The following is a 111,348-nucleotide window of genomic DNA, read 5'->3' as shown; positions in this document are numbered from 1 at the left end:
TTGGCCAGATCGACACCGCTGCCATCCGCCTTAACGCGGACTTTCACGTTGTAGTCGATCACACGTTTGACCGGGACTAGTAGCTTCATTCTTTACTTCCTTTCGCTTGGGGCGGGCGTCGCCGGGTCAGGTCGCGGGGACGGCGGCGAGGATGGCGCGCGCGCGCAGACGGACGGGTTCGTCGACCATGGCCCCGTCGACGGTCGTCGCACCGTCGCCGGAGGCGAGTACCCGTTCCGCCCAGCGGATTTCAGCCTCGGACGGGGCGAAGGCGCGCTTCACCTCTGTGACCTGCCGGGGATGGATGCAGAGCTTGCCCGACATGCCCAGTGCGCGGGCATGGGCGGCATCCGAATGGGTGTCGGCAAGATCGTCCAGCCGCGCGGTGACCCCGTCGATGGGGGCGCATATCCCGGCCAGGCGGGCGGCAAGGACCAGTTCGCTGCGGGCGGGCAACAGGACCTCGCGCTGATGCGCGGCGCCGATATCGGCGCAGAAGTCGATCGAGCCGAATACCAGATGCGTCACCCCGGGAACCGCCGCGATGGCGCGGGCCGCCGCCAGCCCCGCCGCGCTTTCGATCAGAGCGAGAAGGGAGGTATCGGGGCCGAGCGTTCCGGCCAGGGCTGCCAGCAGGGCAGGGTCTTCGGACTTGGGCAGCATGAGACCGGCCACCGGTAATGCCGCGACCGCCGCGAGATCCGCGTCGTGCCACGGGGTGCCGGGTGGATTGATCCGCACGATGACCGGCAGGTCGGTGAAACCGCATCTCAGCGCCGCGCGGGCGGCATCCTTGTTGTCGCGCGAAACGGCATCTTCGAGGTCCAGGATGATCGCATCGGCCCCCGAACGGGGGGCCTTGGCGAAAAGCTCCGGCCGGTCGGCCGGTACGAAAAGCGGGGCGCGGATCACGTCGGGCATCACCATTGCGCCTGCGCCTCCATCGCCACGGGGCCGCCGGGCGCGGCGGTCCACAGTCGGAAGCCCGCGTCTGCCTCGGCTGCATGCAGGCCAAGGCCCTGCGTGTCGTAAACCGGCGACAGGCTGCGGAAGCTGAAGCGGGTCGGGGCGGCCCCGCGCAGATCGGTTGCGAATTGCGCCAGCAGCGTCGCCTGCATCGGCCCATGCACCACCAGGCCGGGATAGCCTTCGTCCTCAAGGCAATAGGGCCGGTCGTAATGGATGCGATGCCCGTTGAAGGTCAGCGCCGAATAGCGAAACAGCAATGTCGGCGTGGCGGCGACAGCGCTGCTATGGGGCGCGGGCGGGGCTGCGGCGGCCGGTTGCGGTGGCGCGGCGTTGCCGGTGGCGGCGTCGCGATAGACGATATCCTGGCGTTCGGTGATCAGGTCACGATCGCCGCTGCCGAAATGATGGCGGACCGTCACGAAGCACAGATGGCCGCTGCGGCCCTGTTTCAGCGCCACGTTTTCGATCACCGAACGGCGGGTCATGGTATCGCCGATGCGCAGCGGGGCGTGGAAACGCATGTCGCCCCCGGCCCACATCCGCCGGGGCAGCGGCACCGGCGGCAGGAAGCCGCCGCGCGCCGGATGCCCGTCCGGCCCCAGTGCCGCGGAGGGCGCCACCGGCTGGCACAGGCAGAGATGGATCATCGGCGGCGCTTCGGCGCCCATTTCAAGCGGTCCTTCACGGTCGAAGGTGGCGTTGAAGCGTTCCACGAGGGTCGGCATCAGCACTTCGGAACGGGTTTCTTCGCGGCCGATCCAGCTGCGCAGGTGGTCAAGGTCGATATCCATTTCAAGTCTCCTGCGGCTGCAGCGCGGGCACCGGGCCGTAATGGGGCGTCTCGCCATGCCAGATCGGGGCCGGGGCCGGGTAGGACACCGCGCCGTTCGGGGTCTCGACCGAGATGCGGCGCAGATGCGGGTGGGTCGACAGGCCCTCCATGTCATTGACCGAGGCCAGGGCGACATCCGCCACGAGAAGGGCATCGATTGCTTCCGCGCCGGTTCTGCGGGCAAAGCCTTCGGCGACGACGGCATCGGTCTGATCGCGGTTCGACACCCGCGCCACGTTGGTGGCAAAGCGCGGGTCGCTGGCCAGGTCTGGGCGGTTCAGGAATTCTGCGCAGAGCTTCTTCCATTCCCGGTCGCTTTGGATCGCGAGCAGGACCTGTGCGCCGTCGCTGGCGGTGAACACCCCGTAAGGCGCGATGGAGGGATGCGCCATTCCGATCCGCTTGGGCGGCTTGCCGCCTTCGTGGTTCAGCAGCGGCACGGTCAGCCAATCGGCCATGACGTCGAACATCGACACCGATATCCGCGCGCCCTTGCCGGTCTTGTCGCGCCGCAACACCGCTTCGAGAATGGCGGAATAGGCGGTTGCGCCGGTGGCGATATCGACGATGGAAATGCCGACACGGGACGGGTCCGAAGGCCCGCCGGTGATCGAACACAGGCCGGATTCGGCCTGGATCAGCAGATCGTAAGCCTTGCGCTGCGCCATCGGCCCGGTTTCGCCATAGCCGGTGATCGAACAGCTGATGAGGCGCGGGAATTCCCGGGCCAGACGTTCGGTGCCGAAGCCCAGCCGGTCCAGCGCGCCGGTCTTGAGGTTTTGCACCAGCACATCCGCGTCACGCAGCAGCCGGGACAGTTCCGCCTTGCCCTCGGGCGCGGCCAGGTCCAGCGTCACCGATGTCTTGCCGCGGTTGAGCCAGACGAAATAGCTCGACTGGCCGTTCGCCACATCATCATAGCCGCGGGCGAAATCGCCTTCGGGGCGTTCGATCTTGATCACCTCGGCGCCCGCATCCGCAAGGCGCGCGGTGCTGAAGGGGGCGGCCACCGCCTGTTCGATGGCCACCACCTTCAATCCTTCCAGCGGCCGGTCCATCAGAACGACCTCGGCAGGCCCAGCACGTGTTCCGCCACGTAGCTGAGGATGAGGTTGGTCGAAATCGGCGCCACCTGGTACAGCCGGGTTTCGCGGAATTTGCGTTCCACGTCGTATTCGCAGGCAAAGCCGAAACCGCCGTGAAACTGCAGGCAGGCATTCGCGGCTTCCCAGCTGGCCTTGGCGGCCAGGTACTTGGCCATGTTCGCCTCGGCGCCGCAAGGTTCGCCGGCATCGTAAAGCCGGCAGGCTTTCTGCCGCATCAGGTTGGCGGCTTCGATTTCGATATAGGCTTCGGCGATCGGGAACTGCACGCCCTGGTTCTGGCCGATCGGGCGGCCGAACACCGTGCGTTCGGACACGTATTGCGTCACCCGGTCGGTGAACCAGTATCCGTCGCCGATGCATTCCGCCGCGATCAGGGTGCGTTCGGCGTTCAGCCCGGTCAGGATATACTTGAACCCCTTGCCCTCTTCACCGATCAGGTTTTCCTCGGGAATCTCGAGATTGTCGAAGAACAGTTCGTTGGTTTCGTGATTGACCATGTTGAGGATCGGCCGGACGGTCATGCCCGAGGCCATCGCTTCCTTGATGTCGACGAGAAAGATCGACAGGCCTTCGGATTTCTTCTTCACCTCGGACAGCGGCGTGGTGCGGGCGAGCAGGATCATCAGGTCCGAATGCTGGACCCGCGAAATCCAGACCTTCTGGCCGTTCACCACGTATTTGTCGCCTTTCTTGACCGCGGTGGTCTTCAGCTGGGTGGTGTCGGTTCCGGTGGTGGGTTCGGTGACGCCCATGGATTGCAGGCGCAATTCGCCGCTGGCCAGTTTCGGAAGGATGCGGCGTTTCTGTTCCTCGGACCCGTGCCGCACGAGGGTGTTCATATTGTACATCTGTCCGTGGCAGGCGCCCGAATTGCCGCCGGCGCGGTTGATCTCTTCCATGATGATCGCCGCTTCGGTCAGGCCCAGGCCGGACCCGCCGTATTCCTCGGGGATCAGCGCGGCCATCCAGCCGGCGCGGGTCAGGGCGTCGACAAAATCTTCGGGATAGGCGCGCGCCTCGTCCACTTTGCGGTGATATTCATCCGGGAACTCGGCGCATAGCGCGCGCACCGCATCTCGGATGTCCTGAAATTCGTCGGTCTGCTGCTGGTACATTGGGGTCCTCCGGTTTGAGCTTCGCGAGGTTTTCGCGGTCGCTCCGGATATGCCCGGCTTGCGGCGCATACATCAAATATCTAATAATGCTTGCAGATATAACGGATTTATATGGGGTTGGCGGCAGGCGCATGGATCTCAGACAGTTGCGATACTTCCTGGCCATCGTTGAAGAGGGGTCTTTCACCCGGGCGGCCCAGCGGGTGAACGTGGCGCAGCCCGCCCTGTCCCTGCATGTGCGCAACATGGAAGAAGCACTGGGAACACCGCTGCTGCTGCGCGCGCCCCAGGGTGTCACCGCAACCGATGCCGGAGAGCTTCTTGCCCGCCGCGCCCGCAGCCTTCTGATGGATCTGGAACGCACCGAAGAGGAGGTGCGCAGCCTGGGCCGGGAACCGATGGGGACGGTCCGGCTGGGTCTGCCGGGAACCATCAGCGGCATTCTGTCGGTGCCGCTGATCGCGCGCTGCCGGGACCGCTATCCGAAGATCAAGATCGTCATCGCCGAGGCGATGAGCGGCTTTGTCCGCGAATGGCTGCTGGACGGGGGCGTCGACCTGGCGGTTCTGTATGCCGAGCCGCGCGAAACCGGGGTGCGGTCCGAACCGCTGCTGGACGAAGAGCTGGTGATGCTCGCCCCGCCCGGAGAGACCGGGGCGCAGCAGACCGCGTTGGGCAGACTCGCCGATATCCCGCTGATCCTGCCCAGCGGAGCGCACGGGCTGCGCGCCATGATCGAGGACAAGCTGCGCAGCGAGGGCATATCGGTCGCGCCGGAAATCGAAGTCGACAGCTACGGCAATATCAAGCGCCTGGTCGAACAGGGCTATGGCTGTTCGGTGTTGCCGTTCCACGCGGTGGCGCGGGAAGCCGCAGACGGCCGCCTGGTCGTGCGCCATTTCGACCCCCCGGGCCTGTGGCGGCGGACCTATCTGGCCCACGCGACGGCACGGCCGCTGACCCGCGCGGCGTCTGTCGTCAGCGACATCCTGACCACCGTCGCGGGCGAGCTGATATCCGAGGGAACCTGGGCCGGGGCGAGACCGATCATGGCGGATGCCGCGGAGCGGCAGAGCTGACCGTTCCGGCCGGTCAGGCAGTCATACTCAAATCGGACCACTCTTGCCGGGATGGTCGGCAAAGTCGGGTATTGCTGCGCCTGGTGAAAGAGTGACTTTCAATTTTCAGGGTTAATTCTTCGCGGGCTTCGCAGGATTTTCCGGCCTTCCCTCTGTCAATCAGCGAGACCCGCGATGTTCTTTTCTCTGCCTTCCATTCCATGCCCCCACGGGGGGACAATCCACGCTGCGCCCCGGGCCGGTCTTGGCCTCATTGGCCGCCATCTGCGGGGGCGGTCCGAATGAACGCGCCCGTCAAAATCGATTTCTTCCATGACACGGTCTGCGCCTGGTGCTTCAACCTTTCTTCGCGCTTGCGCGTTGTGGCGCAGGAATTCGACTTGGACATTCGTCAACGGACATTTGTCCTGCAGGCCAGCCGCCGGGAAATGGCACAGCGATGGGGCAGCCCGCAGGCGGCCCGGTCCACCATCCTGGATCACTGGCGCCATTGCCAGGCGGCCAGCGACCGGCCCGAACTGATCAATATCGACGCCATGCGCGCGGCCCCGTTCGATTATCCCCATGGCATGACTGCGGCGCTCGCCTGCAAGGCGGCCGAAACACTCGGCGGCCAGATCCTGCATTGGGACATGTTCGACCGCATTCAGCTGGCGCATCTGAGCGAGGCCCGCAATATCGCCGATCCGAAAGTGCTGGTCGATCTGGCGCAGGACCTTGGCCTGGAGCCGGAGAGTTTCAAGCGCCGCCTGAACGATCCGGCGGTGGCAAAACAGGTCGAGGCGGATCGCCAATATGCGCGGGCGAACCAAGTGCATTCCGTGCCAACCCTGACCGTTCCCGCGACAGGTGCCCGATTGATGGCCGGTTCGGTTGGCGAATTGCGCTCGCTGCTTCAGGTGGTCAGGCGGCAGTTGGAGCATCTGTGATCTTGCGCCACGCCGGGCACGTCGCCGCGCGCCTGAAGCGCTTTGCAGCGTGGCCCGCATCGTGTTCTATGATCGGGCAGCAACGGAGTGAATCATGGACAAGTTTGGCGTCATGCGGGCCTTCTGCCGGATCGTCGATCGCGGCAGCATCGCCCGTGCGGCCGAGGATCTGGGCGTGTCTTCCAGCCTGCTGAGCCGCGATCTGAAGCTGCTTGAGGAAAGCCTTGGCTGCCGGCTGATCACGCGCACCACCCGCAGCATGTCGCTGACCGAACATGGCCGGCTGTATTACGAACAGGCCGACCGCATCCTGCAAGCGGTCGACCTGGCCGAGGAGCGGGTGCGCTCGGGCGCGCAGGTGGTACGGGGCCTGTTGCGGATCAACGCGCCGCATTCCTTCGGCACCACGGTGCTTGCCGATTTGCTGCCCCGTTTCGCCAGGCAGTATCCCGAAGTGCAGCTGTCGCTGATTTTCGACGACAATGTGCTCGACCTGGTTCAGGGCGGTTTTGATGTGGCCATCCGCATTCGGGCAAGCCTGCCGGATTCGGGGCTGATTTCGCGCAAGGTCATGTCCGTGCGGCAGGGCATTTTTGCCAGCCCCGGATATCTTGCCGAACGCGGATGCCCCGAAACGCCCGAAGAGCTGCAGGCGCATGAGACACTATCCTACAGTCTTGCCGAAACGCCGCTGTCCTGGGACCTGACGGGGCCTGAGAGGCAAGTTTCGGTTCCCATTTCGCCACATCTGCGCCTCGGCAGCAGTGTCGTCCTGCGCGATATGATCCTGGCCGATATGGGGATCGGCACCTTGCCGAATTTCCTGTCGGACCCGCTTGAGGCGGCCGGGCGGATCACGCGGCTGCTGCCGGACTGGCAGCTTCCCGAACGCACGATCTATACGCTGGCGGCGTCGAGGCTGAGCGCGGATGCCAAGGTAGCGGCCTTTACCGATTTCCTTGCCGCCGAACTGTCCGGCCATTCCTGAACGGGATCAAAGACTGTCTTTCCCCGTCCCGGGTTAAACCGATGCTTCCCAGAGCACATCCTGAAGCCGGTTCATACCAGCAACAGGAAAATATGATGATCAGAACCCGAATTCTCGCAACCGCAATGGGTCTCCTACTCGGTGCACCGCTTCAGGCCGCCCCCGCTGCCACCGTCGGCCAAAGTCCCTGGGGTCCTCAGGACGAACTCGGCGCCCTGAACCTGATGACCGACGCCTCGCGCGCCGCGATCCTGTCCCGGGTGGCAGGGGGCGAAGCCTATGACCTGTCGGTCGAGTATTTCATCGGGATGCCCGGATGGCACGCGGCCGGCGATCCGCGGTATCAGATGTGGATGACCCACACCCCGCGCGGAACGGTCAATTCCGACCCGATGCATCTAGGCGAAGAGATCAACGCCCATGTCAGCTATACCGGTTCCGCGATTTCGATGTATGCCCATACCGGCACGCATATCGACGCGCTGAACCACTTTGGCCTGAACGGCAAGATCTACAATGGCTTCAGCGCCGACGATCACTTGGGCGATGCCGGCTGGAACGTGACCGGTGCCGAAACCATCCCGCCGATCATCGCGCGCGGCGTGCTGATCGACGTCGCCGGGGCCAAGGGGCTTTCGATGCTGACCGATAACTACCGCATCACACGCGCCGATCTGGAACAGGCGCTGGCGCATCAGGACGTCACCTTGCAGCAGGGCGATGTGGTGCTGATCCGCACCGGGCGCATGGCGAACTACGAGGATGCCGACGCCTATATGACGGCCGCGCCGGGGATGGGCATGGAAGCCGCGCGGTTCCTGGCCGAGGAATCCGGCGCGATGATCATCGGCGCCGACAATCTGAGCTTCGAGGCCTTCCCGTCGGAAATCGAGGGCAATTATGTGCCGCTCCATACCTATCTGCTGGCGCAGCAGGGGGTGCCGATCATGGAGCTGGTCTATCTGGAAGACCTGGCCGCCAAGGGGATTTACGAATTTGCCTTCATCGGCGGTTCGCTGAAGCTGCGCGGCGGCGATGCGGCCCCCATGCGCCCGATCGCGCTGCCGATCAAATGACCTGGTCTTGAGGCCGGGCAATAGGTTTCGTCCGGTCATGGCCCGGTGAGAAAAGCGTTTCGCCCGTTTTTAATCACCCAAGGGGGCCGGGGACTTACAGGCGTGGGGCAGGGATCAAACAGTGTCCAAACCCTGCCCCCGCCAGCAAATTTGCCCTGTAAGCATGAAGGTGCCAATTGTTGGCGGTGCTGAGGCTCAACATGGCTGAAGGTTGACCGCCGGACATCCGGCGATCACCCAGGTTTCAGCTGAGAGGGGCGGGCGCATTCGGGCATGAAATCACCCTTGCCGGATGCGATGGCCAGATCAGCCCCAGCCGACGACACCCTTGATTTCGGTGAAGTCATGCAGGCCCCAATCGGCATATTCGCGTCCGTTGCCGGACTGCTTGTAACCGCCGAACGGCGCGAAAAGATCCCAGTCGGGCCCGTTCACATAGACCGACCCGGCGCGCAGCTTACGAGACAGCGCGCGGATCTGATCCGGGTCGCTGCCCTGCAGATAGGCCGCCAGGCCGTAAACCGTGTCATTGGCGATCTCGATGGCTTCCTCGACGCTCGAATAGGCCAGGATCGACAGCACCGGGCCGAAGATTTCTTCGCGCGCGATCGTCATCGAACCGGTGACATCGCCAAACACGGTGGGCTTGACGAAAAAGCCGGTGTTGCGGCCCTCGGGCTTGCCCGGGCCGCCGGTCGCCAGCGTGGCGCCCTCGGCGATGCCGGTTTCGATCAGGCGTTGCACCTTTTCGAATTGCAGTGCGGAGACCAGCGGCCCCATGGTGGTGGCCTCGTCCGTCGGATCGCCGACCACCACGGTTTCGGCCGCGGCGCGGGCGATCTCCATGGCGTCCTGCATGCGCTCGGCCGAGACCAGCATCCGGGTCGGCGCGTCGCAGGATTGCCCGGTATTGTTCATCACCGCCAGGGTGCCCTCGGTTACCGCCTTTTCGAAATCGGCGTCGGGCAGGATGATGTTGGGGGACTTGCCACCCAGTTCCTGCGCCACGCGCTTCACCGTTTCGGCGGCGGTGCGGGCCACGATGATGCCGGCGCGGGTCGATCCGGTGAAGCTGACCATGTCGACGTCGGGATGGCCCGACATCACCTGTCCCACGTCGGGGCCGGTGCCGTTCACCAGGTTGAACACGCCATTGGGGAACCCTGCCTCATCCATGAATTCCGCGAACAATAGCCCCGACATCGGCGCGATTTCCGACGGTTTCAGCACCACGGTGCAGCCCGCCAGGATGGCCGGGGCGACCTTGCACATGATCTGGTTCATGGGCCAGTTCCACGGCGTGATCAGGGCGCAGACGCCGATGGCTTCGCGCAGGATGCGGGTGGTGCCGCGCTGGCTTTCCCATTCGAAATTCTCGGCGGCGGTGATCGCGGCTTCCAGATGGCCCTGACCGGCATAGGCCTGCGCCTCGCGCGCCCAGGTGATCGGCGCGCCCATTTCGGCGCTGATCGCCTGCGCCATGTCTTCGTAGCGGGCGTTGTAGACCGCCAGCAGCCGTTTCGCGGCGGCGATACGGTCGGCCACCGGCGTTTCGGCCCAGCCCGGGAACGCGGCGCGGGCGGCGGCCACGGCGCGGTTCACATCGGCCTCGGCGCCAAGCGAAATCTCGGCATAGGCTTCTTCGGTCGCGGGGTTGATCACCTCCAGCGTGGCCGGTGTCGCCGGCGACACCCAGGCGCCGTCGATGTAGAAATTCAGCGAATTGTTCATTTTCGTCTCCGATAGTCGGGGGCCGGTCAGGCCGGAAGAAGGATGGCGCTGGCGCCGGGACGCAGGGCAAGCGCGGCGGTGGCGCCGTCCGCGGGAAGCTCGGCCGCATGGGACCGCCGCACGTCCAGCACCACTTCGGCGCCGTCGTTCAGCCGGCCGATCACCCGCAGGCTGTGACCGTGGAAAACCGTGGTTTCCACCCTGAGGGGCGCGCCGCTGCCGGCGGGGGCGAATGTCAGGTCTTCGGGCCGCAGCCCCAGCGTGACCGCGGTGCCGGTCGCCAGCGACCCGGCGCCTTCGACCGGCAGCGCGAAGCCCGACCCTTCGACGCGACCGTCGCCGGTGACGCGGCCCGGCAGCAGGTTCATGGTGCCGATGAAACCGGCCACGAAGCGGGTGGCGGGTCGGTCGTAAAGTTCGTCCGGGGTGGCGATCTGTTCGATCCGCCCGCCGTTCATCACGACGATCCGGTCCGAGATCGACAGGGCTTCGGTCTGGTCGTGGGTGACCAGGATGAAGGTGGTGCCAAGCCGGTGTTGCAGGCTTTTCAGTTCGATCTGCATCTGTTCGCGCAGCGAGGCGTCAAGCGCCGACAGCGGTTCGTCCAGCAGCAGCACCTGCGGTTCGCAGACGATGGCGCGGGCCAGCGCAACGCGCTGGCGTTGCCCGCCCGACAGTGCCGAAACCGGGCGCTCGGCCTTGTCGCCCAGGCCCACCAGGTCCAACGCCTCGGCGACCTTGCGGGCGATTTCGGCGCGGGCGGTGCCGCGCACCGACAGGCCGAAACCCACGTTTTCGGCGACATTCATGTGCGGAAACACCGCGTAGTCCTGGAACACCGTGTTCACCGGGCGGCGGTTCGCCGGCAGGTGGCCGATTTCACGCCCGTTCAGCAGGACCTGCCCGCTGGTGGGCGTTTCGAATCCCGCGATCACCCGCAAGGTCGTGGTCTTGCCGCAGCCCGAGGGGCCCAGCAGGCTGACGAATTCGCCCGAGGCGATGTCGAGGTCGATGTCTTTCAGCCCGAAAACGCCGCCGCCGAAATCTTTCGAGACGCCGCGCAGGCTCAGCAGGGGGTCAGTCGCCATCCCTGATCTCCGATGGTTTTGTGGTATTTACCCAGATGATGATGCAGCGCTCGTCGCCATCGTTGCGGAAGGCGTGGAGCAGCGTGGAACGGAAGGCGAAACTGTCGCCCTGCCGCAGGGAATAGGAGGTGCCGTCGATCGTCAGTTCGACCGTGCCGGTCATCACGAAGCCGAATTCGTGGCCCTGGTGGGCATAGGCCTCGGCGGTTCCGCCACCCGGTTCGATCTCGACGGTCATGCCGGTCAGCGTGGCGCCGGGGGGAGAAAGCAGGAACTTGCTGATCCCCTCGGACCGCACCGGCAATTCGCGGCGGCGGTTCGACCGGACGCAGTAGATGTCGTTGCCTTCGGAACTTTCATCAAGCAGTTGCGACGGTTCGACCCCAAGCGCTGCGGCCAGCGGCCAGATCGTGCGCACCCGCAGCGAGGAAACCCCGCGTTCGACCTGACTGAGCGCGCCGACCGAAACCCCGGCCTGCGCGGCCAGTTCGGTCAGCGAAAGCCCCGCTTCGAGCCGCAATGCGCGCAGGCGTCGGCCGACCAGGATATCTGCCTGATTGCCCTCTGGCGCCTTGCGGGTCGTGTCGGTTGCGGAAGGGGTTTCCTTGGTCATGGGCGTCCTTTCATTGCGGATCAGGGGCCGGTTGCCCGGCCCCCCGGTATTGGTCAGCCACCGGCCTTGATGCGTTCGAACATCTTCGCCAAAGCGTCGTTCTGCTTCATCGGTCCGGTGAAGATGGTGGTTTCTAGCATTTTCTGCGGATCGGCGGGCAGTTTCAATTCATCAAGCGTTTCGGCGGGCACCGCGGCAAAGGCGCTGTCGGTCGAGGTGCCATAGCCGTAGTCTTCGATCAGGTGCTTGCCCGAAGACGCTTCGAGGCGGCTGTTGATGAAATCATAGGCCAGATCGGTGTTGGGCGTGTCTTTCAGCATGACGAAGCCGCAGGTCCAGGTCAGCATGCCTTCCTTCGGGTCCATGAATTCGACCGGTACGTCCTGCGCCTTCAGCGCCACGGCCGAGGCGTTCCAGGTCATTGCCGCGACCAGTTCGCCCGAGGCAAGCGACTGTTCGACCGAAGTCATGTCGGTGGTATAGGTGGTCAGCAGCGGGCGCTGTTCGCGCAGCTTGTCGGCCACTTTTTCCAGATCGCTTTCGGACATGTCGAAGGGATTCACCCCGGCCAGAACGGCGGCCACCAGCGGCGTGTCATGCACCGCGTCGATCGTCGCCAGACGCCCGGCATATTGCGGGTCCCACAGCATGTTCCAGCTCATGTCGGCATCGGGCGCGACCATGTCGGTGCGATAGAGAACCGAGGTATTGCCCCAGTCCCACGGCACCATCCAGACCTTGCCGTCACCGGCCTGAATGTCGGGCAGGTTGCGGAAGACCGGGAAGATGTGATCCCAGTTCGGAATGCGGGCGGTGTCGATCGGCTGCAGCAGGCCCTCGGCGTTCCAGCGCGCGATCTTGTCGTAGCAGGGATGCGCGAGGTCGGGGCGGAAGCCCGATTTGACCTTGGTGAAGGCATCGTCGTCATCGCCGAAAACCGAAACCTCCAGCGCGTCGGGATGGGCGGCGGTATAGGCTTCGTGGAAGACCGGAAGCTCATAGCCCGACCAGGTGAAATAGTTGAGCTTGTCTTCGGCCAGGGCCGGGCCGGTCAGCAGCGCACCGGCCGTGAAGGATGTCAAAAGCAGCGTCTTAGGGTTCATGGTTCAGGACCTCCGTGTTTTAGATAGTTGTTTTGTTTCTTATGGTTATAGGTGTTAGACCCGGCTGCGGCGGCGCAGCAGTTCGGCCAGCCCCGCCAGCAGGACGGACACCAGCAGGATCAGCGTGCCAAGCGCCATCACGACGGGCAGGGATTTCGGGAAACGCAGCTGGCTCCAGATATAGAGCGGCAGCGTGGGTTCGGTTCCGGCCAGGAAATAGGCCACGATGAATTCGTCGAACGAGGTCAGGAAGGCCAGGGTGAAGGCGGATCCGATCGCCGAGGCCGCAAGCGGTAGGATTGCGCGGCGGAACACGATCCAGTCGGACGCGCCGAGATCGGCCGCCGCTTCGGCCAGGCTGCGCGGGATCGCGGCGAAACGCGCGCGGATCACCGTCACCGAGGCGGGCAGGCAGACAAGCACATGACCCAGGACAATTGCCGGGCGCGACGGCCCGAGCCCCGCGAGGTTGACCAGGATCAGCAGCGCGATCCCCACGATCACGCCGGGGATCAGGATCGGCAGCCGCGCCAGGCCAGAGACCAGTCGCGACAGCACCGGGCGCGGGAACACGTCGAGATAGGCAATCGTGGTGGCGCAGATCGTGGTGATCGTGGCGGCGGCGGCGGCGATGATCAGGCTGTTTCTCAGCGCCTGCCCGATGGCCGGCGTTGCGACCAGGGTCCGGTACCACTCCAGCGTGACGCCCTTGAGAGGGAAAGCAGCCTGGATCGCGTCGTTGAAGGAAAACAGCGGGATCAGCGCCACCGGCACATAGAGAAAGACGATATAGGCGCCGACATAGGCGTGCAGGATGCGAAGCGGTTTCATGTGCGGCTCCCCCAGCGGCGGTCGGCCTGGCGGACCAGCGCCACGGCGATCAGGATCACCAGCATCGTGGCCACCGCCAGCGCCGCCCCGAAGGGCCAGTCGTTGGCCTTGCCGAACTGGGCCTGGATCAGGTTGCCGATCATCGTGCTCGACGGTCCGCCCAGCATCGCGGGGGTCACGTAATCGCCGATCGTGGGCACGAAGACGACAAGCGCCCCGCCCAGCACCCCGGGCATCGACAGCGGCAGGATGATCCGGCGGAAACTTTGCGCGCGACTGGCCCCCAGGTCCGACGCCGCTTCGAGCAGCGAGGGCGGGATCGTCTGCAACGCGACGAAGATCGGCAGGATGGCGAAGGGGGCATAGGCATGGGCCAGCGTCACCACCACCGCCGTCGGATTGTTCAGAAACGCGGTCGACGGCGTGTCCCAGATTCCGAGGGCGATCATCGCCGAATTCAGCACGCCGTTATAGGCCAGCACCACCTTCCAGGCGAAGACGCGCAGCAGGTAGCTGGTCCAGAACGGCAGGGTCACCAGGAACAGCACCAGCCCGCGCCGCTTGCCCGCCCGAAACGCCAGATACCAGGCCACCGGATAGGCGGTGATCACGGTCGCCAGCGTCACCAGCCCCGAAATCCACAGCGACCGCAGCATCACCTTCGCATAGAGACCATCACTGAATATGGTGATCATGTTCGACAGCGAAAGCGGCCCGACGAAAAGGGCGCCGTCATTGATCCGGAACGCCAGCACGACCACCAGCGCCAGCGCGAACAGTACCAGCCCGAAGGTGACCAGCACCCCCGGCATCGACATCGCCGCACGAAACCCCGCGCCATCGGTCAGGACCTGTCTGGATTGCATTGTCACTCCCAAACCTCGGAATTTGTGAATAATGCGACCCTGTGTCATGATAAATGAAATAGCAATACAAAATTTCATTTATGTGATTTTGCCCGGGCAAATTTATATTTTTATGATGCCTCGTTCAGATTCCCAGAGAGTCCCGCAGGCGAAACAGGACCACGGCCGCGCGCACGGCGGGCTTGCGCAGGAAATGGAACGGAATCGGGCGCGCCGGCGTGACCGGGAAATCGAGCTCCGCCTCGGGCGTGCCCGAAGCCCAGTCGGCCAGCAGCTTGCCTATCGCCGTGCCAAGCGCCAGCCCCCGGCCGTTGAAGCCGGTCGCGGACATCACGCCCTCGCCATGACGCGACAGGTGCGGCAGGTGATCGGCCGTCATCGCCACATGCCCGCCCCAGGCATGGGTGAAGGGCACGTCGCCAAGCTGCGGGAACATCTTGCGGCTGATCCGGCGCAGGTTCTCCTGCAGCTTGGCGGTAGTGGTGTCGTTGTAATCGCCGCGCCCGCCGATCAGGAACCGGCCCGCGCCATCGCGTTTGTAATACACCATCACCCGCCGGCTGTCCGAAGCCGCCTGCCGCCCTGGCAGGATGCTGTCGAGGATCTCGTCGGGAAGCGGCGCGGTGGCCACCTGCACCGACCGTACCGGCACCACGGTCCGCGCCAGGGGCGGGCAAAGCGCATCGGTTTCGGCATTGGTGCACAGCAGCACACGCCGCGCCCGGACCGACCCGTTGGTGGTGGCAATAGTTTGATAACTATCTGTTTTATTCAACGATACGGCGCGCGTTCCGCCATAAATCCTGGCTCCTGTGGCCTGCGCCGCCCGGGCCAGTCCCAGCGTGTAGTTCAGCGGGTGCAGATTGGCGCCGCGCGGGTCGAGCAACCCGCCTGTGTAGACGTCGGTGCCGATCATCCGCGCGACGGTTTCCCGGTCCAGCATCCGCAGCGAAACCCCGTGGCGCGCCCATTGCTCGGCCCGCGCCTCCAGCACCCGCAGCGAGCCGGCGTCATGCGCAGGCTGAATCCATCCCGATTGCACCGCGTCGCAGGCGATACGGTGCCGCGCGATCAGGTCCATCGCCAGGTCCGGTGCGCCCCCCGAAAGCCGCAGCATGCGCGCGCCCATTTCTTCGCCGAAATGCGCCGTCACCGCATCGGGGTCGTATTTCAGCCCCGGATTGAGCTGCCCGCCGTTGCGCCCGGAAGCGCCCCAGCCCGGCGTCGCGGCCTCCAGAACCACGGTATCGATCCCGCGCTCTGCCAGATGCAGCGCAGCCGAAAGTCCGGTCACACCCGCGCCTATGATCGCCACCTCCGCCTCGGTGGAGCCATACAACGGCGCATATTCGGGCTGCGATTGCGCCGTTGCCGTCCAGAGGGAATTGGCGAGAACCGGGGTTTCGTTCGCGATCATGAAGGTCTCCTGAAGTGTGTGCAGGCGTGAGTAAGGGGCAGATTCGGCGAAAGTTTGTGAAATTGTATCCACAATAGACTTCAAAGTGAAATATGTTATTCAAATTTCACGAAGTGGCGGATTCCCCACGAGGGTGAAGGTCTGCCACGGTCCCCATTTCTTCGACCGGGACCTCGCTCAGGAGCCATTGATCCGCTTGACGCAGGGCCGCCCAAGTAGTTCGAACTTTCAAAGTGCCGATGAATCTGCGCCTCAGGCACTGGTGTGACTCAGAGCGACTGGCCGCTGGTCGTTCATGACACCAGCTGGATCGGTTTCAGCGCCCTTTCGACAATATCGCAGATCAGCCGTTTGGCCGGATCGATGCCGGAACTGGCCGGGATCAGGATGCCGATCCGCACATCGCTCAGCAGTTTGTCCATCAACGGAATGAATTTCAGCGATCCGGCCTGCACCTCGTCGAGAAAGCCGATTTTGGTGTAAAGGCCGATCCCGGTGCCGTTCAGGATCATCTGCTTGGCGATGAACAGGTTGTCGGTAAAGACATGCGTGGTCAGCGGCGAGGCCAGCGTCGAGATCACCTGGTCGACAAGCGACGTGCGGCCGCGCGCGTCGATGGTCCGCACCAGCCGGTAGCCGATGATGTCCTCGATGGTCACGCTGGGGCGCTCGGCGAGAGGATGGTCGGGCTTGAGGATGATCCCGATCGGGGCCGCCTTTTCGGACACCACCCGTACTTCGGGGTGCGGTTCGTGGGTGAAGCCGATCCCAACATTCGCGGCCCCCGTCGCCACCGCTTCCATCACGTCGGCGGGCGGCGATACTTTCAGCGCGATGGAAATCTCCGGATAGGTCTTTTGGAAGGTTTCGAGCACCTGCGGCATGATGCTGAAGGCGATGCTGTCCACCGCGTCTATATGGATATGCCCGGTCCTGAGATCGCGCATTTCGTCGATCAAGACCTTGGTGCGTTCGTAATCGTGCAGGGTGCGGCGGCAATGTTCCAGAACGATACTGCCGATCGAGGTCAATTCCACCCCGTCGGGCGTCCGGTCGAACAGGCGCACGCCCAGCCGGTCCTCGGTGCTGTTGATCTTGCGATTGACCGAGGTCGAGGAAACATTCAGCACCGCGGCGGCCTTGCGGATCGAACCGTGGCGGGCGACCTCGTCGAAATAGCGCAGGAAGATCGAGTGCATGTGCGGTCCTTTCTGCGGTCGAATTGGGCGATGCAAAAAATGCATCACTGTGCGCAGCATTTGATCCTTTATGCATCACTCGCACGGCGCATAAAGTCAATGAAGCTGCCCACGCAGAACAGGGCACACCCCCCAACAGATAACGACACTCGTTCGACAGGAGAGTACGGAAATGACACACGGATTTGAGAATCCCATGAATCGCCGGTCCATGCTGAAAACGCTGGGCGCTGGGCTTGGGCTTGCCGGCGCCGGCACGCTGGCCGGCGTTACCCCGGTTCTGGGCGCGGGCACCTTCAAGGTGACGCTGCAACTGGGCTGGCTGGCCTCCAACGGCATCCTTGGCGAAGTGGCCGCCGACAAGCTGGGCTATTTCGCCGAAGAAGGGCTAGAGCTGGACATCGTGCCGGGCGGGCCCAATATCGACGGCGTCGCATCGGTGGCCTCGGGCCGGGCCAATCTGGGCTCGATTTCCTCCAGCCCGTCGCTGATGCTGGCGCGTTCGGCTGGAATTCCGGTGAAATGCATCGCCGCCGGGTATCAGCAGCACCCGTTCACCTATTTCTCGCTGGACCGGAACCCGGTGCGCACTCCGCAGGATCTGATCGGCAAGAAGGTCGCCACCAACGGCACCGCACGCATCCTGCTGCGCGCGCTGCTGGCCAAGAACGGCATCACCGAGGATCAGGTCGAGGTCAGCGTCATGGGCAGCGATATGAACCCGCTGCTGACCGGCCAGGTGGATGTGGTCACCGGCTGGAAGACCAATGTCAACGCGCTCAGCGTGCTGGGCGAGGGGCGGGTCGACATGACTCTGTGGGATGCGGGCGTGCAGCTTTATGCCAACCCCTATTACGTGACCGACCAGACGATGGCGGACCATCCCGAACAGGTCACCGCGATGATCCGGGCGATCGCGCGCGGCTGGGGCTGGGTGCACGAAAACCCCGAACAGGCTGTCGACATCCTGGTCGAACGCTTCCCCAACATGAACCGCGACAGCGAAATGAAGGCGGTGGGCATGGCGATTGCCTATTCGTTCAACGAAAATACCGCCAAATCCGGCTGGGGCGTGATGACCCGCGAAAACTGGCAGACCCAGATCGATACCTATGACGCGCTTGGCCAATTCGCCAAGGGCGCGCCCAAGGTCGATGACGTGATGACGCTGGACGTGCTGGAACGCACCGCCGCCGAACGCCCGGTCTATGGCTGACCCGATGACCCTGGTTCAGCCCCTCACCACACCTGCGCCGGAGGCGGGCCACGCGCCCGCCGCCGCCATCCTGCGCAACGCCTCGGTACGCTTCGGCACCTTCACCGCGATCCAGGACCTGTCGCTGGAGATCGAGGCGGGCGCCTTCTACACCATCCTCGGCCCCTCCGGCTGCGGTAAGTCGACCATGCTGCGGCTGGTGTCCGACCTGATCCCGGCCGCATCGGGCGAGGTTGAAATCTTCGGCAAGTCGACCGAGGAAGCGCGGCTGGCGCGTGAATTCGCCTTCGTCTTCCAGGATGCGACCCTGCTGCCCTGGCGCAGCGCGCTGCAGAATGTCGAACTGCCGTTGGAGATCGGCCGCAAGCGCGGCATCGAGATCAAGACCAGCGACCGCAGCCCGCGCGAATTGCTGGAACTGGTCGGGCTCAAGGGGCGCGAGGACGCGCTGCCGCACGAATTGTCGGGCGGGATGCGCCAGCGCGTGGCGATCGCCCGGGCGCTGGTCTGCCAGCCCAGGCTGCTGCTGATGGACGAACCCTTCGGCGCGCTGGACGAAATGACCCGAGACCACCTGAACCTGCAACTGCTGCAGATCTGGGAAGAAACCGGGACGACGATCCTTTTCGTCACCCACTCGATCCCTGAGGCGGTGTTCCTCGGCCAGAAGGTGCTGATGCTGCAGGCTCATCCCGGCCGCCTGCGCGAAGTAGTGGAAATCGACCTGCCGTTCCCGCGCGCGATCAAGCAGCGCGAGACGCCCGAATTCATGCGCTATGCCGCCTATCTGCGCGAACTGCTGGAGACCTGCTGATGGCTGTCATCGACGATATCCCCGCCCAAAGCGCACAAGACACCGAACGCGCCGAGGCGACCCGCCGCAAGATCAACGCCGTCGCGGTGCCGCTGGGCACCGCCGCCGCCCTGCTGGCCTGCTGGCAGATCGGGGTGCGCGTCTTCGGCGTTCCGAACTACATCGCCCCCGCACCCAGCGACGTTGCCGTGACCTTGGTGCAGGAATTCCCGCTGCTGATGCAGAATTTCTGGCCGACGCTGTATGAAAGCCTGCTGGGCTTCGCGGTGGGCAACCTGGCCGCCGTTCTGATCGCCGTCGCCTTCGTGCATAACCGGGTGGTCGAACGGGCGTTTTTCCCCATCGCGGTCTTCGTCAACACGATCCCGATCCTCGCCATCGCGCCGATCCTGGTGCTGATCTTCGGTGCCGGGCTGACCGCCAAGGTGGTGATCGCCGCGCTGATCTGTTTCTTCCCGACGCTGGTCAACATGGTGCGGGGCCTGCAATCGGTCAGCCCGCAGGCGCTGGAACTGGCGCGGATTCTGTCCGCGTCGAAGGCCGAGGTGTTCTGGAAAATCCGGCTGCCGTCGTCGCTGCCTTACCTGTTCTCGGCGCTGAAGATCGCCGCCACCACCTGCGTCATCGGCGCCATCGTGGGGGAATGGGTCGGGGCCGACCGGGGGCTGGGGGCGCTGATCATCGACGCGACCTTCAATTTCCGCTCGGCGCTTCTCTACGCCACGGTGTTTTTGTCCTCGGGGCTGTCTGTCCTGATGTTCGCAACGGTTTCGATCGTCGAGCGCCTGGTGGTCCGCTGGTAGCCTGAAACGCAAAAATTTCAATTATTTAGCGCCAGGTCGCCTTGGCGCGCCAGAAGGAGTTTGTCCAATGACAGCGCAAATCAAAGACCATGTCGTTTCGCGGGCCGAGCAGATCCCGGTGGTCGCCGACACAGATGTGGTGGTGGTCGGTGCCGGTCCGGCGGGGCTCAGCGCCGCGGTCTCGGCCGCCCGCAACGGGTGTTCGGTGACCCTGCTCGAACGCTATCACCATCTGGGCGGCATGGCGTCGGGCGGCATGGTTCTGGTGCTCGACGACATGGTCAACGACGGCAACGAGGTCGTCACCACCGGCATCGTCAGCGAATTCGTCGACCGGATGGCGGCGCAGGACGGCGCCGTTTTCCCGCCGCCCGAGGATTGCCTGACCAACTGGGAGATGTGGCAGAAATGGTCCCGCTGGGGCTGCATCGATTTCCACAAGACCGGGATGCCGCAGCCGATCATCCACGCGGTCGCCTTCGACCCCGACGCCTGGAAGCGGGTCAGTCTCGACTTGGTGAAAGAGGCGGGAGTGAACCTGCGGCTGCATTCGTGGTTCTCCGAGGCGCTGATCGAGGGCGGCAAGGTCAGCGGCGTGATCTGCCAGACCAAGCTGGGCCGTCAGGCGGTCCGCGCCAGGATGGTGATCGACGCCACCGGCGATCTTGACGTCGCCAGCTCCGCCGGGGCCAGCTTCATCGACGGCCAGTATATCGTCACCACCGTGTTCCGGCTTTGCGATGTGGACACGGACAGGGCCGAAGCCTTCGAATACGCCAATCCCGAGGCCTACAAGCAGCTCGACCGCCAGGCGCGGCGGGTGATCGGCGGCGCCTGGGGCATGTGGTGGTTGAAGACCCCGCTGCCCGGCATCGTCTGGTGCAACTGCCCGCATATGCCCGGTTACGACGGGTTGTCGCCCGAAGACATGGTGGCCGCCGAATACGAGGGCCGTGAGAGGATGATGAAGCTGCTGGCATTCGCCCGCGAAAACATCCCCGGCTTCGAAAACGCCAAGATGCTGGGCGCGGCGGAACAGATGGGCGTGCGCCAGACCCGCCTGCTGCAGGGTGAATACGTTGTCACCAAGGAGGATGTGAAAAAGCGCCGGCATTTCGCCGACAGCGTCTGCCGTGGCCGCGATTACTACACCCCCTACCGGGCGCTGCTGCCCAAGGGCGTGGACAACCTGATCGTCGCGGGGCGGCACTATTCGTCCGAAAGCGAGGCGCAGAAGATGTCGCGCGAAATCCCGCCCTGCATGGCGCAGGGCGAAGCGTCGGGCGTCGCGGTGTCGCTGGCGCTGCAGGGCGATTGCGCGCTGCGCGACGTGGACGTCCAGGCGATCCAGAAACAGATGCGCGCCCAGGGCGCCGATCCGGGCGACGTGCCTTCGGCCAACGCCCTGATCGCAGAAGAAGCCCCTGCGGGTTGAAGGAGACTGAAGGAATGACACAGGCAACGCTGCCCCTCGACGGAATCCGGGTGATCGATTTCACCCAGGTCATGCTTGGCCCCTGCGCCACCCAGATGCTGGGCGATTTCGGCGCCGACGTGATCAAGATCGAACGCCCCGGCGCCGGGGACCTTTCGCGCAACTTCTTCGGCGAACCCGACGAGAAGGCGATGAACAACGTGGTCTTCGCCTCGCTCAACCGCAACAAGCGCTCGGTGACCATCGACACCAAGTCCGAGGCGGGTAAGCAGATGGTCTATGATCTGGTGCGCCAGGCCGACGTGGTGGTCGACAACTTCCGGGCCGGGGTGATGGACCGTCTGGGTTTTGGCTTTGAGCAGTTGAAAGCCATCAACCCGCGCATCATCTGCGCCTCGGGCACCGGGTTCGGCGCGGTGGGGCCCTATGCCCACAAGGGCGGGCAGGACGTGCTGGCCCAGGCGATGAGCGGGGTGATGGAAAAGACCCAGGATCCTTCGATCCCGAAATCGATCTATCCGACGACCTTGTGCGATTACACCGCCGGGATGCACCTGGTGCAGGGCATCCTCGCGGCGCTTCTGGCACGCGAAAAAACCGGCGAGGCGCAGCGGGTCGAGGTGTCGCTCTACGACTCGATGATCGCGATGCAAATGCAGGAGGCGGCGCAGTGGAACGCACATCGCGAGGTGCTGAACTGGGCCGCGATGCCGCTGACGGGGGTGTTCGACACCACCGACGGCGCGGTGGTCATCGTCGGCGCCTTCAAGGCCAACCCGTTGCAGGATATCTGCGCCGCGCTGGAAATCGGGGACCTGTCGCCGGACTACCCGACCCTTGCCAGCCAGCGGGCCAACAAACCCTTCCTGCAGGACACCTTCCGCAAGGTGATCGCCACCAACACCACCGCCCATTGGCTGGAACGGCTGGAGGCGCAGGACCTTCTGTGCGCGCCGGTGCGCGCCTTGGGCGAGGCGCTTGACGATCCGCAGACCGCGATCAACCAGATGCTGCTGGAGGTGGATCATCCCTTCCACGGTACGTTGCAGCTGGTGGGATCGCCGGTACATCTGAACCGCGCGTCGGTCACCCTGCGCCACCTGCCGCCGAAACTGGGCGAACATACCGAAGAGGTGGTGGCGGAATTCGGGCTGACCCCGGGCGGCCGGAGGGCGGCGGAATGAGCGTCGACTTCGTCAAGGACGGCCATGTTGCCCGGGTCACCATCGACCGACCCGACCGGATGAACGCGGTCGATCAGGCGACCGACCGGGCGCTCGAAGCGATCTGGAGCGAGATCGAGGGGGATGCTGACATTCGCTGCGTCGTGCTGACCGGGGCAGGCGACAAGGCCTTCTGCGCCGGGGCCGACCTGAAATCGGACAGCGGTAAGCGCGGAATCGATTACTGGGCGGATCTTAACGACAACGGGTTTGGCGGCATCGCTCTCAGGCAAAGCCTGACCGTGCCGGTGATCGCCCGGGTCAACGGGCTGGCGCTTGGCGGCGGCATGGAAATGGTGCTGGGCTGCGATATCGTCATCGCGGCCGAACACGCCCGCTTCGGCCTGCCCGAGGCGAAGGTCGGCCGCCTGCCGCTCGATGGCGGCATGGTGGCGCTGCAACGGCTGATCCCGCGCAACATCGCGGCCGGGCTGATGATGACCGGCCGGATGATGGGCGCGGCGGAGGCGGCGCAGTACGGGCTGGCGAACGCGGTGGTGCCCGGCGACCGGCTCGATGCCGAGGTCGAGGCTTGGGTGAATGACATCCTCTCCTGCGCGCCGCTGTCGCTGCGGGCGATCAAGCGGACGATCCGTAGCACCGGCCACCTGAGCGCGCCGGAAGCACGGGCGCTGAAGACGCCCGAGCTGATCGCGGCGCTGGTGTCCGAGGACAGCGAGGAAGGCGTCGCCGCCTTCCGCGACAAACGCGCGCCGGTCTGGCGCGGGAAGTGACGCGACATGACGCTGGTGATCAAGGGCGACTGCATCGACGTGAAGGACGGGATCTGTACCACGTCCTGCCCGGTTGATTGCATCTACGAAGGGGGGCGGATGTTCTACATCCATCCCGTCGAATGCATCGAATGCGGCATGTGTGAATCGATCTGCCCGGTCGATGCGATCCGCTATGCCGATGAGCTCACCGGGGCGGATGCCGAATTCACCCGGTTGAACGCCGAAGCCTTTCTTGCCCCCGACGGCAGCCTGTCCGAACCCGGCGGCTGGTCGCGCGGCATGACCCGGTTGAAGGACCCCGAACCGATCGCCGCGCTGCCGCCGCGCACCCCGCCCGACACGATAAGGAGACCATGATGCAAGGTGTGATTGCCGCCGTTCCGACCCCGGTCGACGATACTGGCCGCCCGCAGCGGGGGGCTTTCCTGGAACATTGCCGCTGGGCGCTGGAAAATGGCTGTGACGGGCTCAATATTCTCGGCTCGACCGGCGAGGCGAATTCGCTGGACACCGCCACCCGGCGGCAGGTCATGAGCTGGGCCGCCGAGGGGTTGGACACCGGGCGGCTGATGGTGGGCACCGGGACGCCGTCGCTGGCGGAAACCGTCGCGCTGACCGCCCATGCCGACGATCTGGGCTATCCCGTGGCGCTGGTGCTGCCGCCCTATTATTACACTCCGCCCTCGGAACAGGGGCTGATCGCCTGGTACGGGGCGCTGCACCGGGCGCTCGGCCCCCGTCGGATCGCGGTCTATTTCTATAACTACCCGCAGATGACCGGCTTCCCGATTCCGGCGCCGGTGATCGAGGCGCTGCACCGCGCCCACCCGGACCGGTTTCGCGGCATCAAGGACAGTTCGGGCGATCTTGGCTATTGCCGGTCGCTCGTGGCCAGCCTGCCGGACCTGCGGGTCTTCCCCAGCAACGAGGCGGCGCTGGCCGAAGCGGCAGTATCGGGCTTCGCCGGGTGCATTTCGGCGACGGCGAATGTCAGCGCGCCTTTGTGCGGCGCACTGTGGGAGGGGCGCGAGGCACCGGATGCGGACCTGCTGCAAACCGTCAGCGCCATTCGTCAGGCGGTGTCGGCCCAGCCGCTGATCCCGGCGGTCAAGCACATGGTGATGCGGCGCAGCGCGGACCCGGTTTGGGACAACGTGCTGCCGCCCTTCCTGCCGCTGCCGCCCGGGGCGCGGGACGCGCTTGCAACAATCGATCTTCCCGCGCCCGCGCGGGAACAGAAAACCTCATGAGGAATATCACGTGAAAAAGCATGACAACCTGATCGCCGGACAATGGGTGAGCCACGGCAACTATCAGGAAAACCGCAACCCGTCCGACATCACCGACGTCATCGGTCTTTATACCCACGGCGACGCCGCTGCGGTGGACGATGCCGTCGCCGCCGCGCAGGCCGCCCGCGCCGGTTGGGCCGCCGCCACGCCGCAGGCGCGTCACGACCTGCTGGAAAAGACCGGCCGCGCCCTGGCCGAGCGGGCGGAAGAAATCGGCCGCCTGCTGTCGCGCGAGGAAGGCAAGACGCTGGCCGAAGGCATCGGAGAAACCATGCGTGCGGCGCAGGTGTTCAAGTTCTTCGCGGGCGAGGCGCTGCGCCAGACCGGGGACCTCACCCCCTCCGTGCGGCCCGATATCGATGTCGAGATCACCCGCGAACCGGTCGGCGTCGTCGGGCTTATCACGCCGTGGAATTTCCCCATCGCCATCCCGGCCTGGAAAATCGCCCCGGCGCTGGCTTATGGCAATTGCGTGGTGATGAAACCGGCGGAACTGACCCCGGGCTGCGCCCATGTGATCGCCGAAATCCTGCACGACAGCGGCTGCCCCGCCGGGGTGTTCAACCTGGTGATGGGGCGCGGGTCGGCCGTGGGCGAGGCGATCGTGACCCATCCGGGCATCGACGCCGTGTCCTTCACCGGATCGGCCGCCACTGGCGGGCATATTGCCGAAACCTGCGGGCGGCTGCGCAAGAAGGTGCAGCTGGAAATGGGTGGCAAGAACCCGATGGTGGTGCTGGACGATGCCGACCTTTCGGTCGCGGTGCCCGCCTGCCTGAACGGGACCTTTTTCAGCACAGGCCAGCGCTGCACCGCTTCGTCACGGCTGATCGTGACCGAGGGCATTCACGATGCCTTCGTCGCGGAACTGACCCGTCAGATGCGGGCGCTGAGGGTGGGCGATGCGCTGGACCCGGCGACGCAGATCGGCCCGGTGGTGGATGGCAGGCAACTGCAATCCAACCTCGATTACGTGGCGCTTGCCCGCGACGAGGCGCAGGAGGTGATCGGCGGCGACAGGCTGGAGCTGGCGCAACAGGGATTCTACCAGGCGCCGGCGCTGTTCCTGGGCACCACCAACGCGATGCGGATCAACCGCGAGGAAATCTTCGGCCCCTGCGGGTCCGTCATCAGGGTCGCGGATTTCGACGAGGCGCTGGCGGTGGCCAACGACACCGAATTCGGCCTGTCGGCGGGCATCTGCACCAGCAGCCTCAGGGCGGCGCGGGATTTCCGGCGCCGGGTGCAGGCGGGCATGGTGATGGTCAACCTGCCCACCGCCGGGGTCGATTACCACGTGCCGTTTGGCGGCCGCAAAGGATCGTCCTTCGGACCGCGCGAACAGGGGCGCTATGCCGCCGAATTCTACACCACGGTGAAGACCTCTTATGTCTTTGCGGGCTGATGCCATGGATCCCGTGAAACAGGCGGAATGGGACCGGCGCTTCCTCGGGCTGTGCGATCATATCGCGGGCTGGAGCGAAGACCGGGATTTTCAGGTCGGGGCGGTCATCGTCGGCCCCGGCCGGGAAATCCGTTCGAGCGGCTACAACGGGCTGCCGCGCGGCATATCCGGGTCGGATGACGCACGGTTCGACCGGCCGAGTGGCGAAAAATTCTTCTGGTTCGAACATGCCGAACGCAATGCGATCTACAACGCCGTCCGCATGGGGGTGTCCGTTGCGGGCTGCACCTTCTACGTGAACCGGTTTCCCTGCGCCGATTGCGCCAGGGCGATCATCCAAAGCGGCATATCAAGGGTCTGTTCGCCGCCCAGACCGTCGTTTGACGGGGCGCTGGATCACAGTTTCGCCGTCTCGGAAATCATGTTGCGGGAGGCCGGGATAGGATGGGAAGCCTTGCCGGATATTGCCGAGCGGTCGCCCGAGATTGAGCGCTGATCGGGGGAATCTTGATCATCTTTTCGATCCGCCGCCTCAGCGGCCAACCGGGAAACGATGGTTGCCGCCCTCGCAGCCAACGTTACAGAGCGGCCCGAAGCAAACGCGCCTGCAATACCGCGAGTTCGGCGATATTTCTTACCTCTGCTTGCGCTACCCGTGCTGACCGGCGACGTGTTTGCCGACTTCGATGGCATCGGTTTCCGCCGCCGGGGCGAGATAGGTGATCCTGCCCTCCGACATCACCGCGATCCGGTCCGCCAGTTCGAAAATCTCGTCCAGGTCCTCGCTGACCAGCAGCACCGCCGCGCCGCGGTTGCGGGCCTCCATGATCTGGCGGCGGATATCCGAGACAGAGGCGAAATCGAGCCCGAAACAGGGGTTGGCGACGATCAGAACTTCCACCTCGCCCGACAGTTCGCGGGCCAGGACGGCGCGTTGGACATTGCCGCCTGATAGCGTTTCGATCGGCGCGTCGGGCGAACTGGTATGGACGTTGAACCGCGCGATCAGATCGGCACCGCGCTGGCGTATCCGGGCGGGCGACAACAGCCCCAGACGGTTTGCGGCGGGCGGCTTGTCGAAGCTGCGGAAGGCGATGTTTTCGGCCACCGTCATGCGCGGCACTACTGCGTTCCGCAACGGTTCCTCGGGCAGGCCGAAGACCTTGAAGCGGTCGAAATTGCGCCGTGTCGGCTGGAAGTCTTCGCCGTTGATGGTGATCTGCCCGGCGTCGATCTTGCGCTGACCGGACAGCAGCTCGATCAAGGCGCTCTGCCCATTGCCGGACACCCCCGCGATACCAACGATTTCGCCTGCATTGACGGTCAGGGTGACGTCCGACACCACCCGTCGGCCTTCCGCATCGCTTGCCGACAGCTTGTCCAGATGCAGCGCGGGGCCCTTGGGCGGCGCCTGCGTCCGGGTGGCGGGCGGGCGCAGCCCCGCATCGCCGATCATCATCTGGCTGAGGTCAGACACGCTCACCGCCTGCGCGCTGCCGCTGCCCGCGAACCGCCCGCGCCGCAGCACGGTGAAGCTGTCGCAGAAGGTCTTCACCTCGCGGAACTTGTGCGAAATCATCAGCACCGTCACCTCGCCGCGATGCGCCATGTCGCCCAGCAGTCCCAGAACCTCGTCCGCCTCTGCGGGCGTCAGCACCGAGGTCGGTTCGTCCAGGATCAGGAAGCGCTGATCGAGGTAGAGCAGCTTGAGGATTTCCAGCTTCTGCTTTTCGCCCGCCGACAGCTCGGACACCTGCGCGTCGAGCCGCACCCGGAACGGCATCGCGTCCATGAAGGCTTCGAGCTGTTGCCGTTCCTTTTTCCAGTCGATCACCATCGGCGCGTCGGCGCGCGAGATCACCAGGTTTTCCGCCGCCGTCAGGCAGGGCACCAGGGTGAAATGCTGATAGACCATGCCGATCCCAAGCGCATGGGCGTCGCGCGGGCTGTGGACCAAGGCCTCGCACCCGTCCAGCAGCACCTGCCCGGCGTCGGCCTGGTAAAACCCCATGATGCATTTGACGAGCGTCGATTTGCCCGCGCCGTTCTCGCCCAGCAGCGCGTGGAACGATCCCGAGGCGACGCGCAGCGACACGTCGTCAAGCGCCCTGAGCGACCCGAAGCTCTTACTCATGTGGACGGTTTCAAGCGAAGGCGCCTGCGGTGTTTTGTGGTTGCCCGTCATCTGCTTGCCCCCGTCACTTCACAATCGACAATTCGCCCGGCGCTTCGCGCGAGGCGGCCTTGGACCGGGCCGACAGGATCATGATGATCAGCGTCAGGATGTAGGGGGCTGCGTTGAAGAAGTAATACCCCTTGCTGATCCCGATGGATTGCAGCGCGGGACCCAAAGCGCCCGTCGCCCCGAACAGCAGCGCCGCCCAGACGCAGCGCAGCGGGTTCCAGCGGGCGAAGATCACCAGCGCCACCGCCATCAGACCCTGCCCCGACGACAGGCTCTCGTTCCAGCTGCCGGGGTAATAGAGCGACAGGAACGCCCCGCCGATCCCGGCCAGGAACCCGCCCGACGCGGTCGCCAGCAGCCGCACCAGATCGACCGACACGCCCATCGCGCGGGCCGAGGCGGCGCTGTCGCCGGTCATCCGCACGACCAGCCCCCAGCGGGTGTTCTTCAGCATCCACCACAGGAAAACCGCCAGCCCGAGGCCGACGAAAAACAGCGGGTTGACCATCAGCGCCTGACGCACCTGCGGGTTGGAGGACCAGCCGCCCAATGCGATGGCGTCGAGCCGCGGCGCGGTCGGCTGGATGAAGGGTTTGCCGAAGAAAAACGCCAACCCGGTGCCAAGGTTCATAAACGCGATGCCGACGGCGATGTCGTTCACCTTGGGCAGCTTGCAGATCCAGCCATGCCCGGCGCTCAGCACCGTTCCGGCCACGCCTGCGGCCAGCACCCCCGCCCAGGGATTGCCGGTGGAATAGGAGGTCGCATAGGCCACCATCGCGCCAAGCACCAGATTGCCCTCCAGCCCCAGATTGATCCGCCCCGATTTTTCGGTCAGCGTTTCGCCCAAGGCTACGAACAGGAACGGCGTCGACACCCGGATCGCGCCGCCGATCATTGCCATCAGCACAACGAAGAAAGCGTCGCTCATGTCCGGTCTCCGCTCTGGGTGGCCTGCAGGAAGGGTAGGCGGCCATACAGGGTTTCGCTGACCAGCAGGGTGACGAAGATGATCCCTTGCAACACCAGCATCGTGGCATCGGGCATGTCCATGCGCCGCTGCACCAACCCGCCCGACGCCGCCAGCGCGCCGAACAGGATCGCGACCGGCACCACCGCCATCGGGTTCTGCCGCGCCAGGAAGGCCACCAGGATGCCGGTGAACCCGTATTTGGCGGCGAGCGAGGCATTGGCCTGCCCGTGTACCGCCGCCACCTCGAAGAACCCCGCCAGCCCGGCGCAGGCCCCGGCGATGACGCAGCTGGCCACCGCCAGCTTGCCCACCGGCAGCCCCTGCGCCTGCGCCGCGCGCAGGTTGCCGCCAGCGATGCGGGCAGCGAAGCCGAAGGTGGTCCGTTCCATCAGCACCCACAGCAGCACGGCCAGCACCAGCCCCGCCGCCAGCCCCCAATGGACCGAGGTTCCGGGAATGTCGCCGACGCGCCAATCCGCGCCCAAGGGCATGGTCGAGGCCTTGTTGGTCGATCCGGGATCGCGGAACACGCCTTCGACCAGGAAATTCATGATCGCCACCGCGATATAGGTCAGCAGCAGCGAGGAAATCGTTTCATTCACCCCGCGATAATGGCGCAGCCAGCCCGCGATCCCGACCCAGGCCCCGCCGACCGCCATCGCGGCCAGTGCCATCACCGGCAGGCCGATCCAGACCGGCCAGCCGCCCAGCACCATCGGGATCGCGATCACGGCCGAGGAAAATCCGCCCAGCACCAGCGCGCCCTCGGCCCCCAGAAGCGTCATGCCGATCCGCGCGGGCACCGCGAAGGCCAGCCCGGTCAGGATCAGTGGCGCGGCGCGTTGCAGCGTGTTCTGGAACGAAAATGCCGATCCGATCCCGCCGGTCCAGACCAGGCCGAAGAAGCGGATCGGGTCCTTGCCCAGAACCAGCAGGAACAGCGAAAAGATCAGCGCCGAGGCGATCAGCGCGCCCAGCGGGATCACGATGGATTCGATGATGGCGGCGGTGCGCGCGTCCGGCCGGAACCGGGAACGCGGGAAAGAGGTGGAAAGGGACATGCGGGGGTGACGGGCTCCTGGACTGGGGATGCCCCATCATGCAGCAGGATGGGCCTGACATGCACGTGGGGCGCGCGTGGCAAAAAGGGCGGTCGCGATGCGCCGCCCCTTCCGGTCAGATCAGGTGGTCGACCCCATCACCCCGTCGAGCAGATAATTCATCTTCTCCAGCTCGGGGGCATAGTTGTCCATTGCGCCTTCGATCACCAGGTTGCCCTTGTTGTCCTTCAGCGGACCGACATAGATCGGCTTGCCCGCCTTCAGCCCCTCGATGGCGGCGGTCGCGGCGGCGATGGCCTCGGGGGTGGCACCGGCGCCGAAGGGCGTGTTCATCACCATGTCGTTGTGATAGCCGCCCGCGATCAGGTTCGGCACCTCCTCGCCCTTCATCAGGGCCTCGGCGTAGATTTTATAGGTGGTGGACCACTTGCTTTCGGCACCAGTGATGAAACCGTTCGGGGCCAGGCTGCGCTGATCGGCATTGTGGCCGCAGGTTTTCGCGCCGCGCGCCTCGGCGGTCTCGATCACCACCTTGGGGCTGTCCACATGGCAGCCGATCACGTCGCAGCCCGCATCGATCAGGGCGTTTGTGGCTTCCGCTTCGCGCACCGGCATCGACCATTCGCCGGTGAAGATCACCTGCACGGTGGCGTTCGGGTTCACGCTGCGCGCGCCCAGCAGGAAGGAATTGCAGTTCGACAGCACGGTCTGCACCGGCTTGGCCGCGACGAAGCCCAGCTTGCCGCTGGCGCTGGACAGGCCCGCCGCCACGCCGTTCACGTAATGCGCCTGGTTGAGATAGCTGAAATAGCTGCCCGCGTTTTTCGGGTCGGTTTCCGGATTCCACAGCGGCGCGCAATGGCGCAGTTGCACGTCCGGGTACTTGGCCGCGGTGTCGAGAACGAACGGGTTATAATACCCGAACGAGGTGGCGAGGATCAGGTTCGCGCCATCCAGATTGATCATCGATTCCATCGACTTGGCGACCGAATCCGTTTCCGGCACGTTTTCTTCCTCGACCACGGTAACGCCGGGCACGCCGCGCAGGATGTCCATCGCCGCGGCGTGGGACTGGTTCCAGCCGAAATCGTCACGCGGCCCGACATAAAGCGCGCCGATGGTGATGTCGCCCGCGGCCCGCGCCGCGCTGAAGGGAAGGGCCGAGGCGGCCGCTGCCGCCACACCGGCCTTCAAAAGGCCACGGCGGGAAATGGTAGTCATGGTCATGGGTTACTCCGTCTGTTGGACATGCCGATTTTCGGCAATTTGTTGTTGTTCTTATCTGCGGCCGGGTGCTGTCCGTGACGGCGCCCCCTGTCCCGCTGACCGGTGCGGACTTGCCGCAACGGTCGTTTTCGTCTCCTCCCATGACGGCCGGTTTTTCCGGCCTAGCCCGCCTTTTGCGCGAGTATTTTTTCCTTCAGGTCCTTCAGGAACCAGATGTCCTCCAGCTGATCCGGCTGCAAGAGGTCCCAGTTCACCCCGCCCGGCTGCGGGCCGGTCGGCGTGGTTTCGATCACTTCCTTTTCGGTGACGATCCAGTTCAGCAGGGAATCGTGTTCCATCACCGGCAGGCGGTCGTCATCGACCACCATGGACGAATGCACCGTGGTCACGATCGGCGTCTGCGTGTCGATCTTGCCCAGGTCGCGGAACAGACCCAGTTCCAGGTCGGCGAAACCGCCGCCCTTGCCGGTGCGCCCCCCGGCGCGGGTCACCGCCACGCAGCCGCAGACCGCCAGGTCGATCGGCGGCAGGTCCTCGAAGGACAGTTTCTGACCCACCTGAACCGCCCCGACCGAAGTCGCGGCCAGTTCGAACTGCACGCCGTCCTTTTCCAGAACCTCGGGGTCCAGCAGCACCCAGGGCAGGTCGCCGGTGCCGAATTCGGGGACCGGCATCAGAACCGTCTTGCCGTCGTACAGCGCCCGCAGCCGCACCGGGATCTGCGGCGGGTCGGGGTTGCATTTCACCACCTTGGCCCGTTTCCAGATTTCCAGTTCCGACAGCCGCTTGGCCGCCTCGTCCGCGCCGACCCAGTTGGAAATCCGGCTCCAGACCGGGCCGATATTCATGCCGCTGTCTTCCAGACCCTGCCAGATTTCGTGCCGCAGCCGGTCCTTGTCGGCGTTGCGGCCGGACCAGCGGCCGGATTTTTCAGCCTCGGTCGGGGCCCGTGTCGATTGCATCGTCGAATGTGTCATTCTGCTTCCTGTCCGGCCCGGCAAAATCGCGGATACCGTTGATTACTTCGCACATGCAGAAAGCCTAGTGGCGCCGGACGGGTTGGGGGAGTCGGCGATCCGGTAAACACTCTATATCGATTTCGATATATCTCTGACCGCAACCATACTCATTTCAGGCTGCGCGCAACCGCCATGATCTGCTGCCGCAGCCAGGTGTTGCGCGCATCCGCCTGCGCCCGTTCGTGCCAAAGCAGGTAGAAATCCAGGCTCCCGCATTCCGCCGGCGCCGGCAGGCTGGACAGCGGCAGGATCGAACACTGGTAGCGGGCGAAATTGGCGCTGCTGGTAAACACCAGCTGCCCGTTCATCAGCATATGCGGGATCAGGTTGAATTCGGGCAGCATCACCCGGATATCGCGCTTCAGCCCGGCGGCGGCCAGATGGCTGTCGATCGGGCCCGGATCGGCCTTGGACCGGGCCACCGGGGCCAGATGGTCGGCGGCCAGGTAATCGTCGAGCGTGATCTCCTCCCGTCCGGCGAAAGGATGGTCCGGCCCGAACAGGCAGACCACGTCCTCGCTCAGCAGGCGGGCGGTTTTCAGGTGCTGCGGCGGGCCAGGCCAGTTGCTGATGACGACATCTAGCTCGTCCCGTTCCAGCGCCCCGGCGTAATCATAGGCCTGGTCGATGGCCCGGACGATCACCCGCACCCCCGGCGCCACCTCGCGCAGCCGGGCAACGAGGGAGGGCAGGATGATCGCCTCCATGCAATCGGCCGAGGCGATGCGGAATTCGCCTTCGGCTTTTTTCGGGTCGAAGTCCGCGGGTTGGCCAACCACCCGGTCGATGCCTTCCAGCGCCGCGCGCAGCGGGTCTATCATTTCCTCGCCGCGCACGGTCAGCACCAGCTTCGATCCGCTGCGCACCAGGATCGGATCGCCGGTCGCCTCGCGCAGCCGTTTCAGAACCAGGCTGACGAAGGGCTGGGTCAGGTCCAGCGCCTCGGCGGTCCGCGTCACGCTGCGTTCTTCGAGCAGTTTCAACAGCACGCGAAGTTCGCGCGTGTTGATCGGTTTGCCGCCTTTCATCCTGTAATGTCTCCCGCCGGACGGATTGATCGCTGTGGGTGGCCGACTGTTCCGATCATGCCTTTATCCATCGTCAAACGAAGGGTGCTGCAGGTCTTGTAAACCCATAGCGAGACGGAGTTGCGCCAGAAGGGAAAGGTCATGACGGCCTCGCTCCTGTTGCGGTTTGACCGGCTGTCCAAACCCAGGCTGATCATGGGAATCCTGAGGGGGCATGGAATGGGCGCGGCGGCAATGGGGGCAAGTTCTTTCGTTTTTTGACTGCTACATCCCATATGTGCCGTATATTTGCTTAATTATTGAGCAATTTCAGCGTTGCGGTGACAAGCCAAAGCTAACGCCACGTCTTCCCTTGTCTTCTCGAATAAAAACATTCAGATGATTGAATTAATAAGGGCGACACCGTTGCCCGAGTTAAGCTCTCGATTTTAAGAGCTTCAGCAGAGCCGCTTGAGCCTACGCCACTTCCTCCTCCCGGTGAAAGGTGTTAGCGGTTCTGCTTCTTTTTTTATCCGCCGGCCAGATGCTGACATCGATTTCCTTGTGGAAGGCGCCGGTTCAGACCTCGCCAAGGTTTTCGTTGATTTCGTCGATCTCGCGCAGGCGCAGGCGCGCCTCCGGACCTGCCTTGAGCGTCGCGCGGGTGACGATCTGATGGCAAAGCGATACGACCGAGGCGTGGTTGAATTGCGGGCTGCTGGTTTCGATCCGGCAGCGGAAATGCCAGCGCGCCCGGTCGTCGGGCGAGGTGCCCTCGTCGGTGATGAAGGCGGTGGGGATATTGCGCTTCTGCAGTTCCGCGATCGCCAGATCGGTATTCGCCATTCGACGGCGCAGCGCGAACCAGATCACCAGGTCGTCGGGCCGCATCGCGGCGAAATGTTCGCCAAGGCTTTCACCGGCCTGCGGGATGAGCGCGGCGTCGGGAACGACCTTGATCAGCTGCCAATAGATATAGTCGGCAAAGGTGCGGCTGATCCGGTACCCGGCCAGCCAGACCTTGCGGGCGCCGATGATCGCCTCGGCCAGGTCTTCGATCTGGGCGGGGTCGATGCGTTCGAAGGTCCAGGCGATGTTCTGCCATTCTTCTTGCATGCTGACCGACAGCATCTGTTCGGAGGGAACGTTTTCGGCATGGGCCAGAAAATGGCGCGATCCGCTTTGGCGTTCCTCGCGGGCGGCGCGACGGGCGGCATCGTAGCTGTCGAACCCGATGCGGCGCACGAACCTGGATACGGTGGCCTTCGACACACCGCTCAATCGGGCGAGTTCCTGCGCGTCGTAGGAGGCCAGGTCGCCCGGGAAGTCGAGCAGGAACATGCCCAGCTTGCGTTCGGCCCGGTGAAGTTCGGGCAGCCATTCGCGGATGCGGGCGAGGAAGGTCTCGGATGTATTGTGAAACTGCGGTTCCATATTGGCACTTTTGTCTGAACCTTCCGGGCACGCAAGGCGAAACTTCCTTTGATTCGCTGCAACGCTGTCGGCGCGTGTGAAATTGCTGTTTCGTGTTCCTTCCCTTTGCAAAGGCGCATCGAAAACGGTCAGATGGGCGGCAAACAGGCCCTGCGGCTGCACAATGTTTTTGCGAAACTGAAATTTCACCGGCCAAAATTAAGAAATCTGAGTTTCTTATCTTTGGCGTGCGGCGTCACTCATGGAACCATGATTTCACAAACAAACAACAGGGACAAAACATGATGAACCGTAGAACGATGCTTGCGGCCACCGCCGCAACCCTTGCCGCGCTGGCCACGCCGGGCTTCGCGGAAACCGCATGGCCCGAACGCCCGGTGCGCATTCTTGTGTCCTTCCCGCCGGGCGGGTCGAGCGACCTGGTGGCGCGGCTTCTGTCCGAGAAACTGTCTGCAAGCCTTGGCCAGCAATTCGTGGTCGAAAACAAGCCGGGCGCGGCGGGCACCGTCGCCGCCAGCGCGCTGCAGCAGGCGGCCCCGGATGGTTATACCTTCATGCTGTCGAACCTGACGCCGTTCAACGTGGCGCCGGTCCGTTTCCCCGATACGCCCTATGACCCGATCGCGGATTTCGACCATATCACCTATATCGGCACGGTGAACCTGGGCCTGTTCGCGTCGCCCAAGCTGGGTCTGAAAACCCTTGCCGATCTCGACGCCGCCGCGAAGGCCGATCCGGGCGGGCTTGAATACGGGTCCTCCGGCGTCGGGTCCTGGGGCCATGTCATCGCGGAACAGTTCCAGAATGTCAGCGGCGCCGAGCTTTTCCATGTTCCCTACAAGGGGTCGGGCCCGATGCGGCTGGATTTCCGCAGCGGCGTGGTGCCTCTGATCTTTGATGCGGTTCCGCAGAACCTGCCCTCCGTCGAAGAAGGCACCGCGATCCCGCTGGCGGTGTCGTCCACCGAACGGCTGGCCTCTCTGCCCGATGTGCCGACATTCACCGAGGCCGGGCTGGATATCGTTGCCGAGAACTGGCTTGGAGTCAGTGCGCCCGCCGGTGTCCCCGCCGAGATCAAGGCGAAGCTCGACGCCGCGCTGACCGAGGCGATGGCATCCGCGGATGTGCAGGCGCAGTTCGACAGCTGGGGCCTTGTCCGCGCGCCCAAATCGAGCGCGGAGTTCGAAGCCTATGTGACGGATCAGCTCGCCCGCTGGACGCCGTTGGTCCAGGCGGCGATGGAGTGAATGCCGTGAAGATAGCCGTTTTCTTTGTTGGTGAGGTGCACGATTCAGGTTTCAACGCCAGCGCGCTGGCAGGTGCCGAACGCGCGGCATCTGCCGGGCTGGCCGAAATCGAATGCATTTCGGGTGTCGAGTACGATCAGGATGCGATCCGCGCGCGGCTGGCCGAGGTGGTGGCGCAGTTCGACGGGATCGTCTTCATCGGGGGGCAGGGCAATATCGCCACCCCCGAGATCGCCGCGCAGCACCCGGACAAGCGTTTCGCCATCGTGCAGGGACAACGGACCGGGCCGAACCTTGCCAGCTACGATGTCCTGCAGGAAGAATCCGCCTTCCTTGCCGGGGTGCTTGCCGCGAAGATGACCCGCAGCGGCGTGGTAGGGCACCTGTCCGGCCACCGGGTGCGCCCGGGGCTGAAGGGACGCGCGGCCTTTGTCGCCGGCGTGGCCCATGCCAATCCCGATACGCAGGTCCTGACCGGTTTCTGCGGTACGCAGGATGACAGCGCGGTGACCCGGCAATGGGCTTCGGCGGAAATCGAAGCCGGGGCCGATGTCATCTTCACCATGCTGAACGGCGCACGCGCGGGGGCGATCGAGGCTTGCCGCGCGGGTAATGTCCGGCAAATCGGCAATGCGCTCGACTGGGTTGCCAGCGAACCGGATGTGTTCATCGCCTCGGCCATCGCGCGGATCGATCTGGGCGTGGAACGGGCCATCGCCGAGATGGTGGCCGGCAAGAGCCCCGACGAGATCGTCGAATTCGGGCTGGCAGACGGGCAATTCGTGGAACTGTCGCTGGGGGCGGATGTGCCGAAAGAAGTCGCACTTCTCGTTCAGGATACCGCTGAGGCAATCCGCGCCGGTTCCATATCGATCCCGGACAGCTACGATGGGGCTGAATTCGAACCGGAGGTGACGCAATGCGCTCCCGCGGGATGATATCCCTGATCGGACCGCTGATCATGCTGGTCGCGGGGCTGGGCTTTGCGCTTGGTGCCGTGGCTTCGCTGGATCTCGGGTCGTTCCGCCGGATGGGGCCGGGGGCTTTTCCGCTGTTGGTGGGCGGGCTTCTGGCCGTGCTGGCGGCGATCGGGGTGGTGCAGGGGCTGCGCCAGCCCGAAACCGCCCTGCGGCCCGATCCGGTCGCGGTTTTCGGGGTTGTCGCCGGTGTGACGGGGTTTGCCATTTTTACGCCCCTGGCCGGGGTGCTGCCCGCAACCGGGCTGGCGGTTTTCGCCACCAGCACGGCGATCCCGGGCGTCCGCTGGGCGCACCGGCTAATCCTTTCCCTTGCCGTTTCGATTGCGGTCTGGCTGATCTTCTTGGTCGGGCTGGGCATGCCGTTTGTCGCCATCCGGGGGATGTGACGTGGACCTTCTGTCAAACCTCGCCCTCGGGCTTTCCACCGCCGCGACCGTCACCAACCTGACCTACTGTTTCATCGGCGTGTTCCTTGGCACCTTCATCGGGGTGCTGCCCGGTGTCGGCCCGCTGGCCGCGGTGGCGATGCTGTTGCCGGTGTCGTTCTATCTTGAGCCGGAAACGGCGCTGGTGATGCTGGCGGGGGTCTATTACGGCGCCGAATACGGCGGGTCGATCGCCTCGATCCTGCTGAACATCCCGGGGACGCCTTCGGCCTCGGTGACCTGTATCGACGGTTATCCCATGGCGCAGCAGGGGCGCGCGGGCGTGGCGCTGTTCATGACGGCGATGGCATCCTTCTTCGGGGCGCTTTTCGGGGTCGTGGTGATGGTGCTGCTGTCGCCGAAGCTGGCCGAATTCGCGCTGCTGTTCCAGCCGGCCGAATATTTTTCGGTCATGGTACTGGGGCTGATCGCGGCCTCGATCGTCAGCGCATCGGGCGCGTTGCGCGGGCTGATGATGGTGTGCCTGGGGATCCTTCTGGGCACGGTGGGCGTCGACGTGAATTCGGGCGAAACCCGCTTCACCGGCGGCATCCAGGAATTGCGCGACGGGGTGTCTCTTGTCGTGGTGGCGATGGGGCTGTTCGGCGTCTCCGAAGTCATGGTGTCGCTGCGCGGCGCAACCAAAAGCTATGCCGGTGAAAAGGTGCGGATGCGCAATTTCCTTCCGACGCCGTCGGAATGGGGGCGCAGCATCATGCCCGCGATCAGGGGATCGGCTGTGGGGTCGTTTTTCGGCACCCTGCCGGGCACCGGGCAGACGGTGGCAAGCTTCGTCGGCTATGCGCTGGAAAAACGGATCAACCGCCGCCGCGCCGAATTCGGCAAGGGTGCGATCGAAGGCGTCGTGGTGCCGGAAACCGCCAATAACGCCGCCGCGCAAACCGCCTTCATCCCGACCCTGACGCTGGGCATCCCGGGATCGACGACGATGGCGCTGATGCTGGGCGCGCTGATGATCCATGGCATCACGCCGGGGCCGCGGCTGATTTCGGATCATCCGGAGCTGTTCTGGGGATTGGTCGTCAGTTTCCTGTTCGGCAACCTTTTCCTGCTGGTACTGAACATTCCGCTGATCGGCATCTGGGTGCGCCTGCTGCGCGTGCCGCATCATTACCTCTATCCGACCGTGATCGTGCTGATCTGCGTCGGTGTCTACGGCATTTCCAATTCGATCACGGATGTCTGGGCGACGCTGATATTCGGCGTGATCGGTTACGTGCTGCGGCTGTTCCGGTTCGAACCGGCGCCGATGCTGATCGGTTTCATCCTCGGCCCGATGATGGAGGAATATTTCCGCCGCGCGATGCTGCTGTCGCGGGGCGATCCGATGATCTTCGTGGAACGGCCCGGAAGCGCCTTCCTGCTTGGCGCGGGGCTGCTGCTTCTGGTGCTGACAGTCGTCCCGATCAAGAAGATCGTTCAGCGGCTGAAGGGCCGGTTGCCGATGGGCGAGCGGGTGGCGCGGCATCACAAGTGAACGGCTTTCGTGGTGCCGTGCGAGAAGGGAACGATTGAATGCGATGGGGCTTTGCCCGTCTTGCTGGGAAGAATCCATTCCGGCTAAGGCATCGCAATTCCCTTAGGCAACGGCGGTTGCGGCCACCGCAACCAACATTTTCCCCCGGCCCCCGCAAACAGCGGGGGCTTTGTCGTAGTCGCCAAGCCCCCGTGACTTCATTGCGATGACCGCCAGGCACGTCGACGTTGGGGATCATCCGAACCTCGGGCACGAACGCGCGTATCGCCGACGTTGCTGCGCCCTTGTTTTGTCTGTTGCGGGCACTGCGGGGGCTTCCCGGGCGTGACGCTCTGATGCGCCGATGCGCAACGAAACGGGCGCAAGGCGACAAGAACTGCCCGGTCCCAGCTGGCTTACTGGATGTGTCCCGCCGCCGCGCCTGTCGCACCGGCCGGGACGGCACGGAAACGCTACGAAGACGGGTATTATGACGACGCAGCCGACACTATTCATCCCCCATGGCGGCGGTCCATGTTTCTTCATGGACTGGACCATGGGGCCAGCCGACACCTGGGACAAGACCGCCGCCTATCTGAAGGGGCTGATCGACAGCCTGCCGCAGCGGCCCGATGCGATCCTGGTGATTACCGCCCATTGGGAAGAACCGGAATTCTCCGTGTCGGTGGCGCCGAACCCGCCGATGCTTTACGACTATTTCGGCTTCCCGCCGCATACCTATCAGCTGAAATTCCCCGCCAAGGGATCGGCCGCGCTGTCGACCCGGGTGGTCGAGCTGATGACCGAGGCGGGCATCCCGGTGCGCACCGATGCCAAGCGCGGTTTTGATCACGGGGTATTCGTGCCGCTGCTGGTCGCGCTGCCCGATGCCGATATCCCGGTGGTGCCGATGTCGGTGAAGACCAATCTCGACCCCGGCGATCACCTTGCGCTTGGCCGGGCGCTGGCGCCGCTGCGCGACGAAAACGTGCTGATTGTCGGATCGGGCATGAGCTACCACAACATGCGCGCCTTCAACACGCCGCGGGCGACGCCCGGGTCGGAAACCTTCGACGCCTTCCTGACCAATACCGTGCGCAACGCCGATCCGCAGGCGCGTTGGGACGGGCTGCTGCACTGGAGCGAGGGACCGATGGCGCGCGATGCCCATCCGCCCGCGGCCGAGGAACACCTGTTGCCGCTGATGGTGGCCGCGGGCGCCGCTGGCGATGCCCCCGGCCGCCGCGATTTCACCGACATCGTCATGAGCGCGCGGATCTCCGCGTACCGATTTGGCTAACCTGAAAGACCAGACAATGACCTATCCCAATACCCTTATCTTCGCCGACCTGATTTCCGACGATCCCTCCGCCACCGGCGATTTCTATGCCGCCGTGTTCGGCTGGACCAACGAAGGCCGCCCCGAGGGCGTGTTCCACCGGCTGGTGCCCGGCGGCATGATGCTCAACCCCGACGGATCGGACAGCGAGGTGGGCAATTTCCATATCGGCATTTCGCACAGCCGCAACGCCCGCCCGCACCCCCGGATCGAGTCCCTGGGCGTGCGCAAGATCCCTGACGACGCCACCCACCGCAGCCGGCTTTGGATCCTGGTCAGCGAGGATGACAGCGTCGAGCGCATCCTGGCCGAGGCCGAGAAACGCGGCGCCGAAATTCTGTGGCGCGATCATTACTGGAAGGAATTCAACGGGTTCAACGAAGGTTTCCGCGACCCGTGGGGCAACGAGATCATCCTGTGGCGCAAGGGCGGCCCGGACCCGGAAATCGGCCCTGAAAAAACCGTGGAATGATGTGAGCAAAGGAGAATGACGATGGATGTGCGGACAACTTCACTGCAACCGGTGACCGGCGAAGCCGCCTGGCGCGGTGACAAGATCCAGACCACGAAGGACTGGATTTACATGCTGAACGAAGAACAGGTTTCCGAGCTGGAGGCCCTGGGCACCCGCTTCGTCGAAGAAGACCCCGACCTGCGTTTCGTCCGGGCCTCGGACTATCCGCTGATGGCCTGCGCCGACGCGGTGGTCGCCTGGGGCGACGACGTGGATTACGGCCGTGGCTTCGTTCTGGTGCGGGGGCTGCGCCCCCACCTTTATTCCGACGCCCTGTCCTCGGCGATCTATTACATCCTCGGCCTGCATATGGGTGACCCGATCCGCCAGAGCGAGGATGGCGACCTGATCGAACATGTCTATGCCACCTCGGACAAGACGATGGACGATCCGACCGCGAAATCGTCCAAGGTGCGCGACAAGCTGGTCTATCATTCCGACAGTTCCGACGTGGTGGCACTGATGTGCCTGCGCCCGTCGAAACAGGGCGGCGCGTCCTGCCTGGTTTCGGGGGCCGAGATTTACAATGAAATCCTGCGCCGCCGCCCCGACCTGGCGCCGCTGCTGCTGGAACCGTTCCACTGGGATTGGAAGCGCCAGGACAGCAACGCGCCGTCGAACACCTATACCTCGCCCATCGTGTCGATGGAGGAAGGGGTGTTCAGCATGTATGCCGGTTCCACCTATATCTTCACCGCCGCCGAGTCCTATCCCGAGGTGCCCGCGCTGATGCCGGAACAGGTCGAGGTTCTCAAGCTGTTCGACGAAATCACCTATGAAAAGGGGATGGCGATCGAGATGGATTTCCGCCCCGGCGATATCCAGTGGCTGTCGAATTATGCCGCGCTGCATGCCCGCACCGGTTTCGAAGATTACCCCGAACCGCAGCGCCGCCGCCATCTGCTGCGGCTGTGGCTGAGCCGCGAAACCGGGCGCCCGATCGTCAAGGGCTTCGGCAAGAACGGCGTGGTGCAGCGCCGCGACAAGTCGCGCGACGGCCAGCCGGAGGATCGCAAGTCCTGGTTCCATATCGGCATCGCCGCCGTGCCGCGGCTGATTTCCTGACCTCCGCCCGGTCGCGAAGAACACATGAACCGCCCCTCAGGGGGCGGTTTTTTCGTGGCAGGGGATCAGGCGGGGATCAGGTTCAGTTACTGCAGTTCCGCTGCTCGCAGGGGGTGGGCAGGTGCGCCGAGCGGCGGAAATCGCGCGGGGTCACGCCGTAGCGGGCCCGGAACGCCCGGCTGAACGAGGGCGAGTCGTTGAAGCCCCAGTGAAACAGGATGTCCGATATGGTCTTGTCGGCGAAGTTCGGGTTGCTCATGTCGGCGCGGCAATGTTCCAACCGGCGGTCCTTGACATAGCTGCCGAAGCTGTCGCCGGTGGTTTCGAACAGTTTCTGGATATAGCGCTGCGAGACGCCGAACTGATCGGCGACGTCGCTCAGTCGCAGATCGGGGTCTTCCAGCCGCATTTCGATGGCCTGGCGCACCCGGTCGAGCATTGAGGCGCGCCGCCCGGCCGCCCCGCCAAGCGACTTGGCCTCGGCATTTTCCAGCACCGCCGCGAGGATGAATTCCGGCAGCACCATTTCGACTGGGCTCAGCATGTCCTGGCTGGCCTCGGGCAGGTTGGCGGCCACGGATTTCAGCAGATCGGCCAGCAAGATGGCCGGGGCGCTGTCGCGGGTCAGCAACCCGGGCTGGCCGGGCAGGTCTGCCGGCAGTCGCCGCCGCATCAGCGCTGTGGGGACAAGCGCCAGCAGCAGCTTGTGCGACCCCGGGAAGGTCGCGTGCAGCACAGTCTTCTCACCGCCATAGAGCAAGGCGCCGGGGCCGTAGACATCGCCACCCTCAGCCGAATGGAGTTCGCCTTCGAGCACCAGGCCGAGCCAGATCGCGGCCGCGCCCTTGCGGTAATCGAGCAGGATGTCCTGCGCCCCGGCGGAGACCAGCGTGAAGCGAATGCCATGCGGGCTCGTCATCGAGACGCGCTCGCCGCGGGCATCGCTGTAATCGCAGGCATGGAGGTCGAAACTGTCCCGCTTCATTGCCAACCGGTAGAACCCCTGCCTTGCTTTGGGTGGAGTATGGAAGTCAGGAACCGCAATTCCGCGCGGGCCTTTCTGTTGTTTCCCTTACCTGTCGAGTGTCGCGGCGCGCCGGGGCGATGTCACGCGAAATGGCCGGATTTCGGGGCTGTCACGCCTCGGATTCCGTTTCTCGCATAAAAGATCGGCGATGATCGCGCGGCGAGAAGCCGTAGCGGCTGCGGAACGAGCGGCTGAAATGGGCAGTGTCGCTGAACCCCCAGCGGTAGCAGATTTCGGCAATCGAAAGCTGGCTGGAAAGCGGCGAGATCAGATCGTAGTAACAGCGTTCCAGCCGCCGGGTTTTCAGGTAGTTGGAAAAATTGTCGCCATGCAGGTTGAACAGGCGCTGGATGTAGCGCTGGGAAAACCCCTGTTCCTTGGCGATGCAGCTGCTGGTCAGCTCCGGGTCCGACAGGAAGGCTTCGATGCATTGGCAGATACTGTGGAAATGCGCGGTGCGCTGCGCCTCGGCATCCGAGCGGCGTTCGTCGCCATAGGATTCCACCAGGCAGGTGGTCAGGTATTCCGACACCGCCAGTTCGACGGGGCGGAAATGGTGGGTGGTCATGTCGCCGATCACCGAGGCCACGCCGCGCAGCATGTCGTGGAAGATGACCTCGATCGGCGAATGGCCGGGGAACAGCCCGACCTTTCCGGCCAGCGGCCGGATCAGCCGGGCTTCGGTCGCTACGGTCGGGATCTTGACGAATAGCTGGCGGAACGGTTCGCGGAAATCCAGGCTGGCCTGCACGTTGGTCGCGCCATAGAGGATCATCCCCTTGCCGACCGGCGCGCGCAGGCCGGCGGTTTCCAGCATGCCCCGCCCCTTGACGGTGAGCGAGAGCCAGACACCCCATTCCGGCGTGTCCTCGCGGCCTGCGATCACCATCGGGTCCGCCTCGATCAGGGCGAATTCGAACCCGAGCGGGGATTGGGCAGCGATCACGCTGCCCTTCATGTTCGGATCGGGCAACCCGCCATGCAGCGGCAGGCGCAGCCGTCGCAGGGTTTCGACCCACGCCGCGGAGCGTTCATTCTCCGGCAGCGCATCGGTGTTGAATCTCCAGGAACCGTTTTCTGTCATGTCATTCGGGATCTTTCACCACACCTTTTCCGGCGAAGATCGAGCGGTCAATACGGCAATGGATGCCCTGGGTGCCGTCGACCACCTGAGTGACGCCAAAATCGGCAGCCACGCTCATCAGTGAGTAAGCATCGTTCCGCGACAGGCCCTGTTCCTCGGTCAGAAGGTGCAGCATGTCGAGCGCAGCATTCTTCTGCGCCTTGTTCAGATCGGGATCGAATCCGTGGGCGATGAAATATTCCGGCGTTTCCAGCAGCGGCGAGGGGAAGGAGAAATCCTTGCGCACGATGATCTGCATCAGCACGTCGAGAGAGGCCTCGATCGCGGTGCCGCTGATTTCACCGTCACCCTGGCTGATATGCGGGTCGCCGACCGAGAACAGCGCGCCCTTGACCTGCACCGGGTAATACATCGTCGACCCGGCGCCGATGCGCCAGTTGTCGATATTGCCGCCATGCAGCCCCGGCGGGATGGTCGACAGCCGTTCGTCCACCGCAGGCGCCACGCCCGCGGTGCCCAGATGCGGCCGGGCGGGAACGGTGATGCCGGGCAGGGCTTCGCTGCGGTCGCAATGCGGGCAATGGGTGATGCGGCCGGGGATCAGATAGGTTTCTTCCACGTCATAGGCGTATTTCGCCCGCGCGGTCATCGAATTGCGGTCGAGCTGATAGATCGTGACCCGTTCGGTCTTGCCGAATTCCTCATACAGGTTGCCCCAGTTGGCGGCGAGGTTGGAGCCATAGTCGAAGCGCGGCACCATCTGCAGATAGCGCACTTCGATGATGTCGCCGGGTTCGGCGTCTTCGACATAGATCGGCCCGGTCATGATATGCACGCCGGGGCTGCGGTCTTCTTCGGGGATCTCGGTGTAGATGCGGGTGATGTTTTCATCCATCATCAGTTCGGGGTCGTCGCCGGCGTGATGGGTGACCGCCTCGACCATCACCAGATCGCCGCTCTTGATCCGCAGGGCCGGTTTGATTTCGGGATGGAAATAGCCCCAGTGAACGGTTTCGGGCAGCGCGCGCAGCGTGTGCAGATTGCCGGAGATGCCGCAATCGCGGACGGGTTTGTCGTGGATGAGAGCCATGGGTGTCGTCTTTGCTATTGGTGTTGCTGGCAGGGAAGGGGCGGGCATCAGGCCCGCCCCCGCTGTGGCTTATTCGGCGGCTGCGGCTACCGGCGGGGTGGTCTTGACGAATTCGCGGAAGCGGTGGATCAGCCAGCGGTTGAACTGCACCTGGGCACCTTCCTGCCAGGAATAGCGGCCGCGCACGGCATAGCGGGACCGCAGGCCGATCTGCACGTTTTCGTCGACGTGGAAATCCTGCGCGATGATCTTCTCGGCGGTGGCCTGGATGGTGTCGAGCTTGTGGATATAGGCCGGATCGCGCGCCGCCTTGGGCGCGGCCAGGATGCCGGTATCCATTTCCAGGCTTTCCGGGCCGGTCGGGCGCAGGATCAGGTAGATCACCAGATCCGAGGTCATCACCAGCGACAGCGACGGCGGCACATTGGCGAAGGTGGCGCGGTTGCGTTCCTCTTCGGTCAGGCCGGGGAACACCGGCAGGAGCGCCTTTTGCGTCGGGTTGAAGCTGGCATCGGGGTGCAGCGTGCCGTTGTAGCGCAGATAGCCCGCATCGGCCGGATCGGCCTCGGGGAAGGACGCCAGGCCCGAGGGGATGAAATCGTGCAGCGGGCCGTGGTGCAGGCGGCTGGCGTGATAACCGTCATTGTTGTTCTCGAACATCACCTTCCAGTTCCAGGGGAACTCGGGCGCTTCGCCGGGGCGTTCGTCCTTGGCGTTTTCCAGGTTGTAACCAGCAATCGCCTCGGTCACCTGGGTCAGCCGCGGCGCCAGCGGCGCGGCCTCGGGGTCCATGTTGATGAAGATGAAGCCGTTCCACAGTTCGACCTTGAACTTGGGCAGCCCGAATTTGGATTTGTCGAATTTGCAGGTGCGCTGCATTTCCGGGATGCCGACAAGGTCGCCTTCCAGCGAATAGGCCCAGTGGTGGTAGGGGCACAGGAAGTTGCGCGCGGTGCCCTTGCCTTCGGCGACCAGCATCGCCCGGTGCTGGCACACCGCGGACATGGCGTGGATTTCACCCGCCTGGTTGCGCGCGACGATGATCGGTTCGCCCACCGTCTTGGTGGTGAAATAGTTGCCCGGCTCGGGCACCCAGTCGGCCCGGCCGACGCAAAGCCATTCGCGGGTGAACAGCGCTTCCTTCTCGAAATCGTAGAATTCCTGCGAGGTGTAGCATTCTGGCGGCAGGGTTTCGGCGTCCTCGACATCCAGGAAAGAACTGTCGAGAGAGGCGATGTAATCGGCGTCGATGGTCAGCTGGCTCATGGTCGGCTCCTTGTGAGTGGTGGCGTTCTGCTGCCCCAAGCCTAGGAAGCGGGCGGGGTTCCGGTCTTGCTGCTGGATGCACGACAACTTGTTCCAGAACACCTTTGCGCGGGCTGCGGCGCAGGGGGACAAACATGAATGCGCGCGCCCGCGTATGCCTGCGCGCGTGTGTATGGGGCCGCCAGAATCGGGCCGGGCAGGGGGCCGAGTGCCAGGCCGCCCGGGGCGCGGCCCGACGCATTGAGACAATTTTTTGAACGCAGCGGGACAAGAATATCCGCCCCGGCGGGAACTATCGTTTCTGCAGCAGGACCGGACGGAAACAGGCGACGCCTGATCTCATCCGCTGCCAAGCCCGGGCTCTCCCGGGCGCGCCACATACGCGAAAAAAAGGCCGCAAACGGCCAGACGCTCAACACAACAGGGAAAGGGATCTCCATGACCACCAGACGGCAGTTTTTGAAGGGGACAAGCGCAGCCATCGCAGGTTCGGGCATTGCCCTGCCTTTCGGGTTGACCGGGGCCTTCGCCTCCGGCGCGCCGGCTTCCCTGTCGATCGCGGTGCCCTCCGACGTGCCCAGTTGGGACCCGATCGCGCGGATCGAACCGGGCCCGATTTCGATCTACCGCGCCGTGTTCTCGCAGCCGCTCGACTATGCTGCCGACAATACGCTGGGCGGTGGAGTGGTTCAGAACTGGGAATGGCTGGACGATAGCGGCATGAACCTCAAGCTGACGCTGCGCGACGACGTGCTGTTCCATAACGGCGACCGGATGACCTCGGCCGATATCCGTTTCACCTTCCTGGAACGGGTGCAGGCCGATCCGGGGCTGGCGCTTGGATGGATCTGGTTCACCATCGGCGATATCGAAACCCCGGATGAAACCACGGCGATCTTCCGCTTCAAGATGCCGATGGTCACCGCGCCTGCCTTCCTGGGCTATCTCGGCGCCTATATCCTGCCGAAGACCTATTTCGAAACGGTCGGGGCCGAGGGCTTCCTGGAAAAACCGGTCGGGTCGGGGCCCTATATGCTGGCCGAATACGAACGGGATTCGCGCATCGTGCTGAAGGCCTTCCCGGACTATTTCCGCGGCAAGCCGGCGATCGAAACCGTGACCTTTTCGGTGGTGAAGGACCCGACGACCCGCGCCGCGCTGATCCAGTCGAACCAAAGCGACCTGTCCACCGCGCTGTCGGTGCGCGACGTCGCCCGCCTTGGCGCGCTGGACGGGATCACCGGGCAGGTGGACCCGACGGTCGATCTGTACATGCTGCACATGGTGAACACCGGGCCCTGGCAGGACAAGAACCTGCGCCTCGCCGCGCATCACGCCATCGACAAGGCGGCGATCAGCCGGGCGTTTTTCCAAGGCAAGGTCGAACCTCTGTCGACCCCGCAGGGCCCGGGTACGCCCGCCTATCGGCCCGATTTCGACTTCGCCTTCGATACCGCCAAGGCACAGGCGCTGATGGCGGAACTGGGGTATGGCCCGGAAAACCCGGTCAAGGTCACCTTCCATTGCACCCGCGGCGTCTATCCCAGCGATTACGACATCGCCCGTGCGATCACCCAGATGTGGGCGAAGGTGGGGATCGAGGCCGATCTGCGGGTGCTGACCGTGGCCGAATACCACAACCGGTCCAACAAGGAACTGGAAGGGCCGATGCTGTGGCTGTGGTCCAACGCCACCGCCGATCCGCAGCTCAATTCGGGCTATTTCCTCGATCCCAACTCGGCCTTTTCGGTGTGGAAAAGCGCCGATGTGGGCGAAAAGATCGCGCCGCTGCTGGGCGAAACCGACGTGGCCAAGCGCATCGAGGGCTTCGGCGCCTTCAACGTCTGGGCGGTGGAACAGGGCTATACCGTGCCGCTGTTTCAGGGCGCGGTCGCGCTGGCATATAGTTCCGGGCTGGCCTTCACCCCCTATCTGAACGGCTGGCTGAGCCCGGCAGAGTATCGCTGGAATGGCTGAACTGGGCTTGATCGGCGGGGCGAAAGGCCGCGCGGGTGGATTGCGCCGCAATGGGGGCGCCAGGACGCTGAAGCGCCTGGCGCGCCGGTTCGCCACCAGCATCGTCACGCTGCTGGCGATCACGCTGCTGGTCTTCGTCGTCTTGCGCACCCTGCCGGCGGACCCGGTCGCCATGCTGATGCCGGGCAACGCGACCGAGGCGGACATGGAACGGGTGCGCGCCCTGCTGGGGCTCGACCGGTCGGTCTTGGCGCAATACGCGATCTGGCTCGGCGATGCGCTGAAGGGCGATTTCGGACGCTCGATCCAGCATAACACGCCGGTGCGGGTGCTGATCGCCGACGCGCTGCCGGTGACGCTGCAGATCGTCACGCTGAGCGTCGGGCTGGGCATTTTCCTAGGCTTTTCCGGCGGGTTGCTGGCCTTCACCTGGCGCGGCACGCCGGTCGAGGCGGGGATCGAGATGGGCAACGGGCTGGCGATGGCGGTGCCGGATTTCCTGTGGGGGATCATCCTGATCCTGGCGGTCGGCGTCGGGCTGCAATGGCTGCCCTTCATCGGGCTGCAAAGCCCCTCGGTGACGGTGCCCGACATCACCGGTTTCGTGCTGATCGACGCGCTGCTGGCGGGCGATCCGTCGGCCTTCCTCGACGTGCTGCGCCATCTGGCGCTGCCGGTCTTCGCCATCGCGATGGGGCTGGCGCCAACGGTGATGCGGGTGTTCCGATCCGGCCTGATGGAAGCCTATACCGAGGATTACATCGCCTCGGCCCGGCTGCGCGGGCAAAGTGAACGTCAGGTGTTGTTGCGCCACGGGCTGAAGAACGCGGTGATCCCCACCATCACCCTGATCGGGGTTCAGGCCTCGATGCTGTTCGGCGGCACATTGCTGATCGAAACCATCTTCGGCCTGCCGGGCATCGGCGCGATGATGGTCACCGCGATCGGCGGTCATGACCTGCCCGCGATCCAGGCGCTGACCTTCTGCTATGCCGTTCTGGTGCTGGCCACGACAATCGCCGTCGACGTGATCTGCCTGGCGCTCGATCCCCGACTGCGTATCAAGGATCAAAGCTGATGACCGACTGGACCGAAGTGTTGCGCGACTGGCGCGTGGGGCTGGGCGGGTTGCTGCTGCTGGTGCTGATGGGGGTCGCGCTGGCCGCGCCCTGGCTGGCGCCGCATGACCCGAACGCGCAGGACCTGCTGTGGGTGCTTCTGCCGCCAAGCTGGGCGCCGGGCGGCGATCCGGCCTATCTGCTGGGCACCGACACGCTGGGCCGCGATGTGTTGTCACGGCTGATCTGGGCCACCCGTTCGGCGGCCTATGTGGCGGTGCTGTCCACCATCGGCGCGGCGGTGCTGGGCATCACCCTGGCGCTGATCGCGGGCTATGCCGGTGGGGTTCTCGACTGGATCATCATGCGGGCGGTGGAACTGTTGCTGTCCTTCCCCGCCGTGGTTTTCGCGCTGGTGCTGATCGCGGCGCTTGGGCCGGGGTTGGAAAACGTGATCATCGCGGTGATCGCGGTCGACTGGACCCGCTTCGCCCGGGTGCTGCGCAGCGAGGTGCGCCAGATCAAGGGGCGCGATTACGTCGCCGCGGCCCGGCTGATGGGGGCGACGCCGCTGCAGGTCGTGCTGCAGGATGTCCTGCCCAATATCATGCCCTCGATCCTGATGCTGGTGAGCCTGGAAATGGGCGGCGCGGTGGTCGCCGAGACGATCATTTCCTTCGTGTCGGCCTCGGCCGAGGCGGATGTGCCGACCTGGGGCGTGATCATCGCCGACGGGTTGTCAGACATCTATGCAACGCCCGCGCCGGTGATCGCGGCAGTGTCGTCGATCGTGGTGTTCGTGCTGGCCACCATCCTGTTTTCCGACGGGCTGCGGCGGCGCACCGACCCGCGCCAGATCGAACGCCGGGGGGCTGCGGCATGAACAGCTTTGTGCGCCGGATCGAGGAGACGGATGTGACGGAAACCGTAATCGGATCGCGCCCGCAGGCGGATGGCGGAACGGCCCAGGCGCCGATGCTGTTCGAGGCGGCGGATTTTTCCGTCCGGACCGGTCAGACCCCGATCCTGGAACGGGTGACCCTGTCGATCCGCAAGGGCGAGGTGCTGGGCATCGTCGGCGAATCCGGCGCTGGCAAAAGCACACTGGGCAAATGCATCGCCCGCGCCCTGCCGCGCCAGTTCACCACCGCCGGGCGGCTTGACGTCTTCGGCGAAGACATCGGCCAGATGCCGGCGTCGCGCCACCGCGCGCTGATGGGCGACCGCATCGCCTTCGTGCCGCAGGAACCGACCTCGGCGCTGAACCCGGTGCGGCGGATCGGATCGCTGTTCGGCGAACACCTGACCCGGCTCGGGGTACCGAAGGCCGAGCAGCAGGCGCGCATGGTCGCGGCGCTGTCCGAGGTGATGCTGCCCGATCCCGAAGCGGTGCTGAACCGCTATGCCTTCCAGCTGTCGGGCGGGATGAACCAGCGGATCATGATCGCCATGGCCTTTGCCAGCCGCCCCGATCTGGTGATTTCCGACGAGGCGACGACGGCGCTCGACATGATCACCCAGGAACGCACCATCGTCACGCTGAACGACATGCGGGCGCGCTATGGCTGCGGGGTGCTGTTCATCACCCACGATTTGCGGCTGGCGGGGCATTTCTGCGACCGGGTGGCGGTGCTGCGCAACGGTGTGGTGGTCGAGGAAGGCCCCGCCGCGCAGGTGCTGGAAGCGCCGCAGCATCCCTATTCGCAGGGGCTGAAGGCCGCAACGCCGCGGCTTGACGGGCCACCGCATCCGCTGGCGGCGCCATCGCCCAAGCTGCGTATCCCGGCGCAGCCCGCGCCGATCATGGCGGCGCGGGGCCTTGCGGTGCGCTATGGCGACCCTAAAAGCGCGGGCGGGCAGGTCGAAATCATGCGCGACGTCGATCTGCAGGTCGAGGTGGCCGAATTCGTCGGGTTGATCGGGCGGTCGGGGTCGGGCAAATCGACCATCGCGCGCATCCTGGCCGGTCTGCAGCAGCCGACCGAGGGCGACATTCTGCTGGATGGTCGGGTTCTGGGCAATTCGGCATCGGACTGGCAGGACCGGATCGCCTCGGCCCAGATGGTGTTTCAGGACCCGTCCTCGGCGCTCAACCCGCGCCGCCGGGTCTGGGATATCGTGACCCAGGCGATGGTTGCCCGTGGCGAGCGGCTGAAATCCGACCGCCGCCGCCGCGCCGCCGAATTGCTGGCCGATGTCGGGTTGGATGAACGGCTGCTCGACGCCTATCCGCGGCAGATGTCGGGCGGCCAGCGCCAGCGGGTGAACATCGCCCGGGCGCTGTGCGTGATGCCGCGCCTGCTGATCGCCGATGAAATCGTTTCCGGGCTCGACGTGTCGGTGCAGGCGCAGGTGATCTACCTGCTGCTGGAACTGCGCCAGCGCCACGATATCGCGCTGCTGATGGTCAGCCACGACCTGTCCGTGCTGCGTCAGCTTTGTGACCGGGTGGTGGTGATGGATCAGGGCGCCATCGTCGAAGCCGGGCCGACCCAGCAGGTGCTTGATGCGCCGCAACATGAAGCGACGCGGGCGCTGATCGCCGCCGCGCCGCCCGATGACCTCAGCAAGACCTGGCCAAGGGGGACCGAATGGGATTCGAACGACAAGACGCCGGAATGAAGAGCGACGCCACGCCCCAGCCCTATGACGGGCCGGTGGATGTCCTGTCGAAAACCCGGATCGCGCCGGAGGTTTTCGCCTTCGAACTGGCTCGACCCGACGGCGTGCCGCTGCCGCTGCCCGCGCCAGGGGCCCACGTTTTGCTGCGCTTCGGCGATTACGAGCGGCGCTATTCGCTGTTGCCGCCGGTCACGCCGGGCAGCTGGCGCATCGCGGTGCTGCGCGACGCGGCGGGGCGGGGCGGTTCGGTCGCCTTGTGCGACGGGTTGGAACAGGGCGCCACGCTGACCGCGCAGGGGCCGGAGAATTATTTCCCGCTCGACACCGGCCATCCGCATGTGATGCTGATCGCGGGCGGCATCGGCATCACCCCGATCTTCGCCATGGCCGGGGCGCTTTGGGCGGCGGGCACGCCGTTCACGCTGCATTACGCGGTGCGCGCGGCCGCTGCGGCCCCCTTGCTGGATGAAATCCGCGCCGCCCCCTGGGCCGATGCGCTGCGCCTGCATGTGTCGGAGCAAGGCACCCGGCTGAACCTGGTGCAGACCCTGCTGCGCGCGCCCTCGGGCAGCCATCTCTATGTCTGCGGGCCGGAGCGGCTGAACAAGGCGGCGCTGGAAGCGGCGCTCGATCTCGGATGGGACAGCGGACGCAGCCATGTGGAACATTTCGCCACCGCCGAGGAGGGCGACGCGGCGGCGAACGGGGCGTTCTGGGTCGAGCTGAAAAGCACCGGCGAACGCTTCGAGGTGCCCGAGGGCAAGACCATCGTCGCGGTGTTGGAGGAGGAGGGCATCTTCCTTTCGACCTCCTGTTCCGAAGGGGTGTGCGGCATGTGCGTGACCGGGCTCTTGTCCGGCCGGGCGGATCACCGCGACGCGGTGCTGAGCGCGGCGGAGCACGAGGCCAATACCTCGATCACGCCGTGCTGTTCGCGCGCCCTGCCGGGGGAAACCCTGGTGCTGGATCTCTGACCGGACTCTTTCGCATGCCTGCCCCGTTCGGTGAAACACCACCACATCCGGGGCAGGCAGAGCGGCCTTCTACCGCTTGTTCAGCCAGTTCAAGATCGTGTCCGTGGTTTCTTGCGGCTTTTCCTGCTGAATCCAATGGCCGCAATCGAGGCTGACCACGTCGACATTGGGAACGAAGTCGGCCAGGTTTTCAGACTTCGGGATCATATCGCGATCGCCGTAGATCATCAGGGCTGGCACCTGGATAACCGGGTCGACCTCCTCCAAAATCTCCCAGTTGCGGTCAAGGTTCCTGTACCAGTTGATGCTGCCCGTGAAGCCTGTCCTCTCGAAGGCGGAGACCAATACGGCCAGTTCGCGTTCGCTCATCAATGGATCGCCAAGCGGCACGTCGGATTGGGCGAGGTTGATCATCATCATGCCGGGCTCCGGCGGTGCAGGGGGCACGTTCTTGCGCAGGAGATTGCGCAGGAACCGGTCGGTATTGGCGTCCAGCACGGCGTCCGCAACGCCGGGCTGCCGGTTGAAGTGAACGAAGTAATAATCGGGGCCGAGAAACTCCTCCATGAATTCGATCCACGGCTTTTCGGTCCGCGCCTGGTAGGGCAGGGCGAGGCTGATGATCTTCTTCACCCGGTTCGGGTGTAAAAGCCCCATGCTCCACACGACGTTCGCGCCCCAATCATGACCGACAAAGACGGCATCGTCGTAGCCGTAGTGATCCAGCAGCGCGGCAAGGTCGCCGGTCAGATGGTCGATGTCGAAATCGGTGACCTCGCCCGGACAGGATGAATTGCCGTAGCCCCGCTGGTTCGGGACGATGACGTGATAGCCCGCCGCGGCCAGGGCGGGCATCTGGTGGCGCCAGGAAAAGGCATGTTCCGGCCAGCCATGACAGAGCACAATCGGGTTTCCTGCGTTTTGCTGTCCTGCTTCAAAGACTTCGAGTTCGATAGCGTTGACGGCAATCAGTTTGGGTTGCGGGAAATCGTCGGGATTAAACATGGCATTTGCCTCTTGCTGATGTGTTCGGCGGCTGCCTAAAGTCTAATGGTGCCAAAATCTGACACCTTTAAATGCAAGCCTGAAAAAATGAATGCCCGCCTTAGACAAGACGCCATCGTCCGCCACCTGCGCCGCAACGGCATTGCCACCGTCGCCGAGCTTGCCGAAGAGGTGGGCGCGTCGCGCCGCACCGTGTTGCGCGACCTCGGCGCGCTGCGCGACGAGGGCTTTGTGATCCATTCCGAGCCGGGGCGCGGCGGCGGGCTGCAACTCGATCCGCAATCGGTTCAGACCACCGCGCGGCTTTCGGTCGCCGAGGTCTTTGCGCTTCTCATCAGCGTCGCCGCCATGCGCGCCGCTGGCGGCCTGCCCTTTTCCGATCTCGCGGATGCCGGGCTCGCCAAGATCGAGAAAGCGCTGCCGCCGGACAAGGTCCGCGACCTGCGCAGGTTTCTGGATTGCTTGTACGTGGGGCGGCTCGCCCCGCAGGTCGATATCTCAGATATGGGGGAAATGGACCCTGAGCTGCTGCCCGCCTTCGAGCCGGCTTTTCTGCAACGGCTGCGCTTGCGGTTCCGGTATCGTGATGCGAAAGGCGCCGTCACCCGCCGGGATGTCGAACCTCAGGCCATGCTCATCCTGCCACCCCTGTGGTATCTGGTGGCCTGGGATCCGGCGCGACAGGATTTCCGGCATTTCCGCATGGATCGGATCAGCGCCCCCGAATGCGTCCAGGGGACATCATTCCGCCGTCGGCATGTGCCGTTCAAGGAAGATGTCCGCCCCATTCGGCATTAGCCCCGCTGACCACACCGTGTGTGGCCGCAAGGGACAGCATGCCGTCCCGGCGTCCAGGTCTGCAAGCCCGGCCATCTTGTTTGCCGGGATCAGAACGTCGGCGGCGTGTTCACCCACAAAATCCGCGTCGTCCCGTCATGGGTATTGCGGTAGCGATGCGGCAGTTCGGATGAAAAGTAGAAGGAATCGCCCGCGGTGAGCGAGATGAGTTCACCATCCACGCAAAGCTCGGCCGCGCCTTCCAGGACGTAACCGATTTCTTCCCCTTCATGCCGGATATCGCCGCCGCTGTCGGCGCCGGGTTCCAGCGTGTGGATGTTCGCGTCCAGCTTGGTGTCTGGAAAGGTCGGCGACAGCCGTTCGATGAAGATCGCCGGCTGATCGCTGTTCCGGCGCACCATGACAGAAGGCCGCTGACCGCTGCGGTACAGGCTGACCGCTTCGCCGCTGTCTTCGGAAAACAGCTGCACGATCGAGGTTCCCAACGCCGCAGTGATCTGGTGCAGGGTCTTGAGCGAAGGCGACGCCTGATCGTTTTCGATCTTGGACAGCATCGACAGGGAACATCCCGCCTTCTCGGCCACATCCTTCAGTGTCAGGCCCTGGTCTTGTCGCTCGGCCCGCAACCGGGCCCCCAGATCACGGATCGGCGACAGGTCGTCGGTTTCATTCGCCATCAATTGCTCCTGCTTGGCCGGTTGGCTGCGTGTACCGGAAAGTTGCGCGCGATCCAACCTTGCCGCACGGGAACGGCGATTTCACCCGTTTGGGCTTAGTCATCCATCATCGCATAGCGTTTTTTGCACATATTTTAATCAAGATAAAATTATTGTATACAATCCCCCTCATTTCGGCAGAATTTGAATGCAATTCAAATCTTCCGTTTCAATAGTTCCTCCCAGTCAGTCCGCGCGATGCGCCGGCTGCGCCGCTTGATGGATACGGAACGAAGGAACGCCTGAATGACTTTCTCCACTCACCGACGCAAACTTTTCTCTGCCGCGCTCGCGGCGACACTGTCGCTTTCGCTGGCCGCCCCGGCCCTGGCCAAGGATACGGTCAAGGTCGGCTTCATCGGCCCGCTGTCCGGCGGCGTGTCGAACATGGGCCTCGGGGGGCGCAACTCGGCCGCGCTTGCCGTTGCCCTGCGCAACCAGGACCCCAACGCGAAATACGAATACGAACTGGAAGCGCTGGACGATGAATGCAAACCCAACGTGGGTGTGCAGGTCGCAACCAAGCTGGCCACCAACCGCAAGGTCGTCGGCGCGGTGACGCATTACTGCTCGGCCGTGGCGATGGGCACGGTGGACATCTACCACAAGTTCAACCTGCCGATGATCGTCTGGGCCGCCGTTCTGCCCGACATCACCTATGGCAACGATTACACCGAAATCCATCGCGTCAACGGCACGATGATCAACCAGAACGAAACCGCAGCCGACTTCATGACCGGTCAGGGTTACAAGACCTGGGCGATCATCCACGACACCACCGATTACGGTAAGGGCCACAACAAGTACTTCTCGCAGTTCCTGACCGAAAAGGGCGGCGAAATCCTGGGCACTTTCGGCGTCACCTCGGATCAGCAGGACTTCACCGCCGAGCTTACCAAGATCAAGGAACTGAACCCCGATGTGGTTTACTTCGGCGGCCTGACCCCGATCGCGGTGCGCATCCGTCAGCAGATGGACAAGCTGGGCATCGAGGCTCAGTTCCAGGGTGTGTCGGGTATCAAGTCTGACGCCTATTTCGCCGGTCTCAGCGGCGATCTGGCCGAAGGCACCGTGACCTTCCTCGAAGGCGCGCCTGCTGCCAAGCTGCCGGGCGGCGAATTCTTCCTGGCGGAATACGAAAAGGCCAATTTCGGTGAAGATTACGAAGCCTACGGCCCGTTCTCCTTTGCCGCGATGAGCCTGCTGCTGGACGCGATCGAAGAAGTCGGTCCCGACCGCAAGGCGGTGAACGCATACCTGGCCGACGTGAAAGAGCATGACTCGATCACCGGTCCGATCACCTTCGACGAGCACGGCCAGAACACCGTTGCCCTGATCACCAAATACGTCGCGCAAGACGGCAAGTGGGTGGTCTGGGAAGACAGTGAATATGCCGATGGCACCCGTAAGCTGACCGGCAAGTAATCCCTTAACTACAACGATTTGCGGGGCGTATCATGCGCCCCGCAGACTTATTTTTCCCCGGAGGTGAACCGATGGATATCGGTCTGCTCGGCCAGTACCTGGCCAATGGCATGATGCTGGGCACGATGTATGCTCTCGTGGCCGTGGGCTTCACGCTGTTCTTTGGTGTGCTCGACGTGATCAAGTTCTCGCATGGCGATGTGCTCATGCTGGGATCGTTCACCGGGTTCACCGCCTATCTCGGTGTCCTGGCGGTCGGCATCGTAAATCCGTGGCTGACTCTGGTGGCCATTCTCGTGGTCTCGATCACCACCACCGCAGCACTTGGCGCCGTGATCGCGCGCTACCTGGTGCTGCCGCTGAAATCCGCCCCGCCGCTGAATATCCTGCTGATCACGCTGATGCTGGGCACCGCCCTGCGCGAAGCGGTCCGCCTGTTCTATCCCGACGGGTCCAACCCCAAGGCGTTCCCGGCTCTGCTGCCGACGGCCTCGGTCGATCTGGGCGGCTTTGCCCTGCGCGCCGACAGCGCGATCCTGATGGCCGCGGGCATCGCCGTCATCATCGGGCTGAACCTGCTGATCAACCGCACCCGTCTGGGCCTCGCGATCCGCGCCGTGGCGCAGGACGAGGAAACCGCCAAGATCATGGGTATCAACTACACGATGATCGTTCTGCTGACCTTCGGCATCGGGTCCGGCGCCGCCGCCTTCGCGGGGATCATGAACGGGCTCTACTACAACGAAATCAACTTCGGCATGGGGTTGCTGCTGGGCCTGATCGGCTTTTCCGCGGCGATCATCGGCGGGCTTGGCAATATCTATGGCGCGATCCTGGGCGGCTTCCTGTTCGCCGGGCTGCAAACCGTCGGCGCCGTCGCTCTGCCCTTTGCCAGTGCCTACAAGGACGTATTCGCCTTCGGCGTGGTGATCGCGCTGATGGCATGGAAACCCACCGGGCTGATTGCCGAACGCAGCAGCGACCGGGTGTGAGGACCAAGTGATGAAAGACAACACAACCAAGACCGGCTGGCTGGGCCTGCCGCCCCTCGTGGTGGGGCTGGGCGCCGTGGTGGCCGTGGTGATCTTCGGCTGGCAGTTCCTGCTGGCCGAATCCGAACTGGAAGTCCTGGGCCTCGTGGCGCTGGCCGCCGTGGCCGGCTGGGCCGGGGGCAAGACCGGGCTGACCGGCAGCCTGAACGAAGCCATGCGCGGCCATGGCCGCACCATGAACGGCGCGATCATGATCGGGCTGCTGGCCGTGATCGGTCTGCTGAGCGAGGAACATTTCCCGCTGCTGATGCTGACCACCATGCTGCTTTACCTGACCGTCGGCCTGGGTCTGAACGTGCAGTTCGGCCTGACCGGCATGGTCAATTTCGCCGGCGCGGCTTTCTTCGGCATCGGCGCTTATACCTCGGCCGTGCTGACCACGCATAGCGCCGTGCCGCCGCTGCTGATCCTGATCGGCGGCGGGCTGATGGCCGCGGCGATCGGGTTCCTGCTGATCGTGCCGGTGGTGCGTACCGCCGGGCACTATTCCGCCGTCGTCACCATCGCATTCGGCGTGCTGTTCAAGACCTTTCTCGAGGTCAACGACGTTCTGGGCGGGCCGCAGGGGCTGATGGTCGATTCGATGAAACTGTTCGGCTGGGATTTCAACGACGGCCCGCAGCTGTTCGGGATCGAGATGTCCTTCTACGTCAATTACGCGCTGCTGGGCGGTGGCTTGGCCGTGCTGGCCTTCATGCTGACCCAACGGCTGGAACGGTCGTGGCTGGGTCTGGCGCTGGACAGCGTGCGGCTGGATGAAACCGCCTCGGCCTGTTTTGGGGTGAACGTGGTGCGGGCCAAGGTTCTGGCCTTCACCTTCGGCAACATCCTTGTCGGTGTGGCGGGGTCTTTGTACGGCATGATGATCAGCTTCATCGCGCCCAACAGCTTTACCTTCGCCGACAGCCTGCTGATGGTGTCGATCGTGCTGCTGGGCGGTTTGGGCAGCCTGTGGGGCACGGCGGTTGCCGCCGTCATCGTGGTGCTGCTGCCCGAAAAGCTGCAGATCCTGCAGGAATACCGTTTCCTGCTGTTTTCGGGGCTCGTCATCGTGATGCTTCTTTACCGTCCGCAGGGGCTGCTGCCGCGCGGCGTGCGCCAATTCTTCCCGAGCTGGAGGCCGCAACGATGAGCGATATTCTTCTTGAATTCGAAGGGCTTGCCAAAAGCTTCGGCGGTGTCCGGGCGCTTGACGGGCTGGACATGTCGGTGAAGCGGGGCGAAATCATCGGTCTGATCGGTCCCAACGGGTCCGGCAAGACGACCAGCTTCAACGTGATGACCGGGGTCTATTCTCCGACCCAGGGGCGGGTCCGTTTCGACGGGCAGGACATCACCGGCCTGAGCCCGCGCAAGGTCTACGAGGCGGGCATCGCCCGGACCTTCCAGCGTTCGCGCCTGTGCCTGCCGCTGTCGATCTTCGACAACATCATGATCGGCAACCATGCCCGGGTGAATAACGGGCTGTGGTTCAACCTGATGAACCGCCGCGGCCTGCGTCAGCAGGTCGAGGACGGCTATGCCAAGGCGCGCGATCTGGTCGCGGGGTTCTCGTCGAACCTGGCCGACCGCATGTTCGATCCGGTCGGCGCGCTGCCGATGATCGAACGGCGCCGGATCGAAATCTGCCGCGCGCTGGTGTCGTCGCCGAAGCTGCTGCTTCTGGACGAACCGTCCGCCGGCATGACCCATGACGAAACCGCGCAGTTGATGGACGACATCCTTGCCGTGCGGGACCGTATGGGCGATCTGTCGATCATCATCATCGAACACGAGATGGGCGTGATCGAACGCCTGACGGACCACTGTGTCGTGCTGAGCTACGGCAAGAAGATCAGCGAGGGCAGCTATGCCCAGATCGCCGCGGATTCCGAGGTCCAGACAGCCTATTTGGGGGTGGACTGACCCATGAGCAGTATCAAGATCGAAAACGTCTTCACCGCCTATGACAAGGCCGACGTCCTGATGGATGTCTCGCTCAACGTCGAGGCGGGCAAGATCACCTGCCTTCTGGGGTCGAACGGGGCCGGGAAATCGACCCTGATCCGGTCGATCCTGGGCCTGACGCCGCCGCGCGAAGGCCGCATCAGCGTCGATGGCAAGGACATCACCGGCGCCGCGACCCACAAGGTGATCGCCGAAGGCATCGCCTGCATCCCCGAAGGCCGCCGCATGTTCCCCAAGATGACGGTGACGGAAAACCTGCGCCTCGGTGCGTTCCAGGTTTCGGACGAGGCGCTGATCCGGCAACGGATGGACCACGTCTTCGACACCTTCCCGCGCCTTGCCGAACGCCGCGATCAGCTGGCCGGCACCATGTCGGGCGGCGAACAGGCGATGGTGTCGATCGGGCGGGGCCTGATGGGCGGTCCGCGCATCCTGCTGATCGATGAACCGTCGTTGGGCCTGTCGCCGCTTTACGTGAAGGAAAACTTCAAGATCATCGAAAGCATCCGCGACACCGGCATCACCGTGTTCCTGGTGGAACAGAACGTGCGCCAGACGCTGGCGATTTCCGACTACGGCTATGTGCTGTCGGGCGGCAAGCTGGTTGCGCAGGGCAGCGCCGAGGACCTGAAGAACGACAAGGAAGTCTATGCAGCCTATTTCGGATGACAGCGGCCGGTCGGGGGACGTCATCGACCTGACCCGCCAATTGATGCGGTTTGACACGATCAACCCGCCGGGCAACGAAGAAGCCTGCGCCGCGATGCTGCAGGGTGTGCTGGACAGCGCCGGTTTCGAAACCCGGCTGCTTCCCTTCGGGCCGGGGCGCGCCAACCTGGTGGCCTATCTGGGCGACGGATCGGGCGCGCCGCTGGGGTTCACCGGGCACCTCGACACCGTGCCGCTGGGCGCGCAGGACTGGAGCCACGATCCCTTCGCCGGCGAGATCGTCGATGGAAGGCTTTACGGCCGCGGCAGCACCGACATGAAGGGCGGCGTGGCCGCCTTCGTCACCGCCTGCCTGGCCGAGGTTGAGACCCTGCGCAAAGGCCCCGGTGTGGTTCTGCTGATCACGGCGGGCGAAGAAACCGGGTCGGACGGTGCCCGCGCGATGGCCGCAGACCCCGACCTGCCGCGCCCCGGTGCGCTGGTCGTGGCCGAACCCAGCTCCAACCGGGCGCTGGCCGGGCACAAGGGTGCGTTGTGGCTGAAACTCGCCACCGAAGGCGTCACCGCGCATGGATCGATGCCCGAACGTGGCGTGAACGCCGTGGTGAAGGCCGCCCATGTGGTCGAAAAGCTGACCGGTTTCGGGTTCGATACGGCGCCGCATCCGGTGATGGGCGCGCCGACGCTGAACATCGGCACCATCGCGGGCGGGCTGAACATCAACTCGGTTCCCGACCGGGCCGAAATCACGGTGGATATCCGCAGTGTGTCCGGCATGGACCACGCGGCGCTGCGTGAAAGCCTTGCTCAGTACCTTGGCGCGGACGTGAAGATCGAACCGCTGGTCGATCTGCCCGCGGTCTGGACCGACCCGGCGGACCCGTGGATGACCCGCGTCGACGCGACCGTGAAGGCGGTCAACGGCATCGCGGCAAAGCCCGAAAGCGTCAGCTATTTTACCGACGCCTCGATCTTCACCCCCGCTTTCGACGGGGTGCCCACGGTGATCCTTGGCCCGGGCGAAGCGGGGCTGGCGCACCAGACCGACGAATATTGCGAGGTGGACAAGCTCCACGACGCGGTCGAGATTTACAGGGGCCTGATCCGCGACTGGACGGCAGCCCCGAAGGAGGCTTCATGACCCGTATCCCCGATACTGCCCTGGCCGCGCTGGCCTCTTTCGACGACGGATCGCTGAGCCCGGAAACCTATCTGCGCGCCCTGCTGGAACGCTGCGAAGAGGTCGAACCCACGATCCGCGCCTGGTCGCATCTCGATCCCGAGGCGGCGCTGGCCGGTCTGTCCGACACGCCGGGCAAGGGCCTGCTGAACGGGCTGCCGATCGGGGTCAAGGATGTCATCCACGCCAAGGGCATGCCGCGCACCTGCGGATCGCCGATCTATGCCGGTGCCGTGTCGACGGTGGATGCCCCGGTCGTGGCGCAGGCCCGGATGGCCGGCGCCTATGCGATGGGCAAGACCGAAACCACCGAATTCGCCACCTACAAACCCGCGCCGACGCATAACCCCGCCGCCCCGGGCCATACCCCCGGCGGGTCGTCCAGCGGATCGGCGGCGGCGGTGGCCGCCGGCATGGTGCCGCTGGCGCTTGGCACCCAGACCGCCGGATCGGTGGTGCGCCCGGCTGCCTATTGCGGCGTGGTCGGTTATAAGCCCAGCTTCGACCTGATCGAACCGTCGGGCGTCAAGGCGCTGGCGCGCAGCTTCGACACGGTTGGCGTCTTCGCCCGCTCCGTCGCCGATGCGGCCCTGTTCGCGCAGGCGGTCACCGGCCTGTCGCTGCTGGACGCGGCGCAAGGTGCCGAGGCGCCTTCGGTGATCGGGCTGTGCCGGTCGCCGGTCTGGGACAATGCCGAACCGGAAATGCAGGCCGCCTGGGACGATCTTGTCAGCGCCCTGCGCGGCAAGACCGCGATGTTGGATGTGGAGCTGCCCTCGGCCTATGGCCTTGCCTGCGATGCCCATCCCCGCATCATGGCGCGCGAGGCCAGCCAGGCGCTGTCCTATGAATGGCACAGCCACCGCGACCTGATCAGCCCGCAACTGCGCGACATGCTCGAACAGGGGATGGCGGTCAGCGAACGGGCGCAATCCGAGGATCGAGACATGATCGCAACCCTGCGGCACCGGTTCGCGCAGGATCTGGGCGACACGCCGATCCTGATCACGCCCTCCGCCCCGGGCGCCGCACCGCGCCATGAAACCGGCACCGGGTCGCCCGAGTTCAACCGGCTGTGGACCCTGCTGGGCGGTCCCTGCGTCAACGTTCCGGGGCTGCGCAGCGCCGATGACCGGCCGGTCGGGGTGCAGGTGGTCGGCCCCATCGGTCGCGACGCCGACGTGCTGCGTGTCGCGGCGTGGTTGGCCGATATCCTGTCGTGATCTCCGCTTTCAGGGCGCTCCGGTCCCCTGAAAGGAAATCTATGTCGGAACAGCAAGGGAAAGCGAAATGAAGAATATCGTCGTGACAGGCGGAAGTGGCAAAGCGGGGCGCGCCGTGTGCCGGGATCTCGTTGAACAGGGCTACAATGTTCTCAACGTCGATATGCTGCCGTCGCCGGACCCGGTCTGCCCGTTCTACAAGGTCGATCTGGAGGATCGCGGGCAGGTGATGGACGCGCTGCAATGGACCGGCGGCAAGGACCACCCGTTCCGCAGCTTCGCCACCCCCGATGCGGTGGTGCATCTCGCCGCGATCCGGGCGCCCGACCTGCAGCCCGAGGACGTGACCTTCCGCAACAATATCATGTCGACCTACAACGTGTTCGACGCCGCCCTGCGCACCGGCGTCAAGCGCATCGTCTGGGCGTCGAGCGAAACCACGCTGGGGCTGCCGTTCAGTCCCGACAACCCACCCGCCTATGCGCCGGTCGACGAAGATCACCCGATGCGGCCCGAAAGCGCCTATTCGCTGTCGAAGGACCTGGGCGAGGAAATGGCGCGGCAGATGCAGCGCTGGAACCCCGGCTCCACCTTCATCGGCCTGCGGCTGTCGAACGTGATGGAGGAGGCCGATTACGACCGCTTTGCCGGCTGGCAGGACAACCCGAACCAGCGCCAGTGGAACCTCTGGGGCTATATCGACGCGCGCGACTGCGCGCAGGCGGTGCGCAAGTCGCTGCATGTGGATTTCGTCGGCGCCGATCACTTCATCATCGCCAATGCCGATACCGTGATGGAAAAGCCGAGCGCCGAGCTGATGGCCGAGGTGTTCCCCAGCATCGAAATCCGTTCCGAACTTGGCGACCACGAAACCCTGCTGTCGATCGACAAGGCCCGCAAGGTGCTTGGTTTCGAGCCGGAATTTTCCTGGCGCAAGGTCTAGGTGGCCTGCAGCACTTCGCACAGCGCCGAACAGGGCAGGGTTGCCGCAGCGACAGTCCGGTTCCGGCCGCCCGTCGCGTATAGGCATGTCTGCTTCGGGCCGGGGGCGATGGGAAACCGAGGATCGAATGGCGGAATCAGAAGGCGCAAACCAAGGCGCCCCGGCTCTGGGCGGGTGGAACGTTCTGGGGCAGGCCGCTGGCCCTGTGATTGTGTGCGATTAATTTTTGGGCGCTTTCGATTGAAAAGGTCTCTGCGAGCTCTGTTTGTGGCCGGCAAGCCAATAGAACGTCTTCTCGACCTTGCGGATCGGGGCGGAATCTGCCCAGTATGGGGGTAACAACTCAAATCGATAGCGGCAATTGCGCCCCTGCACCCTCGGCCGAGGGGCTGGGGCTTTTTTGTTTTGCGTGGGGGAAAAGATGCCTGACTTCCAGATTGGCCTGCTGTTTTCGACGAGCGGACCCTATTCCGCGCTTGGTCAGAGCGCGCGGGATGGGGCGTTGCTGGCGCTCGAAGAGGTCAATGCGGCCGGGGAGGTCAGGCTGCGTGCCCGGATTGCCGACCCGCAGGGCGTGCCGTCGGAATATGAACGGCTGATCGGCGAGATGGTGAAGGACGGCGACATCAACCATGTCGTGGGCGGTATCACCTCGTGGTCGCGCAAGGACATGATCCCGGTGCTGGAACGTCATGGCGGATTGCTGTGGTATCCCTGCCCCTACGAGGGTTTCGAAACATCCGACAATGTCGTTTACCTCGGCGCCTGCGCGAACCAGCACCTGTTGCCGATCATCGATCATGTCGCCCAGCAGCCGCTGGATGGCGCGTTCCTGGTTGGGTCCAATTATGTCTGGGGATGGGAAACCCTGCGGGTGGCCCGCGAACGGCTGGCGGATCGGGGCATTCCGATCGTGGGGGAAAGCTATCTGCCGCTGGGTGACCAGGAAACCGCGCATCTGATGACCGAAATCGCGGCCAGCCGTCCCGGTGTGATCGTGAACAGCCTGATCGGGCCCTCGAACCACGCTTTCATGCGGGCGCTGACGCAGCTCAAGGAGGACGGGCTCGATGTAACGGTCGTCAGCGCCAACCAGACCGAGGCCGATCTCGATGCGCTTGGGTCGGCCGCCGACGGAATGCTGACCATCGCCGCCTGGTTCGAAAGCCTGGCCGATGCGCAAACCGCGCAATTGCGGTCGCGGATCGCCGCGCGTTTCGGACCCGATTACCGGGCGTCTTGTTACTTCGCGACGGCTTATACGGCGGTGAAACTGCTGGCCCACGGTTTGGCGCGCGCGGGCAGGGACGATCCCCGTTCGGTGTTCCAGGCCGTCGCCGGTATCGAGTACCAGACGGTTCTCGGCCCGATCAGCGTGGACCCGATCACCCGGCACACCAGCCTGACTCCGCGCCTTGCCGTCGCGCGGCGCGGGGCGTTCGAAATCACCGCCAATCCCGGCAGCAGCGTGGCGCCGGACCCTTATCTGACGCGGGTGGCTGCGGCACCGCGCGTCGCCGAAGGACGACCCAACCTGAGGATCGTGTCATGACCCCATCTCTCGAATTCAATTTCACCGGCCGCCGCGCCATCGTTCTGCACCCGGCCGAAACGGTGCGCGACCAGCTGCAATCGCGCCTCGCGGCGCTTGGGCTGAGAACCGGGGCCCAATGGCCCGCCTCGCGCGAGGAAATTTCCGACGCGGACGTGCTGTTCGTGGATATCGACAGCGGCCATGACGACCTGTTCCCTTGGGAAGCGGGCGCGGCGCCGATCCCGGTTATCGGGCTGGTGCGGTCGGAAGCGCCGGGCCGGTTGGCCTGGGCGCTGGAGCACGGCTTTGACGCCTATCTGCCGCTGGCGGCGATGGGGAACGTGTATTCGACGCTGGTCGTCGCCACGGCGCATCAGGCCAAACGGCTGGGCCACACCGCCCGCGACGCGGAAATCGCGCGGCGCAACGGTCTCAGACACGCTTTGGTGCGGGCCGTCCTGCAGATCATGGAACGGGACGGGATCGACGAAATTTCCGCCCTGAAACAGCTCCGGACCCAGGCGATGGCGGGGCAAATGGCCCTCGAAGACGCCGCGGTTCAGGTCCTGACAGACAATACCCCTATGCACGCGAGACGTCGCTAATGAACACCGAAACCACCAATGTTCCCGACCAGCCGGCAACCGCCAAGCGGCACCCGGCCAAGGCTGTCCTGCTGGCGATCCTGAAGCGGCCGCAGTCGGCCTTTGGCCTGATCGTGATCGTGGCGATGGTCCTGGCGGCGGTTCTGGCGCCCTGGATCGTGCCCTACGATCCCAACGACCAGATGTTCGACGGGCTGAGCCTGGAAGGCGCGCCGTTGCCGCCGTCGGCCAAGTTCTGGCTTGGCACCGATCTTCTTGGCCGGGACTTGTTTTCGCGGCTGGTGCTGGGCACCCAGACATCGCTGATCATCGGGGTGCTCGCCAACGGGATCGCGGTCGTGCTGGGGGCGACGGTCGGCATCGTCGCGGGCTATTTCGGCGGGGTCGTGGCGGCCGTGCTGATGCGCATCACCGACCTGATGATGGCGTTCCCCGCACTGCTTCTGGCAATCGTCCTTGCCGCGATCTTCAAGCCGTCCTTGCTTATCGTCGCGCTGGTGATCGCGATGGTGAACTGGGTGCAGATGGCCCGGGTGGTCTATACCGAAACCCGGTCGATGGCGCAGCGGGACTTCATCGAGGTGCAGCGCGCCATGGGCGCGTCGGCCCCGCGCATCCTGATCCGCCATATCCTGCCGCACCTGATCTATTCGATCATCGTTTTCGGCACGCTGGGCATTTCGACCACGGTGCTGCTTGAAGCGACGCTGAGCTACTTGGGCGTCGGCGTGCAGCCGCCCACGCCGTCGTGGGGCAACATCATCTTCGAAAACCAGACCTATTTCGCCAACGCGCCGTGGCTGGTCTTCTTCCCCGGTCTCGCAATCGTGCTGCTGGCGCTTTCGTTCAACCTGCTCGGGGACGCGCTGCGCGACGCCCTCGACCCGAAGCTGAAGGGGCGTCACTGATGTGGAGTTACCTGATCCGGCGCCTGATCGAGGCCGCGCTCATCCTGCTTGGGATCAGCCTTGTCACCTTCGTGCTGCTTTACCTCGTCCCGGCTGATCCGGCGCGCCAGATCGCCGGGCGTTCGGCGACCGCCGAAACGGTGGCCAATATCCGCGCCCAGCTCGGGCTCGATCAGCCCTTCCACATCCAGTATGTGCGCTATCTTGGCAATCTGTTGCAGGGCGATCTGGGCCGGTCCTACCTGCAGCGCACCGAAGTGTCGGAACTGATCGCGGCGCGGATGCCGGCGACGCTGCTGTTGATGCTGGCGGCCATCGTGGTGGAACTGATCGTCGGGCTGACCATCGGTGCGGTCGCAGCACTTCGTCGCAACACGCCGGTGGATCACGGTCTGATGGTGTTTTCCTTCGTCACAATCTCGGCTCCGCAATTCGTGGTCGGCATCCTGCTGCTCTATGTCTTCGCGGTGCAGCTCGGTTGGTTCCCGATCGGCGGCTACGGCACCTTCGCCCACCTCGTGCTGCCGGCGGTCACCATCGGCCTGCTCGGCACGGGCTGGTATTCGCGGATGATGCGGTCGTCGATGATCGACGTTCTGGCGCAGGATTTCGTGCGCACCGCGCGCGCCAAGGGGCTGGGCCGTATGCGCATCATCCTGCGCCATGTCGGGCCCAACGCGATCCTGCCCATCATCGCGATGATCGGCATCGATATCGGGCTGTTCATGTCCGGCATCGTCGTTGTCGAAAGCGTGTTCGGCTGGCCCGGTATCGGTCAGCTCGCCTGGCAGGCGATCCAGCGTGTCGACATCCCCATCATCATGGGGGTCACGCTGGTCTCTGCCTTCTTCATCGTCCTCGGGAATCTGTTGGCGGACCTGATCGCGCCGATGGTGGACCCACGGATCAAACTCAAGTGAACCAAGACCCAACAGGAGAAACAGAAAAATGCGCAAGACTTTGATGACAAGCGTTCTGGCCCTGGGTGCCGCCATCGGCACCGCACAGGCACAGGACTTCACCGACGCCAAGCAGGGCGGATCGATGATCGTCACCTACAAGGACGACGTTTCCACCCTCGACCCGGCCATCGGATACGACTGGCAGAACTGGTCGATGATCAAGTCGCTGTTCGACGGGCTGATGGATTACGAACCCGGCACCACCGTTCTGAAGAAGGACCTGGCCGAGGATTACACCATCACCGATGGCGGCAAGACCTTCACTTTCACCCTGCGCAAGGGCGTGAAATTCCACAACGGTCGCGAACTGACCGCCGAGGATGTGAAATATTCTCTCGACCGCGTGACCAACCCCGCGACGCAAAGCCCGGGCGCCGGTTTCTTCGGCTCGATCGCGGGCTATGACGCCATGGCGTCGGGCGAAGCCGACAGCCTGTCGGGCGTCACCGTGATCGATCCCTACACCGTGGAAATCAAGCTGTCGCGCCCCGACGCGACCTTCCTGCACGTGATGGCGATCAACTTCTCATCCATCGTTCCCAAGGAAGTGGTCGAAGAATACGGCCCCGATTTCGGCAAGCACCCGGTCGGTTCCGGTGCCTTCAAACTGGCCGACTGGACCCTGGGCCAGAGCCTGACCTTCGAACGCAACGCCGATTACTGGCACGAAGGCGTGCCGAAGCTCGACCAGATCACTTTCGAAATCGGGCTGGAACCCATCGTGGCGCTGCTGCGCCTGCAGCAGGGCCAGGCCGACATCCCCGGCGACGGCATTCCGCCGGCGAAATTCCTCGAGGTCACCAGCGACCCGGCTTACAAGGATTTCGTGATCGAGGGTGGCCAGCTGCACACCGGCTACATCACCATGAACGTCAAGATGCCGCCCTTCGACAACGTCAAGGTGCGTCAGGCGGTGAACATGGCGATCAACAAGGATCGCGCGGTGCGCATCATCAACGGCCGCGCCGTGCCGGCGAACCAGCCGCTGCCGCCGTCGATGCCGGGCTACGCGCCTGATTACAAGGGCTATGCCTTCGATCCCGAAGCGGCCAAGGCGCTGCTGGCCGAGGCCGGTTTCGCCGACGGGTTCGAGACCGAGCTTTACGTCTACAACACCGACCCGAACCCGCGCATCGCGCAGAGCTTCCAGCAGGATCTGGCTGCCATCGGCATCAAGGCCGAAATCCGGTCGCTGGCCCAGGCCAACGTGATCGCCGCCGGTGGCGAACCGGACCAGGCGCCGATGATCTGGTCGGGTGGCATGGCGTGGATCGCCGACTTCCCCGATCCGTCGAACTTCTACGGCCCGATCCTGGGCTGCGACGGCGCGGTGCAGGGCGGCTGGAACTGGTCGTGGTACTGCAACGCAGACCTGGACGCCAAGGCGGTCGAGGCCGACGCGATGACCGATCCGGCGATGGCGGCCGAGCGCGAAGCCAAGTGGCGTGAGATCTACCTTTCCATCATGGAAGACGCGCCCTGGGTTCCGGTGTTCAACGAACAGCGCTTCACCATGCGTTCTGCCAAGCTGGGCGGTCCGAACGAAATCTTCGTCGATCCGGTCCATGTCCCCGTCAACTACGACTACGTGTATTCGAACGATGTGCAATAACTGCGATTACACCATTCACGGTCGTCATCATCACTTCGGGTGGGATCATTCGATCCCGCCCGTCGCGACCGTGGCCCCGGGGTCGAGCCTGCATTTCGAATGCCTCGACAGCTCGGGCGGACAACTGACGAAGGACAGCACCGCGGCCGACCTGGCCACGCTGTCCTTCGACAAGATCAACCCGGTCACCGGTCCCGTCTATGTCGACGGGGCCGAGCCGGGCGACATCCTGAAGATCGAGATCGACAGTTTCGAACCTTCCGGTTTCGGCTGGACGGCGAACATCCCGGGCTTCGGGCTGCTGGCCGATCAGTTCGAAGACCCGGCGCTGAACGTCTGGTCCTATGATCCCGACAGCATGGCACCGGCGCTTTACTGTGACATCGCCAAGGTACCGCTGAAGCCCTTTGCCGGGACCATCGGTCTTGCCCCGGCCGAGACGGGGCACCATTCGGTGGTGCCGCCGCGCCGGATCGGCGGCAACCTCGATATCCGCGACCTGGCGGCAGGCACCACGCTCTACCTGCCGGTGGAGGTGGCGGGGGCGCTGTTTTCGATCGGCGATACCCATGCCGCGCAGGGCGATGGCGAGGTTTGCGGCACCGCGATCGAAAGCCCGATGAACGTCAATCTCAAGCTCGACCTCATCAAGGACACGCCGCTGAAATTCCCGCGTTTCACCACGCCGGGACCGGTGACGCGGCATCTCGATGCCAAGGGCTACGAGGTGACGACCGGGATCGGTCCCGACCTGATGAGCGGCGCGCGCGATGCGCTGTCGGCGATGGTCGACCTGCTGAGCGCGCAATACAAGCTCAGCCCGGTCGAGGCTTACATGCTGTGCTCGGTCTGCGGCGATCTGCGGATTTCCGAGATCGTGGACATGCCGAACTGGGTCGTGTCCTTCTACCTGCCGCGCGTGGTGTTCGAATGAGCCCCGCCGAAAACAATCCCGGGCGCGGAGACGCGCCGCGCCCGGTGCTCAGCGTCCGGGGGCTGACGATCCAGGTCGCCACCCCCAACGGTGCGAAAACCGTGCTCGAGGATATCAGCTTCGATCTGAACCAGGGTGAAACCCTGTGCCTTGCCGGTGAAAGCGGGTCGGGCAAGTCGATGACGGCATTGGCGATCATGGGCCTGCTGCCCCAGCCGATGGCGCGGATCACCGCCGGTTCGATCAGCCTCGCCGACGGGACCGAATTGTCCAGCCGCACCGAAGCCGAATTCCGCAAGATCCGGGCGCGCCGAATCTCGATGATTTTCCAGGAACCGATGACATCGCTGAACCCGGTGATGACGATCGGAAGCCAGCTTGCCGAAGTGCTGCTGGAACATGACATGTGTTCCGCCGCCGAAGCCCCTGCAAAGGCGCTGGCGCTGCTGAAGGACGTGCGCATCACCGATGCCGAAAAGCGGCTGCGGCAATATCCCCACGAACTTTCCGGCGGTATGCGGCAACGGGTGATGATCGCCATCGCGCTGGCCTGCGATCCGCAGATCCTCATCGCCGACGAACCGACCACCGCTCTGGACGTCACGGTTCAGGCCGAGGTGCTTGAACTCATCCGGGCGCTGCAACGCGAACATGGCACGACCGTTCTGATGATCACCCACGACATGGGCGTCGTGGCCGAGATGGCCGACCGCGTGCTGGTGATGCGAAGCGGCAAGCAGGAAGAGGCGGCGCCGGTGAAGGAACTCTTCGCCACGCCGCGCACCGATTATGCCCGCGCGCTTCTGGCGGCGGTGCCACGGCTGGGTGACAGCCCGGCGCGCCCTGACCCCGACCGCAGACATGATATTCTCGATGTCGAAGGGCTCAGCGTCCGCTTCCCGATGCGCAGCGGGCTACTGAACCGGGTGACCGCCAACGTGCATGCGGTGGAAAATGTCAGCTTCAAGATCGCGCCGGGTGAAACGCTTGCCCTGGTCGGGGAAAGCGGCTGCGGCAAGTCGACGATCGGCAAGGCGTTGCTGGGACTGGTGCCCTCCGATGGCAGTATTCGGGTCGATGGCGACCAGGTGGTCGGTGTCGGCCAGGCCGCGTTGAAACAGGTGCGCCGCAACATCCAGATGGTGTTTCAGGACCCCGGCGCCTCGCTCGATTCCCGGATGACGGTCGGGGCGCAGGTGGCCGAACCACTGCAGGTGCACGGGATCGCGACCGGCTCCGAACTGCGCGACCGCGTCGAATGGCTGTTCCGCCGGGTGGGCCTGACGCCGGACCAGATGGATCGCTATCCGCACGAGTTTTCCGGCGGCCAGCGTCAGCGGATCTGCATCGCCCGGGCGCTTGCCCTGCGGCCCAAGGTGATCGTCGCGGACGAAAGCGTTTCGGCGCTCGACGTTTCGGTTCAGGCGCAGGTGCTGGAACTGCTGCGCGAATTGCAGGAGGAGGAAAAGCTTGCCTATCTCTTCATCTCGCACGACATGGCGGTGATCGACCAGGTGGCCGACCGGGTCGCGGTGATGAACCTTGGGCAGATGCTGGAAACCGGCAGCCGCGAACAGGTTTTGCGTAACCCGGCGCACCCCTATACCCGCCGTCTGCTGTCGGCGGTGCCGATCCCCGATCCGACCCGCAAACGCCCGCCCGTGTTGCCCCGCGCGGGAGAAGTCGGGACGCCGGTGTTCAAGAAGGGCCAAGGCCCCGAACCGTTTGCGCTGAACGAAATCGCCCCGGGTCATTGGGTCGCCGCCCATCCCGACACCGAGCAAGCCGCCTGACCGCCGGCCCTGAAAAGGAGACCATCATGAGCTGGAAAACCGCGTTCCGTTCCTTCTACTACGAAACCGCCGATGAACCCGACGACATCGAACTGCCGCCGGCCGAAACCGCGCTTCTGGTGATCGATATCCAGAACACGTATATCGAACCGAAGGACGATCCCGTCGAGGCCAAGCGGTGGGCCCCGTTCCTTGACCGGATGCGCGATGTCGTGATCCCCAACACCGCCGCCCTGCAAAGCTGGGCCCGCGAAAACGGGGTCGAGGTCCTGCATGCCCGGATCGCCTGCCAGACCGAGGATGGCCGCGACCGGTCGCTCAGCCAGAAGAAACCCGGGTTCAACTACCTGCTGCTGCCGAAAGACCGCGAAGACAGCCAGATCGTTCCGGCGGTCGGACCTGTCGGCGACGAAATCGTGGTCACCAAATCCACCGATTCCGTGCTGACGGGCACCAATCTGCGGCTGATCCTGCACAACATGGGCATCCGCAACGTGATCGTCGCCGGGATCTTTACCGATCAATGCATTTCCTCGAGCGTCCGCAGCCTGGCTGACGAAAGCTTCAACGTGGTCGTCGTCGAAGATTGCTGCGCGGCCGCCACCGATGCGTTGCACCGGCACGAACTGGAAGTGATCAACATGATCTACTGCCACGTGGCAAGCGCGGAGGAAGTGAAGGGTTTCCTCGTTCGGTAGCCTGGCAGTATGGGCTACGCGGCCGAGAACCGCGTGGCCCGATCAGCTCAGCGCCCGTGTGATCGCTTCGCAGGCGCGTACCGCGTCATGGCTGAACGAGGGGACAAGGTAGTCGGGCCAGCTCGACATCTTGACGATCACCGTGTCGGCGCTCCGGTCGATGAAGATCAGTTGACCGAACACGCCCCGCGCCATGAACACGCCCTTTTCCGGCTCATGCACCCACCAGAAGCGCCGATAGGCGCCGCCCGGCGACAGCAGCGTGTAGGGATCGCCGAATTTCGACGGGTCGGCGCCGCCGCAAATCCCCTCGATCCAATCCTGTGGGACGATCTGGTCCGGCCCGACCCGACCGCCATCCGCGACCATTCTGGCAAAGCGGGCATAATCGCGCAGCGTCGCGTTGAAACCGCCATCGGCCAGCGCGGTGCCCGCGTCATCCACCGTGAAGTAACCGTCATGTTCGGCCCCGATCCGGCGCCAGATCCGGTCCGACAGAAGCGTGGCAAGATCGGTTCCGCTGACCCGTTCCAGCACCCAGGCGATAACGTCGGTTTCGATCGAACGGTAGGAAAAGCTTTCCCCGTGCGGGCGTTCCTGCGGCAAGGTCAGGATGACGTCGCGGATGGTCGGCTTGATTTCGCCGTCCCGCACCGGCCGCCAGCCCGAGGCGACATCGACCCGGGTCATGTCGCTGTCCGGCAGGCCGTAATCTTCGGTGAAGCGCGCGCCGGACAGCATGTCCAGCGCCTGATCGAGCGTGCAGCCCGCATAACCGCATTGACCCAGCTCGGGGACGATATCGTCAAGCGGTTCGGCAAGGTCCAGCACCCCCTCGCCATGCAGCACCCCGGCCAATGTGCCGATCAGCGACTTCGAAACCGATTGCCCCAGATGGGCGATATCCGGCGCGAAGTCGTTCGCATAGGTTTCGGCAACGATGCCGTCGCCCTTCAGCACCAGGAAACCGTCGGTATAGCTTGCCGCCAGCCAATCCCCGACGCTTGAGGTGCCGCCGTCGAAGGCGTCGAAGCGGATGTCCGACAAATCCTGCCCAGTCTCGGCGAAACGGCGCGGCGCGTCGGTTCCGGCGCGCACCTCGACGGTGGGGAACAGCCTGCGCATATTCTGGAAGGACCAGCGGTTGAACGGCGCCAGGTCCCAATTGTCGAGCGAGGGCCGTTTTTCGGGCGGCGGCGGAAACCCCTGCATGATCCCAATCTCGCGCGCGGTCTTGGGGCTCTGGCGGTTTGATGTGTCGTGCATGGTCCACTTTCCAGCAGGGCGGCCCGCGATCCGGCCCGCGTTCTATCGGTGCAGCGGCCCGGCAGGGGCCGCTGCGGTTTTCAGGTCGTCGGGATTATTGCTTCAGGCGGGTCCAGACCTTGTTATAGAGGTCCACCACGTCCTGATCGCAGGGCGGCACGAAATCGGGCACCGGCGCGCCCTCGGGCATGACGATTTCCGGCGCGTCCAGCATTTCGGCATCCATGTATTTTTCCGAACCGAGGATGCCGTTGGCATAGCGCGCGAAATTCGAAGTCAGCGCCGCGTTTTCCGGGTCCATCATGAAGTTCACGAACAGCTTTGCGTTTTCCATGTTGGGCGCATCCGCCAGCACCGCCACGTTATCCATCCAGCCGGTGAAGCCTTCCTTGGGATAGGCGTATTTCAGCGTCGGGCGGTCGGCGCGGGCGCGCATGGCGGCGCCGTTCCAGCTTTGCGACAGGTCCACGTCTTTCGAGGTCAGTTTCTCGATCACCGAATAATCCATCGTGCGCCAATCGGCCTTGGCCTTGGTCAGCAGCGCCAGCAATTCCTTCATCTGCTCGGGATTGGAATTGCAGCGCGGATGGCCCAGGTAACGCAGCCCCGCATTGATCACGTCGTTCATGTCGTTGAGCATGTTGATCCGACCCTTCAGTTCGGCCGGCGGGTTGAAGATCAGTTCCAGCGTATCGATGTCGCCGCCGTAGACCGCGCTGTCGACGGTGAAGCTGGTGGTGCCCCACTGATAGGGCACGGAATATTTGCGGCCCGGATCCCAGTAAACATCGACCCAGTTCGGATCCATGTTCTTGAAATTCTCCATCCCGGAGGCGTCGATTTCGGCCAGCAGGCCCTCGCCGATCATGATCGCGACCATGTAATCGCCCGGCACCACGATGTCGTAGCCGGTGCTGCCTTCCTTGACCTTGGCCAGCATGGTTTCGTTGCTGTCATAGCCGTCCAGGGTCACTTCGACGCCGTATTCGGCCTCGAATTTCTTGATCATCTCGGGGTTGGTGTAATTGCCCCAGTTGTAGATGTTCAGCTTGCCTTCGGCATGGGCGCCCATCGCGCTCAGGGCCAGGGCAGACGCGGCTGCCGCGTGCAGGATTGTCTTCTTCATGGCTAGGTCTCCGGTTGGGTTTCAAGGGGCCGCTTGAGGTGCGGCTTTCTGGTTATTTTCGTTTTCGTTGCAGCAGGAAGGTGAGCGCGACCATCGCCACGGTCACCGCGATCAGGATGGTCGACACCGCGTTGACCTCGGGCGTGACGCCGCGCCGGATCTGGCCGAGGATGTAGATCGGCAGGGTGGTTTCCCCCGGCCCCGCCACCAGCAGCGTGATGATCACGTCGTCGAGCGACACCACGAAGGCCAGCATCGCCCCCGCCATCACCCCGGGCATCAGCAGCGGCAGGGTCACGTGGCGGAACACCTGCCAGGGCGCGGCGTAAAGATCGGCGGCGGCTTCCTCGAACGTGGCGGGCATGTCCGACAGCCGCGCGCGGATCGGCATGTAGGCGAAGGGAATACAGAACACCGTATGCGCCAGGATCAGCCAGCCCAGCCCGGTCACGCCGGTCAGCTGGCGCAGGATCGAAAAGAACGACAACGTGGCGATGGCGGTGACGATTTCGGGGATCATCAGCGGCTGGTTGATCAGGGCAATGGCGGCAGACCGCCCCCGGAACGCGCCGCCGCGCGCGGTTGCCAGCGCCGCCATCGTGGCGATCACGGTTGCGAAGACGGTGGCGGTCAGCGCCACTTCCAGAGAAATCAGCGCGGAGCGGCGGATATCGCCATTGTCCAGCGCGGCGGTGTACCAGCGCAAGCTGAATTCGGTCCAGCGCACCACCGAACGGTTATCGTTGAAGGAAAACACGATCAGCACCGCGACCGGGGCGTAGAGGAATAGCAGCACCAGCCAGGAAATCCCGGTGAACAGGGGTTGTCGCCGCAATTCGCGGCTGCCCGTCACGCGTTTGAAAAGGCCGGGTTTCTTGCCAACGGGATCAGTCATTGCCGCCCTCCTTCGAAGCACCAGCCCGCAGGCTGACCAGCAGGGCGATCAGCACCAGCGCCATCAGGATCAGCGCCGCGGCGGACCCGAACGGCCAGTTGCGCCCGGCGCCGAATTGCAGCGCGATTAGGTTGCCGATCATCAGCTTCTTGCCGCCGCCCAGCAGTTCCGGCGTGATATAGGCTCCAAGCGCCGGGATCAGCACCAGCGCGCAGCCCGCCACGATGCCCGGACGGGTGAGCGGGATGACGATGTGGCGGAACACGTTGAACCGCGTGGCGTACAGGTCGTGCCCGGCCTCAAGCAGGCTGAAGTCGAATTTTTCCAGCGAGGCATAGATCGGCAGGATCATGAACGGCAGGTAGCTGTAGACCAGCCCGGCCAACACCGCTCCGTCGGTATACAGCATCTCCAGCGGCTTGCTGATCAGCCCGGCCTTGATCAGCATCAGGTTGATGAAGCCTTCGTCGCGCACGATCAGCAGCATCGAATAGGTGCGGATCAGCAGGTTGGTCCAGAACGGCAGGGTGATGGCGAAAAGCCAGAAATTGCGCTGTTCCGGCGGTCGGGCGGCGATGAAATAGGCCACCGGGAAGCCCACGATCAGCGTGCCGATCATGGTGATGACCGCCAACCCGAAGGAGCGCCCGAAAATCTGCAGATAGGCGCTGTTGAAGACCAGCGTGTCGTCGAAAATATCCCTCTCGTACAGGAACTGGACATAGGCATCGGGCGAAAATACCCATTCGACGCCGCCATAGGTGCCCGGTTCGAGGAAGGAATAGACCAGCGCGATGGACAGCGGTGCCAGTCCGAACAGCCCGATGACCAGCAGCGCGGGCAGCAGCAGCAACAGCCGCGCCCGCCGCTTGCGTGCCGCGCGGGTTGCTTGCGCGCTGCGCAGTTTGGATTGGGTTTGCAGGGCGTCGCGCATCAGTCTTCCAATACGTGCAGCATGGCGCTGTCGCAGCGCAGCCCGACCCGGCTGCCCGGGGCGCGCGGGTGTTCGACCTGGGCGATGACCTCGGTGCCGTCATCCAGCCGCAGCCGCATCTGCGACCCGGCGCCGAAATAGGTGCTGTCGATCACGCTGCCCCGCAACAGGGCGGTTTCCGCGCCTTCGTCGAGGATCGAAATCGTTTCCGGGCGCATGGCAACATGGACCGGACCGGGCTGCAGCGACAGGGACGCGGCGTGGACGGCAAGCGTTTCGCCTTCGCCGAAATGGATCAACGCCCGGTCGCCCTCGTATCCCAGCAAATCCGCCTTCACGATATTGGTGTCGCCGATGAAATCGGCGACGAAGCGGCTTTGCGGCTTGGTGTAGATCTGTTCGGGCGTACCCACCTGGCGCACCGCACCGGCGGACATCACGGCGATCTGGTCGGACATGGCCAGCGCCTCGCCCTGATCGTGGGTCACGAAGACGAAGGTGATGCCGGTTTCGTGCTGCAGCCGTTTCAGTTCGCTCTGCATCCCCTTGCGCAGCTTCAGGTCCAGCGCCGACAGCGGTTCGTCCAGCAGCAGCACCTTGGGCCGGGGCGCAAGCGCCCGCGCCAGGGCGACCCGTTGCTGCTGACCGCCCGACAGCTGATCCACCCGGCGCGACGCGAAGGCGCCGAGCTGCACCAGGTCCAGCATTTCCTCGATCGTGGTGCTGATTTCGGATTTCGGCCGTTTCAGCATCTCCAGCCCGAAGCCGATATTGCGCGCCACGCTCATATGCGGGAACAGCGCATAGTTCTGGAACACGGTATTGACCGGGCGTTCATGCGGGGCAAGGTGGCCGATCGGGTCGCCGTCCAGCGCGATTTCGCCTTCGCTGGGCAATTCGAACCCGGCGATCAGCCGCAGCAGCGTTGTCTTGCCGCATCCCGAGGGGCCGAGAAGCGTGAAGAAGCTGCCTTCGGGGATGACAAGCGACACGTCGCCAAGGGCCGTCACGGCGGGCGCGCCTATTCCGAAGCGTTTCGTTACATGTCTTACGTCGATCATTGCCTGGCCCCTAACCCCCTGTGGTGGCGTCGGGAATCAGACTAAGGGCAGGGCGGCCCGGCTGTGAATACCCCCAGGGGAGCACGGATTTCCTACCCCTCTGGGGGTAGAACCCGGGTCAGCCCACGGATTTCAGGAAGATCGAAAACAGGCCGGATTGCGAAGACACGCCCAGTTTGCGGTAGATGTTCTTGCGGTGCACCTTCACCGTCGCCGGGGACACGCCCAGCATCATCGCGATCGACTGGGTGGAATGGCCGCGCAGCAGGTTCTGGACCACCTCGATCTCGCGGCCGGTCAGCCCGGTGCAGACGGTTTCGATCATCGCTTCGAGACTGACATGGCCCGCCGCCTGGTCCTGCCGCGTGCGCGGGCTGCGATAGAAATGCTGTTCGCACAGCGCCGCGATGATCGGATGTTTTTCGGTCAGCTGGCGCACATCGCGCTTGGAAAACCGCTTCGCCCCGTTCTGCGGTGCGAGGGAAAAGAACAGCATGCCGTCCCACAACTTGACGAAGACCGCCAGTTCATCTTTTAGGCGGATGGATTTGTAATAGATGTCGAAATAGTCGGTGCTGGCAAACCGGTCGGGCGCGACATCGCCCAGAACCATGACCGGTTTATGCCTCTCGCTGATGAAGCTCACCACGAACGGGTCCAGCAGCCATGCCCTGTCCAGCCAGCGGTCGACCACCACCGACCGCCGTTCGGCGCGCACGTTGTCATAGATATGCTGGGGCGGCCCGCTCAGGCTCAGCCGGGTCACGAAAGCCCCGTAAAACGGGGCGATGGAGCGCATGTAATCCAGCAGGTCCGGGATGAAATCCGGGGTTCCGATCGAGCGGATCACCTTGGCAAGAACCCCGGTCGGAGCTGTGTTTTGTTCCATCGTGACCGCCCGTATCCGATTGAAAAGCTGGATGATTGACTTTGCCCCGTCCTATCGGCTTTGGCAACTTGGGCAGGGGGCTGCGGCGGTCGGACGGCCCGGGCGCATTGCGCGGCTACCGCGCCGCTCACCCGACTTGAGGGGGCTTCGCTTCCGAAACGGGCAGTGTCACGATCGCCTCGAAGCCCGTTTCCCGTCCGCTGCGGGGCGATTGCAGGACAAGCTTGCTTCCGATCCGGTCCGCGATCGCCGCGACAATGGCGAGTCCGAGGCCGCTGCCATCGGTGCCGGTAGCGGCGCGCTCGAAACGGGTGGTCAGCTTGGTCAGTTTCTCGGGCGGCACCGTGTCGCCGTCATTGGCCACGCTCAGGGTTCCGTCCGTCGTCAGGGTCACATCGACCGGGGCGGCATCCGATCCATATCGCAGGGCGTTTTCGACCAGGTTCCGGCACAGGATGCCGAATATGTCGGGGTCGAGATCCGAAATGACCGGCCGGTCCGGAAGCGCCAGCGCGATGCGCCCGGTGGCGGTGGCGCGGCCGATATCCTCGGTGACGATCTTCGCCACCGTCCGCAGGTCCGAAGTCCGGTCCAGCCGCAGCTGGCCGCCTTCCGCCCGGGCGAGCTGCATCAGCCGTTCGGACAGGCGGGTGAGCCGCTTGAGCGTCGCCTCGATGTCGCCGGCTCGCGCCGATGCCGCGGGATCGTCGGTTTCCGCGCGCAGGCGCTGCGCCTGGGCGATCGCACCGGCCAGCGGCGTTCGCAATTCATGCGCGGCATTGGCGGCGAAGCTGCGTTCGGCGTCGAACGCGTCTCTCAGCCGGGTCAGCAGGGCGTTGAGCGTGGCGGCCATCGGGGCGATTTCCGAGGGCAGATCGTCTGCGGGCACCGGCGACAGGTCGCGGGCATCGCGGGCCTGAAGCGTTTCGCGGAAGCGGCGCAGCGACCCCAGGCTTGCGCCCACGGCGACGGCGATGACCAGCAACGTCACCGGAATGACGATCAGAACCGGCAGGCTGAGCCCGATCTGAAGCTCGCGCGCGACGGCGGTGCGGTGCTCGAGCGGTTCGGCGACGGTGATCCGGATGGTCCCCCGCAGCGCGTCGTCGCTGTAAAGCCGGTGGGTCGCCGTCTGGGCAAAACCCGGTTGGTCGTAGGGCGGGAACACGGCCGCGTCGGCGGTGTGCGATTGCAGCAGGATACGCCCCTGCGCGTCGCGGACGATATAGGTGAAGAATTCGTCGTGTTCGCGGATGGCGCCAAGCCGCTGGGTCACGCCGTCATCTTCGCGCGCAACGATATCGACCACGGCCAGCGGCAGCAGGCGCTGCGCCGTTTCCTTCAGCGCGGAATCGAAGACCTCGTCCATTTCGTGGCGCAGCATCGTGGCGGTGACGGTCGCGGCGGCGATCCACAGGACGGTCAGCAGAATGCCAAGCGACAGCCCCAGCCGGGCCATGAGGCTGCGCGGCAGTCTCATGACGCCCCCAGCCGGTAGCCCATGCCGCGTTCGGTCTCGATCACTTTCGGTCCCAGCTTCTTGCGCAGGCGGCTGACATGGACCTCGATCGTGTTGCTTTCCACCTCGGCATCGAAGGCATAGAGCTTTTCCTCAAGCTGCGCTTTGGACAGAAGCTGACCGGGGCGGGACAGGAAGGCCTCGAACAGGGCCCATTCGCGGGCGGTCAGCTGCACCGGTTTGCCGTCGCGGAAAATGCTGCGCGCGGCGAGGTCGATTTCCAGCCCGCCGTGGGTGATGATCGGGTTCGGGTTGCCGCTGTAACGCCGCGCGACCGATCCGATCCGCGCCGACAGTTCCGCCAGGTCGAAGGGTTTGACCAGGTAATCGTCGGCGCCCGCGTTCAGCCCCTCGATCCGGTCGGTCACCTGGTCGAGCGCGGTCAGGATGATCACCGGGGTCACGTCGCCGCGTGTCCGCAGCTTTTTCAGGAAGGGGATGCCGCGCCCGTCGGGCAGCATCAGGTCCAGCAGGATCAGGTCATAGGCCGCGCCGACAAGCGCATCGCCCGCCGCGTCGAGGCGGGTGACCCAATCCACCGACTGGCCGTCGCTTGCGATCTGGTCGCGCACTGCGGCGCCCAGAACCGTGTCGTCCTCGATCAGCAATATGCGCATATCCGTTCCCGTTCCTGTTCCGTTGCGCCCTTCATGACCGACCCGGCTGACGCAAAGCTGACGTCGCCCGAGTGCCGGTCTTCAGGCTGCCGTCAGCTTCGCCGCTCATAACCGATCCCGAAATGGCCGCAACACGGAGTTTGGCCCATGAAGAAGACACTGACAATTCTTAGCTTTCTCGCCGTTCTGCCGGCCGGGGCAGTGTTGGCCGACGACGATTGCTTCGTGCCGATGGCGGATTGGCAGCCACGCGCCTCGGTGGCGCAACTGGCCGAGGAAAACGGATGGACGGTGCGGCGGATCAAGATCGATGACGGCTGCTATGAAATCGACGGTACCGATGCCGACGGCCGCCGGATCGAGGTGACGGTGCATCCCTCGACGCTGCAGGTGATCGAGCTCGAATACGAAGATGACGACGACCGGCCCCGGAAGACCAAGGAGAAGTCGGAAGATGACTGATATAGGCGCCCGGGAAACCGCCCGGATGACTGGCGGCGCGGCGGGAACGGTGCGGGTCTGGGACCCGCTTGTCCGCATCTTTCACTGGGGGCTGGTCGCGGCCTTCGCAATCGCCTGGCTGACGGCGGATGAGCTTCAGCCGGTCCACGAATTCGCCGGTTATGCGGTCGCCGGGCTGGTCGCCTTCCGGCTGGTCTGGGGCCTGATCGGCAGCCGCTACGCGCGGTTCACGCAGTTTATGAAAGGGCCGGGCGCGACGCTGGCCTATGCAGGTGACATGGTGCAGGGCCGGGAACGCCGCTATCTCGGCCACAACCCGGCGGGCGCGGCGATGATCGTTGCGCTGCTCGCCACCTTGTCCGGCACCGCCTTCACCGGCTGGCTGATGGAAGAACCGGCGCGCATGGCGATGCTGCCCGACCTGCCGCAGGTGGTTGCCCCTGCCTTCGCCGACGGCGACGAGGACGAGGAATACGAAACCCGTGGCGAAGGTTATGGCGGAGGCAGCGAAGAGATGCTCGAGGACCTGCACGAAGCCTTCGCCAACCTGATGCTTCTGCTGGTGGCGCTGCATGTGGGGGGCGTTGTGCTTGCCTCCTTCCGGCATCGCGAAAACCTGGCCCGCGCCATGGTCACCGGCGACAAGCGGGCGCCCGGACCCGGCGATATCGCCTGATCCCGCGCCCCCGGCCGACCGTCCCTTCGGCCGCTCAGGCCCCGCTCTCCCCGGCGGGGCCTTTTTCGTTCCTGACGCCAGGCTGAAGCGGGAATCGCCGCCGCGTCAGGAAACCCTCAGGTCGGGTCCCCAGATTGGGTTCAGCAGATGAAAGGAAACCTGTCATGAAAAAGACCCTTACCCTTCTTGTCGCCTCGACCGCGCTGACGGCCGCCATCGGTGTCCCCGCATGGAGCGCCATGCGCGCCGCAGCAGACGACGGCGCATCGCGCCCCTTCGCGGCGCTTTTCGGCGACGCGCAGGACGACCTGCCGCTGATCTTTGCCAGCAGCCATGACGACGACGATGATGATGACGACGATGATGATGACGACGACGACGATGATGATTATGGCCGCAAGGGGGGCATGACCAATCCGGCCCCTGTCGGCACAGTCGCCCCGCCGCAGAACGGCCTGTTCGGCAACGGCGCGCCGCCGAAGGTTCAGGTGAACTGACCCCGGCCCTCCCATCACCATCTTCAACGAAGGACTTAAAACGATGAAATCCCCCCTCGCAATGCTTGCGCTGACAACGGCGCTGACGCTGCCCGGTCTTGCCATGGCGCGCCCGGTCACGCTGACCACCAATCTCAACAACTACGGCGGCGACGGTGCTTATCTCGCGCTCTATGTCACCGACGCTTCGGGCGCCTATGTCGGCAGCCTGTGGATGGCGGGCGGCAAGTCGAAATATTACGAGCACCTGACCGACTGGTATCGCGCCACCGGCGGCGATCCGGCGCAGATCAACGGCATCACCGGCGCCAGCGTGGGCGCTGGCCGGTCGCTGGAAATCACGCTCGACCTGGCCGATGCGCTGTTCGATGCGGGCTATACGCTCCATATCGACGCGGCGGTCGAGGATATGCGCGACAGCCCGAACGAGGTGGCGGTGCCGCTGACCTCTGATGGCGCGGGCCAGCCGGTGCGCGGCCGCCGTTATATCGCCGATTTCAGCTACGACATGTAAGGAGATCATGCGATGATCCGCGCCCTTCACCGCTGGCCGGGGCTTGTGGCCCTGGCCCTTGTCACCGTGCTGACGCTGAGCGGCGCGGTGCTGTCGATCTTCCCGGCGGCCGACCGGATAAGCGCGCCGCAGGCCGAGGCCGGGCTGAGCGTTGCCGAGCTCGGCACGCGCATCCAGGCGGCCTATCCCGGCGTCGAACAGATCCGCCGCGCGCCGTCGGGGCGGATCACCGCCTACTGGTTCGATCAGGGCGCGCCCGGCGCGGCGGTGATCGATCCCGCGACCGGGCAGGGGGTCGCTTCGGCCGACCCCAATCAGACCGAACGCTGGCTGACCAATCTGCACCGGTCGCTGTTCCTTGGCGCTGGCGGCCGGATCGCCATGGCGGCGGGGGCGGCGGCGATGCTGGTGCTGGCGCTGTCCGGCGCGGCGCTGGTGGCGCGGCGCGCGGGCGGCTGGCGGCGCTGGTTCGCACCGGTGCAAGGCCCGCTTGCCGGGCGGCTGCACACGGAAATCGCCCGCGTCGCCGTATTCGGCCTGGTTCTGTCCTCGGCCACGGCGCTGTGGATGAGCGCCGCCACGTTCGAGCTGCTGCCCGATGGCGCTGCCGGTCCGGTCTTCCCGGCAGAGGTGAGCGGCGAAACCGGTGTGGCGCTTGGGGCGATCGACCAGCTGCAGGCGACCCCGGTTGCCGAGCTGCGCGAGCTGAGCTTTCCCTACCCGGACGATGCGACGGACGTGTTCACGCTGAAGACGGACCAAGGCACCGGATATATCGATCAGGGCACCGGCGCGCTGCTGTCCTGGGCAGACCTTGCCGGGTGGGACCGGGTGAACGAGACCATCTATATGCTGCATACCGGGCAGGGGGCTGCCGCGCTTGGCCTGCTGCTTGGGGTGATGGCGCTTGGGGTGCCTGCATTGGGCGCGACCGGCGTTCTGGTCTGGCTGGCCGGGCGGCGCGGACGGCCGCGCATTCGCGGCAACCAGCCCGCCAGCCGGGCCGAAACCATCCTGCTGGTCGGCAGCGAAGGCGGCAGCACCTGGGGGTTCGCGGCGACGCTGCACCGGGCGCTGACCGACGCCGGGCACAGCGTCCATGCCGCCCCGATGTCGGGCTTCGATCCGGCCCGCTATGGCCGCGCCGAACGTTTCATCGTGCTGGCCGCGACCTATGGCGACGGCGACGCACCGGCCTCGGCGAAGGGATTCCTCGACCGGCTCGGGCGGCTTGAAACCGTGCCCGCCGCGCCGCTGGCCGTTCTCGGCTTCGGCGATCGCAGCTTCCCGGAGTATTGCGCCTTCGCCGCCGCCGTGGACCGGGGCGCGCAGGACAAGGGGTGGGTGCAGCTTGTTCCCTTCGACACCGTCGACCGCCAGTCGCCGCAGGATTTCGCCCGCTGGGGCCGCGCATTGGGCCAGGCGCTCGGGATCGATCTGGAACTGTCGCATCAGCCGGTGCCGCCTGTGTCGCAGCAACTGACCCTGCTGTCGCGCCGCGATTACGGTGCCGAGGTGCAGGCCCCGATGGCGATCCTGCGCTTCGCGCTGCCGAAAGCGACGCCGTGGCAGCGGCTGACCGGGCAGGGCTTCGCACGGTTCCGGGCGGGCGACCTGCTGGGCATCCTGCCGGACGGGTCCGCCCTGCCGCGGCTTTATTCGCTCGCCTCCGCCCGCCGTGACGGCTTCGTGGAAATCGTGGTGCGCAAGCATCCCGGCGGGCTGTGTTCCGGCCAGTTGACGGCGCTGCAGCCGGGCGACACGGTGTCGGCCTTCCTGCGCCGCAATCCCGGGTTCCAGCCGGATCGCGGCCGGACCCCGCTGATCCTGATCGGCGCGGGTACCGGGATCGGCCCGCTGGCCGGGTTCGTGCGCGGCAATGCGCGGCAGCGGCCGGTCCACCTGTTCTTCGGCATGCGCCATCCCGACAGCGATTTCCTGTATGGCGAGGACCTGCCGGTCTGGCAGGCCGAGGGCCGTCTGTCCCGGATCGTCACCGCCGTGTCGCGCGGGGTGCGGCCGCATTACGTGCAGGACGCGCTGCGCGCCGAAGCGCCCGAGGTTGCCCGGCTGATCCGGGACGGCGCGCGGGTCATGGTCTGCGGCGGCCGCGACATGGCCGCGGGCGTCGCCGAGGCGCTGACCGAAATCCTTGCACCCAGTGGGATGACCCCGGCGGTGCTGAAAGCGGAGGGACGCTATGCAGAAGACGTCTACTGATCCCGAACGCCACGCCCTGAACGGGCCGACCATGGGCACGCGCTGGACGGCGCTGTTCTTCGCGCCTGCGGGGTGCGATCCCGCGCCGGTGCAGGCCGCGCTGCAGGCGGCGGTGGACGAGGTCGATGGCCAGATGTCCACCTGGAAACCCGGCAGCGACCTGATGCGGTTGAACGCGGCGCCGGTGGGCGACTGGATCGACTTGCCCGCTCGGCTGATCGAGGTGCTGCGCCTCGGGCTGGAGATCGGGCGGGCCTCGGAAGGAGCCTTCGATATCGGCATGGGTGATGCCGTCACCGCCTGGGGCTTCGGCCCCGAGGCGGCGCAGCCCGACCGTATCCGTGCCGCATTGACTGCGCAGCGGGTGCCCGCATCCGATGCGCTTGAGCTGGACGTCGCGGCGGGGCGGGTACGCAAACATGCGCCGGTCACGCTGGACCTGAACGGGATCGCCAAGGGCTATGGCGTCGACCGGCTGGCCGAGACGCTGCGCGGTTTCGGGATCGGGTCGGCGCTGGTCGGGATCGACGGCGAAATGCGTGCGATCGGGCTGCGCCCCGATGGCGAGGCCTGGACCGTCGCGGTCGAGGCCCCGGACCGGACCCGCCGCGCGCCGCATTCGATCCTCGCGCTGCACGATGCCGCCGTCGCCACCTCGGGCGATTACCGCCATTGGGTCACGGTCAACGGCCGCGAGTTGTCGCACACGATGGACCCGCGCAAGGGCGGGCCGGCGCTGAACACGCCCGCCTCGGTGACCGTCGTCGCGCCGAGCACCGCCGAGGCCGACGCCTGGGCGACCGCCCTGATGGTGCTGAGCGTCGAGGAGGGCCGCGCCCTTATGCGGCGACACGGCTACAGCGCGCTGTTTCTGCTGCGCGACGCGGATGCGAGTATCCGGGCCGTGGGCACCGGGCCTTTGTTCGCGGGGGAGGCCGCGTGATCCCTTCCGGGCAATGAGGGGGGCGGTCGCCCCGGCCAAGCGGCCAAGCCCCCGTCACAAGATCAAAACCTTCCCGCAGCCGCGCGGGTGAAAGGGGAGGCCGCTAGACCTCCCCAATCACTGCGAGTGGACGCCCGTGGCGAAATCCGGGGGCTCAGGTTTCCTTGGCTTCGCGTTTGAACGGGTTTTCCTCGGGCACCTCGTAATCGGGGATCAACTCGCCCTTGTCATAGGCGTCCGCCATGTAGCGGAAGGATTTGACCGTCATCCGCATCAGGTGTTCGCCGGCCTTCATCGGCGGATATTTTTCCAGCGTTTCGGGCGTGCGGAACTTTTCCAGCGGTTCGACCACGGTGTGATAATCCAGCCCGAAGAACAGCGGCATCGAATAGCGTTCCTTGCCGATATTGATCACCCGGTGCTGCGTCGACTTGAACTGGCCGCCCGACCAGGCTTCGAAGATGTCGCCGATATTGACAACGAAACAGCCCGGCAGCGGCGGCGCCTCGATCCAGACGTCTTCGGCATTCATCACCTGCAGGCCCGGCGACCCGGTCAGCAGGATGGTGAAGCATTCGAAATCGGAATGCGCGCCGATGCCGACGATTTCCTTGGTCGCGGGCATGTCGTTTTCGATATAGCGCAGCAGGCGCAGCTGCGAGGTCGGATAGGTGATGTGGCGGGTCAGTTCCTCGGTCTCGACGCCGAGTTCCAGCGCCAGCGCATCCAGCAGTCGCAGGCCCAGGTTGAAGGCCGCATCGTAATAGCCAGAAACGGTGTCCTGCCAGCCGGGGATGTCGGGCCAGATGTTCGGGCCGGTCATCCGCCATTTGGCCAGGTAATCGGGATGGTCTTCGGGCGCCTCATAGGACATGTCCCAGGCTTCGTTGAAATTGATCGACTTGGGGAAGTTCGACCCGTTTTCCTCGAACGGCACATAGCCGCGGTGGTGGGTGGTGAAACCCGACCAGTATTTCATTTTGAAGCTGCGGGTCTTTTCGTGGAATTCCTTGGACGCGGCGAAAAGCGCGTCGACCTGTTCCTGCGGGATGCCGTGATTGGTGATATAGAAGAACCCCGAGGTGCGGGCGGCGTCGCCCAGTTCGGCCGCGACGCGGGCCTTGTCTTCGGGATTGCCGGTGAACAATCCGCCAAGATCGATCACGGGCAGGTTGGCGTCTTCTATCGTCAGGGCGCGCTGGTCTTGGGAAATTTCTGAACGCATGTGTCAGTCCTCTTTCAGTCCTCTTGACTGATGTTCCCCACAAGGCCCCGCCGACGGGCTGGATGCGCTGCGACGGGGCGGGGAGAGCCCGCCACAATGCTTCCCCGGATTCGCGCACCGGCATACAAATGCTGGTCAGAAAGCCTTACCTGACCCGCCGATCTGCCCAGAAATTGATCAAATTGCATTTGGGTTGACGAAAATCCGGCCTTGGGACTCACGCGTTGCCGTCGGGTCATCCCAGCATCAAGGGGCACTCACGGCACCGGTTCGCCCCTCATGTGCCCAACTCTTGGAGACACCGATGACCTCTATCAACCGACGCACCCTTCTCAAAACCGCTGGCAGCGTGGCCGGCATGGCCGCCGCTTCCAGCGTGATCGGCACCCCCCTAATCGCGCAATCGCGCAGCCTGAAGATCGGGTCCTATGGCGGCTATTTCGAAGACAGCTTCAAGGAATACGTATATCCGGCCTTCACCGAAGCGACCGGGATCGCGGTGGAAAGCGTGACCCAGCCCAATTCGACCGACTGGCTGGTGACGATGAGCCAGGCGACGGCGGCGGGCAACGTACCGGCCGATGTTTCGCTTTACGCCCGCGACACCATGATCAAGGCCTCGCGCATCGGCGGGCTTCTGGCGCCGCTCGACCTGACGAAGATGCCGGCGACCTCGAATCTCGATGGCTATTTCATCTTCGAAGACACCACCGGCGCGATCGGTGTCGGCGCGATGTCCTGGTTCACCGCCATGGTGATCAACCCCAACGAAGTGGAAGCGCCCGCAAGCTGGGCCGAATTCTGGGACAGCTCGAAATTCGAAGCCAGCCTGGGGCTTTCGAAGAACTTCAACTCGCAATTCCTCGATATCGTTGCGGCAACCTTCTTCGAGGGGGCCGAAACCTTCTCGACCAAGGACGGTATCGTGGCGCTGGTCGAAAAGGCGGCCGAGATCAAACCCAACGTCGCCCTGTGGTGGTCGGCCGAAAGCCAGATGGAACAGTCGATGAAGAACGGCGACGTGATCGGCGGGCAGTATTACCTCGACGTGGCCAACCTGATGGCGCTGGACGGGTTCCCGATCAAGCCGATCTTCCCGAAGGAAGGCAACCCGCAGGACTACGGATCGTGGTGCCTGTCGGCGATTTCGGAAAAGGCCGACGAAGCGGCCGAGTTCATGAACTTCGCCTCCGATCCGGCCACCCAGGCTTTGATGTCGCGGATGATCGGCACCGCGCCGCTGGTCGATCAGTCCAAGACCGACCTGACCGACGAGGAATTCGCGATGGTGTCGGGCGCGCCCTCGATCAAGCCCGCCTACGAGGCCTATCTCGACAACGAGACCTTCATCAAGGAAACCTGGGAAAAAATGCTCGCAGGGGCCTGAGCCATGAATGGCCTGCAACTGTCCGGCATTTACAAGGATTTCGGCAGCGTTCGCGCTGTCGAAAACGTCAATCTGGATTTCGCCGAAGGGGAATTGACCGCGCTTCTGGGTCCGTCGGGTTGTGGCAAGACCACGCTTCTGCGGATGATTGCCGGGCTCGAGATGCCTAGCGGCGGGTCGATCAACCTGGGCGGCAACAACATCACCGGGCTGGCGGCGCATAAGCGCCGTTTCGGCATGGTGTTCCAGAATTTCGCGCTGTTCCCGCATCTGACCGTGCGCGAAAACGTGGTCTATTCGCTGGTGATCTCGGGCACCTCGAAATCGGATGCGATCGCAACCGGCGAACGGTTGCTGGACCTGGTGCAGCTGAGCGGCTACGGCGACCGCCGCATCGGCGAACTGTCCGGCGGCCAGCGCCAGCGCGTCGCCATCGCCCGCGCCTTGGCGCAGGAACCCGAGGTGTTCCTTCTGGACGAACCGATGTCGGCGCTCGACGCCAAGCTGCGCGAAGACATGCAGGTCGAACTGCGGCTGTTGCAGCAGCGGCTGGGCATCACCACCATCGTCGTGACCCATGACCAGCGCGAGGCGATGACCATGGCCGACAAGATCGTGGTCATGAGCCAGGGCCGCGTCGAACAGGTCGGGTCACCACAGGAGATTTATCACCAGCCGGAAAACGCCTTCGTCGCCGATTTCATCGGCAAGGCGAATTTCTTCGACGGCGTGGTCGAAGGCGGCAAGATCCGCGTCGGTGATGCATTGCTGGAACTGAAGACACCGGCCGGGTTCCTCGGCGGGTCGCCGGTGAAAATCGCTTGCCGCCCGGAAACGCCCTACTTGGATACTGAGGGCGTCGCGGGCAGCCGGCTGAAGGCCAAGGTTACCTTCGTGCGCGACGTGGGGCCGGTGCGCGATATCCATCTGGAAACCGAGATCGGGCCGATGGTCGTCGAATATGCGCGCGGCGAAACCGACCGCAGCTTCAGCATCGGGCAGGACACCACCGTCACGCTGCCGGTCGAGGGGCTGCACGTTTTCCCACGCACCGGGCAGGAAGCGGCATGAGCGTGGTCAGCGAACCCAGCAGCGCCGTCCCCCAGATGGCCGCCGCCGCTGCCGCGAAACGCCTGCCGCTGGCGCGGATCGGCATCTGGGCGGTGACTTTGTTCCTGTGCCTGACGCCGTTCCTTCTGGTGATCGCCATTTCCTTCGGTCAGAAAATCGAAGGGGCGAGCTGGGAATGGGCGTTTTCCTTCGCCAACTATCAACGGGTTTTCGTCGGCGCCAACTGGCCCGAGGAATTCACCGCGCTCTACCTGCAGAAGCTTTATTATTCGCTTTATTACGCGGTGATCGCCTCGGTCCTGGCGGTGATCACGGCCTTTCCTTTCACCTACCTGATGACGGGCCTGTCGAAACGGGCGCAAAGCGCCTGGCTGGTCTTCATCCTGTCGAGCCTGTCGCTGTCCGAGGTCTTCATCGTGATGGGCTGGGACGTGTTGCTGTCGAACCGGTCGGGCCTGCCGATGGTGTTCAAGGCGACCGGCCTGACCCAGTGGCTGAAGGATGTGGGGTGGTTCGAGACCCTGCGCGACTGGGGGTTGGCCAACCCGCGCGACGTGAAATTCAAGACCTCCGTCTTCGCCACCGTTCTGACCATGGCCTATCTGGTCTGGCCCTATGCGGTGATCCTGCTTTACCCGCCGCTGTCGCGGCTCGACCGGTCGATGACCGAGGCTGCCCGCACCATGGGGGCGGGGCCGTGGACGGTGATGCGCACGGTTGTCCTGCCCGCGGTGCGGCTGCCGCTGATGGGATCGGTATTGCTTCTGTTCGTGTTCCTGCTGGGCGTCTACGTGGCGGTCACGGTCTTTGCGGAACCGGCGAAACAGACCATGGCTGTGTCGGTCTATGAGGCGGTGCGGGGCAACACGCTGAACGCGCCCTTCGGGTCGGCGCAGGCGGTGATCCTGCTACTGACGGCAGGGCTGTTCCTGGCGCTTGGCCAGTGGCTGACCCGGAGGAATGCATCATGATCCTGCGCAGCCTTGGCAATCTGTTCATGGCGCTGTCGGCGGTGATGCTGGCCCTGCCCATCGTGGTGGTCTGCGGCGCGGCGCTGAATTCGGGGCGTTCGATGTTCTTTCCGCCGCGCGACCCGACGCTGGTGCGGTTCCACGAATTCTTCGTCTCCGAACCGGTCTGGGTGGAGGCGCTGACCAATTCGATGATCATCGCCTTCGGCAGCGCCGCCTTGGCGGTGCTGATCGCCTGGCCGGTGGCCTACGGGCTGTGGGCGCGGGGCGACAAGGCATCGAAATTCCTGGCCGGCCTCGGATCGATGCCCTTTGCCCTGCCGCCCATCGTTTTCGGCGTGGGCTTGGGGTTCCTGTGGACCTTCCTCGGCGTGTTGGGGTCGATCTGGGCCGGGGTGGTCAGTCACGCGGCGCTGTTCCTGGCGCTGCCGATCGTGACGATTTCGATCGGGCTGCAGTCTATCGAGAAATCGCACCTGGATGCCGCCGCCACCATGGGGGCCACCCGCGCGGTCGCCTTCCGCACCGTGATCCTGCCGCAGACGATCCCCTACACGGTGTCGGGGTTCTTCTTCGCGCTGGTGCTCAGCTTCAACGAATTCATCGTGATGTTCTTCGTCTCGGCCTCGTCCTATTCGACCGTCACGCTGCAAATCTTCAATTCGCTGCGCAACGGCTACACGCCGACGATGGCGGTGGCCGCGATCACCTTCATCTTCGTGTCCGTCGTGGTGTTTTCCGCGGTCGCCCGCTGGGGCGACCTGCCCCGCCTGATGGGCGCCGAACCCACCAAGTCCTGAACAGGAGACATGCCATGCCCCGCCAGCCCACCCTCGTCGGTCAACCGGTCCTGATCGTGGTCGATATCCAGAAGGGCGCCTTTCTGGATCGTTCCAACGCCGGCATCCCGACCATGCCCGATTACTACGACAACATGGCGCGCGCGCGCCGGGTGGTCGACGCCGCCCATGCCGCCGGTATCCCGGTGATCTTCTTCCAGGAAACCCACCGCCGCGACATGGTAGATTACGGCCGCGAACTGGACGGGTCCGAGGGCATCCATTGCATGGATGGCGAACCTGGCACGCCGGTCGCGGCCGAGGAAATGGATATGCGGCCCAGCGATTATTTCATCCAGAAACGGCGCTATTCCTGCTTCTTCGGGACCGAGCTGGAAATCCTGCTGAAGGGGCTGAAGGCCGAAACCCTGATCCTGGTGGGCGGCATGACCGATGTTTGCGTGCATTACACCTTTGTCGACGGCCACCAGCACGATTACTATTGCCGGGTGATTTCCGACAGCGTCGGCGGCACCTCGCCGCAGGCGCATCAGGCGTCGCTCAACGCGATGGAATACCTGCAGGAAGGTGCGGTGCAGACCACCGACGAAATCGTCGCCAAGCTGGCCGATTTCAACAAGGCCGCCGCGTGATCACCGAAGCCGACCTGCAGGCGCATTGGCGCCGCGACTGGATCAAGGCACCCGGGTTCGAGGATGCGACGACGCGAGTGCACTGGATGCAATGCGGCGCGCTTTATGCCGACCTGCGCATCCCGGCCGACCGGCCCGACCTGTCGGGGGCGGCGGCGCTGGCCGATCTCGACCCGCCCGCGCTGCGCGTCCTTATGCAGGCCGAGGGGTTCGCCGGGACGATCACGGTTGCTGACAGCATCTGCACCTGGGACCGGCTGATCAACTGGCACGGGGTGCCGGACGGGGTGGATTCGGGGCTCATGTTCTTCGATGACAAGGGCGGATTGATCGAAGACGGCGTCGATGCCGAGTATCGGGAACTGTGGCAGCGGATGCCGGATGCGCCGTCAGAGGCTTTCCGCGTCACCTGCGACGGGATGGAGGGCGTGCTTGTCTCCTCTGGCACCGGTTTCCTGTTCGGGCTGGGCGTGCCGGGCGCGCCGTCCACGAAACCGCTGATCGCGGCGCTGGAGGAGGGCAGGGTGCCCGCCGGGCTGACCGAACATTTCGGGACGGTCTATGCCCTCGGGCATTGGGACGGCGATGACGGCATTGCCGATCTTTGCACCAACCCGTTTCTGGAAACCCGACCGGTGTTGCGGCGGTCCGGTCAGGGGATCACGTTCGAAACCGTGGATTTCAACGGACAGGAAAACAGCTTTGCCCTGACCCTGTCCTGATCGGGTCAGGCGGCACCCCAAAGAGCCAGGTAGTGATCGATGATCTGGTGTAGCCGGTCCGGCCCAAACGCCGGATCATGGCCGCCATGCACGATTTTCACCGGCAGGTCGCGCAGCCGTTTCAACGTCGCGGTATAATCCGCCATGCTCATCCCCGCACCGGCAAAGATCAGCGGCCCGTCATAGATCGCGTCGGCCCCGAACAGGGTGCCGCTTTCTTCGTGCCACAATCCGATCTGACCGGGCGAGTGGCCGGGAAGGTGCAGCACCTCGGCCTGCCAGTCGCCAAGGTCGATCATGTCGCCGTCCTCGACCAGCCCGGTGGCCGGGGCGGGCGGGATCGCATAGGCGGACAGGTTGTAATCGGCCGACGGCACCGCATCGACCAGATAGTCCCACAAGGGATCGTAGCCGGATTCGGTGAACATCGCGGCCAGGGGCGCCGGGATGTCGGCGCTTTTCAGCGAATAGGGCGAAGGGGCGGCAAGCTCATCCGCTTCCGCCGGATGCACCAGGCGGGTCTCGAATTCATGCGCCGCGCCGATATGGTCGACATGGGTATGGGTCGACAGGCAGATCACCGGCTTGCCGGGATCGGGCCGGATCGCATCGACGACCGGGCGCAGCGGCGCGATGCCCATGCCGCTGTCGATCAGCAGGTCGGCGTCGCGGCCAAGCACCAGATGCATGTTGGCCGAAAAGATCGGATGCACATGCGGTTCGGTGATCAGCCAAAGCCGCGGATCAAGGGATTCGGTGCGATACCAGGGGTCAGCAACAGGAAGTGTCATGGGGGAAGCTTAGGACAGATGGGCCCTTTGGGGTGATTTTTCGCAAATAAATGCATCAAGGCGCGCTTGGATGATTAACAATTGATCACCTTCATCGGGGAGCTTTCCCTTTTTCAGCAAAATTGTGTCCGTAGCGAGGAAGCTTTGCCACGCTCATGAATGCAGGGTGTCTAGGGTTCCGCCCACCGATCGCAGGATCGGCAACGGGGACAGGTCCGAGAGATGCCGCCGGCGTGGCCAACTCCGCGCGGGTACACGGCGGGGGAAAATCCCGGGAGATTACTGCGTCGGCTTGTCCGCGCTTAATCTATGCGAACCTCCAGCGGGCGAATGGCCGACATTGCTCAATGCCAAGACGGGGAGACTTTCTATGTTCTTAAGAAGCGTACTGGCGGCGTCGATGATGGCGGCCATGATCGGGGCGCCTTTGGCTGCCGAAGAAAAAACCGAATTCAAGGTCGCGTGGTCGATCTATGTCGGCTGGATGCCCTGGGGCTACCTGGAAGACAGCGGCATCATGGACAAATGGGCCGACAAATACGGCATCGATGTCGAGATCGTTCAGATCAACGACTATATCGAGTCGATCAACCAATATACCGCGGGCGCCTTCGACGGTGTGTCGGCGACCAACATGGATACGCTGTCGATCCCCTCGGGCGGCGGCGTCGATACCACGGCGCTGATCGTGGGCGACTTTTCCAACGGCAACGACGCGGTGATCCTGAAGGGCGAGGGCGATCTGAAAACGCTCGCCGGCAAGCCGGTGAACCTGGTCGAACTCAGCGTGTCGCATTACCTGCTGGCGCGGGGACTGGACAGCGTCGGCCTGAGCGAGGCCGACCTGAACGGCGTCATCAACACCTCGGACGCCGACATGATCGCCGCCTTCGCCACCCCGGATGTCGAAGCGGTGGTGACCTGGAACCCGCTGGTATCTTCGATCCTCGAAGATCCGAACGCGACCAAGATCTTCGACAGCTCGCAAATCCCGGGCGAAATCATCGACCTGATGGTGGTCAACACCGAAACGCTGAAGGACAACCCGGCCTTCGGCAAGGCGATGGCGGGGGCCTGGTACGAAGTGATGACGCTGATGTCGTCGGACACGCCCGAAGGCAAGGCCGCGCGCGAAGCGATGGCCGAGTCGTCGGGCACCGATCTGGCTGGCTACGACGCGCAGCTGGCATCGACCGCGATGTTCTATGATCCGGCCGAGGCGGTCAGCTTCACCCAAGGCGGCGAGCTGAAAACCACCATGACCAACGTGGCGCAGTTCCTGTTCGACAAGGGCATCCTGGGCGAAGGCGCCCCGTCGCCCGATTTCGTCGGCGTCGAATACCCCGACGGGTCGACCACCGGCGACGCGGGCAACGTGAAGTTCCGCTACGACACGACTTTCATGAAAATGGCCGCCGACGGCGCGCTTTGATGTGAAAGGGGGCCCGGCTGCCCTGCTGGCCGGGCCCGTTTGACCCGATGCGTCTGATCAACCGAAAACCGGGCAGGCCGTTTGCGCTGTTCCTTCTGATGGTGCCGTTCGTGCTGGCGCTGATCGCCTATTCCGTCGGGTCGGACATCCGGCTGGCGGAAAACCCGGCGGACAAGCTGTTGCCGGCACCGTCGAAGATCGCCGCGACCGCCGAGCGCCTGTTCACCGAACCCGACAAACGGTCGGGCCGCATCCTGCTGTGGCACGACACCGCGATCAGTCTGCAACGGCTGGGGCTGGGGGTGATGCTGTCGGCGCTGTCGGGGCTGATCTTCGGGTTGCTGATCGGGCTGCTGCCGCATCTTCGGGCGATGTTTTCCGGCTTCGTCGCGGTGATTTCGATGATCCCGCCGCTGGCGATCCTGCCGATCCTGTTCATCGTGTTCGGGCTGGGCGAGGTGTCCAAGGTGGTGCTGATCGTGATCGGCATCACGCCCTTCCTGATCCGCGACATGTCGCAGCGCACGCTGGAAATCCCGCGCGAAATGATCGTGAAGGCGGAAACGCTGGGCGCCTCGACCGCCACCATCGCGCTGCGCGTGGCGCTGCCGCAGGTTCTGCCGCGGCTGATCCAGTCGGTGCGGCTGTCGCTGGGCCCGGCATGGCTGTTCCTGATCGCGGCCGAAGCGATCGCATCGGACCTTGGCCTTGGTTACCGCATCTTCATCGTGCGCCGTTACCTAGCGATGGACGTGATCCTGACCTACGTTTTGTGGATCACCCTGCTGGCTTTCACCCTCGACTGGCTGCTAAAGAAACTGTCGCAAAAACTGTTCCCGTGGACGGAGGCATCGCTATGAGCTTCGTATCCGTCCGCGACGTGTTCCAGTTCTATGACGGCCGCCCGATCCTCGAACGGGTCAACCTGGAGGTCGAAGAGGGCGAATTCATTTCCATCGTCGGCGCCTCGGGCTGCGGCAAATCCACCTTCCTGCGGATGCTGCTGGCGCAGGAAACGCCGACCCGCGGTTCGATCACTGTCGATGGCAACCCGCCTGCTGTCGAACCGGGGCTGGAACGCGGCGTGGTGTTCCAGCGCTATTCGACCTTCCCGCACCTGAACGTGCGCGACAACATCGTCGCGGGTGAAAGCTTCCGCCGCCCGTGGGGGCGGTTCTGGGGGGCGGAGAAAAAGGCCGCCCGCGACCGCGCCGACGAAACGCTGGCCCGGATCGGGCTGGATCACGTCGCCGATAATTACCCCGCCACCCTGTCGGGCGGGATGCAGCAGCGGCTGGCCATCGGGCAGGCGCTCGTCGCCCGCCCGCGCATCCTGCTGCTCGACGAACCTTTCGGCGCGCTCGACCCCGGCACGCGGCTGTCGATGCACGATTTCCTGTCCGAGCTGCGCGATGAGACCGGCATGACCGTGTTCATGGTCACCCACGACCTGGAAGAAGGGTTCAAGCTGGGCGACCGGGTCATCGTCTTCGACAAGCCCCGCTGGGACCCGCACGACCCAAGCGCCTATGGCGCCACCATCACTTACGATTTCGACGCCAGGAATGGCGGCTTTCCTTACCAGACCATAAAGGAGGAGACACATGTTCTTCGACCCAACTGAGCGGCGACGCTCGCACCATCCGGCGGATCAGCGCCGCGAGGAGAAGCGGTTTCACCATCCCGACCTGACCAAGCTGGCAGGCTGGAGGGCGATGCAGATTGAAGGCGACCTGCCCGAAGACCGTCTGAACGAGGAACGCCGCTGGGCGCTGCGCATGGGCCTGACCGGCGCCGACACCATCGAGGACAAATCGATCCCGACCTTCGCGCGGGGCGAACTGCCGCATTTCGCCGGTATCAACACCTTCCTCAAAGCGCCCTATGCCGAGGATGTGCTGGAAGTCGCCAATTACGACGCCACCGTGCTGGGCATCCCGTTCGACGGCGGCACCACCTATCGCCCCGGCACCCGGTTCGGGCCGCAGGGGGTGCGCAAGATCTCGGCGCTCTACACGCCCTACAACTACGAAATCGGCGTCGACCTGCGCGAACAGATGACGCTGTGTGATGCGGGCGACGTGTTCACCATCCCGGCCAATATCGAAAAGAGCTTCGACCAGATCAGCCGCGCCGTGTCGCACGTGTTCAGCTCGGGATCGCTGCCGATCATGATCGGGGGCGACCATTCGATCGGCTTCCCCTGTGTGCGCGGCATCGCCGAATGCACCAGCAAGAAGATCGGCATCGTTCACTTCGACCGCCACGCTGACATCCAGGAAAAGGACCTCGACGAGCGGATGCACACCACGCCGTGGTTCCACGCCACCAACATGCCCAACGTGCCGGCCAAGAACCTGGTCCAGATCGGTATCGGCGGCTGGCAGGTGCCGCGCGAGGCGGTGAAGGTCGCCCGCGAACGCCAGACCAACATCATCACCATGGGCGACATGGAAAAGATGGGCGTCGACAAGACCATCGAGATGGCGCTGGAAATGGCCTGGGACGGGGTCGACATGGTCTACATGTCCTTCGACATCGACAGCATCGATTGCGGCTTCGTGCCCGGCACCGGCTGGCCCGAACCGGGCGGCTTCCTGCCGCGCGAGGCGCTGGCGCTGGCATCGGGGATCGCCGCCGAGGGCATCTGCGGCATGGAACTCGTGGAAGTTTCGCCGCCCTACGACACCTCGGACATCACCGCGCTGATGGGCACCCGGGTCATCGTCGACGTGCTGGGCGCGCTGGTGTCGAACGGCAAGATGGGGGCGCACAAGAAGTTCATCGACAAGCCGGTTTCGATTCCGCATGGCGAATTCGAAGGCAAGAGGTGGTCCAATGCCACATGATCACGGGCCGCACGGCCATCATCATCACCACCACCATCACGATCACCACGATCATCACCACCACGACCATGCCCCGCACGGGGCAGGTCACAATCATTCCCATTCCGACCACCTGCATTCCCACATGCACGGCGAAGACCAGGCGGCGGACCTTCAGGTCCTCGCCACGCAGTTCATCGACGGGTTCCTGCAGGCCAAGGACAAGACCACCTATCTCAAGCTCGCCGGGGTTCCGTTTGAACGCCCCGGCGCGGGTGGCGCCAAGGTGCTGAAGCTGGTGGATGTGGAGCTCAAGACCGACTGGCAGGTGGGCACCGCCTCGCCGTCCTTCGGATCGCGGGAACTTTCCTATCTGCCCTACCCGGGCGAGATGGTGCGCGAACGCACCAACATGGCGCTGATCTACGTGTCGATGGATGAAAAATCGACGCTCGATATCCGCGACTTCCTCCTGTCACGTAAAAAGGAAATGGATCAATGACAAAACTTCTGCTGGCCGCATTCGCTGTTATTCCGGCGGCCGCCTCGGCGCATGAGGTGGCCCATCAGGTCGGTCATCTGCACCCGCATGGCGCGACCTACGCTATCGCGGCCGCGATTGCGGCGGTGGTCGTGTGGGGCGTGCTTCGGAGCAGGTAGGTCCGGGTATTCCAGACCGATCAGGACACGATACTAGATGGGGCGCGCGTCGAGTTCCGCGCGCCCCACTGGTGCGGAGGGAAAGTGTTGCCCCTGCGGTTGGTGCGCGGCAGGATCGATGGACCGCCCGGCAACGACCGGTCCGGCGAACGGCCGCGACCAAATCCAATTCTTCCGAAAATATGAGACCTTGCGAAGCGCCGTCCGGCGCTTTCTTTGCGTTTGGACAGGGCGTACCGGCCGCCGGACGATTCTCGTTATACAGGTGTCGCTAAGGGCTTCGCTAGACCGGCGCTCTGGCTTATGGTCGCGCCGGATTGTGCAAAAGGGAATTTTCATGTCTCAGCCAATGATGGCGGCGGGCTTCGTGACAGCCCTGCTTGACTACGTGTCCGACAGGGGCGCGTCGCGCGAACAGCTTCTGACTGCCTGCGGCCTGAAGGCCGAAGACCTTTCGGATCAGGACAACCGGGTGCCGGTCACTGCCTACCAGGCGCTGATTGGGGCTGCGATCGAGGCGACGGGCGATACCGCGATCCTGCTGCGCCACACGTTGGAATCGCGGCTGGAAACGATGTCGGTGGTCGGCCAGATCGTGCATTCCTCCGCGTCGCTGGCGCATTCGATCCAGCAGCTCAACCGCTACCTGCACCTGATGGCCGAAAATGAGGGGCTGACCGGGCAGGACCGGTTCGAACTGCTGGAAGCGGTGGGCGAGGTCTGGATCGTCGATCATCTGCCGGTCTTCGGGCCGGATTATATCGGGCTCGAGGCGTCCTTCGCGCGGTTCATCAGCGAATTTCGCCGCTCCTTCCCCGATCAGACCTTTGCGCTGGAAATGGATGTGACCTATCCGCCGCCGCCGCATGTGGCGGAATATCCCGATCTGTTCCAGGTACCGGTGCGTTTCGGCACGACCCGCAATGCGCTGCGGATCGATCCGGTCTGGATCAGCGAAGACACCGAGTTCGAACCGGGCAATGCCTATGCCTTCGGCGTGTTCACCCGCCATGCCGATGCGCTTCTGGCGGAACTCGGCCGCTCCGACACGATCCGGGCCCGGATTGAGGCGCAGATCCTGCCCGATCTGCATGCAGGGTCGCTTTCGATGGACAAGGTTGCCCGCGCCTTGGGCATGAGCCGCCAGACGCTTTATCGGCGGCTCAAGGAAGAAGGCGTGACCTTCGCCGAGATTCATGACGATTTGCGCCACCGGATGGCCCGCGACTACCTGACGGCGCGCAAGGTCTCGGTCAACGAGACCGCCTATCTTCTGGGTTTCTCCGAAGCCTCTTCCTTCGTCCGGGCGTTCCGGCGCTGGACCGGTCAAAGCCCGACGGCGTTTCGCGACAGGGCGGCGTGAGCGCGTAAGCCCTGTCTTTGGCACCAGAGGTCAAGACTGTGATACCTGCGGTCATGCCGGTCGGCGGCGCGACCGTCTATGTCCCGTGCAACACAATGGATGCATGAGGACATGACAATGAAAGCCCGAATTTTTGGAGTACTGAGCGCAGGCGCTCTGCTGGCGGCCTGTTCCGACACTGGCGCGGGCTACACGCCGGTACTGGACGGCGCGCCGACCGCCGCCTTCCAGAGCGATTTGAGCTCCTGCCAGACGCTGGCCCGCGACCAGCGCCAGTTCGATCAGGAAACCGCCGGGGCCGCCATTCTGGGCGCCGGGGCCGGGGCGCTTCTGGGCGCGGCGGATGACGATGGCTCGGCGCTTGGCGGCGCGATCGCCGGGGTACTGGCGGGCGGCGTGGCCGGCGCCACCAACGCGGCGGACCGGCGCAAGGCCATCGTCATCGAATGCCTGCGCGGCCGCGGTCACCACGTGGTCGGCTGAGCGCGGATAGGACCGGAGATACCTTGATGCCGAACCCCGCGATCCGCTGCCGTTGCCGCTTCGAGGCGCTCCATGTCCTGCTGACCGGGACCCAGAGCACATGTTCTGGGGCCCGGGCGGGCATGAGCCTGACCGCCGTTGCCGTCTTGATCCTGTCGGGTGATCCCAAGTGAAAGGGACAGCTATGCAGATCGTTCTGATCGCCGGCGCCACCGGTTACCTGGGCCGTTATCTTTGCGCCGAATATCAGCGGCGCGGCTGGCACGTCACCGCCTTGGTTCGCAATGGCTCACGGGCGGCCGGGCTGGCCGCCGATACGCTTGTCGAGGCGGAGGCGACCTGTGCCGAACAGCTTGCCGGGATCATGGAAGGGGTCGATCTGGTGGTGTCGGCGCTTGGGATCACCCGGCAGGCCGACGGGTTGAGCTACCGCGACGTCGACTACCATGCGAACCTGAACCTGTTGCGCGAAGCCGAATGCGCCAATGTCGCGCGCTTTGCCTATGTGCACGTTCTCAACGCCGACCGGATGCGCCCTGTGCCGCTGGTTGCCGCCAAGGCCGATTTCGTCGATGCGCTGCAAGCATCGCCCATCGCCGAAACGGTGATCGCCCCGACGGGGTATTTTTCCGATATGGGGGATTTCCTGTCGATGGCGAAATCCGGGCGTGTCTGGCTGTTCGGCGCGGGCGATCACCGGATCAACCCGATCCACGGTGCCGATCTGGCCGCCGTCACCGCCCAGGCGACCGATGCCGGCACCGCGTGGCTGGACGTGGGCGGGCCGCAGCTGTTCACCCATGACGAAATCGCCCGCCTTGCCTTTGCCGCGCTGGAGCGCCCCGCGCGCCTGACCCATCTGCCCGACGGATTGCGCAGGCTTGCCCTGCGGCTGCTGCCCTGGCTGACCCCGAGGCGCATTCACGGCCCGGCGCAATTCTTCCTGAGCGCGATGGCGATGGACATGGTCGGCGAACGCCGCGGCACCCGCCACCTGGCCGATTATTTCGCCGAGCAGGTCAAGACCGGCTGACGCCGGCCGAAACGGAGCTCCTAGATGACACTCTCACGAAGCGGCGGGGTCGCCGCGCTGACCTGTGCCGCGACCTATGTGATGGGCTTTGCCCTGCTTCTCACCCTGCTGGCCCCGCTTGGCTACGGCACGGATCGGATCGATGCCGCCGCGGTGGCCGCTTTCATTCATGCCAAACCCGCTGTGATGATCGTGTGGAACACGATGATCTATATCTTCAATGCGCTGGCGTTGATCGTGTTGGTGGTGGCGTTGAGCATGCGTCTGCGGCCCCTGCTGCCGGGCTGGAGCGCGGTGGCGCAGGCCATCGGCCTGATCTGGGGCGGGCTCGTTCTCGCTGCGGGGATGGTCGCGAATGTAGCGGTGGAACGCGCGGCCCATCTCTATGCCGACGATCCTGTCGCTGCGGCCAGTCTGTGGTCGGTCCTGCATGCGGTCGAGCTTGGCCTTGGTGGCGGCAACGAAATCGCCGGCGGGGCCTGGATCGCCTGTATCAGCCTGTCCGCCGGTTTCGCTTCCGTGATCGCCCGCCCTCTGGCTGCGTTAGGTCTGCTGACCGGGATCGCGGGGCTCGCCACGCTGGTCCCGCCGGTCGGGGATGCGGCCGGTGCGCTGTTCGGACTGGGCGCGATCCTCTGGTTCGGGGCGATCGGCGTCTCTTTGATCCGGGTCCCGGCATCTGCCAGCTGACCGATACGGTCCGCGCATGGGCCGCCGCCCCTCTGGGACGGGACGACAGGGAGTTGAGTGCAAAAGCCGGGTTTAAGGCGCTGACGAACGGTAAGCGCCCGGCGTTTGGCCCGACCAGCGCTTGAAGGCCCGGGTAAAGGCGCTCTGTTCGGAAAAGCCGGTGAGAAAGGCGATCTCGGACAGCGAATAGCGCGTTTCCGAGACGAGCTGCTGCGCCAGTTGACGCCGGGCGTCGTTCACCAGCTCCTGATAGGTCTTGCCCTGGTCCGACAAGCGCCGTTGCAGGGTGCGGGGCCCCATCGCCAGCGCCGCCGCGACCTCGGACAGTTGCGGTACGCCGCCGCTCAGGAGCTTGGTGATTTCCTCCACCACCTGCGCCTCCAGCACAGGTTCCGCCTCCCCGGTTGCGGGCAGGGTGGTTTCGAGATGGTCGTTGAAGAATTTCCAGATCGCCGGGTCGCCGACGGATGTGGCGCGGTCGACGTCCTCAAGCGCGAATTGCATGCCGTCGATCTCGGCCCCGAAGACGGGTTCGATCCCGAAATGCTCCGCCAGCGCCTCGGTCGAGCCGCCGCGCTCATGCGCGAATTGTACTCTGAGCGGGGTCAGCCCCTGCATCGTGTTCTCGCGGCTGAGCGTCAGCGTGGTCGCCATCGCCGCTTCGTTCGCCAGCTGCGCGCCCAGCCGGTCCGAGCAGGGCTTTTCGTGGGTCCAGCAGAAGATCCCGTCACGATCGACATAGCTGAACGTCGACACCTGGTTGTGAAGCCGCGTGTAGCGGCCAAGGCGCTGGAAGGCGTGGCGCAGCGTCGGGGCCGCCTTGAAGGCCAGGCCGAAGGCGCCGAAGTCTTCGCATCGCATCCCCGCGCAGACCCGCATGTGGAACCGCAAGTCGGGCCATTCGCTGTCGGCGATGGTTTCCAGCAGGGTATGGTAATCGCCCGCAGACACCATGTCCGCCGGGTTCTCGGGCTGATCCGGGTCCAGGCCGACGATGCTGTACAGCCGCGCGGTATCCTTGACCTTCACGGCCTCCTTGATCTGCTTTCTGGCGTAGAGTGCCGAAATCACCTCTCCATCCCTCCGCGGCCGGACCTCAATCACGGTTCCGTGATGATTACTCACACGCTTTGACGCGCCGGGTCAATGCTTTGACACGACCGGTCAATACCCGGTGAGCGCTGCTCGACTAATCAGACGGCGTTCAGGGCCAAAGGCGCATGAAACCGCAGTCAGCGGACGGCAAGCCCAGCCATGAACAGCCCCGCATCGCGCTCGGTGAGCGCCGAACTATCCGAGTGAGGAAATGAGATGAACAAATCCGTCAAGAACCTGGGCCTGACCCTGATCACGGCCCTGCTGGGCGCAGGCGCAACCGTCACCGCGGGCGCCATGATTGTCGGGCTGGGCAGCGGCTCGGCCTCGGCGTTGGGCGTGAAGGCGCCTGCCGCCAAGGTTCCGGGCGCCTGCGCGATTTCCCTGTCCTGAAACGGCGCCGCGGGCGCCATCGGGGATACCTGCGACATGTGATCCGGACGGTTGGCGTCGCTCTTGTGCCAAACCGTCCCGCGGCCGGACCTGCCTCCCTGTTCCCCATTCGGAGACTCTGGTCGCCTTGCCCGATTCCGGCACTGTCCCGACCGGGATCGGGCACCCGTTTCCATCTACCGGATTTACGGCAGCTTTCCGCCGCGGGCAGACCCCAGCCATCGGCAACAAACCAAGGACCCGGACCATGACGACCAGGATCGCCTTCTTCCTCCTCTCCAGTCTCATCGTCCTCCTCGCAGCGCCGAGCTTCGCCGAGAACGAATACGATGCCGCGACCGGCGTCCCGCTCGACGGCGCATCCGCCGATTTGCACGGCGTGTCTTCGCCTGTCGCTCTGCTGCTCTCTCTTGACCGCGGTGGCGTCAATGAAGGAGACAGGGGCAGGCTGCGCGATTTGCGGTGGCGACAGACGGGGGAGGTCGGGGCGTGGAGAAGACAACGGCAGCGGACGCCGAACACCTTCAGCGTATGGCGCGCTGGCGCCACATCCTGCCGGTGGTTCTTGGCCTTGGGCTTTTCGCGCTTGGTGTCTTCGCGCTCTATCACCTGCTGAAACCGGTCAAGGCGGCGGATGTGGTCGCGCAGGTCCGCGCCACCCCCTGGGGGGCGCTTCTATCGGCTTTCGCCGCGACCGCGGCGGCGTATGGCGCGCTGATCGGCTATGACTGGTCGGCGATGCGTTACCTGGGCAAGCAGGTGCCGCTGCGCGTCGTCGCGGTGGGCGGGTTCCTGGGCTACAGTTTCGGCAACACGATCGGCATCAGCGTCGTTTCGGGCGGGGCGGTGCGCTATCGCATCTATTCCGCCTTCGGGCTGAACGCCTTCGAGGTGGCCAGCGTGTCGACCTTCGTGGCGCTGGCCTTCGGGGTCGGCATCACCGTGATCGGGCTGGCGGCGCTGGCGCTTCACCCTTACGCGCTCGAAGGCATCCTGCCGGTCATGCCCGAAACCATCCGGCCCTGGGCGGCGATCGGCGCGCTTGGCCTGCTGGCATTGCTGAGCTGGCTGTCGGTGACCGGCAGGACCCTGCGCATCCGCAGTGCCGAGATTTCCGCGCCGAGCCCGGGCATCCTGTTCGGGCAGCTTGGTTTCACCCTGGCCGATACCGCGATGGCGGCGCTGACGCTTTACGTCCTGTTGCCCGCAGGCGCGCCGGATTTCCTGACCTTTCTCGCGGTCTTCGCGGGGGCGTCGATGGCGGGGGTGCTCAGCCACGTGCCGGGCGGGGTCGGCGTGTTCGAAGCCGTCATCATCGCGGCGATGCCGGCGGGTGTGCCGCTCGATCAGGTGGCCGCGGCGCTGCTGCTGTTCCGGATCATCTATTACCTGGTGCCCTTCGCGCTGGCGCTGGCCTATGTCGCGCTGAACGAAGCGCGACTGGCGGGCGGTATGGTGACCCGGCTGCTGGGCGACGTGCCAGACCAGCTGCGCCCGGTACTGATCTCGGCCACCTCGGCCGCGCCCGCGCTGGCCGGGGTGACCGCCTTTGCCATCGGGGTCTATCTGTTCCTGATCGCGCTGATGCCCTCGGTCCGCCCAAACGAGGTCGATCCGCAGGACCTTCTGGCCGCGATCCTGTTCGAGGGCGGGGCGCTTTTATCGGCGGTGCTGGGGGCGTTGCTGCTGATCCTCAGCCAAGGGCTCGCGCGGCGCATCTCGGGCGCGTTCTGGCTGACCGGGGCGGCGCTTATCGCCGGCGCGGTGGCGTCGCTGCTCAACCATCTCGACGTCGAAAGCGCGTTGCTGCTGGTTGGGGCGGCGGCGCTGCTGGGGCCGTTCCGGCGCGAATTCTACCGTTCGGCCCGGCTGACCCGCGTGGCGCTCAGCCCCGGCTGGCTGATCCTGGTGACGGCGATCGTGCTGAGCGCTGCCGCCTTTTTCTTCTTCATGCACGAGGCGACGCCCTATTCGGCCAGCCTGTGGACCGAGTTTTCCAGCACCGCCAACACGCCGCGGGCGCTGCGCGCCGGGCTGGCGGGATCGTCGCTGTTGCTGATCGCGACGGTGTGGTTCGCGGTGCAGCCCGCACGCACCCATACAAGGCTGCCCGACCCCGACGCCCTGGGCAAGGCAAGGGCGGTCATCGAGGGGCAGAACCCGCCCGAGGCCTGCCTGGCGCTGTCCGGCGACAAGGCGCTGTTTTTCGGCGATGGCGGGGATGCCTTCCTGGCATATGCCGTGCAGGGCAAGAGCTGGGTCGCCTATGCCGATCCGGTGGGGCCCGAGGCGGCGATCGGTCCGCTGGCCTGGGCGTTCTGGGAAGAAGCCTATGACAACGCCGCGCACCCGGTGCTTTACGAGGTCAGCGGGCGCTACCTGCCGCTGTGGATCGAGATGGGATTTTCGCTGCAGAAGATCGGCGAGGAGGCGGTGGTGCCCCTGCCGGAGTTTTCGCTGTCCGGCAGCAAGTTCAAGAAGATGCGCGCGGCCCATAACAAGGCGCTGAAGGAGGGGCTGGAATTTTCCGTGACCCTACCGCCGCACGCGCCTGCGCTGATCGACGATCTCAGGGCAATTTCCGATTCCTGGATGGGCGACAAGGTCGGCCGGGAAAAGGGGTTTTCCGTCGGCCGTTTCGATGTCGACTACCTGCAGAATTTTCCCATCGCCCTGGTCCGGCGCGAGGGCCGGACGCTGGCCTTCGCCAATATCCTGGCCCCCGGCGACGGGTCGCGGGTCGCGGTGGACCTGATGCGCTATCTGCCCGAGGAGGCCAGCGGCATGATGGAATTCCTGTTCATCGAGGCGATGACCCATTTCCGCGATGCGGGGGCACAGGAATTCAGCCTCGGCATGGCGCCGCTTGCCGGGCTCGAGGCGCGCAAGGGCGCGCGGCTGTGGAACCGGTTCGGGGCGATCCTGTTCCGCCACGGCGGGGCGTTCTACAATTTCGAGGGGCTGCGCGGCTTCAAGCAGAAATTCCAACCCGAATGGCGCCCGCGCTATGTCGCCGTGCCGCCCGGGGTGACGCCGCTTGCCGCGCTGAAGGACGTGGCGCTGCTGATCGCGGGCGGCGCGCGCGGGCTGATCGGGAAATGAACCGTCAGCAGCACCTGCCGCCGCGCCTGCGGTTTCCCGTCATCCCTTGACGCAGACCAGCGGTGCCAGCCGCGCCACCCGGCGGGCCAATCCCGCCCGTTCGGCGCTTTCCACCACCCGGGTCACGTTCTTGTAGGCGCCGGGCGCTTCTTCGGCGATGCCCCGGCGTGAGGGGCTGGTGACGATGATGCCGCGCGCGGCAAGTTCGTCCTGGACGCCGCGGCCGGTCCATGTCCGCGCGGCCTGGTGGCGGCTCATCGCGCGGCCCGCACCGTGACAGGCGGAACTCAGCGCCGCCGCCTCGGACCTTTCATCGCCCGCCAGGACCCAGGATTCGGTGCCCATGCTGCCGCCGATCAGCACCGGCTGGCCCACCTTGTTCAACGGCGGGGGCATATTGCCCATGCCCGGCCCGAAGGAGCGCGTCGCGCCCTTGCGATGCACGAACAACCGCTTTTGCTCACCGTCGATCTCGTGCAGCTCTTCCTTGCAGGTGTTGTGCGACACGTCGTAGAGCAGCGGCGCCTGGCAGCCGGGAAAGAACCGTTCCAGCACGCCGCGCGCCAGATGGGTCAGGATCTGCCGGTTGGCCAGCGCGCAGTTGATCCCTGCCCGCATCACGCCCAGGTAGCGCTGCCCCAGTTCCGAATTGATCGGCGCGCAGGCCAGTTCGCGGTCGGGCAGGATGATGCCATAGCCCGGCGCGGCCAGGGCCATTTCTCGCAGGTATTCGGTGCCGATCTGATGGCCCAGCCCGCGCGATCCGCAATGGATCGTGACCACCGCCTGACCGGGGCTCAGCCCATAGGCACGCACGGCGGCATCGTCGAAAATATCGGTGACTTCCTGCACTTCGAGATAGTGATTGCCCGATCCCAGCGTGCCCATCTCGTCGCGCTGGCGTCGCTTGGCCCTGGGCGACACCACCCCGGGCGTGGCGCCCGCCATTTGGCCCTGTTCCTCGATCCGCTCCAAGTCCTCGACCGTGCCGTAGCCTTCGGTCACCGCCCAGCGGGCACCGCCCGTCAGCATGTCGTCCATCCCGGCATCGTCCAGGTGGATGCGCCCGCGGCTGCCGACCCCGGCGGGGATCGAGCGCGACATTTCATGCGCGAAGTCCCGTTGCCGGCTGCGGATCTGGGCGGCGGTCAGATTAGTCGCCAGCATCCGCACGCCGCAGGATATGTCGAACCCCACGCCGCCGGCCGAAATCACCCCGCCCTGATCGGGATCGAAGGCCGCCACCCCGCCGATGGGGAACCCGTATCCCCAATGGGCATCGGGCATGGCATAGGCGGCGCGCACGATGCCGGGCAGGCAGGCCACGTTGGTGATCTGCTGGCGGACCTTTTCGTCCATCCCCCTGATCAGGTCCTCGTCGGCGATGATCACCGCCGACACACGCATGTCGCCGGTTGGCGGTATCTGCCATTCGTAAGGGGAAATCTGTTCCAGTGTCGTCGGGTCCACGGCGCCCCCCTTTCAGACATCCACCACGCATTGCGCCAGCCACAGCCCGTCGGGTCGCTGTTCGACGCGCAACTCGGTCAGCGTCGCGCCCTTGGGTTCGACCGAGGGTTCGTGCCGTTTCGGTTCGACCGGTTCGCCGCGCATCTCGCCGACCAGCGCCTCGCCCTCGATGCCGACGCGGAAATCGCTGAACAGCATCGAACGCGTCGCCATGGCGTAGATCACCTCGTTCAGCCAATCGAGCAGCAGGATCGACGGGTCGGCGGCGCGGCAGCTGACGGTGACGCTTTGCGCAGGGCGGATCGTGTCTAGCGGTGCGACGACCTCGGTCATCGCCCGTGCTGCATTTTCAAAGGCTTCGGCCATGTCGCGCCCGATTCCGCGCACGCCCACATCGCCCTGATGCGGGAAATGGCTCCAACCTGGTGGTCCGGTTTCACCTGCCATAACGGCGACCTCCTTGGCGGCGAGTTTTGCCAATGCTGCGCCTGGGCGCCTTGAGGTGAGTCAAAGTCAGGCACGGCGGGCTGTGCCTATGGTTTAAGGCAAGGAGGATCGGAGATGGACGATCAAGAGCTTCTGAAGGTCATCCAGGACGCGTTTGCGAACGACCCGCGCCTGGGACCGGATTTCCTGCCCGAAAGCATGGAGTTCGGATCGGACGGTGCGCTGATCGTCATGGCCGAGGTGGACAGCATCGCCGCCAAGAAACGCGCGCTGGAACTGGCCGTGGCGCCGGATCGGGTGCGCGCGGTGGTCGATAGGATACGGGTTGCGCCCGCCGCCTATATGAAGGACCGGGACATCTACAAGCACCTGCGCGAATTCTACTGCGAAGAACCGGCCTTCCGCGATTTCGCGATCTTCGAGGCCGGGCGCGGCGATGGGCCAGAGGCGCCGGTCTTCGCCCAGGTGTCCGGCCCGACGGACACCCCGCGCGGGCGGATCGATTTCGAAGTGCATGACGGCGTGGTGATCCTGAACGGCGCGGTGCCGGGGCTGGTGTCACAGCGGCTGGCGGGGGCGATGGCCTGGTGGGTGCCGGGGGTGCGCGACGTGGTCAACAGCCTGCAACCCGCCCCGCCCGAGGAAGACGCCCCGATCCGGATCGAGGAAGCGGTGCGGATCGTGCTGGACCGCGATCCTTACGTCGACGACACCCAGATCCGGGTCGGCGTGCGCGGCCGGGTGGTGCGGCTGACCGGCGCCGTGCGCAGCCCGGCCGAACGCCACATGGCCGAGGTGGACGCCTGGAGCATCCTGGGCGTCGACGAGGTGATCAACGACATTGCGGCCCCGGCCGAAAGCGAAACAGAAACGGAGTGACGGAATGGCAATCACGCATGACGAGGTGAAGCGCCTGTTCGGCGATATCAACGACCACATGATCGTCGAGATCGAAAACAGCGGCGCGACGATGGTGGAACTGGAAGAGGTGGCCGCCCATCTGGCGCAGGAAACCGACGTGATGGGCGAACTGGAACGTCCGCTGACCGGACGGGCGCTGCAGATCTACACCCTGCTGCGCCGCGCGGACGAGGCGTGGGAAGAAGACCGTTGAAGCGACAGCCCCCCGGTTGAGACCCGGATTGCTGTCCGGTTCCCGTTCCCATGGGCGCGTCGACGGTGGTCGGCAACGGCGGTTGCGAACCGCCGTGCCGCTTCGCGAGCTTAAGCCAGCAGGTCGTAGACGTGGCTGCCGATCTGCAGATTGATGCTGTCCTGGGCCGCGCCGTCGACCAGTGCCCACAGGATTTCCCCGGTGGGACGGTAGATGACAAATGCCTCCTGGACGCCGGCCTGTCCGCTGCCTGCGGTTTCTTCGAAATTGACCTGGAACTGATCGATGTGCGCTCCGTTCGGATCTGCTCCGGTATCATAAAACACCAGAACATCGCCTTCGGCAGCATCATAGTCCAGAATCCAGTCGCTTCCTTCGTTTTCTCTGCCTACGTAGCAGAAGCTGTCAGCGCCACTGCCACCCTCCAAGGTATCAGCTCCGCCACCGCCCCAGAGGGAATCGTCACCTGCTTCGCCGAGCAGTAAGTCGGACCCGTCGCCGCCGTAGAGGATATCGCCACCTTGCCCGCCATCTAGCGAGTCAGACCCGTGATTGCCGGCCATAGTGTCGTTGCCAGCTCCTCCTATCACTGTATCGCCACCTGTCCCGCCAAGAATTCTGTCGTTGCCAAGCCCGCCTGACACGTGGTCGCTGCCGTTGCCGCCTGCCACGATGTCGTTGCCACCGCCGCCGAACACGAAGTCATCGCCGCCCCCACCGGCCACCGTGTCGTTTCCGCCCCCGCCCTGAACGGTATCCATGCCGCCCCCGCCGTGAACGAAGTCAGAGCCGGCATTGCCGGCCAGCAGGTCCGAACCGGTCCCGCCGAAGGCGTTGTCGTTGCCATTGCCGCCGAACAGCAGGTTGTTGCCGCTGCCGCCAATCACGATGTCATTGCCGTCCCCGCCGTCCAGCGTGTCATTGCCGCTGCCGCCCTGCAGGGTATCGCCGGAATCCGATCCCTCAAGCTCCTGGGCCGGAGCGGCGACAACGTCAAAACTGCCAACGCTGGTCACGCTTTCATCGACCTGATGCCCGTCAGTATAAGACACCCGGACCGAAATCGCCGCATCCACGTCTTCCGCGGCCAGGGTATAG

108 protein-coding genes, 1 pseudogene and 1 riboswitch (1 of these 110 running past the window's edge) are annotated in these 111,348 nt (G+C 64.7%); of the genes and pseudogenes, 69 read left to right on the top strand and 40 right to left on the bottom strand.

Going from position 1 to position 111,348, the window contains the following annotated elements; all coding sequences use genetic code 11:
• The 5 genes and pseudogenes from GR167_RS13840 to GR167_RS13820 form a co-directional block, all read right to left on the bottom strand.
• A pseudogene (locus GR167_RS13840) lies at positions 1-89 on the bottom strand (electron transfer flavoprotein subunit beta/FixA family protein); the annotation flags it as partial.
• A gap of 37 nt (positions 90-126) precedes the next feature.
• Positions 127-927 carry an HpcH/HpaI aldolase/citrate lyase family protein gene (locus GR167_RS13835; protein WP_235915960.1) on the bottom strand — a complete coding sequence of 267 codons (801 nt, stop codon included), beginning with the start codon at positions 925-927 and terminating at the stop codon, positions 127-129.
• A complete protein-coding gene (locus tag GR167_RS13830) occupies positions 921-1,760 on the bottom strand; it encodes an HTD2 family dehydratase (RefSeq protein WP_160974291.1) in 840 nt (279 codons plus the stop codon). The genes GR167_RS13835 and GR167_RS13830 overlap by 7 nt, the downstream gene beginning before the upstream one ends.
• A gap of 1 nt (position 1,761) precedes the next feature.
• Positions 1,762-2,859 carry a CaiB/BaiF CoA transferase family protein gene (locus tag GR167_RS13825; protein ID WP_160974290.1) on the bottom strand — a complete coding sequence of 366 codons (1,098 nt, stop codon included), beginning with the start codon at positions 2,857-2,859 and terminating at the stop codon, positions 1,762-1,764.
• A complete protein-coding gene (locus GR167_RS13820; protein ID WP_160974289.1) occupies positions 2,859-4,022 on the bottom strand; it encodes an acyl-CoA dehydrogenase family protein in 1,164 nt (387 codons plus the stop codon). The genes GR167_RS13825 and GR167_RS13820 overlap by 1 nt, the downstream gene beginning before the upstream one ends.
• 131 nt (positions 4,023-4,153) lie before the next feature.
• Here GR167_RS13820 and GR167_RS13815 point away from each other — a divergent pair, with 131 nt between their 5' ends.
• The 4 genes from GR167_RS13815 (at position 4,154) to GR167_RS13800 (ending at position 8,094) form a co-directional block, all read left to right on the top strand.
• A complete protein-coding gene (locus tag GR167_RS13815) occupies positions 4,154-5,101 on the top strand; it encodes a LysR family transcriptional regulator (RefSeq protein ID WP_160974288.1) in 948 nt (315 codons plus the stop codon).
• 281 nt (positions 5,102-5,382) lie between these two features.
• Entirely contained in the window at positions 5,383-6,030 is a 648-nt protein-coding gene (locus GR167_RS13810; protein WP_160974287.1) for a DsbA family oxidoreductase, read from the top strand.
• 94 nt (positions 6,031-6,124) lie between these two features.
• On the top strand, positions 6,125-7,018 hold the full coding sequence (locus GR167_RS13805; protein ID WP_160974286.1) for a LysR family transcriptional regulator: 894 nt from the start codon (positions 6,125-6,127) through the stop codon (positions 7,016-7,018).
• A gap of 224 nt (positions 7,019-7,242) precedes the next feature.
• Positions 7,243-8,094 (top strand): cyclase family protein, encoded by an 852-nt coding sequence (locus tag GR167_RS13800; protein ID WP_212769963.1) that lies wholly within the window; start codon positions 7,243-7,245, stop codon positions 8,092-8,094.
• A gap of 306 nt (positions 8,095-8,400) precedes the next feature.
• On the opposite strand, the gene GR167_RS13795 is transcribed toward GR167_RS13800, so the two are convergent.
• From GR167_RS13795 to GR167_RS13760, 8 genes are all read right to left on the bottom strand, one after another.
• Positions 8,401-9,825: an aldehyde dehydrogenase family protein gene (locus tag GR167_RS13795; RefSeq protein WP_160974284.1), complete on the bottom strand. Its 1,425-nt coding sequence runs from the start codon at positions 9,823-9,825 to the stop codon at positions 8,401-8,403.
• Between the two features lie 26 nt (positions 9,826-9,851).
• Complete coding sequence (locus GR167_RS13790) at positions 9,852-10,913, bottom strand: ABC transporter ATP-binding protein (RefSeq protein WP_160974283.1); 1,062 nt, start codon at positions 10,911-10,913, stop codon at positions 9,852-9,854.
• Complete coding sequence (locus GR167_RS13785; RefSeq protein ID WP_160974282.1) at positions 10,903-11,526, bottom strand: cupin domain-containing protein; 624 nt, start codon at positions 11,524-11,526, stop codon at positions 10,903-10,905. The genes GR167_RS13790 and GR167_RS13785 overlap by 11 nt, the downstream gene beginning before the upstream one ends.
• Before the next feature lie 53 nt (positions 11,527-11,579).
• Positions 11,580-12,629: an ABC transporter substrate-binding protein gene (locus tag GR167_RS13780; protein WP_160974281.1), complete on the bottom strand. Its 1,050-nt coding sequence runs from the start codon at positions 12,627-12,629 to the stop codon at positions 11,580-11,582.
• Between the two features lie 54 nt (positions 12,630-12,683).
• The gene (locus GR167_RS13775) at positions 12,684-13,460 is read right to left on the bottom strand and encodes an ABC transporter permease (RefSeq protein WP_160974280.1); all 777 of its coding nucleotides are present in this window, start codon (positions 13,458-13,460) and stop codon (positions 12,684-12,686) included.
• On the bottom strand, positions 13,457-14,326 hold the full coding sequence (locus GR167_RS13770) for an ABC transporter permease (protein ID WP_160974279.1): 870 nt from the start codon (positions 14,324-14,326) through the stop codon (positions 13,457-13,459). The genes GR167_RS13775 and GR167_RS13770 overlap by 4 nt, the downstream gene beginning before the upstream one ends.
• Positions 14,327-14,450: 124 nt before the next feature.
• Positions 14,451-15,743, bottom strand: coding sequence for an NAD(P)/FAD-dependent oxidoreductase (locus GR167_RS13765; protein WP_160974278.1), 1,293 nt, complete (start codon positions 15,741-15,743; stop codon positions 14,451-14,453).
• Between the two features lie 293 nt (positions 15,744-16,036).
• Positions 16,037-16,942, bottom strand: a complete 906-nt coding sequence (locus GR167_RS13760) for a LysR family transcriptional regulator (protein WP_160974277.1) — start codon at positions 16,940-16,942, stop codon at positions 16,037-16,039.
• A gap of 196 nt (positions 16,943-17,138) precedes the next feature.
• Here GR167_RS13760 and GR167_RS13755 point away from each other — a divergent pair, with 196 nt between their 5' ends.
• From GR167_RS13755 to GR167_RS13710, 10 genes are all read left to right on the top strand, one after another.
• A complete protein-coding gene (locus GR167_RS13755; protein ID WP_235915959.1) occupies positions 17,139-18,158 on the top strand; it encodes an ABC transporter substrate-binding protein in 1,020 nt (339 codons plus the stop codon).
• Positions 18,151-18,972, top strand: a complete 822-nt coding sequence (locus GR167_RS13750) for an ABC transporter ATP-binding protein (protein ID WP_160974275.1) — start codon at positions 18,151-18,153, stop codon at positions 18,970-18,972. The genes GR167_RS13755 and GR167_RS13750 overlap by 8 nt, the downstream gene beginning before the upstream one ends.
• Positions 18,972-19,775 (top strand): ABC transporter permease, encoded by an 804-nt coding sequence (locus GR167_RS13745; protein WP_160974274.1) that lies wholly within the window; start codon positions 18,972-18,974, stop codon positions 19,773-19,775. Before GR167_RS13750 ends, GR167_RS13745 begins: the two co-directional genes overlap by 1 nt.
• A gap of 67 nt (positions 19,776-19,842) precedes the next feature.
• Positions 19,843-21,210, top strand: a complete 1,368-nt coding sequence (locus GR167_RS13740; RefSeq protein WP_160974273.1) for an FAD-dependent oxidoreductase — start codon at positions 19,843-19,845, stop codon at positions 21,208-21,210.
• Positions 21,211-21,224: 14 nt separating this feature from the next.
• On the top strand, positions 21,225-22,394 hold the full coding sequence (locus tag GR167_RS13735; RefSeq protein WP_160974272.1) for a CaiB/BaiF CoA transferase family protein: 1,170 nt from the start codon (positions 21,225-21,227) through the stop codon (positions 22,392-22,394).
• Positions 22,391-23,167: an enoyl-CoA hydratase-related protein gene (locus tag GR167_RS13730; protein ID WP_160974271.1), complete on the top strand. Its 777-nt coding sequence runs from the start codon at positions 22,391-22,393 to the stop codon at positions 23,165-23,167. Before GR167_RS13735 ends, GR167_RS13730 begins: the two co-directional genes overlap by 4 nt.
• A 6-nt stretch (positions 23,168-23,173) precedes the next feature.
• Positions 23,174-23,527 (top strand): ferredoxin family protein, encoded by a 354-nt coding sequence (locus GR167_RS13725; protein ID WP_160974270.1) that lies wholly within the window; start codon positions 23,174-23,176, stop codon positions 23,525-23,527.
• Positions 23,527-24,420, top strand: a complete 894-nt coding sequence (locus GR167_RS13720) for a dihydrodipicolinate synthase family protein (protein WP_160974269.1) — start codon at positions 23,527-23,529, stop codon at positions 24,418-24,420. Before GR167_RS13725 ends, GR167_RS13720 begins: the two co-directional genes overlap by 1 nt.
• 10 nt (positions 24,421-24,430) lie before the next feature.
• Positions 24,431-25,867 (top strand): aldehyde dehydrogenase family protein, encoded by a 1,437-nt coding sequence (locus GR167_RS13715; protein ID WP_160974268.1) that lies wholly within the window; start codon positions 24,431-24,433, stop codon positions 25,865-25,867.
• 4 nt (positions 25,868-25,871) lie between these two features.
• On the top strand, positions 25,872-26,363 hold the full coding sequence (locus GR167_RS13710) for a deoxycytidylate deaminase (RefSeq protein ID WP_160974267.1): 492 nt from the start codon (positions 25,872-25,874) through the stop codon (positions 26,361-26,363).
• Positions 26,364-26,516: 153 nt separating this feature from the next.
• On the opposite strand, the gene GR167_RS13705 is transcribed toward GR167_RS13710, so the two are convergent.
• The 7 genes from GR167_RS13705 to GR167_RS13675 form a co-directional block, all read right to left on the bottom strand.
• Positions 26,517-28,001 carry an ABC transporter ATP-binding protein gene (locus GR167_RS13705; protein WP_235915958.1) on the bottom strand — a complete coding sequence of 495 codons (1,485 nt, stop codon included), beginning with the start codon at positions 27,999-28,001 and terminating at the stop codon, positions 26,517-26,519.
• Between the two features lie 64 nt (positions 28,002-28,065).
• Positions 28,066-28,983 (bottom strand): ABC transporter permease, encoded by a 918-nt coding sequence (locus GR167_RS13700; protein WP_160974265.1) that lies wholly within the window; start codon positions 28,981-28,983, stop codon positions 28,066-28,068.
• Entirely contained in the window at positions 28,980-30,086 is a 1,107-nt protein-coding gene (locus GR167_RS13695; protein WP_160974264.1) for an ABC transporter permease, read from the bottom strand. Before GR167_RS13695 ends, GR167_RS13700 begins: the two co-directional genes overlap by 4 nt.
• A 120-nt stretch (positions 30,087-30,206) precedes the next feature.
• The gene (locus tag GR167_RS13690) at positions 30,207-31,313 is read right to left on the bottom strand and encodes a BMP family ABC transporter substrate-binding protein (RefSeq protein ID WP_160974263.1); all 1,107 of its coding nucleotides are present in this window, start codon (positions 31,311-31,313) and stop codon (positions 30,207-30,209) included.
• A 161-nt stretch (positions 31,314-31,474) separates the two neighbouring features.
• Positions 31,475-32,290, bottom strand: a complete 816-nt coding sequence (locus GR167_RS13685) for a 5-formyltetrahydrofolate cyclo-ligase (RefSeq protein ID WP_235915957.1) — start codon at positions 32,288-32,290, stop codon at positions 31,475-31,477.
• A 149-nt stretch (positions 32,291-32,439) separates the two neighbouring features.
• On the bottom strand, positions 32,440-33,360 hold the full coding sequence (locus tag GR167_RS13680) for a LysR family transcriptional regulator (protein ID WP_160974262.1): 921 nt from the start codon (positions 33,358-33,360) through the stop codon (positions 32,440-32,442).
• Positions 33,361-33,918: 558 nt separating this feature from the next.
• Positions 33,919-34,773, bottom strand: coding sequence for a MurR/RpiR family transcriptional regulator (locus tag GR167_RS13675; protein ID WP_160974261.1), 855 nt, complete (start codon positions 34,771-34,773; stop codon positions 33,919-33,921).
• A 281-nt stretch (positions 34,774-35,054) separates the two neighbouring features.
• Between GR167_RS13675 and GR167_RS13670 the strand changes: the two genes are divergently transcribed.
• The 7 genes from GR167_RS13670 (at position 35,055) to GR167_RS13640 (ending at position 41,820) form a co-directional block, all read left to right on the top strand.
• On the top strand, positions 35,055-36,020 hold the full coding sequence (locus GR167_RS13670; protein WP_160974260.1) for a Bug family tripartite tricarboxylate transporter substrate binding protein: 966 nt from the start codon (positions 35,055-35,057) through the stop codon (positions 36,018-36,020).
• Positions 36,021-36,025: 5 nt separating this feature from the next.
• Positions 36,026-36,958, top strand: a complete 933-nt coding sequence (locus tag GR167_RS13665) for a BMP family protein (RefSeq protein WP_160974259.1) — start codon at positions 36,026-36,028, stop codon at positions 36,956-36,958.
• Positions 36,955-37,386, top strand: a complete 432-nt coding sequence (locus GR167_RS13660; RefSeq protein ID WP_160974258.1) for a tripartite tricarboxylate transporter TctB family protein — start codon at positions 36,955-36,957, stop codon at positions 37,384-37,386. The genes GR167_RS13665 and GR167_RS13660 overlap by 4 nt, the downstream gene beginning before the upstream one ends.
• Before the next feature lies 1 nt (position 37,387).
• The gene (locus GR167_RS13655) at positions 37,388-38,923 is read left to right on the top strand and encodes a tripartite tricarboxylate transporter permease (RefSeq protein ID WP_160974257.1); all 1,536 of its coding nucleotides are present in this window, start codon (positions 37,388-37,390) and stop codon (positions 38,921-38,923) included.
• 469 nt (positions 38,924-39,392) lie between these two features.
• The gene (locus GR167_RS13650) at positions 39,393-40,202 is read left to right on the top strand and encodes a DODA-type extradiol aromatic ring-opening family dioxygenase (protein ID WP_160974256.1); all 810 of its coding nucleotides are present in this window, start codon (positions 39,393-39,395) and stop codon (positions 40,200-40,202) included.
• 16 nt (positions 40,203-40,218) lie between these two features.
• Positions 40,219-40,713: a VOC family protein gene (locus tag GR167_RS13645; protein ID WP_160974255.1), complete on the top strand. Its 495-nt coding sequence runs from the start codon at positions 40,219-40,221 to the stop codon at positions 40,711-40,713.
• A 21-nt stretch (positions 40,714-40,734) separates the two neighbouring features.
• Complete coding sequence (locus GR167_RS13640; protein ID WP_160974254.1) at positions 40,735-41,820, top strand: TauD/TfdA family dioxygenase; 1,086 nt, start codon at positions 40,735-40,737, stop codon at positions 41,818-41,820.
• An 82-nt stretch (positions 41,821-41,902) separates the two neighbouring features.
• Here the strand turns inward: GR167_RS13640 and GR167_RS13635 are convergent, their stop codons facing one another.
• The 4 genes from GR167_RS13635 to GR167_RS13620 form a co-directional block, all read right to left on the bottom strand.
• A complete protein-coding gene (locus GR167_RS13635; protein WP_235915970.1) occupies positions 41,903-42,805 on the bottom strand; it encodes a helix-turn-helix domain-containing protein in 903 nt (300 codons plus the stop codon).
• Positions 42,806-42,956: 151 nt separating this feature from the next.
• A complete protein-coding gene (locus GR167_RS13630) occupies positions 42,957-43,931 on the bottom strand; it encodes a helix-turn-helix domain-containing protein (protein WP_160974252.1) in 975 nt (324 codons plus the stop codon).
• A 1-nt stretch (position 43,932) separates the two neighbouring features.
• Complete coding sequence (locus tag GR167_RS13625) at positions 43,933-45,021, bottom strand: acetamidase/formamidase family protein (RefSeq protein ID WP_160974251.1); 1,089 nt, start codon at positions 45,019-45,021, stop codon at positions 43,933-43,935.
• A gap of 69 nt (positions 45,022-45,090) precedes the next feature.
• Positions 45,091-46,287 carry an aromatic ring-hydroxylating oxygenase subunit alpha gene (locus GR167_RS13620; RefSeq protein ID WP_160974250.1) on the bottom strand — a complete coding sequence of 399 codons (1,197 nt, stop codon included), beginning with the start codon at positions 46,285-46,287 and terminating at the stop codon, positions 45,091-45,093.
• Between the two features lie 438 nt (positions 46,288-46,725).
• Here GR167_RS13620 and GR167_RS13615 point away from each other — a divergent pair, with 438 nt between their 5' ends.
• The 5 genes from GR167_RS13615 to GR167_RS13595 are packed head-to-tail and all read left to right on the top strand — an operon-like array spanning position 46,726 to position 52,918.
• Positions 46,726-48,264 carry an ABC transporter substrate-binding protein gene (locus GR167_RS13615; RefSeq protein WP_160974308.1) on the top strand — a complete coding sequence of 513 codons (1,539 nt, stop codon included), beginning with the start codon at positions 46,726-46,728 and terminating at the stop codon, positions 48,262-48,264.
• Positions 48,257-49,342: an ABC transporter permease gene (locus GR167_RS13610; RefSeq protein WP_160974249.1), complete on the top strand. Its 1,086-nt coding sequence runs from the start codon at positions 48,257-48,259 to the stop codon at positions 49,340-49,342. Before GR167_RS13615 ends, GR167_RS13610 begins: the two co-directional genes overlap by 8 nt.
• The gene (locus GR167_RS13605) at positions 49,342-50,205 is read left to right on the top strand and encodes an ABC transporter permease (RefSeq protein ID WP_160974248.1); all 864 of its coding nucleotides are present in this window, start codon (positions 49,342-49,344) and stop codon (positions 50,203-50,205) included. The genes GR167_RS13610 and GR167_RS13605 overlap by 1 nt, the downstream gene beginning before the upstream one ends.
• Complete coding sequence (locus tag GR167_RS13600; RefSeq protein ID WP_160974247.1) at positions 50,202-51,944, top strand: ABC transporter ATP-binding protein; 1,743 nt, start codon at positions 50,202-50,204, stop codon at positions 51,942-51,944. Before GR167_RS13605 ends, GR167_RS13600 begins: the two co-directional genes overlap by 4 nt.
• On the top strand, positions 51,941-52,918 hold the full coding sequence (locus GR167_RS13595; RefSeq protein WP_160974246.1) for a PDR/VanB family oxidoreductase: 978 nt from the start codon (positions 51,941-51,943) through the stop codon (positions 52,916-52,918). The genes GR167_RS13600 and GR167_RS13595 overlap by 4 nt, the downstream gene beginning before the upstream one ends.
• 69 nt (positions 52,919-52,987) lie before the next feature.
• Here the strand turns inward: GR167_RS13595 and GR167_RS13590 are convergent, their stop codons facing one another.
• Entirely contained in the window at positions 52,988-53,923 is a 936-nt protein-coding gene (locus GR167_RS13590; RefSeq protein ID WP_160974245.1) for an alpha/beta fold hydrolase, read from the bottom strand.
• Positions 53,924-54,010: 87 nt separating this feature from the next.
• Here GR167_RS13590 and GR167_RS13585 point away from each other — a divergent pair, with 87 nt between their 5' ends.
• A complete protein-coding gene (locus GR167_RS13585; protein ID WP_160974244.1) occupies positions 54,011-54,721 on the top strand; it encodes a helix-turn-helix transcriptional regulator in 711 nt (236 codons plus the stop codon).
• 89 nt (positions 54,722-54,810) lie between these two features.
• Here the strand turns inward: GR167_RS13585 and GR167_RS13580 are convergent, their stop codons facing one another.
• On the bottom strand, positions 54,811-55,398 hold the full coding sequence (locus tag GR167_RS13580; RefSeq protein WP_160974243.1) for a cupin domain-containing protein: 588 nt from the start codon (positions 55,396-55,398) through the stop codon (positions 54,811-54,813).
• Between the two features lie 285 nt (positions 55,399-55,683).
• Between GR167_RS13580 and GR167_RS13575 the strand changes: the two genes are divergently transcribed.
• From GR167_RS13575 to GR167_RS13500, 16 genes are all read left to right on the top strand, one after another.
• Positions 55,684-56,862, top strand: coding sequence for a branched-chain amino acid ABC transporter substrate-binding protein (locus tag GR167_RS13575; protein WP_160974242.1), 1,179 nt, complete (start codon positions 55,684-55,686; stop codon positions 56,860-56,862).
• 71 nt (positions 56,863-56,933) lie between these two features.
• Positions 56,934-57,854: a branched-chain amino acid ABC transporter permease gene (locus GR167_RS13570; RefSeq protein ID WP_212769960.1), complete on the top strand. Its 921-nt coding sequence runs from the start codon at positions 56,934-56,936 to the stop codon at positions 57,852-57,854.
• A gap of 10 nt (positions 57,855-57,864) precedes the next feature.
• On the top strand, positions 57,865-59,046 hold the full coding sequence (locus tag GR167_RS13565) for a branched-chain amino acid ABC transporter permease (protein ID WP_160974241.1): 1,182 nt from the start codon (positions 57,865-57,867) through the stop codon (positions 59,044-59,046).
• On the top strand, positions 59,043-59,819 hold the full coding sequence (locus GR167_RS13560; protein ID WP_160974240.1) for an ABC transporter ATP-binding protein: 777 nt from the start codon (positions 59,043-59,045) through the stop codon (positions 59,817-59,819). Before GR167_RS13565 ends, GR167_RS13560 begins: the two co-directional genes overlap by 4 nt.
• Before the next feature lie 3 nt (positions 59,820-59,822).
• A complete protein-coding gene (locus GR167_RS13555) occupies positions 59,823-60,530 on the top strand; it encodes an ABC transporter ATP-binding protein (protein WP_160974239.1) in 708 nt (235 codons plus the stop codon).
• Positions 60,511-61,671, top strand: coding sequence for a M20 family metallopeptidase (locus GR167_RS13550; protein WP_160974238.1), 1,161 nt, complete (start codon positions 60,511-60,513; stop codon positions 61,669-61,671). The genes GR167_RS13555 and GR167_RS13550 overlap by 20 nt, the downstream gene beginning before the upstream one ends.
• On the top strand, positions 61,668-62,933 hold the full coding sequence (locus GR167_RS13545; RefSeq protein ID WP_160974237.1) for an amidase: 1,266 nt from the start codon (positions 61,668-61,670) through the stop codon (positions 62,931-62,933). Before GR167_RS13550 ends, GR167_RS13545 begins: the two co-directional genes overlap by 4 nt.
• A gap of 67 nt (positions 62,934-63,000) precedes the next feature.
• Positions 63,001-63,876 (top strand): NAD-dependent epimerase/dehydratase family protein, encoded by an 876-nt coding sequence (locus GR167_RS13540; protein ID WP_160974236.1) that lies wholly within the window; start codon positions 63,001-63,003, stop codon positions 63,874-63,876.
• Between the two features lie 421 nt (positions 63,877-64,297).
• A complete protein-coding gene (locus GR167_RS13535; RefSeq protein ID WP_160974235.1) occupies positions 64,298-65,428 on the top strand; it encodes a transporter substrate-binding protein in 1,131 nt (376 codons plus the stop codon).
• Positions 65,425-66,015, top strand: coding sequence for an ANTAR domain-containing response regulator (locus GR167_RS13530; protein WP_160974234.1), 591 nt, complete (start codon positions 65,425-65,427; stop codon positions 66,013-66,015). Before GR167_RS13535 ends, GR167_RS13530 begins: the two co-directional genes overlap by 4 nt.
• Positions 66,015-66,923 (top strand): ABC transporter permease, encoded by a 909-nt coding sequence (locus GR167_RS13525; protein ID WP_160974233.1) that lies wholly within the window; start codon positions 66,015-66,017, stop codon positions 66,921-66,923. Before GR167_RS13530 ends, GR167_RS13525 begins: the two co-directional genes overlap by 1 nt.
• Positions 66,923-67,843: an ABC transporter permease gene (locus tag GR167_RS13520; protein WP_160974232.1), complete on the top strand. Its 921-nt coding sequence runs from the start codon at positions 66,923-66,925 to the stop codon at positions 67,841-67,843. The genes GR167_RS13525 and GR167_RS13520 overlap by 1 nt, the downstream gene beginning before the upstream one ends.
• A 28-nt stretch (positions 67,844-67,871) precedes the next feature.
• Positions 67,872-69,497 (top strand): ABC transporter substrate-binding protein, encoded by a 1,626-nt coding sequence (locus GR167_RS13515; RefSeq protein WP_212769958.1) that lies wholly within the window; start codon positions 67,872-67,874, stop codon positions 69,495-69,497.
• Positions 69,487-70,431, top strand: coding sequence for an acetamidase/formamidase family protein (locus GR167_RS13510; RefSeq protein ID WP_160974230.1), 945 nt, complete (start codon positions 69,487-69,489; stop codon positions 70,429-70,431). Before GR167_RS13515 ends, GR167_RS13510 begins: the two co-directional genes overlap by 11 nt.
• Positions 70,428-72,224 (top strand): ABC transporter ATP-binding protein, encoded by a 1,797-nt coding sequence (locus GR167_RS13505; RefSeq protein ID WP_160974229.1) that lies wholly within the window; start codon positions 70,428-70,430, stop codon positions 72,222-72,224. Before GR167_RS13510 ends, GR167_RS13505 begins: the two co-directional genes overlap by 4 nt.
• A 26-nt stretch (positions 72,225-72,250) precedes the next feature.
• Positions 72,251-72,922, top strand: a complete 672-nt coding sequence (locus GR167_RS13500; protein ID WP_160974228.1) for a cysteine hydrolase family protein — start codon at positions 72,251-72,253, stop codon at positions 72,920-72,922.
• Between the two features lie 42 nt (positions 72,923-72,964).
• Here GR167_RS13500 and GR167_RS13495 read toward each other — a convergent pair whose 3' ends face one another.
• The 8 genes from GR167_RS13495 to GR167_RS13460 form a co-directional block, all read right to left on the bottom strand.
• Positions 72,965-74,188, bottom strand: coding sequence for a serine hydrolase domain-containing protein (locus tag GR167_RS13495; RefSeq protein ID WP_160974227.1), 1,224 nt, complete (start codon positions 74,186-74,188; stop codon positions 72,965-72,967).
• 94 nt (positions 74,189-74,282) lie between these two features.
• Positions 74,283-75,314, bottom strand: coding sequence for an ABC transporter substrate-binding protein (locus GR167_RS13490; RefSeq protein ID WP_160974225.1), 1,032 nt, complete (start codon positions 75,312-75,314; stop codon positions 74,283-74,285).
• A gap of 52 nt (positions 75,315-75,366) precedes the next feature.
• Positions 75,367-76,209: an ABC transporter permease gene (locus GR167_RS13485; protein ID WP_160974223.1), complete on the bottom strand. Its 843-nt coding sequence runs from the start codon at positions 76,207-76,209 to the stop codon at positions 75,367-75,369.
• Complete coding sequence (locus tag GR167_RS13480; protein ID WP_160974221.1) at positions 76,202-77,143, bottom strand: ABC transporter permease; 942 nt, start codon at positions 77,141-77,143, stop codon at positions 76,202-76,204. The genes GR167_RS13485 and GR167_RS13480 overlap by 8 nt, the downstream gene beginning before the upstream one ends.
• Positions 77,143-78,204, bottom strand: a complete 1,062-nt coding sequence (locus GR167_RS13475; protein ID WP_160974219.1) for an ABC transporter ATP-binding protein — start codon at positions 78,202-78,204, stop codon at positions 77,143-77,145. The genes GR167_RS13480 and GR167_RS13475 overlap by 1 nt, the downstream gene beginning before the upstream one ends.
• A 118-nt stretch (positions 78,205-78,322) precedes the next feature.
• Positions 78,323-79,093 carry a helix-turn-helix domain-containing protein gene (locus tag GR167_RS13470; protein ID WP_160974217.1) on the bottom strand — a complete coding sequence of 257 codons (771 nt, stop codon included), beginning with the start codon at positions 79,091-79,093 and terminating at the stop codon, positions 78,323-78,325.
• Between the two features lie 127 nt (positions 79,094-79,220).
• A complete protein-coding gene (locus GR167_RS13465; protein ID WP_160974215.1) occupies positions 79,221-80,573 on the bottom strand; it encodes an ATP-binding protein in 1,353 nt (450 codons plus the stop codon).
• On the bottom strand, positions 80,570-81,229 hold the full coding sequence (locus GR167_RS13460) for a response regulator transcription factor (RefSeq protein ID WP_160974213.1): 660 nt from the start codon (positions 81,227-81,229) through the stop codon (positions 80,570-80,572). The genes GR167_RS13465 and GR167_RS13460 overlap by 4 nt, the downstream gene beginning before the upstream one ends.
• Before the next feature lie 147 nt (positions 81,230-81,376).
• Between GR167_RS13460 and GR167_RS13455 the strand changes: the two genes are divergently transcribed.
• The 6 genes from GR167_RS13455 to GR167_RS13430 all read left to right on the top strand — a co-directional run bounded on the left by GR167_RS13455 (position 81,377) and on the right by GR167_RS13430 (position 86,541).
• Positions 81,377-81,691 (top strand): PepSY domain-containing protein, encoded by a 315-nt coding sequence (locus GR167_RS13455; RefSeq protein WP_160974211.1) that lies wholly within the window; start codon positions 81,377-81,379, stop codon positions 81,689-81,691.
• The gene (locus GR167_RS13450) at positions 81,684-82,367 is read left to right on the top strand and encodes a cytochrome b/b6 domain-containing protein (RefSeq protein WP_235915956.1); all 684 of its coding nucleotides are present in this window, start codon (positions 81,684-81,686) and stop codon (positions 82,365-82,367) included. The genes GR167_RS13455 and GR167_RS13450 overlap by 8 nt, the downstream gene beginning before the upstream one ends.
• 164 nt (positions 82,368-82,531) lie before the next feature.
• Positions 82,532-82,864, top strand: coding sequence for a hypothetical protein (locus tag GR167_RS13445; RefSeq protein ID WP_160974209.1), 333 nt, complete (start codon positions 82,532-82,534; stop codon positions 82,862-82,864).
• A 43-nt stretch (positions 82,865-82,907) separates the two neighbouring features.
• On the top strand, positions 82,908-83,378 hold the full coding sequence (locus tag GR167_RS13440) for a DUF2271 domain-containing protein (protein WP_160974207.1): 471 nt from the start codon (positions 82,908-82,910) through the stop codon (positions 83,376-83,378).
• Positions 83,379-83,390: 12 nt separating this feature from the next.
• Entirely contained in the window at positions 83,391-85,598 is a 2,208-nt protein-coding gene (locus GR167_RS13435) for a PepSY domain-containing protein (RefSeq protein WP_160974205.1), read from the top strand.
• Complete coding sequence (locus GR167_RS13430; RefSeq protein WP_160974203.1) at positions 85,579-86,541, top strand: FAD:protein FMN transferase; 963 nt, start codon at positions 85,579-85,581, stop codon at positions 86,539-86,541. Before GR167_RS13435 ends, GR167_RS13430 begins: the two co-directional genes overlap by 20 nt.
• A 154-nt stretch (positions 86,542-86,695) precedes the next feature.
• Here the strand turns inward: GR167_RS13430 and GR167_RS13425 are convergent, their stop codons facing one another.
• Positions 86,696-87,766: an isopenicillin N synthase family dioxygenase gene (locus GR167_RS13425; protein ID WP_160974201.1), complete on the bottom strand. Its 1,071-nt coding sequence runs from the start codon at positions 87,764-87,766 to the stop codon at positions 86,696-86,698.
• A gap of 304 nt (positions 87,767-88,070) precedes the next feature.
• Here GR167_RS13425 and GR167_RS13420 point away from each other — a divergent pair, with 304 nt between their 5' ends.
• Genes GR167_RS13420 through GR167_RS13395 form a run of 6 tightly spaced genes read left to right on the top strand, consistent with a single transcriptional unit; the run spans position 88,071 to position 93,349 of the window.
• Positions 88,071-89,153 carry an ABC transporter substrate-binding protein gene (locus tag GR167_RS13420; RefSeq protein WP_160974199.1) on the top strand — a complete coding sequence of 361 codons (1,083 nt, stop codon included), beginning with the start codon at positions 88,071-88,073 and terminating at the stop codon, positions 89,151-89,153.
• Between the two features lie 3 nt (positions 89,154-89,156).
• Positions 89,157-90,224: an ABC transporter ATP-binding protein gene (locus GR167_RS13415; protein WP_160974197.1), complete on the top strand. Its 1,068-nt coding sequence runs from the start codon at positions 89,157-89,159 to the stop codon at positions 90,222-90,224.
• Positions 90,221-91,195: an ABC transporter permease gene (locus GR167_RS13410; protein ID WP_160974195.1), complete on the top strand. Its 975-nt coding sequence runs from the start codon at positions 90,221-90,223 to the stop codon at positions 91,193-91,195. Before GR167_RS13415 ends, GR167_RS13410 begins: the two co-directional genes overlap by 4 nt.
• A complete protein-coding gene (locus GR167_RS13405; RefSeq protein WP_160974193.1) occupies positions 91,192-91,995 on the top strand; it encodes an ABC transporter permease in 804 nt (267 codons plus the stop codon). The genes GR167_RS13410 and GR167_RS13405 overlap by 4 nt, the downstream gene beginning before the upstream one ends.
• A gap of 14 nt (positions 91,996-92,009) precedes the next feature.
• Positions 92,010-92,627: a cysteine hydrolase family protein gene (locus GR167_RS13400; RefSeq protein ID WP_160974191.1), complete on the top strand. Its 618-nt coding sequence runs from the start codon at positions 92,010-92,012 to the stop codon at positions 92,625-92,627.
• On the top strand, positions 92,624-93,349 hold the full coding sequence (locus tag GR167_RS13395) for a hypothetical protein (RefSeq protein WP_160974189.1): 726 nt from the start codon (positions 92,624-92,626) through the stop codon (positions 93,347-93,349). Before GR167_RS13400 ends, GR167_RS13395 begins: the two co-directional genes overlap by 4 nt.
• Before the next feature lie 5 nt (positions 93,350-93,354).
• Here GR167_RS13395 and GR167_RS13390 read toward each other — a convergent pair whose 3' ends face one another.
• Complete coding sequence (locus GR167_RS13390; protein ID WP_160974187.1) at positions 93,355-94,140, bottom strand: MBL fold metallo-hydrolase; 786 nt, start codon at positions 94,138-94,140, stop codon at positions 93,355-93,357.
• 159 nt (positions 94,141-94,299) lie between these two features.
• Positions 94,300-94,420, top strand: a riboswitch (guanidine-I (ykkC/yxkD leader).
• 90 nt (positions 94,421-94,510) lie between these two features.
• Here GR167_RS13390 and GR167_RS13385 point away from each other — a divergent pair.
• The 10 genes from GR167_RS13385 to GR167_RS13340 all read left to right on the top strand — a co-directional run bounded on the left by GR167_RS13385 (position 94,511) and on the right by GR167_RS13340 (position 102,629).
• A complete protein-coding gene (locus GR167_RS13385) occupies positions 94,511-95,572 on the top strand; it encodes a putative urea ABC transporter substrate-binding protein (RefSeq protein ID WP_160974185.1) in 1,062 nt (353 codons plus the stop codon).
• Positions 95,573-95,619: 47 nt separating this feature from the next.
• Entirely contained in the window at positions 95,620-96,432 is an 813-nt protein-coding gene (locus GR167_RS13380) for an ABC transporter permease (RefSeq protein WP_160974183.1), read from the top strand.
• Complete coding sequence (locus tag GR167_RS13375; protein ID WP_160974181.1) at positions 96,429-97,196, top strand: ABC transporter ATP-binding protein; 768 nt, start codon at positions 96,429-96,431, stop codon at positions 97,194-97,196. Before GR167_RS13380 ends, GR167_RS13375 begins: the two co-directional genes overlap by 4 nt.
• Positions 97,177-98,421, top strand: a complete 1,245-nt coding sequence (locus GR167_RS13370; RefSeq protein ID WP_160974179.1) for an agmatinase family protein — start codon at positions 97,177-97,179, stop codon at positions 98,419-98,421. The genes GR167_RS13375 and GR167_RS13370 overlap by 20 nt, the downstream gene beginning before the upstream one ends.
• Positions 98,411-98,902: a hypothetical protein gene (locus tag GR167_RS13365; protein ID WP_160974177.1), complete on the top strand. Its 492-nt coding sequence runs from the start codon at positions 98,411-98,413 to the stop codon at positions 98,900-98,902. Before GR167_RS13370 ends, GR167_RS13365 begins: the two co-directional genes overlap by 11 nt.
• Positions 98,899-99,060 (top strand): hypothetical protein, encoded by a 162-nt coding sequence (locus tag GR167_RS13360; protein WP_160974175.1) that lies wholly within the window; start codon positions 98,899-98,901, stop codon positions 99,058-99,060. The genes GR167_RS13365 and GR167_RS13360 overlap by 4 nt, the downstream gene beginning before the upstream one ends.
• Positions 99,061-99,397: 337 nt before the next feature.
• Positions 99,398-100,423, top strand: a complete 1,026-nt coding sequence (locus GR167_RS13355) for an AraC family transcriptional regulator (protein WP_160974173.1) — start codon at positions 99,398-99,400, stop codon at positions 100,421-100,423.
• Positions 100,424-100,540: 117 nt separating this feature from the next.
• Positions 100,541-100,906: a glycine zipper family protein gene (locus GR167_RS13350; RefSeq protein ID WP_160974171.1), complete on the top strand. Its 366-nt coding sequence runs from the start codon at positions 100,541-100,543 to the stop codon at positions 100,904-100,906.
• Between the two features lie 184 nt (positions 100,907-101,090).
• Positions 101,091-101,939, top strand: coding sequence for an SDR family oxidoreductase (locus GR167_RS13345; RefSeq protein WP_160974169.1), 849 nt, complete (start codon positions 101,091-101,093; stop codon positions 101,937-101,939).
• A gap of 24 nt (positions 101,940-101,963) precedes the next feature.
• On the top strand, positions 101,964-102,629 hold the full coding sequence (locus GR167_RS13340; protein ID WP_160974167.1) for a DUF4386 family protein: 666 nt from the start codon (positions 101,964-101,966) through the stop codon (positions 102,627-102,629).
• 72 nt (positions 102,630-102,701) lie between these two features.
• Here GR167_RS13340 and GR167_RS13335 read toward each other — a convergent pair whose 3' ends face one another.
• Positions 102,702-103,700 (bottom strand): AraC family transcriptional regulator ligand-binding domain-containing protein, encoded by a 999-nt coding sequence (locus GR167_RS13335; RefSeq protein WP_160974165.1) that lies wholly within the window; start codon positions 103,698-103,700, stop codon positions 102,702-102,704.
• Between the two features lie 240 nt (positions 103,701-103,940).
• Between GR167_RS13335 and GR167_RS13330 the strand changes: the two genes are divergently transcribed.
• Together GR167_RS13330 and mprF are read left to right on the top strand one after the other, a co-directional pair.
• Positions 103,941-104,117 (top strand): hypothetical protein, encoded by a 177-nt coding sequence (locus GR167_RS13330; RefSeq protein WP_160974163.1) that lies wholly within the window; start codon positions 103,941-103,943, stop codon positions 104,115-104,117.
• A 489-nt stretch (positions 104,118-104,606) separates the two neighbouring features.
• Positions 104,607-107,219 carry a bifunctional lysylphosphatidylglycerol flippase/synthetase MprF gene (gene mprF, locus GR167_RS13325; protein ID WP_370741314.1) on the top strand — a complete coding sequence of 871 codons (2,613 nt, stop codon included), beginning with the start codon at positions 104,607-104,609 and terminating at the stop codon, positions 107,217-107,219.
• Between the two features lie 39 nt (positions 107,220-107,258).
• On the opposite strand, the gene GR167_RS13320 is transcribed toward mprF, so the two are convergent.
• Together GR167_RS13320 and GR167_RS13315 are read right to left on the bottom strand one after the other, a co-directional pair.
• Positions 107,259-108,689, bottom strand: coding sequence for an RtcB family protein (locus GR167_RS13320; protein ID WP_370741313.1), 1,431 nt, complete (start codon positions 108,687-108,689; stop codon positions 107,259-107,261).
• Between the two features lie 12 nt (positions 108,690-108,701).
• Positions 108,702-109,136 (bottom strand): archease, encoded by a 435-nt coding sequence (locus GR167_RS13315; RefSeq protein ID WP_160974161.1) that lies wholly within the window; start codon positions 109,134-109,136, stop codon positions 108,702-108,704.
• 114 nt (positions 109,137-109,250) lie between these two features.
• Here GR167_RS13315 and GR167_RS13310 point away from each other — a divergent pair, with 114 nt between their 5' ends.
• Both GR167_RS13310 and GR167_RS13305 read left to right on the top strand, forming a co-directional pair.
• Positions 109,251-110,015, top strand: a complete 765-nt coding sequence (locus GR167_RS13310; protein ID WP_160974159.1) for a BON domain-containing protein — start codon at positions 109,251-109,253, stop codon at positions 110,013-110,015.
• 4 nt (positions 110,016-110,019) lie between these two features.
• The gene (locus tag GR167_RS13305) at positions 110,020-110,250 is read left to right on the top strand and encodes a hypothetical protein (RefSeq protein ID WP_160974157.1); all 231 of its coding nucleotides are present in this window, start codon (positions 110,020-110,022) and stop codon (positions 110,248-110,250) included.
• Positions 110,251-110,360: 110 nt separating this feature from the next.
• Here the strand turns inward: GR167_RS13305 and GR167_RS13300 are convergent, their stop codons facing one another.
• A protein-coding gene (locus GR167_RS13300) for a calcium-binding protein (RefSeq protein ID WP_160974156.1) crosses the window boundary here: on the bottom strand, positions 110,361-111,348 show its 3' portion. It continues 3,647 nt past the right edge of the window; only the last 988 of its 4,635 coding nucleotides appear in the window; the start codon falls outside the window, past its right edge — the gene reads right to left on this strand; the stop codon is at positions 110,361-110,363.

This window comes from Thalassovita mangrovi, from assembly GCF_009857745.1.
Taxonomy (GTDB): domain Bacteria; phylum Pseudomonadota; class Alphaproteobacteria; order Rhodobacterales; family Rhodobacteraceae; genus Thalassobius; species Thalassobius mangrovi.
The sequence above is the reverse complement of the archived record's forward strand: the minus strand, read 5'-3'. Positions and strand labels throughout refer to the sequence as shown.

Coding starts and splice junctions, on each gene's coding strand:
- GR167_RS13530 (WP_160974234.1), top strand. CDS start 65,425: ATGACCCCATCTCTCGAATTCAATTTCACCGGCCGCCGCGCCATCGTT.
- GR167_RS13820 (WP_160974289.1), bottom strand. CDS start 4,022: ATGTACCAGCAGCAGACCGACGAATTTCAGGACATCCGAGATGCGGTG.
- GR167_RS13710 (WP_160974267.1), top strand. CDS start 25,872: ATGGATCCCGTGAAACAGGCGGAATGGGACCGGCGCTTCCTCGGGCTG.
- GR167_RS13380 (WP_160974183.1), top strand. CDS start 95,620: ATGCGTCTGATCAACCGAAAACCGGGCAGGCCGTTTGCGCTGTTCCTT.
- GR167_RS13575 (WP_160974242.1), top strand. CDS start 55,684: ATGACTTTCTCCACTCACCGACGCAAACTTTTCTCTGCCGCGCTCGCG.
- GR167_RS13355 (WP_160974173.1), top strand. CDS start 99,398: ATGTCTCAGCCAATGATGGCGGCGGGCTTCGTGACAGCCCTGCTTGAC.
- GR167_RS13365 (WP_160974177.1), top strand. CDS start 98,411: ATGCCACATGATCACGGGCCGCACGGCCATCATCATCACCACCACCAT.
- GR167_RS13505 (WP_160974229.1), top strand. CDS start 70,428: ATGAGCCCCGCCGAAAACAATCCCGGGCGCGGAGACGCGCCGCGCCCG.
- GR167_RS13580 (WP_160974243.1), bottom strand. CDS start 55,398: ATGGCGAATGAAACCGACGACCTGTCGCCGATCCGTGATCTGGGGGCC.
- GR167_RS13765 (WP_160974278.1), bottom strand. CDS start 15,743: ATGATCGCGAACGAAACCCCGGTTCTCGCCAATTCCCTCTGGACGGCA.
- GR167_RS13810 (WP_160974287.1), top strand. CDS start 5,383: ATGAACGCGCCCGTCAAAATCGATTTCTTCCATGACACGGTCTGCGCC.
- GR167_RS13775 (WP_160974280.1), bottom strand. CDS start 13,460: ATGAAACCGCTTCGCATCCTGCACGCCTATGTCGGCGCCTATATCGTC.
- GR167_RS13305 (WP_160974157.1), top strand. CDS start 110,020: ATGGCAATCACGCATGACGAGGTGAAGCGCCTGTTCGGCGATATCAAC.
- GR167_RS13360 (WP_160974175.1), top strand. CDS start 98,899: ATGACAAAACTTCTGCTGGCCGCATTCGCTGTTATTCCGGCGGCCGCC.
- GR167_RS13800 (WP_212769963.1), top strand. CDS start 7,243: ATGACCGACGCCTCGCGCGCCGCGATCCTGTCCCGGGTGGCAGGGGGC.
- GR167_RS13610 (WP_160974249.1), top strand. CDS start 48,257: ATGGCTGAACTGGGCTTGATCGGCGGGGCGAAAGGCCGCGCGGGTGGA.
- GR167_RS13680 (WP_160974262.1), bottom strand. CDS start 33,360: ATGAAAGGCGGCAAACCGATCAACACGCGCGAACTTCGCGTGCTGTTG.
- GR167_RS13510 (WP_160974230.1), top strand. CDS start 69,487: ATGTGCAATAACTGCGATTACACCATTCACGGTCGTCATCATCACTTC.
- GR167_RS13350 (WP_160974171.1), top strand. CDS start 100,541: ATGAAAGCCCGAATTTTTGGAGTACTGAGCGCAGGCGCTCTGCTGGCG.
- GR167_RS13835 (WP_235915960.1), bottom strand. CDS start 927: ATGGTGATGCCCGACGTGATCCGCGCCCCGCTTTTCGTACCGGCCGAC.
- GR167_RS13515 (WP_212769958.1), top strand. CDS start 67,872: ATGCGCAAGACTTTGATGACAAGCGTTCTGGCCCTGGGTGCCGCCATC.
- GR167_RS13535 (WP_160974235.1), top strand. CDS start 64,298: ATGCCTGACTTCCAGATTGGCCTGCTGTTTTCGACGAGCGGACCCTAT.
- GR167_RS13650 (WP_160974256.1), top strand. CDS start 39,393: ATGACGACGCAGCCGACACTATTCATCCCCCATGGCGGCGGTCCATGT.
- GR167_RS13570 (WP_212769960.1), top strand. CDS start 56,934: ATGGATATCGGTCTGCTCGGCCAGTACCTGGCCAATGGCATGATGCTG.
- GR167_RS13385 (WP_160974185.1), top strand. CDS start 94,511: ATGTTCTTAAGAAGCGTACTGGCGGCGTCGATGATGGCGGCCATGATC.
- GR167_RS13525 (WP_160974233.1), top strand. CDS start 66,015: ATGAACACCGAAACCACCAATGTTCCCGACCAGCCGGCAACCGCCAAG.
- GR167_RS13555 (WP_160974239.1), top strand. CDS start 59,823: ATGAGCAGTATCAAGATCGAAAACGTCTTCACCGCCTATGACAAGGCC.
- GR167_RS13805 (WP_160974286.1), top strand. CDS start 6,125: ATGGACAAGTTTGGCGTCATGCGGGCCTTCTGCCGGATCGTCGATCGC.
- GR167_RS13755 (WP_235915959.1), top strand. CDS start 17,139: ATGAATCGCCGGTCCATGCTGAAAACGCTGGGCGCTGGGCTTGGGCTT.
- GR167_RS13465 (WP_160974215.1), bottom strand. CDS start 80,573: ATGAGACTGCCGCGCAGCCTCATGGCCCGGCTGGGGCTGTCGCTTGGC.
- GR167_RS13520 (WP_160974232.1), top strand. CDS start 66,923: ATGTGGAGTTACCTGATCCGGCGCCTGATCGAGGCCGCGCTCATCCTG.
- GR167_RS13790 (WP_160974283.1), bottom strand. CDS start 10,913: ATGGCGACTGACCCCCTGCTGAGCCTGCGCGGCGTCTCGAAAGATTTC.
- GR167_RS13315 (WP_160974161.1), bottom strand. CDS start 109,136: ATGGCAGGTGAAACCGGACCACCAGGTTGGAGCCATTTCCCGCATCAG.
- GR167_RS13815 (WP_160974288.1), top strand. CDS start 4,154: ATGGATCTCAGACAGTTGCGATACTTCCTGGCCATCGTTGAAGAGGGG.
- GR167_RS13735 (WP_160974272.1), top strand. CDS start 21,225: ATGACACAGGCAACGCTGCCCCTCGACGGAATCCGGGTGATCGATTTC.
- GR167_RS13440 (WP_160974207.1), top strand. CDS start 82,908: ATGAAATCCCCCCTCGCAATGCTTGCGCTGACAACGGCGCTGACGCTG.
- GR167_RS13500 (WP_160974228.1), top strand. CDS start 72,251: ATGAGCTGGAAAACCGCGTTCCGTTCCTTCTACTACGAAACCGCCGAT.
- GR167_RS13645 (WP_160974255.1), top strand. CDS start 40,219: ATGACCTATCCCAATACCCTTATCTTCGCCGACCTGATTTCCGACGAT.
- GR167_RS13605 (WP_160974248.1), top strand. CDS start 49,342: ATGACCGACTGGACCGAAGTGTTGCGCGACTGGCGCGTGGGGCTGGGC.
- GR167_RS13690 (WP_160974263.1), bottom strand. CDS start 31,313: ATGACCATGACTACCATTTCCCGCCGTGGCCTTTTGAAGGCCGGTGTG.
- GR167_RS13675 (WP_160974261.1), bottom strand. CDS start 34,773: ATGGAACCGCAGTTTCACAATACATCCGAGACCTTCCTCGCCCGCATC.
- GR167_RS13825 (WP_160974290.1), bottom strand. CDS start 2,859: ATGGACCGGCCGCTGGAAGGATTGAAGGTGGTGGCCATCGAACAGGCG.
- GR167_RS13640 (WP_160974254.1), top strand. CDS start 40,735: ATGGATGTGCGGACAACTTCACTGCAACCGGTGACCGGCGAAGCCGCC.
- GR167_RS13635 (WP_235915970.1), bottom strand. CDS start 42,805: ATGAAGCGGGACAGTTTCGACCTCCATGCCTGCGATTACAGCGATGCC.
- GR167_RS13345 (WP_160974169.1), top strand. CDS start 101,091: ATGCAGATCGTTCTGATCGCCGGCGCCACCGGTTACCTGGGCCGTTAT.
- GR167_RS13560 (WP_160974240.1), top strand. CDS start 59,043: ATGAGCGATATTCTTCTTGAATTCGAAGGGCTTGCCAAAAGCTTCGGC.
- GR167_RS13615 (WP_160974308.1), top strand. CDS start 46,726: ATGACCACCAGACGGCAGTTTTTGAAGGGGACAAGCGCAGCCATCGCA.
- GR167_RS13705 (WP_235915958.1), bottom strand. CDS start 28,001: ATGAGTAAGAGCTTCGGGTCGCTCAGGGCGCTTGACGACGTGTCGCTG.
- GR167_RS13685 (WP_235915957.1), bottom strand. CDS start 32,290: ATGACACATTCGACGATGCAATCGACACGGGCCCCGACCGAGGCTGAA.
- GR167_RS13430 (WP_160974203.1), top strand. CDS start 85,579: ATGCAGAAGACGTCTACTGATCCCGAACGCCACGCCCTGAACGGGCCG.
- GR167_RS13445 (WP_160974209.1), top strand. CDS start 82,532: ATGAAAAAGACCCTTACCCTTCTTGTCGCCTCGACCGCGCTGACGGCC.
- GR167_RS13595 (WP_160974246.1), top strand. CDS start 51,941: ATGAAGAGCGACGCCACGCCCCAGCCCTATGACGGGCCGGTGGATGTC.
- GR167_RS13405 (WP_160974193.1), top strand. CDS start 91,192: ATGATCCTGCGCAGCCTTGGCAATCTGTTCATGGCGCTGTCGGCGGTG.
- GR167_RS13425 (WP_160974201.1), bottom strand. CDS start 87,766: ATGCGTTCAGAAATTTCCCAAGACCAGCGCGCCCTGACGATAGAAGAC.
- GR167_RS13400 (WP_160974191.1), top strand. CDS start 92,010: ATGCCCCGCCAGCCCACCCTCGTCGGTCAACCGGTCCTGATCGTGGTC.
- GR167_RS13780 (WP_160974281.1), bottom strand. CDS start 12,629: ATGAACCCTAAGACGCTGCTTTTGACATCCTTCACGGCCGGTGCGCTG.
- GR167_RS13600 (WP_160974247.1), top strand. CDS start 50,202: ATGAACAGCTTTGTGCGCCGGATCGAGGAGACGGATGTGACGGAAACC.
- GR167_RS13590 (WP_160974245.1), bottom strand. CDS start 53,923: ATGTTTAATCCCGACGATTTCCCGCAACCCAAACTGATTGCCGTCAAC.
- GR167_RS13330 (WP_160974163.1), top strand. CDS start 103,941: ATGAACAAATCCGTCAAGAACCTGGGCCTGACCCTGATCACGGCCCTG.
- GR167_RS13740 (WP_160974273.1), top strand. CDS start 19,843: ATGACAGCGCAAATCAAAGACCATGTCGTTTCGCGGGCCGAGCAGATC.
- GR167_RS13485 (WP_160974223.1), bottom strand. CDS start 76,209: ATGACTGATCCCGTTGGCAAGAAACCCGGCCTTTTCAAACGCGTGACG.
- GR167_RS13420 (WP_160974199.1), top strand. CDS start 88,071: ATGACCTCTATCAACCGACGCACCCTTCTCAAAACCGCTGGCAGCGTG.
- GR167_RS13375 (WP_160974181.1), top strand. CDS start 96,429: ATGAGCTTCGTATCCGTCCGCGACGTGTTCCAGTTCTATGACGGCCGC.
- GR167_RS13450 (WP_235915956.1), top strand. CDS start 81,684: ATGACTGATATAGGCGCCCGGGAAACCGCCCGGATGACTGGCGGCGCG.
- GR167_RS13750 (WP_160974275.1), top strand. CDS start 18,151: ATGGCTGACCCGATGACCCTGGTTCAGCCCCTCACCACACCTGCGCCG.
- GR167_RS13470 (WP_160974217.1), bottom strand. CDS start 79,093: ATGGAACAAAACACAGCTCCGACCGGGGTTCTTGCCAAGGTGATCCGC.
- GR167_RS13565 (WP_160974241.1), top strand. CDS start 57,865: ATGAAAGACAACACAACCAAGACCGGCTGGCTGGGCCTGCCGCCCCTC.
- GR167_RS13630 (WP_160974252.1), bottom strand. CDS start 43,931: ATGACAGAAAACGGTTCCTGGAGATTCAACACCGATGCGCTGCCGGAG.
- GR167_RS13480 (WP_160974221.1), bottom strand. CDS start 77,143: ATGCGCGACGCCCTGCAAACCCAATCCAAACTGCGCAGCGCGCAAGCA.
- GR167_RS13460 (WP_160974213.1), bottom strand. CDS start 81,229: ATGCGCATATTGCTGATCGAGGACGACACGGTTCTGGGCGCCGCAGTG.
- GR167_RS13760 (WP_160974277.1), bottom strand. CDS start 16,942: ATGCACTCGATCTTCCTGCGCTATTTCGACGAGGTCGCCCGCCACGGT.
- GR167_RS13475 (WP_160974219.1), bottom strand. CDS start 78,204: ATGATCGACGTAAGACATGTAACGAAACGCTTCGGAATAGGCGCGCCC.
- GR167_RS13660 (WP_160974258.1), top strand. CDS start 36,955: ATGATATCCCTGATCGGACCGCTGATCATGCTGGTCGCGGGGCTGGGC.
- GR167_RS13795 (WP_160974284.1), bottom strand. CDS start 9,825: ATGAACAATTCGCTGAATTTCTACATCGACGGCGCCTGGGTGTCGCCG.
- GR167_RS13720 (WP_160974269.1), top strand. CDS start 23,527: ATGCAAGGTGTGATTGCCGCCGTTCCGACCCCGGTCGACGATACTGGC.
- GR167_RS13495 (WP_160974227.1), bottom strand. CDS start 74,188: ATGCACGACACATCAAACCGCCAGAGCCCCAAGACCGCGCGCGAGATT.
- GR167_RS13770 (WP_160974279.1), bottom strand. CDS start 14,326: ATGCAATCCAGACAGGTCCTGACCGATGGCGCGGGGTTTCGTGCGGCG.
- GR167_RS13625 (WP_160974251.1), bottom strand. CDS start 45,021: ATGGCTCTCATCCACGACAAACCCGTCCGCGATTGCGGCATCTCCGGC.
- GR167_RS13370 (WP_160974179.1), top strand. CDS start 97,177: ATGTTCTTCGACCCAACTGAGCGGCGACGCTCGCACCATCCGGCGGAT.
- GR167_RS13540 (WP_160974236.1), top strand. CDS start 63,001: ATGAAGAATATCGTCGTGACAGGCGGAAGTGGCAAAGCGGGGCGCGCC.
- GR167_RS13670 (WP_160974260.1), top strand. CDS start 35,055: ATGATGAACCGTAGAACGATGCTTGCGGCCACCGCCGCAACCCTTGCC.
- GR167_RS13545 (WP_160974237.1), top strand. CDS start 61,668: ATGACCCGTATCCCCGATACTGCCCTGGCCGCGCTGGCCTCTTTCGAC.
- GR167_RS13435 (WP_160974205.1), top strand. CDS start 83,391: ATGATCCGCGCCCTTCACCGCTGGCCGGGGCTTGTGGCCCTGGCCCTT.
- GR167_RS13700 (WP_160974265.1), bottom strand. CDS start 28,983: ATGAGCGACGCTTTCTTCGTTGTGCTGATGGCAATGATCGGCGGCGCG.
- GR167_RS13490 (WP_160974225.1), bottom strand. CDS start 75,314: ATGAAGAAGACAATCCTGCACGCGGCAGCCGCGTCTGCCCTGGCCCTG.
- GR167_RS13730 (WP_160974271.1), top strand. CDS start 22,391: ATGAGCGTCGACTTCGTCAAGGACGGCCATGTTGCCCGGGTCACCATC.
- GR167_RS13785 (WP_160974282.1), bottom strand. CDS start 11,526: ATGACCAAGGAAACCCCTTCCGCAACCGACACGACCCGCAAGGCGCCA.
- GR167_RS13585 (WP_160974244.1), top strand. CDS start 54,011: ATGAATGCCCGCCTTAGACAAGACGCCATCGTCCGCCACCTGCGCCGC.
- GR167_RS13410 (WP_160974195.1), top strand. CDS start 90,221: ATGAGCGTGGTCAGCGAACCCAGCAGCGCCGTCCCCCAGATGGCCGCC.
- GR167_RS13830 (WP_160974291.1), bottom strand. CDS start 1,760: ATGGATATCGACCTTGACCACCTGCGCAGCTGGATCGGCCGCGAAGAA.
- GR167_RS13415 (WP_160974197.1), top strand. CDS start 89,157: ATGAATGGCCTGCAACTGTCCGGCATTTACAAGGATTTCGGCAGCGTT.
- GR167_RS13390 (WP_160974187.1), bottom strand. CDS start 94,140: ATGACACTTCCTGTTGCTGACCCCTGGTATCGCACCGAATCCCTTGAT.
- GR167_RS13620 (WP_160974250.1), bottom strand. CDS start 46,287: ATGAGCCAGCTGACCATCGACGCCGATTACATCGCCTCTCTCGACAGT.
- GR167_RS13725 (WP_160974270.1), top strand. CDS start 23,174: ATGACGCTGGTGATCAAGGGCGACTGCATCGACGTGAAGGACGGGATC.
- GR167_RS13745 (WP_160974274.1), top strand. CDS start 18,972: ATGGCTGTCATCGACGATATCCCCGCCCAAAGCGCACAAGACACCGAA.
- GR167_RS13455 (WP_160974211.1), top strand. CDS start 81,377: ATGAAGAAGACACTGACAATTCTTAGCTTTCTCGCCGTTCTGCCGGCC.
- GR167_RS13550 (WP_160974238.1), top strand. CDS start 60,511: ATGCAGCCTATTTCGGATGACAGCGGCCGGTCGGGGGACGTCATCGAC.
- GR167_RS13340 (WP_160974167.1), top strand. CDS start 101,964: ATGACACTCTCACGAAGCGGCGGGGTCGCCGCGCTGACCTGTGCCGCG.
- GR167_RS13310 (WP_160974159.1), top strand. CDS start 109,251: ATGGACGATCAAGAGCTTCTGAAGGTCATCCAGGACGCGTTTGCGAAC.
- GR167_RS13695 (WP_160974264.1), bottom strand. CDS start 30,086: ATGTCCCTTTCCACCTCTTTCCCGCGTTCCCGGTTCCGGCCGGACGCG.